We start from the raw sequence: 115,343 nt of genomic DNA, 5'->3' as shown, positions 1-115,343 counted from the left end.
AGTGTTCGCTCACGTTTTTTTACTTATGATATAAACACGCAAACTTTGCGTTTTCCTGAGGGTTTTTTCAGTAGTTCAGGTACTGAACCGCTGGATATGAATAACCAAGGTCAGGTAGTTGGTCGGGCTGAAGTGATTGTAGGCGGTACAACCTCACGCCGTATTAATGCTTTTCTGTACGATAACGCCAGTAACACCTTTACTAATTTGAACAGTTTAGTGGGATGTGATGCGCCTTACACCTTAGTTGAAGCGAGTTCAATTAATGATGATGGTGTGATCACCGCAACCGCGCTAATTAATCGAGTGGTGTATGGTTATAATGGCGAGCCAGTGCTTGATGAAAACGGTGATGTGTTTGAATCTGAGCAAGCGACCACCGTACTTTTACAGCCTATTGCTAACGGCCAAGTTGAAGACTGTAATGCCGAAGACAATACCTATGAACGTAACGCGGGTTCACTTTCAGCGTTATGGATAATGTTGCTAGGTACTTTACCTTTACTGCGTCGTCGCAACCGCGCGCGATTAAGCCGATAACCTATTAGGTTTACGGCATAAAAAAAGCTGCTTCGGCAGCTTTTTTGTTGGGTGCGCCGGGCACGGCGCGTTGCGCTTGAGCGCAACTGGGTTGACTGTGGTGGTCAAACTGGTGACTTGGAGGTGCAAGTCCTCTACACACCCGGCAAGGGGAAGTGTTAGCTGAACGGCAAGGGTGCCTATCGTGAGTTAGGATCTGAAGGAAGCCGAAGGCAAAATGCTGGCCTGACGAACAGGAAGCGATTAAGGCGTTGTAGCTGGGTAAGGTGGCCCATATCACTAAAGCCCAATACTTGCACAGAAGGTTACAACGTAGAGTCGACAGGTATAAGCAGGAAGGTCGCGCGAATTACCCCGGGAGCTCTGAAAGCCTGCCATAGTGCTACTGACATCGAGAGGTGTTGGGATGGGTCTTCAGAAGTCAGCCGAGGCCGTAGTAGTGCTGAAAACCGACAGCATGAAGGGCTGAACATAGTTAACCGTGATTAGGACACTGGTACTCGATGTTGATTAATGATGCACAAGCGCAGCAAGTTGCGGCCATGAACAGAGGAAGCGAACAGAATTCGCCGAGGCTGATTGATGGTGTTGAAATCAGCACGGCGGCCAGTGGGCGAACGAAAGCGGAAAGGTCGTTGACGATAGAGGCAGTGATAAGCCGTGAGAACCTGATGCTGGCGTATCAGCGGGTGGTGGAAAACAAAGGTGCGGCTGGTGTGGATAACCTCAGTGTGCAGGAGTTAAAACCATGGCTGAAACAGCATTGGCCGAGCGTCAAAAGTACACTGATAGCAGGCAGCTATCTACCACGGGCAATTCGTAAAGTGGATATCCCAAAGCCCAACGGCGATGTGAGAACATTGGGGATCCCGACCGCGGTAGACCGACTGATCCAGCAAGCGATAGCGCAAGTTTTAACGCCTTACGTGGAGCCAACATTCTCAAATTCCAGCTATGGTTTCCGGCCGAACCGCAATGCATGGCAAGCGGTGCGCCAAGCACAGCAATACATTCAAAGCGGCCAACGCTGGGTGGTAGACATGGATTTGGAGAAATTCTTTGACCGGGTTGACCACGACATTCTGATGTCGAGACTGGCCAGAGTAATCAAAGATGAACGGCTACTCAAACTCATCCGCCGTTATCTGGAAGCAGAAATGATGGATGATAAAGGTGTGATTAAACGCGACAAAGGCATGCCGCAAGGTGGCCCGTTGTCGCCGCTGCTATCGAACATCTTGCTGGATGAACTGGATAAAGAGCTGGAGAGACGAGGCCACAGCTTCTGCCGCTATGCCGATGACTGCAACATTTATGTGCGCAGTGAAAAGGCAGGCGAACATTTGCTGAAGGGCATCAGTGAGTTCTTAAGGAAAACACTGAAACTACAGGTAAATACGCAGAAAAGTGCAGTGGCAAGGCCATGCGCACGTAAGTTTCTGGGCTATAGCTTTACACGGCACAAAGTGGCTAGACTGAAAATCGCGCCGAGTAGTTTGGATAGGTTGAAAGATAAAATCAGAAACCTGACGACGGGCAACGGTTCGAAATCAGTTAGTAAAGCGATTAGTGAGCTAACACCCGTGCTGCGTGGTTGGATAAGTTACTTCCGACTAACCGAAGTTAAAGGCGTGCTCGAAGAGTTGGATGGCTGGATAAGGCGCAAACTGCGTTGCCTGTACTGGCGACAATGGAAGCGGCCCTTTACCCGAGCCAAACAGCTGATGAAAGCAGGACTAGACGAAGTCAGAGCCTGGGCGTCAGCTTGTAACCAGCGAGGTGCTTGGTGGAACTCTGGTGCCAGCCATATGAATCAGGCTTTGAAGAAAAGCCAATTTGAAAGGCTGGGATTAATATCACTGCTGGAATGTCATCGACAGTTCCAGTGTTAACATGAACCGCCGTATGCGGAACCGCATGTACGGTGGTGTGAGAGGACGGCGGGAGTGATCCCGCCTCCTACTCGATCATAACTTCATCGCCTTCGCTATATGCTTTTATGTTTGAAATTCACTTTGCCTTATAGCACTTCCATCTAAAAATAAACAACCGCAAAAACCGACTACTTCTCATGCTGTTAGTCAAAGTCAAGTTGTTTATTATAGTAATTTAGCTTGAACCTTTTGCCGTCTTTGACTATCTATTAAATGTAACATTTAGCTGTTATGGCAGCGCAGTGTTATTTCTAAATAAAAATTGTGAGGAAGATTGCCGTATGAAAAGACAAAAACGTGATCGTCTGGAACGTGCTCATGCTCAAGGTTATCGTGCTGGTGTTACCGGCCGTTCAAAAGAACTTTGTCCTTATCAAAATTTAGACGCTCGTTCTGAGTGGTTAGGTGGCTGGCGGGAGGCCATAGAAGATCGTAACGTAGGATTATTCAGTAAAGGCGCTTGATGTCTTAAATTGAAATGCAAAAGCCCCGAAATTAACGGGGCTTTGTGGTTTTTATTGTCATTACAACAGATTAAAAACTAGAGGTGTCTTGGAATAATCCAACTTTAAGATCGGTTGCTGCATAGATATCGCGTCCGTCAACACTCACTACACCGTCACCAATCCCCATAAACAGTTTACGCTTAATCACACGCTTCATATTGATGGTGTAAGTCACTTTCTTCGCCGTTGGCAATACTTGACCAGTAAATTTCACTTCACCAACACCTAAAGCACGCCCTTTACCCGGGCCACCGGCCCAACCTAAGAAAAAACCAACCAGTTGCCACATGGCATCAAGGCCTAAACAACCTGGCATAACCGGATCGCCTTTAAAGTGGCAAGCAAAGAACCACAACTCAGGGGTAATATCTAATTCGGCAATGATTTGGCCTTTACCATATAGTCCGCCTTCTTCAGAGATGTGCACTATGCGATCCATCATTAGCATGTTGTCAGAAGGGAGTTGGCTGTTGCCTGGGCCAAACAATTCACCGTTGCCGCAAGCGATTAAATCTTCTTTTGAAAAGCTATTCTTAGTCATGTATGTTTATCCAATAAAAATGCTGCATCAGCTTAGCGAACAGCTGTACGCTAAACAAGTCCGATTTGTTATAGTATTAACGATTTCTGCAGGTAAATCATTCTAAAACGGTTTGTTCAGCGCTGAAACTGAACCAGCCACACTCCGACACCAAGCAGGTGCGGGTAACGCGTTATGATGGAGTGTCCCATGAGTAATGAAAAAAAGCCGGCGTTAAGTAACGCAGAAAAACAACGACGCTACCGTGATAGGCAAAAAGACTCCGGTAAAAAAGAATTACGCGGCTATTTAACACCAGAAGCCTTAAAGTGCTACGAAGATATTGTGCAAAAAACGCAGTGGAACGACAGTACAATTTTGAGCAATGCGCTGCGTTTAATGTATGCCGCACATAAACTTGGCCAAGTGGGGATTTTAAATAGCTGGTTAAATGAACATAAACGCTAAAAGTGACGCCACCGTGTGGTAAAGGTATAATAGGCTTCATTTTTTGCTTGAAGCTTATTTCAGGAAGGCGCCATGATTTTATTTGTGCAGGATCTTACCGTAATTGATTTTTCTTATCTGCATCGGCAGCGTGGCATGTTGGGTGAAAGCTTTATTGTCGATGTCGAGCTACATGGTGCTTTAGATGACGCCGCTATGGTGTTCGATTTTGCTAAAGTGAAAAAAGTGATTAAACAAGCGATTGACCAATTAGTTGATCACAAGTTAGCCGTTGCTGCGGCATGTCCTGCGCTTCGTCACAGTGAAGCAGAGCAAATGATTGTGCTGCAGTATCAAAGTGAACGCGGCACCATACAACTCGCTTGTCCGCCTTCTGCTTTTGCTTTTATTCCCGGTACAGAGATTAACGAGCAAACGGTAGCCCATTATCTTGAGCAACAAATCAAACCCTTGTTACCTGATAATGTCGCTAAACTCGTTTTAAAATTACGCAGCGAAGCGATGCGCGGTTTTTATTATCATTACAGTCATGGTTTGAAAAAACACGATGGTAACTGTCAACGTATTGCCCATGGACATCGCTCTACTATTCAAATCTTTGAAGATGGCATGTTAGTACCACGCTTAAATAAAATGTGGTGCGAGCGCTGGGAAGATATTTATTTAGGTAGTAAAGACGATCTCGTTTCGGCCGAAGCCTTGTCGTATTTAACGCCGGAAAGCGATGATTATAGCTTCCGTTATCAGGCTACCCAAGGTTGGTTCGAGTTATGTATACCTGCCAGTCATTGTGAACTTGTGTCTTGTGATACCACGGTAGAATGTCTGGCCGATTTTATTGCCGATCAGTTAAAAGCGGCCAATGGCAGTAAACAATATAAGGTGGTAGCTTATGAAGGTGTGGGTAAAGGCGCTATTGCTCTGCGCGATTAGTGTTGCGGCTAACGCCGCGGAAGTGGTGTTACATGGCCCATTAACCCAAGGCAGCTTAATTCGCGGTCAAGCCCCTGTTGGGGCCGAGGTATGGTTTAACGAGCAACCGGTTGTTGTCAGTGCGCAAGGGCAGTTTGTTTTTGGTATTGGCCGTGATGCTGCACTACAACATCAACTTAAAGTGGTACATCAAGGCAAGCAACAGCAATTTCCGCTGCGCTTTACCGCCAGAGAATACGATATTCAGCGGATCACTGGCGTGGAGCAAAAGTATGTAGCACCGCCAAAAGAAGTCAGCGCGCGCATTGCCAATGATAGTGCTAAAGTTCGACAAGTTCGCAGCACATTAACTGAACTTCAAGCCATTTTCGCTGAGCCCGTGCGCCCAGCCGCAGGGCGTATCAGTGGAGTTTATGGCAGTCAACGTGTGTTTAACGGCCAACCGCGCAATCCACATTTTGGTTTAGATATTGCCGCTCCGGTAGGTGCACCGGTATTGGCGCCATGGCCAGGTAAGGTGTTACTGGCTGAAGATCTGTATTTTTCAGGGTTAACGGTAATTGTTGATCATGGCTTTGGGGTGAGCTCAACCTTTATGCATTTAAATGCCATTAAAGTAAAGGTTGGGGATACCGTAGCACAAAGCCAACATATTGCCGATATTGGGGCGACAGGCCGCGTTACCGGCCCGCATTTAGATTGGCGTATCAATTGGTTTCAAGAGCGGCTTGACCCGCAACTGTTGTTACCCGAATTTACGCCAAACCAAACGCAGCGTTTAGCGCTTACCCCTTAAAGCTAAAAAAGGGTTGTTGAGTTTTAACTCGACAACCAGTGTTTTACTGTTACTTCGTTAGCTACATTTAACATGGCAACTCCTGGTGCAGCCTGTTGTATCAGTAGTGCCAACTCGAGTAATCGATCTTTTCTAAAAATGAATAACGGCTGCACAGAGCCTAGCGGTAAACGTAGCATTAGCTCCGTTAAACTCGTTTCGCTGATCTTATAACCGCCCAAGGCCACTAATTGGTCGCCGCTCATTAATCCGGCCTGATGGGCAGCCGAGCCCCGATATAATTGCTGAATAAACACGCCTTGCGCTGTCGTTTTAAGGCTGCAGCCTAAACTGGCTGGCACGACCTTATTGTTTTCACCGGCCAGATCGCTAAAACTGCTGGGCGCGCGCTGTGTTAAGGTTAGGCCTAGTTTGCCCAAGGTTGCTGCCAGCGGTAAGGGTTTGGCTTCATTGATCCAGCTCGTCAATTGGGCAGCGAGTTCGGGTAATTGCCATGCGATGAGTTGCTCGAATATAGCGTTATCCGAGGTGCCTGTTGCAACATGCTGCTGATACAGTTGTCGGCAAAAAGCAGCCAAATTTAATCCTTTAGATTGCAGTTCAGCCTCTAGCAATAAGGCCACTAACGCGCCTTTCGCGTAATAACTGACCACACTGTTAACCGCATTCTCATCTTGTAAATAAAATTTAGTCCACGCCGTAAAGCTGCTATCCGTTAAACTTTGCTGACTATCTGAGGGGTTGCGACTGACCCGAGTAATTAATTTCTCTAACACCGTTAAATAACGGCTTTGCTCGATAATACCGCTTTTAACTAAAGCTAAATCATCAAAGTAAGAGGTAAAACCTTCATAAAGCCATAATTGCCGACTGTACTGCTCTTTATCTAAGACATAGGGCGTAAAACATTGTGGTTTTAAGCGTTTTACCCACCAAGTATGAAAGTATTCATGGCTGAATAAGCCCAACAGATTCTGATAGGCTTCGGTTAATTCTGTTTGTTGTACTGCAGGTAAGTCATAGCGATTGCAAAGTAACAAGGTACTAAATTTATGCTCTAAGCCACCATAGCCTTGCTCGGTCACCCAAAGTAAAAACCAATATTGATCTAAATCTCGCGGCAATTCGCCAAATACATCGCGCTGTACCTGGCAAAGCTTAGCGACATCGGCAGTTAAGCGCGCTTCATCATACAGGTTATAACCACTGACCACGACGTAATGCGGCACACCATCCAAATTAAATTGCTGCACATTGAAAATGCCCACCAGTAAGGGGCTATCTATCAGATGATCATAGTTATCAGCCTGATAACAACCAAAGTCGAGCGGGGCGGTATGAGTTGCTTTGGGCATGGCCGTAGCAACACGCCATGCCGCGCAGCGAAGATCAGTGGGTTTGTGCAGGGTCAGTGAATGGGGCTGTGCCGTCATTTCACTGACGTTTAAACACAGACAAGCCGGGTTAAGCACTGCCAGTTCATCATCAACATAGGCTGCGCGAACCGATAAATCATTAGCGTAAACTTGGTAAGTTACGGTGACCGGTTGTTGCCCACAACTGAGCTGCCAAGATTGTTTATCACGTTGCGCCAGATGAAGTTCACCGTCGGCATCATAAGCATTGATGTTGACAATATGCCGCGCAAAATTCCGCACAAGGTAACTGCCAGGGATCCAAGCCGGCAGGGTTAACTGATGCATTGCGCTGCTAGGCTCAAAATGCAGCGATAGGGTGAGTAGATGCGCACTGATATCATCAAAGGTTATTTCATACTGCACGGCTGACATAACGGGATCTCCAAAGGCTTATGCTAACGGCTAATTGAACACTATTATGCCGTTTCGTTATTAAATTACCAAATGTGCCACAAGTGTTCAGCACACAGGGCTGACATCACGTATAATATGACCATTTATCAGTTAAGGAATTTTATGTCTAACGAAGCCCTCATCATAAAGCGCATGGAATATGCGGTTACTCGAGTGACAAAAACGGTATTTCCTGGGCGCACCAATCATCATAATACGTTATTCGGTGGTGAAGCCCTAGCTTGGATGGATGAAGCCGCTTTTATTGCGGCGACGCGTTTTTGTCGTAAGCCATTAGTTACCGTGTGTTCCGATCGCGTTGATTTTAAAGAATCCATTGCGGCGGGAGATATTGTCGAGTTAGTTGCCCGTGTTGCGCACGTCGGTCGTACCAGTATTAAAGTGCAGGTCGATATTTTTGTTGAAAACATGTACAACGACAATCAACACAAAGCCATTTCGGGTAGCTTTACTTTTGTCGCTTTAGATGAAGATCGCAAACCCACACCGGTGCTAGGCTAAGTTGCACTTGTATAACTGGCCTGACCTTGTTATGTTGCATTAAAAATTAGCCCTGCCAGAGAGTTAGCCACATGAAGACAGCAACAGAGTGGTTTAGTGAATACGCCGTTAGTCATCAAAACTCGGTGAATAAAGCCATCCATTGGGTAGCGGTGCCGCTTATTTACGCGTCGGTGTTGGGTTTGCTGTGGCAGATCCCTATGCCATTTTCAGGCTTGGCAGAGCAGGGCATTAATTGGGCTTTGTTACTGGTAATGCCCGCGTTACTTTTTTACTTTCTACTCGCTTTTAGTTTAGGCCTTGGCATGACCATCTTTACCGCTGCCGTGGTGACAGCGCTAAGAGCATTGGAGCAACAAAGCCTGTTTGCCATTTGGCAAATTGCCGCTGCGGTGTTTGTATTGATGTGGATCTTACAATTTATTGGCCACAAAATTGAGGGTAAAAAACCGTCATTCTTTCAAGATCTGGCCTTTCTGTTGATTGGTCCTGCCTGGTTACTCGGTTTCATTTTGCAACGTTTTCGCATTCGCTATTAATTTAGTTTGTGAAGTGTGCGCGGTTTTATGGCCAAAGTTGCGATTAATGTCTGGTTGTATACGGCAGGTAGCCGAGGCATTATGCGCAGCTATCGTTATAATGCATCTCTATTATGATAGAAACCGGCGTCAACATTGAATAAACTTTTCGAAGATAGAAACCGACAATTCTGGATCCTGCATTCTCTCGGCTGGCTCGGTTTCGCTATAGTCAATTATCTCAGCTCTCTGATGTTAGACACCCGAGATGCTTTTCTGATCGTGATTAGCCTCGATGCCTATGTTGGTTGGTTATTAACCATACCGCTGCGCTATCTTTATCGTAAAGTCTGGTTCTGGGAACCGTGGAAAATGGTGCTGGTTATTTTGGCAGCGGCATTATTAACGGCGTTAGTTTGGACGGTGATCCGCAATTTTAACTATTGGGAGATCTATCGACATGGCTATCGCCCAGCCGACTGGTTTTTATATATCCGTGATACGCCCGTGGCCTTTTACGTTATGCTTAGTTGGAGTGGCTTGTATTTTGGTATTAAGTACTATCAAACCTTACAACTAGAAAAACAAAAACTGCTTACGGCGATGAATAAAGCGCATGAAGCGCAATTAAAAATGCTACGGTATCAGCTAAACCCCCATTTTTTATTTAATACACTGAATGCCATCTCAACCTTAGTATTAATTAACGATAACGATACTGCCAATAAGATGGTCAGCCGTTTAAGCGATTTCTTACGCTATTCGCTGTATAAAGACCCGATTAATAAGGTCATGCTTGAGCAAGAGATCTATGCGGCGAGGTTGTACTTAGAAATTGAAAAGGTGCGATTCTCAGAACGACTAGCAATAGTGATCGATTTAGAGCCTGGCACCGAAAAAGCTTTAGTGCCCAGTTTAATTTTGCAGCCATTAATTGAAAACGCCATTAAGTATGCGGTGGCAAGTCAAGTGGATGGAGGCGAGATCACCATCAAAGCCAAACGCTTTGGGCATGATCTATTGCTTGAGGTGGCCGATAATGGCCCAGGTATGCCGTTAGTTGATGGCTTAGTTAAAGCTTCTGACAACACGGACAGTGGCGTTGGATTAGTGAATACACGAGAAAGACTGGCTGCGTTGTACGACAATGATTTTGCTTTGGTATTAACTCATAATCAACCGCAAGGTGTAAAAGTGAATATCAGAATTCCATTACAACTAGAGAAGACGGATATTGAACATGCTTAATGTAATCGTAGTGGATGACGAACCCTTAGCGCGCAGAGGTATGTTAGTTCGATTAGCTGCATTTCCTGAATTGAAGGTGATTGCAGAATGTGCGAACGGGCCTGATGCATTAAAAGCCATTATTGAGCTGTCACCCGATTTGGTGTTTCTAGATGTCGAAATGCCAGGCATGGACGGTTTTGCAGTGTTAAAACAATTACAGGCGCAAGAAATTAAATTGCCCTACATCGTCTTTGTGACGGCTTATGATCAATATGCTTTTAATGCTTTTGAAGTGAATGCATTAGATTATGTGTTAAAGCCTGTTGAAGCGGATCGGCTGAAAGCGGCGGTAGACAAGGTGATTACTTATCATGGGGCGTCTGACAATCAAAAACATAAAGATCAGCTGGCGGCGGCGGTGGCGCGTTTAACCGGTGATCAAGCCAATCACATCTTAGAGCGTTTAGATAAAGCAGAGCCCGTGGTGAACAGTCGTTTCCCTGAAGCGATCAGTATTAAAGACAGTGGTGAGATCACTCGGGTACCGGTAGCCGAAATCGATTGGGTAGATGCTGCGGGCGATTATATGTGTATTCATACTCGCGATGGCCAAACCCATATTTTACGCCGTACCATGAAAGAATTAGAGAGCGAATTAGATCCAAGGCAATTTGTGCGAGTGCATCGTTCGGCCATTGTCAATGTGCAAACCATTGCTAAACTGCAAATGCTTAGCAATGGCGAACATCAATTACTGTTAACTAATGGCCAAGCGGTTAAGGTTAGCCGTAGTTACAAAGACCGTGTAAAACAAGTGTTTAGCCATTAACTGCCCCTTTAATAACTGCCCACTTGCTGTTGCCAGCGCACTAAGTAAGGATCAATCGCCTTAGTGCGATTGCCGGTTTTAGCCAGTGGGTACAGGGTTACCTCACCGTGTACTTCACCGGCCATTTGTAAATGCGCCCCTTGTTGTAAGGCTTCCACTGCATAAGCACCCAGTTTAGTGGCTAAGATGCGATCTGCGCCAACTGGGCTGCCGCCACGTTGAATATGCCCCAAAATACAGGCGCGACATTCAATACCAATCGCTTTAGTTAATGCTTCAGCCAGCGCGGTGGTGCCGCCAGGGTAACTGTTTTCAGCCACCACAATAATGTAACTGGCTTTGCCCATTAACAGTTGAGCATGCTGTATTGGCGTGGTGATTTGACGTAAATCTTTGGGCGTGATTTGACTAAACTCAGGGCAAATAATTTGCTCGGCACCGCCGGCAATCCCTGCGGCTAAACTGATATAACCGCTGTGACGCCCCATCAGTTCCACCAGAAAAATACGTTCAAAGGCATCGGCTGTATCGCGAATTTTATCAATAGCATCCAGTGCTGTATCAATGGCTGTGGCATAACCAATGGTGTTGGTGGTGCCATCAACATCATTATCAATGGTGCCGGGCACGCCAATAATTTGCCCATCATAATACCGGGCAATTTCCAAGGCACCTCGAAAACTACCATCGCCACCAATCACAATTAAGGCATCGATATTCAATTGCTGTAGGTTATCGGCGGCCAGTTTGGGGCCTTCTGGCGTTTGCAAAGCAGGGCAACGTGCACTTTTTAATATGGTGCCGCCGCGTTGAATAATATTATGCACATGCTGCGGTAGTAAGGTGCGGTATTCTTGTTCTAATAAACCGATGTAGCCGTGCTCAAAGCCGATCACTTCGATACGACACGCCGCCGCCGTTAGCACCACGGCTCGGATGGCGGCGTTCATTCCTGGCGCATCTCCGCCTGAGGTCAGTAATGCAATCCGCTTAATCGTAGCCATATAATTATTCTCCTTTGCCATAAGCCTTGATTATAACGACAGATCTCTAATTTACTTTGATTTATCGCAATTTGATAGAAACACCGCGACAGTAGGCCGAGTTTTAAGCGACAATATAAACCCTTCTTGTTGATTCGTTATTTTGTTTAGGAAAACCTGCGGCATGCATCAAATTACCGGTAAAACCTTGATCGGTTTCTTACTCGCCTTAACCACCGCCGTGCTGTGGGGGGTATTACCCATCGCATTAAAAGTGCTATTGGAGGTATTTACCACCAATACCATTACTGCTATTCGTTTTTTGTTTGCGGCTTTGATGGTAGGGGTTTGGCTTGGACTAAGAGGTAAGTTGCCGTCATTGGCGTTAATGAAACAGCGCAAAATCTTTATCTTAATGGCCATTGCCGTGGTGGGCTTGCTGCTAAACTACATTTTATATTTATCTGGTCTGAATAACTTAACCGCAGAAACCGCGCAAACCTTAATACAATTAGCGCCATTTTTAATGATGCTTGGCGGTATTATTATTTTTAAAGAACGTTTGTTACTCTGGCAACGCGTAGGCGCCATATTGTTGGTCAGTGGCTTGTTATTATTTTTTAACGAGCGGCTGCTCAGTTTAATTGTGCAGGCCAGCAATGAAACGCTTGGAGTGATCTTAGTCATTTTTGCGGCCATTACCTGGGCCGCCTATGCGTTGGCGCAAAAACAGTTGTTGGTCAGTTACAGTTCTAAGCAAATTATGTATCTGATTTACTTTGCCGGGAGTATTGCTTTTATTCCGGTGTCAGACTTCACGCCACTGGGGCAATTAAGTGTACTGCAATGGTCATTGCTGCTGTTTTGTTGTTTAAACACGGTGGTAGCTTATGGCGCTTTTGCCGAAGCCTTACACCATTGGGAAGCCTCGAAGGTCAGTGCGGTACTGGCGATTACGCCGTTAATTACCATTTTAAGTGCCAATGTGGTCGCCGCAATTTGGCCGACGTTGTTGGTGCCACAGCAACTGAATATTTGGTCTTGGTTAGGCGCTATCCTAGTGGTAATGGGCTCTGCTTTAACGGCTTTAGCACCGCAGTTCGTACAATATCGCGAAGCACGCCGTGTGAGAAAACTACAACGCGATGTGTTATGACACAAGACAACGACCAAAATATTAAACACGCTAAACAAAAAGGCCCTGCAATGCAGGGCCTTTGCTAATGATACAAAAACTTATTTAACGGTCACAATGCGGCAGGTATTAGACGCGCCAACCTGTAACATCACATCGCCGTGCGTCATAATGACTAAGTCACCTGATTTTAAACCGGCTTTCTCTCTGATCACCTTGATGGCTTCATCAGCTAAAGACAAGGCTTCTACTTCGGTGCTGTCAAAATACACGGGATAAACACCACGATACATCGCCATTTTGTTCAGGGTTTTGGTATGGCGCGATAGCGCATAAATAGGCTGTGGTGAGGTGATACGAGACATCAACTTCGCAGTATAGCCTGATTCAGTTAACGCAATAATGGCTTTAATACCTGGTAAATGGTTTGCCGCATACATCGCAGACAATGCAATAGTTTCACTGACTTCTGTGAAGTTTAAGTTCATTCGATGCTTAGAGCTTTGCACTGATGGGTGTTTTTCAGCACCAATACAAACGCGCGCCATGGCTTTGACGGTTTCAATCGGATATTTACCTGCAGCAGTTTCAGCAGATAACATGACACCGTCAGTACCATCTAACACAGCATTGGCCACGTCCATGACTTCTGCACGCGTTGGCATCGGGCTTTCGATCATGCTTTCCATCATTTGCGTTGCGGTGATCACAATGCGATTTAATTGACGTGAACGCGCGATAATGCGTTTTTGTTGGCCAACCAGTTCAGCATCGCCTATCTCAACACCCAGATCGCCACGTGCTACCATCACGGCGTCAGAAGCACGAATAATGTCGTCGAGGGTTTCATCATCGGCAACGGCTTCAGCACGTTCTACTTTTGCCATAATGCGGGCTTCAGAGCCTGCTGCCACGGCAAGTTCACGGGCATAACGTAAATCATCACCAGAACGCGGGAAAGAGACGGCAAGGTAATCAACATCAATTTCAGCGGCAGTAATAATGTCGCGTTTGTCTTTTTCAGTCAGGGCAGGGGCGGTTAAACCACCACCTTGGCGGTTGATCCCTTTATTGTTACTTAATTTACCACCGATAGTGACTTCAGTGATCACGCGCTCGCCTTGCACGTCATTTACTTTTAATACAATTCGGCCATCATCTAACAGCAGTAAGTCGCCGGCAACGACATCTTGTGGCAGTTGCTTGTAATCGATACCCACTTGTGTGTTATCGCCTTCACCTTTACCTAAAGCGGCATCTAGCACGAAGATTTGACCTTCTTCTAGCATGATGGCGCCATCTTTAAAGGTTGAAACCCGAATTTTAGGGCCTTGTAGATCGCCTAAGATGGCGACATTGGCGCCTAACTTAGCCGCGGCAGCTCGGACCATCTCAGCACGTTGCTTGTGATCTTCTGCCGTTCCGTGAGAAAAGTTTAAACGAAAAACGCTAGCACCAGCGCTGATCAATTTTTCTAGGATAGCTTGCGTATTAGTTGCGGGGCCGAGGGTGGCGACGATTTTTGTTCTTCTGAGCATCGAAAACTCCTGCTGTTGAAGCTGTGAATAGCTTACTACTTAGTCTAATGTAATTTTATTACATAACCTAGCAGAAAACTGAATTAAAATTACAAAAACGATCATATTTCAACGATTAGCTGATTTGATCTTTTTTATCAAAGCGCGAACCACGCAAACTATCTTTGACTTTCTTTAAGTTTTCTCGAAACTTACTGCCACGTCTTAAGGTAAAGCCGGTCGCTAAAATATCAATTAATACCAGTTGCGCGACCCGCGAAGCCATTGGCATATACATGTCGGTATCTTCGGGTACATCAAGAGAAAGCACCAAGGTACATTCTTTAGCTAACGGGCTGTCATAAGCCGTAATACCAATAACCGTTGCATCGTTTTCACGTGCTATCGCTGCGATATCACACAGGTTTTTCGTTCTACCCGTGTGGCTGATACACACGACCACCTCTCCATCACAGCTGTTAATTGCCGACATACGTTGCATGACGATGTCATCAAAGCAAACCACCGGAACGTTAAACCGAAAAAATTTGTTTTGTGCATCATGGGCTACCGAGGCAGAAGCCCCCAGGCCAAAAAATGAAATTTTCTTTGCTTGGGTTAAGACATCGACCGCACGGTTAATGGCGCTAATATCAACTCGTTGCCGTGCAGTATCCAGTGCAGCCATAGTCGATTCAAAAATTTTGGCCGTGTAAGCCTCTGGGCCATCTTCTTCTTCGACATGCCGGTTCACATACGGCGTACCATTAGCAAGACTTTGTGCCAAGTGTAGTTTAAAATCAGGAAAACCTTTGGTATCGAGTCGACGGCAAAAGCGATTAACGGTGGGCTCACTCACATCTGCTAATTTTGCTAAAGAAGCAATGCTGCTATGAATAGTGGTTTGAGGATTCGCCAGAATAACGTCTGCAACTTTGCGTTCGGATTTGCTGAAGTTATTGACGCTATTAATAATTTTTTCAAGTACGTTCATTAGCTGCTACCTGCACTTATCATTCCTCGTAAGGTCGAGGTGAGTTTTTTTAAGTTTAATGATCTGTCGGTTATACTGTTTTATTTCAATTGTGCCGACAAAACAGTATTAAATTTACCACAAAACCTGAGGAATAGGATAAAACCTGCACTATAATACTACTTTAGTTAAATTTTGAACAGTTCTGTAATTAAATTACATTATATGGCGTTTACAAGCGACATTCTCTCCGTTAGTATGGGGTAAGTGTTGTAAAATTACATCTTTTAAGGCTGAGTTATGACAACCTCCAAGCAAAACCAGGCATGTGATCTTATTCTATTTGGCACCAAGGGCGATCTTGCTCGCAGAAAATTGTTGCCCGCATTATATCAACTTGAGAAAGCCGGTTTATTAGCCGCAGACTCCCGTATTATTGGGGTAGCGCGTGATGATTTAGATAACGCAGCCTATATTGAACTGGTTAAAAGCAACCTAACGCGCTTCTTAAAAAAAGAAACCCTAGATGAAACCGTTTGGGAGACCTTATCTAAAAAGCTGCATTATGTTTCTATCGATTTAAAAGAAACGGCTGATTATAAAAAGTTAGCTGAGGTGGTGGATATCACCAAACGTGTACCCGTCAGTTATTTCGCTACTCCTCCTTCTTTATTTGGCGATTTGTGTCGGGGTTTAGCAGAAGCAGGTTTAGCCGCAGAGCCATCGCGAGTGGTGCTTGAAAAACCGATTGGTCATGATTTGCAATCGTCTTATGTGATTAACGATCAAGTGGCTGAGCATTTTAAAGAGTGCCAAATTTATCGTATCGATCATTACTTAGGTAAAGAAACGGTACTTAACTTATTAGCCCTGCGTTTTGCGAATGCTATTTTTGCCTCTAACTGGGATCACAATGCCATTGACCATGTGCAGATCACGGTGGCTGAAGAGGTCGGCGTAGAAGGCCGCTGGAGCTACTACGATGATGCTGGTCAAATGCGCGATATGGTGCAAAACCACTTATTACAAGTGTTGTCATTGATTGCCATGGAGCCGCCTGCACGCTTAGATGCAGACAGCATTCGAGATGAAAAATTAAAAGTATTGAAAGCCTTACGTCGTATTGATGATAGTAACGTACAAGAGAAAACCGTACGTGGTCAGTATTCGGCGGGTTTTGCGGCGGGTCAAGCCGCACCCGGTTATTTAGAAGAAGAGGGCGCTAGACCCAACAGTAAAACCGAGACTTTTGTGGCGATCCGGGTGGATATTGATAACTGGCGTTGGGCAGGTGTGCCGTTTTATTTAAGAACGGGCAAGCGCATGCCGAAGAAACACAGTGAAGTGGTGATTTGCTTCAAGCCACAACCGCACAATATTTTCAAAGCCACTTACCGCGATTTACCGGCCAACAAATTAATTATTCGTTTACAGCCAGATGAAGGGGTCGAAATTCAGGTAATGAATAAGATCCCAGGTCTTGGCGAAAGCATGCGCTTACAACAAAGTAAGCTAGATTTAAGTTTCGACGAGACTTTTAAATCACAGCGTATTGCAGATGCCTACGAGCGGCTGTTACTTGAAGCGATGCTGGGTAACCAGTACTTGTTCGTGCGTCGTGATGAGGTTGAGCAAGCCTGGCAATGGGTTGACGGTATTATAAACGCTTGGAAAAACACCAATGAACCACCGAAGGCCTATCAGGCCGGTACTTGGGGCCCCGTTTCGTCTATCTCGATGATGGCACGTGACGATCGTAATTGGGACGAATAAGCATGAATTTACAAACGTTTTCTGATAGCAACGCTTTAAACCAAGCCTTTGCTCAGCAACTATTGACTATTCTTAGCACGGCGATTGCCGAACGTGGCCAAGCGACGCTGGTTGTTTCGGGTGGCCGTACGCCATTAGCGTTATTTAGCACTTTGGCCAATACGGAGCTAGCTTGGGATAAAGTGACCATTTTACTGGCCGATGATCGTTATTTACCCACCAGTGCTGAGCACAGCAACGAGCGGCTGGTTAAGGCTAATTTGTTACAACAGCATGCGGCTAAAGCACACTTTATTAGTTTATATGCCGAAGCCGCGGATGCGTTTGCTGCTGTACCGCAGATTTTGCCCCGTGTTGCGGCTTTGCCTACGTTTGATGCCGTTATTTTAGGCATGGGTGAAGATGGTCATACGGCATCATTGTTTCCGTGCAGTCAACAGTTGGCTGCAGGTTTAGCTGATGATGCACCGGCGGTTCTGGCTACAGAGCCCACCAGTGCTCCTTATCAACGGATCAGTTTAAGCAAAGCGCGTTTGTTAGACAGTCGGCATATTTTTCTGCACTTAGTGGGTGAAAACAAATATCCGGTTTTACAACAAGCATTAGCCGACACCGATCCAATGGAAATGCCCATTCGAGCATTCTTACAGCATCCATCCATCAGCATTGATGTGATGTACGCACCGCAATAGAGGTTTTAGTTATGAATCCAGTGATTCAGAAAGTTACCGATCGTATTATCGCCCGCAGTAGTAAAAGTCGTGCTATTTATTTAGAACGGTTAGAGCAAGCCCGTCAACAGGGCCCACACCGTGGTGTCTTGAGTTGCGGTAACTTAGCACACGGTTTTGCTGCCTGTAGTGCCAGCGATAAAGCGGATTTACGCAGTCTAACTAAAGCTAATATTGGCATTATCTCGTCTTATAACGATATGTTGTCGGCGCATCAACCTTATCAAACGTATCCAGACATCATTAAAAAAGCCGTTAATGAGATCGGCAGTGTTGCCCAGTTTGCTGGCGGTGTTCCTGCCATGTGTGACGGTGTCACCCAAGGCCAACCTGGCATGGAATTAAGTTTACTCAGCCGCGACATTATTGCGATGTCTGCTGCGGTAGGCTTATCACACAATATGTTTGATGGCGGCTTAATGCTCGGGATCTGCGATAAAATCGTTCCGGGTTTATTAATGGCAGCGTTGAGTTTTGGTCATTTACCTTTTGTGTTTGTTCCTGCCGGCCCGATGCCATCAGGGATCCCAAATAAAGAAAAAGCGCGCGTACGTCAGCTTTATGCTGAAGGTAAAGTCGGTAAAGAAGAGCTTTTAGAAGCGGAAGCCGCGTCTTATCACTCTGCTGGAACCTGTACTTTCTACGGCACGGCCAATTCGAACCAATTAGTGGTGGAAATGATGGGCCTGCATTTACCTGGCTCGTCTTTTGTTAACCCCAACACCCCGTTACGTGATGAATTAACCAAGGCGGCAGCTCGTCAAGTAACGCGTTTAACAGCGCTAGGTAATGACTATTTACCTATCGGTAAATTGGTTGATGCAAAAGCCATTGTTAACGGTATCGTGGGTCTGTTAGCCACGGGTGGTTCAACTAATCACACTATGCACTTGATTGCGGTTGCGCGTTCAGCCGGTTTTATTGTGAATTGGGATGATTTTGCTGAGCTGTCAGATGCGACGCCGTTGTTAACGCGCATTTACCCGAACGGCCAAGCAGATATTAACCATTTCCAATATGCCGGTGGTATGGCGTACTTGATGCGCACTTTATTAGATGCCGGCTTATTACACGAAGATGTGCAAACGATTGCGGGCCCAGGGCTACGTCGTTATACCCAAGTTCCGGTATTACAAGACGGCAAATTAGTTTGGGTGGATGGTCCAGAGCAATCATCTGATGATGATGTTTTAACCTCAGTGGACAAACCCTTTAAAGCTCATGGTGGCTTACAAGTGTTATCCGGTAATGTCGGTCGCAGCGTCATGAAAACCTCTTCACTGCGTCCAGGCACCGAAATTGTTAAAGCGCCAGCAGTCGTTTTCCACAGCCAGCATGAATTAGACGCGGCGTTTAAAGCCGGTGAATTAGACAAAGACTGTGTTGTTGTAGTGCGTTTCCAAGGTCCAAAAGCCTGTGGTATGCCAGAGCTACACAAGTTAACGCCACCGTTAGGGGTGTTACAAGATAAAGGTTTTAAAGTGGCTTTGGTAACGGATGGTCGAATGTCCGGCGCGTCAGGAAAAGTACCAGCAGCCATTCACGTCACACCAGAAGCCTTAGATGGCGGTAACATTGCTCGTATTAATAATGGCGATATGCTGTTAGTGGATGGCGAAAGTGGCAAGTTAGAAGTGTTGGTCGATGCTAAAGAGTTTGCCGCAAGACCGGTTGCAGTAGCAGACATGGCACCGAATTTATACGGTATGGGCCGTGAAATGTTTGGTGCCATGCGTCAGCAACTTACTGGGGCTGAGCAGGGTGCATGCAGCTTATTTATTACGGAGGAACACCTGCATGGCTGACACTCGTAAATTTGCCATCGTCGCCGATATTGGTGGCACAAATGCCCGCTTCAGCCGGGTTGCATTAGATACCTTAGCGCTGGATAAAGTCGCAGTTTATCCTTGTGCAGATTTTGCAACCTTAGCCGATGCATTATCGCACTATCAACAGCAGCAAGGATTAACTGCGTTAAAAGATGTTGCTATTGGTATTGCTTGCCCCATTAACGGTGATGAAGTTCGGATGACGAACTTTCATTGGCAATTTTCGATTAAGGCCATGCAAGCCGGCTTGGGGTTAGATACGCTGCTGTTAATGAATGACTTTACCGCTGTTGCCATGTCATTACCGGCGTTGGCTGAGGACCAAAAAATTCAGATTGGTGGTGAAGCCGCTAACCCTGCACAGCCTATGGCCGTGCTGGGTGCCGGAACGGGCTTAGGCGTGGCGCATTTAGTGCCTTTTGGCCAAAAGTATATACCGTTACCGGGTGAGGGCGGCCATGTTGATTGGGCGCCACAAACTGAACAAGAGTGGTTTATTTATCAACAATTAGCTGCTGAGCATGAGCATGTATCACCAGAGCGCCTGTTATCTGGCCCTGGTTTAGAAGCCATTTATCGTGCGCTAGCGGCTTATCAAAAAATCGACACGCCCCCTTTAACTGCCGGTGAGATTGGCCAACAAGCGCTCAGCAACAGCTCAGCGTTAGCTGTAGCAACAGTTGAACAATTTTATGCCAGTCTTGGCAGCATTGCCGGTAATTTAGCATTAACGCTCAGTACTTTTGGTGGCGTATACGTGGCCGGAGGCATTGTACCGAAACTTCTACCCTTGTTAGGTCGCAGCGAATTTCGTCAACGATTTGATGCAAAAGGGCGCTTTAGTGGCTTCAACCGGCAAATACCGGTTTTCATTGTTACAGCCGAGCAACCCGGTTTATTGGGTGCCGCGGTTTATCTAAAACAAACATTGGCGGGTTAATTTATGGCATTTTCTAATTGGCAACTACAACCATCGGTGTTGTTTGCTATGGGTCCTGTAGTTCCAGTAATCGTTATTAAAGATATTAATGACGCTGTTCCGTTAGCCAAAGCATTAATTGCCGGTGGTATTAAGGTGTTAGAAGTGACATTGCGCACTCCACAAGCGTTAGCGGCCATTAAACTTTTAGCTGAAGAAGTGCCAGAGGCGGTTGTCGGTGCCGGTACAGTGACCACTGCAGAACAATTAGCTCAAGTCATCGCAGCAGGTGCAAAATTTGCTATCAGCCCAGGGTTAACCGAAAACTTGTTAATTGCCGCCAAAGAATCCAGTATTCCGCTGATCCCCGGCATTGCCACCATTTCAGAGTTAATGCAAGGCACTGTCTTAGGCTATACCCACTTTAAATTTTTCCCTGCAGAAGCTGCTGGGGGCGTGAAGAACCTAAAATCAATTTATGGTCCTTTTGCCGATATTCGTTTTTGTCCTACCGGTGGTATTAACGAGAAGAACTATCATGATTACCTGGCTCTACCGAATGTCAGTTGTGTTGGCGGTTCATGGATAGTACCTGATAGCGCAGTCGATGCTAAAGACTGGGCGACCATTACCGCGCTAACGGCCAAAGCCGTTGCCGAGGCAAAATAAGGTAACAACAAACCGGCTTAGGCCGGTTTCTTGTTTTAAGCACATTTAAAAGCACTGTGCTTTTGAGTTTTACCGACAAAACACGTATAGTAGCGCACCATTTTTAGCTGTTTTAACCCTGTAACGGACCCTTTTCTGTGATTTCAACCAATAACATTACCATGCAGTTCGGCGCTAAGCCGTTGTTTGAAAATATTTCGATTAAATTTGGCGATGGCAATCGTTATGGTTTGATCGGCGCGAACGGCTGCGGCAAGTCGACATTCATGAAGATTTTAAGTCGCGAGCTTGAACCTAGCGCGGGTAATGTTTTTGTTGAGCCTAACTTTCGCGTAGCAAAACTGCATCAAGATCAATTCGCCTTTGAAAAGTACACCGTTATTGATACGGTGATCATGGGGCATGCAGAGCTATGGTCGGTGAAGTCAGAACGCGATCGTATTTATGCCGAGCCTGAAATGACTGAAGAAGATGGCATGAAAGTCGCCGATCTGGAAGTCGCTTTTGGTGAGATGGATGGCTACTCTGCTGAATCGCGGGCCAGTGAATTATTATTAGGCGTGGGGATCCCGATTGAGCAGCATTATGGTTTGATGTCGTCAGTCGCGCCAGGCTTCAAATTACGTGTTTTATTGGCCCAGGTGTTATTTGCTGATCCCGATATCATGTTGCTAGACGAACCTACCAACAACTTGGATATTAATACGATCCGTTGGTTAGAAAACGTGTTGGCTGAGCGTAATTCCACCATGGTCATCATCTCGCACGATAGACACTTCTTAAACAGCGTCTGTACGCATATGGCTGATTTAGACTACGGCGAGTTACGCGTATTCCCAGGCAACTATGATGAATACATGACGGCCGCCACGCAAACACGTGAGCGTTTGTTATCGGATAATGCCAAGAAAAAAGCGCAAATTGCCGAACTCCAAACGTTCGTCAGCCGCTTTTCTGCCAATGCGTCAAAAGCACGACAAGCCACCAGTCGCGCTAAACAAATTGATAAAATTCAGTTAGAAGAAGTGAAAGCCTCAAGCCGTGTTAATCCGTTCATTCGTTTTGAACAGCAAAAACAATTGTATCGTTTAGCGTTAGAAGTGGAAGACTTAAGCAAAAACTTTGGTGAACTACAACTATTACGCCAGTTAAAAATGACCATCGAAGTCGGTGAAAAGGTCGCCATCCTGGGCCCGAACGGTATCGGTAAATCAACCCTGTTAAAGTGTTTAGTGGGTGATCTCAAACTAGATAGCGGTACGGTAAAATGGTCTGAAAACGTCTGTATTGGTTACTATGCGCAAGATCATGCACATGAATTTGCAACTGACATGACGTTGTTCGATTGGATGAGCCAATGGAAACAACCCTCAGATGACGAACAAGCGATTCGTGGTGTTTTAGGACGTTTACTATTCTCACAAGATGACATCAAAAAGTCCGTTAAAGTGTTATCGGGTGGTGAGCAAGGCCGTATGTTGTTCGGTAAACTGATGTTATTAAGACCGAATATTTTGGTGATGGATGAACCGACTAACCACTTAGATATGGAGTCGATTGAGTCACTTAACTTAGCCTTAGAGCATTACAAAGGAACCTTGTTGTTTGTCAGTCATGACCGTGAGTTTGTTTCTTCGTTGGCCAGCCGTATTATCGAAATCACCGACAAAGGGATGAGTAACTTTGCCGGTAGTTACGAAGAATATCTGGCGCAACAACTCGCCTTACAATAACCACTTAACGGCTGGCATAAAATGTTTATATTATGCCAGCCCTTGATATTGAATATTTTGCCTCCATGTCATTGTTAATAGGCTAACATTTCTTGTGCATTAACTATTAGGGCTTGTTGACGTTTTCTGTTTAGATTTTGTTCGTTTGGCGATGTTTTGATCGCGAAACGAGGAGTGTAATTTTGTTATTCTAAATAAACGACGAGAGACAAAGAGCAAAGCATCGCCAGACGAACCCTTCGGGCAGCGTGTGGCTGGCATTTCTACTGCGTTATAGCTTGTTTATGTAGAATAACTACACGGCACAAGCTCTGCCTTGTATAAATACCAGCCACTCAGCTGCAAAAACAACCAGCAAACGTCAACAAGCCCTAGACCAAGGAGAGAAAATGAAGATCAATATAGGTATTGAAGAAGAACAGCGTAAAGCCATTGCTCATGGTTTATCGGTATTACTGGCAGATACTTATACGCTGTATCTGAAAACACATAATTATCATTGGAATGTTACGGGGCCAATGTTTCAAACCCTGCATACATTATTTGAAACCCAGTACACCGAGTTAGCGATTGCCGTGGATGATATCGCCGAGCGGATCCGGGCTTTAGGTGAATTTGCGCCAGGCTCTTATAAAGCTTATGCCGGTTTAACCAGTTTAAAAGAAGCAGACGGTATTCCAACAGCGGAAGAGATGATTAAAGACTTAGTCAAAGGCCAAGAGGCCATTGCTAAGACTGCTCGCTCTATTGTGCCCGTGGCAGACGGCGCTTCAGACGAAGTGACGCTGGATCTGCTGACGCAGCGTATGACAGTACATGAAAAAAATGCGTGGATGTTACGTAGCTTAGTGGCGTAATCTCTTCATCTTCACCTGTGATTAGAGGAGCCTTTGGCTCCTTTTTTTCTGTCTAAAAAGTAAACTTTGGTCTAATTTTGCAATTTATCGTGGAAATCAGCTAATTCATCTGGCACTCTGGCCATCCAGAAGTGTAATGCTTTTTTGACTGAAATTGGCTGATCCACCGTGGATCTGTTTGAAAACTCAACCCGAATAGGTTTACGCATGCAAAAGATCCTTTCTGTTTTCTGCTATACCGTACTGTTATTACTCACTCCCTCAGCCTTTGCGGCTGCCGCTGGTCAACTAGAACTGACACAATCGATGGTTGGCTATGTGTGTATCGGTATTTTCGTTATCGCTTATGCACTGGTGATGGGCGAAGAAAAACTGCATATGCGCAAATCCAAGCCCGTATTAGTTGCGGCCGGTTTAATTTGGATGTTAATTGGTTGGGTTTATATTCAGCAGGGGCAACCCGAAGTCACGCAGGTGGCATTTCGGCATAATTTGCTCGAATTTGCTGAGTTAATGCTTTTTTTATTAGTAGCGATGACCTACATCAATGCCATGGAAGAGCGGCGTTTATTTGATGCGTTACGTTCTTGGATGATAAAAAAGGGCTTCAGTTATCAAAACCTGTTCTGGATCACCGGCTTTTTATCCTTCTTTATCTCACCGGTAGCCGATAACCTGACCACGGCTTTGCTGATGTGTGCTGTGGTGATGAAAGTGGCTGAAGGCGATAAAAAATTTATCAATTTATGCTGTGTCAATATTGTGGTCGCCGCTAATGCCGGGGGCGCTTTTAGTCCGTTTGGTGACATCACTACGCTGATGGTGTGGCAAGCTGGTTTATTACATTTTCAAGAATTCTTTGCACTGTTTATCCCATCTTTAGTTAATTTCTTAGTCCCGGCCATAGTGATGAGTTTTTTTGTCGAAAAACGTCAACCCAGTGCGTTATTAGAAGAAGTGGAATTAAAGCGCGGTGCACTGCGTATCGTGAGTTTATTTCTCATCACCATTGCTACTGCGGTAAGTTGTCATACCTTCCTGCATTTGCCCCCGGTACTGGGCATGATGATGGGCTTGGGTTATTTACAATTTTTTGGCTACTTTTTACGGCAAACATTACCGGGTTCATTGGCGCGCAAAAGAGCAATGGCTGAACGTACCGGTGATGTGGAACGTTTAAAACGTTTAGGCGGCGTTGTGCCATTTGATGTGTTTAGTCGGGTACAACGCGCTGAGTGGGATACCTTATTGTTTTTTTACGGTGTCGTGATGTGTGTGGGGGGCTTGGGCTTTTTAGGTTATCTTGGCTTGATGTCTGATATTCTGTATACCCAATGGGGTGCGACAAATGCCAATATCGCTTTGGGCGTGATCTCGGCCGTGATCGATAACATTCCGGTGATGTTTGCGGTACTGACCATGCAACCTGAGATGTCACACGGTCAATGGCTATTAATTACCTTAACCGCCGGGGTCGGCGGTAGTTTACTGTCGGTAGGCTCTGCGGCAGGGGTGGCCTTAATGGGCCAAGCCCGAGGTTACTATACCTTTTCTGGGCATCTAAAGTGGGCGCCGGTTATTGCTCTTGGTTATGCCGCGTCCATTGTCACGCATCAATGGATTAATGCCGGTTTATTTGAGATTTATGGTTAAGCTTTTGGCCGCTAACTGTGGGTAAAACATACACAGTTGGCGGTTTTTATCACTCTTTTTGCCTTTCTGAGCTAAAATTTCTAAGTATTTTAGCTAAAACCTTGTAAAATCAAAACTTGAAGTAACACTTATACTTACCTTAATGTAGGTTATGTAGTGTCTAAGCGTAGGTTAAAACGGAGAAGGTCGAATGAATGCGTTACAGTATGCGCAAAATGTGCAAGAGCTGTTTTCTTTACCGGATAGTTATTTCCGGGTTAAAGAGCTTATGGATTCAGACACCGCAAATCTTGATGATATTGCCGATGTCATTCTGCTTGATCCGGTATTAACGTCAAAAATTCTAAAACTGGCTAATAGTGCGGTTTATCGTCTGCCTTACCAAGTTGAAACCATCAACAAAGCGTTATTGGTATTGGGTAAAACCCAAGTCTATAACTTGATCCTCAGTATTGGTATCAGTACCGCCTGCAGTAAATTAAACACGCAAGCGATTGACACCGAACGTTTTTGGGAACAAAGCGTTAATGCGGCATTAATTGCTAAATATTTAGCACAGCGTATTGGCTTAAAACATCCCGATCGCGCTTATGTTTCTGGTTTATTACATAATATTGGTGAGTTAGTTGTTGTGCAGCAAAACGCCGAAGTGGCTGCAGCTTGTCAAGAATACACCGATGAAATGAAACCCTGGCAACTACAACAAAAACTGCTTGGCTTTAGCTATGCCGCTTGCGGTGCAGAATTACTGAATATGTGGCAGCTGCCCGATTCCATCGTAGAGCCACTTGCTCTGCAAAATAATACCCATTATGAAGCGCGATCACTTGATGTGCTTGTAGTGCATCTTGCTGTACGTTTAGCCTTAGCTAATCAGCACCCTGAGCTTTATAATATGCAAACGCTGGTCGATCCCTACTTATTAGAAGTACTGCAACTGGCGCAGGCGGATTTGATTAAAGCGATCGATTTTTGTAATACCGAAGGCTTGTTCGTGTTGTCCATTTTAAACCCTAGGATCAGCACCATTTATTAAATCAATTTACTGCCATCGACAGGTGGCAGTGGTCATTTTCGGATTAAATCATGTCTGTAACACCATCAAACAAGCGTCCTCTTTACACAGGCTACGCAGGCTCAGCATTACTTGAAACGCCATTATTAAACAAAGGCAGTGCTTTCACCCGAGAAGAGCGCTCCACCTTTAATTTAACCGGTTTACTGCCACCACGTTATGAAACGATTGAAGAGCAGGTCAGTCGTTGTTATTTGCAGTATCGCAGTTTTGATGATGCCATCAACAAGCACATTTATTTACGGGCGATCCAAGATAACAATGAAACCTTGTTTTATCGTTTAGTGCAGCAGCATTTAGAAGAAATGTTACCCATTATCTATACCCCCACAGTCGGTGATGCTTGTGAGCAATTCTCTGATATTTATCGCAGCTCGCGCGGCTTATTTATCAGTTATGACGATCGCTACAATTTGGACGATGTGCTGCGCAATGCCACTAAAGCGAAAGTTAAAGTTATTGTCGTAACGGATGGTGAGCGAGTGCTAGGTTTAGGTGACCAAGGTATCGGCGGCATGGGTATTTCCATCGGTAAGCTATCGCTGTATACCGCTTGTGGTGGTATTAGCCCGGCTTATACGTTGCCGGTGATGCTGGATGTCGGGACCAATAACGAAAAGCTGTTAAATGATCCGATGTACATGGGCCTGCGGCAAAAACGGGTTGCGCAAGAACAGTATAACGAATTTATTGATTTATTTATGACTGCCGTTAATCGACGTTGGCCTGATGCGATTATTCAATTTGAAGATTTTGCGCAGCCTAATGCCATGCCGATTTTGCAGCGTTACCGTGATCAGGTATGTTGTTTTAATGATGATATTCAAGGTACAGCAGCCGTTACCGTGGGAACCTTACTTGCCGCTTGCCGCTCTAAAGGCGTGTCGTTGCATCAGCAAAAAGTGGTGTTTGTCGGTGCGGGCTCTGCGGGTTGTGGTATTGCAGAACAAATTATTAGCCAAATGGTTGCAGAAGGTGCAACGGAGCCACAAGCGCGTAGCCAGATTTACATGGTCGACCGTTTTGGTTTATTAACTGAAACGATGCCCGATTTACGTGATTTTCAACAAGCCTTAGTACAACGCAGCGAAGCGATCAGTGATTGGAGCTTCAGTGGCGATTACCCAAGCTTACTGGATGTCATGCACTGTGCAAAGCCCACTATCCTAATTGGGGTGTCTGGCCAAGCGGGCTTATTTACCGAGCAAGTGATCCGCGCCATGAAAAAAGGCTGTGACACACCGATTATTTTCCCATTGAGTAATCCTTCACGTCAGGTCGAAGCCACACCAGAGCAAGTGATTCATTGGACTGACGGTGACGTGATTATTGCTACGGGGAGTCCTTTTGCCCCCGTGACTTATCAGGGTAAGCAACATCTGATCACCCAATGTAATAACAGTTATATTTTCCCTGGTATTGGCTTAGGCGTGCTGGCTGTAAAAGCCCGTTTGATCAGTGATGACATGCTACGAGCGGCCAGCGAAACCTTAGCGGCGAACTCACCGCTGGCAAATACCGGGCAGGGCGGGTTATTACCAAATTTCACTGCGCTGGCAGAATTAAGTAAGAAGATTGCTTTTGCGGTTGCCAAAGTGGCGATCCAGCAGGGTTTAGCGCTAGAGATAGACGATAACGTGCTACAGCAAAAAATTGAACAAAATTTTTGGCAGCCACAGTATCGTTCCTACCGTCGTGTAAGTAACTAATCTACTCACCATCACGCCGTTATAGTTAACGTTAGCGGTGTGATGGTTAGCTAAAGACAGTGTTAATTGGCTACTAAAGCGCGTTTTGCAAGTTTACGTAGGTAAAAGTTACGCTTTATCGGAACTGTTCGAATAATGCTGCACGTCAGGTTGAAGTTAAATTAGTTGGTATAGTGGCGATCACCGCCTGATTGCGACCATTATTTTTGCCGATATATAATGCCTCATCAGCATACTTTACCCATTGCTGCAGTGACTTTACAGATAAGGGCAAGCTGGCAATGCCCATAGTTGCACTGATGGTGAGTTGTGTGCCCTGATACTTACAACCGTCATGCTGTAAGAGCTGTAAAAACTGCTGGCAAAAAACCTGAGCATCCATAGCATTACAATTCGCTAAGGTGAGGACAAACTCTTCGCCACCCCAGCGTCCCACGATATCAGTACCACGAATTCGCTGGCTTAATAACTTGGCAAAATGCTGCAGCACCACATCGCCCGCATTATGACCGTATTGGTCATTGAGCATTTTGAAGTAATCAATATCAATTAATACCAGGCTGACGGCTTGATTTTCACGGGCAGCATGGGCTAAAAGGCGAGAGAAATTCTCAGCAAACCCATCTCGATTTAAGAGATTTGTTAATGGATCGTGGTCGGCCCGATTTTTCAATTGTGTTGCCAACGACTCTAACTCTTGCGTGCGCTGTTTAACTAAGTCGTGTAAGCGAACATTTTGTCGGCGTAAACTGGCTTCGCGTAACCAAACAATTAGCACAAACAAGGCCAGTAAAGACACAATCAACAACAGCCAGATCCACACAGAATAATACCAAGGTGCCGCAACACTAAATGTTAAGCGTAATGGCGCTATGGTGTTAAAACCACGGCTGTTTTGGCCTTCAATTTCTAATTGAAACTTGCCTGGCTTCAAATTGACATAGCGAATTTCACGGCTATTATTCAGTGCTGACCACTGATCAGATAAGCCAATGAGTCGACTTCGCGCGCTATTCAGCTCAGGCTCCCAATAATCCAATACCGCAAAACGAATAATCAGCTCGTTAAACGCATAGGGTAATTCTAAATTTTCATTCAGGACGTCAAACTCACGCGTTAAATCAACACCATCAACAATCAACTCGGTAAGCACCAGGCGCGGCGGTTGAAACACTTCTTGTTCTGGCTCGTTATTCAGCACCACAGCACCAATGGCGGTCCCAAGCACCATTTCGCCATCGGCAGAAATAGAATAGGCATTACGCTGCATAGTAAGATCGGGTAAGCCATCGGCTACACCATAACTAACAAAACGCTGGAGTTGAGAATCAAAACGAGCTGGACCATTGTTGGTAAGAGCCCAAAGCTGGCCGTGTGCATCAAAAAAGGCACTATTTATATATGGGCTAGGTAACCCCTGCTCTGGCATGTAATGCAGCAAATTGTTATTGGTTTTATCAAATTGCCACAAGCCGTATTCAGAGCATAACCACAAGATGCCGTTATCTTCGGGTAAGGCACAGCCAAAGCCATCAATATCATCTTGGATCGGCAGAGTAAGCCGAGACCAACGCTCCTGCGCAGCATTGTTAACAAATAAGCCTGAGTAGCGACTGGCAGCATAGCGTGGTAAACCGTCTTGCACACTTATTTGATGAATTAAATCCCCATTGATACCGTGAATATCACTGATAACCATTTTTACGTCTTGTTTATCAGATTGCCAGATTAACATCCCTTGCTGCCACAAACTAAAATAGAAGGTCCCGGTAGTACTGATAAAGAGGTCGGTTACGGCAGTACTATTAATATTAGCTAAATCAAAGGGACGCGTTTCTTGGGTCAATTGTTCATCTTTAAAATGGAACAAACCAACATCGGTAGCGAGCCAAAGCACATCATTTGCATCGCTGTAGAGCCTAAAAACTTTACGGATCCCAGTTTGCCAGCCAAAGTCAAATATTTGCCATTGCTGTTTTGGATCACGGCGTAATAATTGATTGGGCGTTGCAAGCCAAAGATTACCCGTTTTGTCATGGTAAACCGCGCTTATGCGTTTTAACGCCGCTTCTTGCAAGGTAGCTGGCATAGTGAGAGCTAATGGTTTAAAAACCGAGTGTTGTGCCAAACCAACAAAGATTCCGCGATCACGCGTGCCTACCCATAATTGCTTACTGCTGTTCTGATGTAAGCTGCGTACATCGGCATTAGGTAAAAAATTGTAATTGTTATTGTTTTTTAGCCAAGTCAGTGATGGGATATCAAGTAAATATAAGCCATCTGAGGCACCCACCCACAATCTTCCAGGGCTTAATTCGGCTAAAACATTACCGCGAGGGGTCGGCAAATCTTCTGGCGTTTCTATTTCAGTAAAACACTGGCACGCTGCCTGGTAAAGAAATAAGCCTTGAGAGGAAAGTGCCCATAGCTGATTATTGATATTCGCAATATTTCGCACTTCTCTAGCGCGATCGGCTACCAACTTATTTAAAGCAGGCAAATCGAGCTGTGTATAAGTTGACAGATCTGAATTGAGTTTAACGATACCGTTGGAAGTGGCAAACCAAATCGCATTATCAAATTCGGTAATACCCCAAATGCGCTGGCCATTTAACGGATGATTGGTCTGGTTTAGCGCAAAACGCGTGAGGCGATAAGGTTGATCAGGGTAAATAATATTGACACCACCTGCGGAGCCAATCCAAATACGATCTTGGCTGTCTGAAAATATTTCTTGAACACGATCAGAGGCTAACGCATTGTCATCAGTGCTATCGGCTTTAAAATTAATGCGCTCTTTAGATTGCTGTTTGAGTAAGAATAAACCTTCACCCCAGCCACCCAGCCACATGTCTCCACGTTCAGTAAACACCATGCGGTTGATATTTAGGCGGTTATATTCGTTTGAATCGGGTACCAACCAATTGGTGCTCCTGTAACCATCAAAGCGAATCAAACCATCGGTATCGCTGGAAAACCACAGAAGACCTTGTTTATCCGCTTTAATATCATAAACAGAAGCTTGTCGTGCTAACAGGGGATCATCTATTGGACTAAATTGATAATCAAGGCTTAAGACAGTTGGGGAGCAGAGCAGCATCAGGCATAGAAACCCTCTTTTTAAAATATGCTGCATGCAGGGGAATACATCCATTTAATTCGACCCGTTGTTCATACTATAAGTATACCGTTCAGACAATGTAAGAATCATCACTGATCTCTAATGTAGCAGTTAACCCAGACTGAAAAAAAATTATCACTGTTAGTAAGCGTTTAAGTATCAATTTCTATCAGCATATCGTGTTTTAAAAGGCAAGCCAAACGCTAATTTGCAATATTTCGCGCGCAATTTAACTCGCTTCGTTTTAAACACTAAAACTGTTAATATTCCCTAAGTTGTCTTCGCTCTCTGAAGGGTTCTCTAAGAACAACGTAACGCTGTTTTGTGCTGGCCGTCACAAAATAGGTAGTCAGCTTTGCGCGTTCGGCCCGTGCAGTAGAGTCGTTGTCAGTATGAGAACAAGATGGTTAGTCGCAAGTGGCTTGTTAGCAAGCGGGTTGCTCAGTGTGTTCGCCTTTGCCGCAGAACCGACCAATTTTGAACAAGCGAAAGTGTTATTAAAACAGGTATATCAAGATAAACCTCAAACATTTTATTGCGATTGCCCTATCAGCTGGGTAGGACGCAGTGGCGGTAGAGTTGATCATGCTGCTTGTGGTTTTGCGGTTTATTCACCAAAAGGTTTACCCAGTGCCGCCACCTTAGCTCGCGCGGCGCGCTCTGAAGTAGAACATATCATCCCAATCTCATGGGTGGGTAAACAATTACAGTGTTGGCAAAAGGGAGGCAGAAAAAACTGTCAACAAAACGATCCGCTGTTTAATCGTATTGAAGCGGATTTATTTAATTTAACTTATGCGGTTGGTCAAATTAATGGTCTGCGCTCGGATCTACCATTTGGTATGGTTAGCACAACACTAACCGCGCAATTTGGCCAATGCGACCTAAAAATCGATACCCAAAACCGTAAAGTTCAACCGAAAATGACTATTCGTGGCGATATTGCCAGAGTCGCATTTTATATGGCAGACCGTTATAACCTGACACTTAGTCGCCAAGATCAACAATTGTATATGGCGTGGCATTTGCAGGATCCGGTATCGGAGATTGAACAACAGCGACATGCTCGTACCGCCGCGTTAACCGGCAGAAGCAATCCCTTTATTTCGGGGGCAGAGCAATGGTCGCTGGGTTATAAAACGAGAGGGGATGGTTTAGTGGTCAAAGAGCAACTCGCTGCAGCAGCACCTAGTGCCAGCATGGCAGTTACGCCGATTTATGGTAATCGTCGCTCAAAAATCTATCACCGACCTGATTGTCCTAATTATTTAAGTATGGCGGTAAGCAATCGCGTGAGTTTTGATACGGTCTTAGAAGCTGAAGCGCAAGGCTATCGACAAGCAAACAATTGCCCAAAGTAACCCACTGGAACTTTTAACCATTAAACACTCTAATAAGTGTCTCATAGAGGGGGAATGTTGTGATGATTAATAAAAACTTTTTAGAAAAGCTGCTGCAATCCGGGCTTGGTAATACCAGCCGTTCTGCAACAAGTGGTGGTGTGAGTGACATGCTAAAAGGTAAGGGCGGTGCAGCCTTGGCTGGTGGTGCTTTAGGGTTGCTATTAGGGAATAAAAAAGGCCGAAAGCTTGGCGGTAAAGTGTTAACTTACGGTGGTTTAGCCGCGGTTGGTGTACTCGCTTACAAAGCTTATACAAGTTGGCAGCAATCGGAGCAGACGCAAACAGCACCTGCGGCACAATCGTTAGAAAACCTGAGTGCTGCAGAAGCCGATGAGCACAGCAAAGCTATTTTAATTGCGTTAATTGCCGCGGCCAAAGCAGATGGTCATATTGATGATCGTGAACGACACATCATTGATACCGAAGTGGCTAAACTAACCGCCGATCAGGCGTTACTGTCTTTTATTGATCAGCAATTACAACAACCTTTAGATCCTGCCAATGTGGCGAAATATGCGACCAACAGAGACATCGCCGTAGAAATGTATCTTGCCAGCGTATTGGTAATTGACGAAGAAAGCTTTATGGAGCGCAGTTACCTAAATGAACTTGCCAAACAATTAGCCTTACCCGAAAGTTTACAAAATGAATTGCAGCACCAAGCAAGACAAGCGCAGCAGCTTACCGCGGCTCAAACTTAATAAGGTATCAGGCAACGTAAAAAAAGGCGCTAAACGCTAAACCTAGAGGGTATTACGCTTAACGCGCCTTATTTTTACAAACCAAAAACTTTAAAATCTTCTTGGCTGTGTCTTTCAGCCAAATGCGGCTCAGGCCCAAAAGTACGATTAACAATATAACCACGCTTTACCGCAGGTCGCGCGTCAATCTGCTTGGCCCAGCGTCGTACATGAGTGTAGCTATCAACACTTAAAAACTCTGCCGCATCATACAAACGGCCTAATACTAAAGCACCGTACCATGGCCAAATGGCCATATCCGCAATCGTGTATTCTTCACCGGCAATAAACTCATTGTTGGCCAACTGCTTATCTAATACGTCTAATTGCCGTTTTGTCTCCATAGCATAGCGATCTATGGCATATTCAATTTTCTCGGGAGCATAAACATAAAAATGCCCAAAGCCACCGCCTAAGAAGGGCGTACTGCCCATTTGCCAGAATAACCAATTAAACATTTGCGCACGGGCTGAGGTGTCTTTGGGTATAAATGCCTGAAATTTTTCTGCCAAATACAGCATGATGGATGCAGATTCAAACAACCGTGTTGGCGGAGTAGTTGAATAATCCATCAGAGCGGGGATTTTAGAATTGGGGTTAACGTCAACAAAGCCACTGCTAAATTGATCGCCCTCACGAATATTCACTAACCAAGCATCATAATCTGCTTGTTCAAAGCCTGCGGCCAACAACTCTTCTAATAAGATACTGACCTTAACCCCATTCGGTGTGGCCAGTGAATACAGCTGTAAAGCATGTTCCCCCTTGGGCAAAGCTTTATCATGCGTCGCCCCCGCGATAGGGCGATTGACATTAGCAAAGGCACCACCATTAGCTTGCTGCCATTGCCAAACTTTGGGGGGGTGGTAAGTGGATTGACTCATAAAGCTTTCCTTATTGGGTGATAACGGCTCTGCCTTGCTGCATAAAACAGGGCATTGCCATGAAATATCTTATGCTCGGGTTTTCATATAACGGTCTATCTGAGGGTGCGGCTAAAAAATTTAAAGTGCGGGTTTAACGAAATCAGCTAAATGGGCTTGATATCGACAAAGTTAAACACCAACACCCTATAACTGGCCAAAGTAACTAAACATCTTAGCAAAGTAAAAAATAGCAATTTACGCTGCTGAATAACCAAGGAATAAGCCAGTGACAAATAGCGCTTCGCTAGGTTAATCAGCTAATTAGATAACATGAGCTAACAAATTTGTCATGTTCAGCGTTTTGTCATGTTAAGCTATTAATATAAGTAGATTGACGCTAAAGGAAATAGGCCGTGCTCACACCATTAACCGGAATTTTATTATTAAGCTCAAGTGCAGCGTCGGCAGATATTTTGCCGATGGAACAATGTCTTGGTCAAGATGATCTACAAAGGTTGGCTTGTTACGACCGCTTAGTGGAAGCGCAACAAAAAGCTCGCTTAGTTGCTGAAGCTAAAATTGAAACCACGCCTTCGATAGAGGTGACTCAAGTTGAAGAGGCAGCACCCATTCCGGTAGCGACTATTTTGCAAAGCCTTTGGGAGCTGGGTGATAATGAAAAACGCGGGCCATTTGTGGTGCGTACTTATCAGCCAAACTTCTTATTACCCGCACATTACACGTCGTCGATTAATCGGCAACCGCAAAGCCCAACTTTAGGTTTGGCTGATTTACAAGAGAATTACAAACCAATAGAAGCAAAATTGCAGGTGTCTTTACGCGCGAAGATGTTAGAAGATGTATTATTGCCTAATGCAGATTTATGGTTTGCTTACACTCAAACGTCGATGTGGCAACTTTGGAACTCGCAAGACTCCGCCCCCTTTCGTAGCACCGATTATCAGCCTGAAGTCATTTACGTTATTCCTACTGCAAAATATCTGGGTGATCTGCCGCTAGGTTGGAGTATGCAAATGCTCCAACTTGGCTTTGTACACCAATCTAACGGACAAAGCGAACCCATGTCGCGCAGTTGGAATCGTATTTATGCCGCAGCGGCTTTCGAACGTGACCAAGTGGGTTTTAGCGTTAAAGTGAATCGGCGTATTCCAGAGCAAGCCGATGATGATGACAACCCTGATCTGACCTCTTTTTTGGGTACCACTGAATTACAACTCAGCTGGTTACCGGGCAGCGCGACCGCTTCTTTAACGCGCAAAATGAGTTGGAATGACTTTTCGAATGGCTCATGGCAATTAGACTTAACTTACCCAATTGATAAATCAAAAGCCGATGGTTTACGGGTACACTTGCAGTTGTTTTCAGGTTATGCCGAAACCTTACTGGATTATAATCATCGGCAAAATAGCATTGGTTTAGGCTTTATGCTGTTTAACTTTTAACGAAGCCCTCAGCCATTATGCAGTTTCGTTGGCTAACATCACTTAACAGTATCCCGGCGGGTGCTTGGGATGCCTTATTTGAGCCAACCGAGTTGTTTGCTAAACATGCCTTTTTGCTTGCTTTAGAGCAGGGGGGCAGTGTGGATGGCAACAGCGGCTGGTTTAGCCGTCATGCTAGTTTATGGCAAGACGATCAGTTGATAGCGGTGATCCCGGGTTATCTAAAAACGCATTCTTATGGAGAGTATCTATTTGATTGGCCCATGGTGCGCGCCTATGAGCATTATCAATTGCCTTATTATCCTAAATGGATATCAGCTATTCCCTTTACGCCCGTTACTGGCTCGCGGCTGGCGGTATTACCCTGTTTAGATTGGCAAAGTATTGCCAGCCTATTAATACAAACCGTTTTAGCTGACATTGCACAGCAAGGCTGGCATAGCGCGCATTGGTTTTATTGCCACTTGCCACTGCAACAGCTTTTACTCGACCAACAATGCTTACCTCGACACGAAGTGCAGTTTTTATGGCAGAACCAGCAATATACTGACTTTTCAGATTTTTTAGCGGCATTGTCTTCACGTAAGCGGAAACAAATTCGACAAGAACGAAAAAAAACGCAGCAATTACCGCTGCAGTTTAAAACGTTGCAAGGCATCGATATTACCCCAGCGCAATGGCAAAGCGTGATCGCCTGTTATCAGCAAACCTACCAAGAGCGCTCAGGGCATAATGGCTACATTAGCGCCGAAAGTTGGTGGCAATTACTCAGCAGTATGCGAGCGCAGATCGTGGTATTTGCGGCTTTCACGCAGGATGAACCTGCGCAATTGGTTGCTGCAGCTTTGTGTTTTCAACTCGGCGATACCTTGTATGGCCGTTATTGGGGTGCGTTAGCGGATTATGCATTACTGCACTTTGAATGCTGTTATTATCAAGGTATCCAGTATTGTATTGAACACGGTTTACGCTACTTTGATGGTGGCGCGCAAGGGGAGCAAAAACTCAGAAGGGGGTTTAGCCCGGTTTTACGTTACGGTGCATGCTGGTATCGACCCAATATATTAAGTTCGGCTATTGAGCAATATTGCCAAAAAGAACAACAACATTGCCAACATATGTTAGCTGCCGCCAGTGAGTTGTTGCCATATAGTCAGGCTAATAGCCTCGCGGCTTTTTCAGGAAAATAATACCTTATGTTTTTGATTGATCAGCTGATCCTTTTGGCCGCCGTATTAATTTTGTTGGGTATTTTCTCCAGTAAAATCTCTGCCCGCTTAGGTTTACCTATGCTGGTACTGTTTTTACTGGTTGGCATGTTGGTTGGCGAAGACGGCATTGGTCGTATTGCGTTTGACAACCCGCAGGCCGCGCATGCCTTAGGCACCTTAGCCTTGGCATTGATCTTATTTGACGGCGGCTTACAAACACCCCTGAAGTCGATTAAGCAAGTCTGGAAACCGGCGTCCATGTTAGCCACCTTTGGCGTATTGGGCACGGCCGTGATCACCGGCGCAGCCGCCAGTTATATCTTAGATATCAGTTTACTTACCGGTATGTTATTGGGGGCTATTGTCGGCTCTACCGATGCCGCGGCTGTTTTTTCTTTATTGCGTAATGCCGGTATTCATTTAAATCCACGTTTAAAATCTACACTGGAAATTGAAAGCGCCTCGAACGATCCGATGGCGATATTTTTAACCGTAGGGTTGCTAGAAATTTTAGTGAATGATATGCAGCCGGGTTGGCCTTTACTGCAACTGTTTGTCATGCAAATGGGTGTAGGTGCGCTTGTCGGCATAGCAGTAGGTTATGCGGTATTAAAGGTCATTAATCGTATTCACTTACAAGCCAGCGGTTTGTATCCTGTGCTGGTTACCGCAGCAGGTTTATTATCTTTTGGCGTTGCAGCAAACACCGGCGGCAGTGGTTTTTTGGCCATCTTTATTTGTGGTGTGTTAATTGGGAATACCCCATTTGCTTTTCAACGAACGACCTTTTTATTCCATGACGGGTTAGCCTGGCTTAGTCAAATTACCATGTTCGTTGTTCTGGGTTTGTTAATTAACCCCAGCTCGTTATTAGACGTTTGGTGGCAAGGTATTTTAATTGCTGCGGTATTAGTGTTTTTGGCAAGGCCCATTACCATATTGCCTATTTTAACCTTATTTGGCTTTAATCGGCGTGAAATGACCTTAGTCTCTTGGGTAGGTTTACGCGGTTCAGTACCGATTATTTTAGCTATTTTTCCGTTGATGTTTGGTTTAGCCGATGCAGAATTGATCTTTAACGTGGTGTTTTTCGTGGTATTAATCTCTGCCACCTTACAAGGTTCAACCTTAGCTTGGGTGGCACGGCGCTTAAAACTGATTGAGCAACCCACGGCTCAAGCGCCCGTTACGTTAGAAATTACCGCTTTAGGTGATGTTGATGCCGAGATTGTAGAGTACAGTTTGTCTGAAAACTCGCGAGCCGCTTATCGACGCTTATCTCGCATGGCATTACCTGAGAGCGTGGTCGTTGCGATGATTAGCCGAGGTGATAAAGTGATACCACCACGGGGCTCCACGATTTTACACCCGGGTGATCATTTGTTTGTTGTGCTGCATGTTGATTACAAACATTTTGTTGAGCAAGCCTTTGCCGACAAAGGCTTTCAGTTAGCTAGGCCTATAGGTGAGTTGCGCATGAAAGGGGCGACTAAGCTGAGTGATATTGATTGGTGCTATGGCTATGGCGTTGCTTTAAATCAAGGCCGTGACGATCTAACCTTAGAAGCCTTGTGTATTACTCAGCTTGGCGACAATGTTGCCGATCAAGCCGAATTTGAGTTTGCCGAGCGCCATTTTCAGATCGTTGAAATGGTCGGCGAACGAATTGTTACGGTGCGGATTAAACCTTTAGCTAGCGCTAGCAGCGCTGAATAATCTTATTTTGCCTTTGCGACGCACTTAAGGTGCAGCGCTTTAATTTGTTATAGGAACAACCGTCATGGCTAAAAAGTTTAACGCCGAATCGCGGCACTATATTTTAATTGCCGCGCTGTTATTGGCGCTTTATGGCAGTTATTTGCTGATTGCGCCCTATGTGGGTGCTTTGGTGTTAGCTTTTGTTTTATCGTTACTGTGTTTCCCGCTGCATCAATGGATTGAACAAAAATGTCCCGGTAAACCCAATTTGGCTGCAAGTTTGTCCTGCTTATTGTTAGTGGTGGTGATTATCGTGCCTATTACGATTGTGTTTATGGCAATAGTGCAACAGGGCGTCATGTTTACCAAGCAAAGCTACACTTGGTTAAATGGTGGTGGAGCAGAGCAGTTGCTGCAACATCCGTATTTATTACAAGCACAAACCCTGGCGGCTGAATATTTACCAGGCGATGGCTTTACTGCCAAATCAATAGTTGAAAAAATGACTGAGTTTGCTTCTGGTTTTAGTCGTGAATTGTTAGATCTCAGCACAAAATTGGTAGGCGATATCACCGGTTTCTTATTTGGTTTTGTGTTGATGCTTTTTATTCTGTTTTTCTTGTTACGTGATCACGACAAAATTGTCGATACCTTGCATTGGGTGATCCCGCTATCACGCTCACAAGAAGAAGCGTTATTAACTGAAGCAAAAACGGTGGCTCGCTCAGCTGTTTTAGGATCGGTCTTAACCGCCATTGCTCAAGGTATTGCAGGGGGCATTGCCATGGCCATTGTCGGCTTTCCCGGTTTATTTTGGGGAACCATGATGGCTTTTGCGTCGTTTATTCCCGCCATTGGTACGGCGCTGATCTGGTTGCCGGCAACGCTTTATTTGCTACTCACCGGTGACTGGCCTTGGGCTATCTTTTTAGCCGCTTGGGGGATTATCGTGGTGGGCTCTATTGATAATGTGCTACGGCCGATCTTGATGCAAGGTAGCTCAAACATGAGCACCTTATTGATTTTCTTGTCATTGATTGGTGGGATCCAATTGTTTGGCTTAATAGGCGTCATTTATGGGCCGATTATTTTTGCGTTAACCTTGGTGTTGTTGCGGCTTTATACCATTGAGTTTAAATCCTTTTTAGAAAAACAAGACAATAGCTAACAGCGCTGACTAGCGTGGTTTGTACCTAGGCTTAAACTACACTCTTTTTGGCGAGTTTAGGCCTTACATCTGCGCGACTTTATGTTATAACTGCGGCTATTATTCTTTAATATTTGTTTAAATGCGCCTACTTATTCCTATTAGCTTAACATTGCTACTCAGTGCCTGTGCACAGCAACCTGACTTAGGACCTGACCTAGCCACTGTTGTTGATGACAGGTCGTTAACTCAGCCTGCGCTGTTATCACAAGTTTCTTATAGCAGCTTATTACCCCTCGCCGCGGCTGTTCCAGAATCGGCCAGCAAACGCATTAACTACGGTACAGGCGCGCTGCAATATGGCCAGTTGTTTTTACCGGCGAATGGCTCGAACACGCCGGCACCGCTGCTAGTCTTTGTGCATGGTGGTTGTTGGTTAAATGCCTATGATATTACACACAGCCAGGCCTTTAGCTATGCCTTAGCCCAACAAGGATATGCGGTTTGGTCTATTGAGTATCGGCGAACCGGAGATGAAGGCGGCGGTTGGCCAGGCAGTTATCAAGATATTATGCAAGCTTTACGCTACATTCCTTACTTGCCCCGCAAGCAACTGGATCTTAGTCGTGTTGTGCTAGCCGGGCATTCCGCTGGCGGGCATTTGGCGCTCTTGGCCGCCAGTGAAGTCACTATGACACCTGCATTAAAAGGCGTCATTGGGCTGGCCGCGATTACCGATGTAAAACGCTACAGCCAGGGTGAAAATGGCTGTCAAAAAGCGACACAAGGCTTCTTTGCCGGTGATCTACAAAGCCAAGCAGAGGCTTACCAACAAGCTAACCCGGTAGAACAACCAATACCTCAATCAACCTTACTGTTACACGGCAGTGCAGACAGTATCGTTCCGATTGAGCAGGCCAGTGACAGTGGTTTACCGATGTTGTTGGTACCCGACGCGGGGCATTTTGATTGGATCCATCCACAAAGCGCTGCGTATAACCAATTTTTACTTTCTTTAAATGAGCTGATTTCGCCGTGAATTATCAAGAACTGCTGCAATTAGATCAACAAGACCCGTTACACAAACTGCGTGAAGCTTTTGTGTTACCAGACGACACCATTTATCTCGATGGTAATTCTCTTGGTCCAATGCCGAAAGTGTGTGCTGAACGTGCGCAAGAGGTGTTACATCAGCAATGGTCACAAGACTTAATCAAAAGCTGGAACACGCATCAGTGGATTGAACTGCCCAGCAAAGTAGGTAGCAAAATTGCCGCCTTAATTGGTGCGGCACCAGAGCAAGTGATGTGTTGCGACTCTACCTCTATTAATTTATTTAAGGTACTAAGCAGTGCCTTACTGTTGCAACCCAAACGCCGTATTGTGTTATCACTTAATGGCAACTTTCCAACCGATCTTTATATGGTTCAAGGCTTAAGCAGCTTAATTGGCGAAGATCGCTGTGAAATGCAATTAGTGGAAGAAGCGGAACTTGAGCAAGCATTAACTGACCAAATTGCGGTGTTATTACTGTCGCATGTCGATTTTCGTTCTGGCAAATTGCTTGATATGGCGCGCATGACAAAACTTGCGCAGCAACAAGGCATTTTAGTGATCTGGGATTTAGCGCACAGTGCCGGAGCTTTACCCGTCGCCTTAGATGACTGCCAGGTCGATTTCGCAGTGGGATGCGGTTATAAATATCTGAATGGTGGCCCTGGCGCACCGGCTTTTTTATACGTGGCGAAGCGGCATTTATCTAAAGTATCACAACCTTTAAGTGGCTGGATGGGGCATAAAGCGCCCTTTGCTTTCACTATTCAATATGAAAAACCTGCCGGCATCGAGCATTTTTTAACAGGTACACCGCCCGTCATTTCCATGAGTGTACTTGATGCCGCACTTGATGTGTTTGCTGACGTTAATATGCAGACTGTGCGTGCTAAATCCTTAGCATTGGCCAATACCTTTCATCAATTATTGACAAGTCATGCTGAACTTCACGAATTAACCCTGTTAACGCCATTAACAGAAGCCGAGCGGGGCAGTCAGTTAGCTTATCGTCATCCTCAGGCATATGCGTTATGTCAGGCGTTAATTAAGCGCGGCGTAATCGCTGATTTTCGCGCTCCCGATATTTTAAGATTAGGTTTTACCCCGTTATATTTACGTTATATCGATATGTGGATCGCCGTAGAAATATTAAGTGACGTGGTAAAAACAGCCGAATATTTAAAAGCAGAATATGCTGTAAAGCAAAAAGTTACCTAACTTTGCTAAAGCATAATAAACGATTATTTGCTGGCATGGCGTGATCATGCGTTAGGTGAAAACCTTGTTGTTGTGCCAGCACTAAAACCTGCTCGTGGTCACGAATACCCATTGCTGGATCCCGAGTTTTTAAACTTAGATCAAAGGCCTGATTGCTTGTGCTGGTAAAGTGCCCTTGGTAATTAAAAGGGCCATAGATACACAAGATGGCTTCTGGCTGGGTTAATTCATTAAGACGACTAAAAAAATGCTGCACCACAGGCCAAGGCATAATATGTAAAGTATTTGCGGTAAAGAGCGCATCGGCCCGCGTGACCGGCGCAGCATCTGCACAGATATCTAATGCCAAAGGCAAGGGTAAATTAGCCAAGTTAGCACGACGAATACGCTCAGTTAATGTGGGTAAATACTGCGATTGATCGGATGCTTGCCAAACTAAATGGGGTAAATGTTCGGCAAAGTAAAGCGCATGTTGGCCCGTACCACTACCAATTTCCAAAACTCGCTGATGTTTTGCAAACAATTGCTGTAAATGACTGAGAATAGTGGCTTTATTGTTTTCACAGGCCAGTGAAAAAGGTAAATCGGTGTATTTATTATCTCTGCTCATAACGTAAAGTCATACTCTGTGTGCAATAAAACAAAGCATATCATTAAAACCCTAGCGGTTTTAATGCAACAGAGGTTTTTATGTTAGGCCATACTACGGCGAATGAGCATAAATATCGCGTAAATGTTAAGCATTCTGCATAGCCCAAATGGGTTATACTGAGTGCTGAGCTCGATATAAAAAACCCTAAAAAATAGCATTTATATTGAATAAAATCATAACCTTAAAATAATTTCATTTTTTTAGGAAAAAACAGTAGCAGGTTGATAAATTATTAGCTGCTATTATGAGTTTGTAGCAAGTCGTTAAAGAGGGTCGCCATTATGAAATTATCAAAATTGTTAGTACCATTGTTGTTCATGATACCTATGACTCAAGCTGTGGAAGTTGGCCCTGCACACACCGCGGGCTCATCTTTTCATCAAGCAAGAGCAACACTAGCCACTTTTTTGAATCATATGACCTTTTCTGCTGAAGAAAAGCACTGGTTTGAACAGTCTGCGGAATCGTTAGAGAAGGTTATTTACTTTAATGGCACTGACCGCGAGGCCGCTTTAGCACTATTAGTTGAGTTAGAAATGAATACCACCTGTTTTTTACAAGTGACCGACCAAAATCAATTCAACAGACATATGGGTACACTGTATTTACTCGTGGCGGATAACGATATTAAAAAACAGAAGTTAAAACAGTTTCATGAGTTTCTACAGATCCCTGGCATCAGACCAGCAGATAACAAGCATTGTAACTAATAGCGAAATACCTATTAAACAGATACAGGGATGTATTGCTTGTTGTTTGAAAATGCTCTCTCAAACTGACATGATAAATAATGTTAATGACTATTCCGTTCAATCACACCATTTGCTATAGCTTTTTAGCTGCCCCAGCATAGTTAACTCACGTTTAATCTTCATCGTTATTGCCAACGATTCTTCAGCGACAAGCTCTAATAAGCACCTCTGGTTAAAACCTAGATTAGCAGAGAAGAATTTTATATTTACTTGGCGATAATCAAGAACTCGGCGCACGTAACTCCAGCGCTTTTAGCCCTATTAATGTAGCAATATGCTGAACAAATTACGTATTTAGGTTGCTTTATTGACTAATTTGAATTGTTTTTGAGCAAAAAAAAGTGTAGCTTTAAAAACAATATATTTACATAAAATCCAACATTAAGATTCAATCCCAGCAATTATTGTAAATTGTTTAAGCAATTGGAGCGTGTTAAAAATGATCAAATTTTCAGCTGCTATCATATTTTCTATGCTAATTATGGGTTGTGCAAAATCGTCTCATAATATTACTGGCCAAGTTAAACCTGTTATTGCATCCTCAAATGTTGTTGTTTATGACGACGCGCCACAGGCCTACACAGAAATAGCCACGGTCAGTGCCAGTAGTCGAGAATATACCGTACCTTATGATCCCTCAAGCAATTCAAAAGGGACAAAAAACAGTTTGCTGTTTCGTTCCTCAACATTTTAGCAAACAATTTTTTGCCCGTTAATTGGGCGTTATGCGCCAAGTATCGGATTAACATCCATACTCTTATGAAGAATACGGATGATTTTAATTTGTTGACTGCCGATCTGTTGATAAAAGATAACGTGGCTACCTTGAGGGAATTTACGATATCCGATTCTGATTTCATCGCATGTTTTACCGATGTCGGGGTTTTCTGCTAAAAGCCAAAATGAATCATCAAATTGTTTTAAATAGATATTTCGTTGCTCTTTTCCCCAGCGACGCTGGGTAAATAATGCGATATCTCGCAAATCAGTTTTAGCAGCAACGGTGAGATTAAATGGCTTCATCGAGAGTTTTCACTATCAAGTTCATTGATAAAGCTATCGAGGTCATATTCTGCGTCACCGCTTTGTTCGCCTTCGACAAGTAGTTGACGAAGTGAGTTAAGTTTGGTTTCTTGGTTTTCGAGTAAGCGTAGCGCTGAGCGAATGACTTCACTCGCTGAGCCGTAACGCCCACTTTGGATCTGGCTTGCAATAAAGCCCTCAAAGTGTTCTCCAATAGTTATACTTGTGTTCTTGGCCATGTGCAGCTCTCCGGATACCAAAAGTTACCTAATTATGGTATTAAGTGGAGTTGTGAGCAAGGCGCATAACAAACAAATTTTATCGCCAGCAAAAAGCGCTGGCTGCGATGTCAACCCGCTGCGCGGCTTTCCGCGCTAAATTTGGGCGTTACACCTAAAAGGAGAGATCGTGCTAGATATTTGGTATACATTCCCTGCCACGATGGGCGAGGACAGAGCTTGGATATCCTACAATCACGGTTACGGAGAGGTTGCAGAATCAGACCCTCGTCACAACGTTTTAAGAATCAGGCTCACGCTTAAAAACCCCACAGAAACAGGTATGCCAACAAATGAGGAGTATCCTCAATTATCTAAAATTGATGAAATGTTAGATGAAAAATTTTCTGAGGTTGGCCGTGTTTATGTTGGGCGCGTAACCGTTGATGGTCATCGTTTCTTTTATTTTTATCTAAACATTGAAGAAAAGCAGGCATCAGAAATAATTGATGAAGTAACATCCAAAACTTCTTACCAAATGCAATACGTGCACGAAAAAGATACTAACAAAAAATTCTATTGGGAGCAGCTTTATCCAACAGATGACGACTGGCAGGTAATTCAGGATTTGAAAGTTTTGGATTCACTGTCTGAAAACGGCGATCTTAAAGATAAAGAGAGGGAAGTTATGCACTGGGCATATTTCCCAAGTGACTCTTCATGCAATCAATTTGCTGCATGGGTAAAGTCAGAAAATTATGAATTACACTTTACAGGTAAAGACGAAGACAGCTCTGATTGCTATACAAAATTTACTCATGTTGGAGCTATGCATCTTGTGGATATAACCAACCATACGATTAAATTAGGCAAAAAAGCACGAGAGTTAGGTGGTAGGTATGATGGGTGGGAAACCAGTGTCGAAAAAAAGTAGGTGTAACAAAAACATTATGTTGGGAGTTTTACTCGTTGAAAAAGCGCTCCTAAAACCCCCATATGTTAAACGTTGGTATGACTCCCCATAAATCTTGCTCATTACTAGAGAGTTGAAATTCCTCTTGCCAAGTATTCGCAGAGCCGAAGGCTAGGATAAAGGCAACAAAACTTATAATAATCAAGTTTTAAAACGTGCCAAAAAAACGAGTATTTCAGTAAGCACAGCGCTAATCATTAACTACGTTAAAAATCGTTACAACTAATCCAGAATATCTACAAATTCCCCAGGTTAATTCTTATTTACTAATAATCCAAAATCGTAAATTTTTATTTCCAATTTTATGCACCATTAATCACTCAAAGTGGGAATCCCAGTTATTGTGAAACATCCCAAATCGATATGAACTTTAAAGACAATTATAGACGATTTAACATAATATACATTATGAGCTATATTGATTATGTTAGGCAAAAGCACCTGCTGACAGCATTTTGATGCAATAATGCACCATTTAACTAATAAAACCGTATTGATAAGCATCTTACCTTTGAGTGTTTTATTATGCGGAATACCAGTATTAACTATTCTTTAGCGATATGTGCTTTTGTCTTTAGTCAGGCTTTTGCGCAAACCACTTTAAACAATCAATCTGCGAGTGCTGCTATGTCAGAGCCAGTAACATTACAATTTTATAATCCACAACATTTCAATCAAGCCATGTTGATCCATGATACGGTTATGGGTGGCCGCTCTAAAGGAAATGCACGCTTAATGTCTGAAAATAACGGTGTGTTATTTGTTGGTGATTTATCTTTAGAAAACAATGGCGGTTTTGCCTCGATAGAATTTAATTTGGCGCAAGCCTTACCCAAGCAACGTTTTCAGCAAGTGGTATTAGCCACGGTTACCGATGGCAGAACTTATCAGCTACGTTTAAAAACACCTTTTATTCCTCGCGGTGTGGCCTATGTAGCAGAGTTTAAAACAACGGCTGATGCACAGCGCTATACCTTTAATCTTGCTGATTTTCAAGGGCGTTATCGGGGCCGAGCTTTAACCAATATGCCAGAACTTCACTTTAAAGATGTGCAGCAAGTCTCTTTAATGCTCGCAGATAAGAACCCTGGACCATTTCGAATTGAGTTGTATGATCTGCAATTTAACCAATAAAATAAATTGTTAAAATCAAGCAGTTACCGTTACTGCTCACTGAAAATTAATGGTAAAGGTATTGATATTAAAGGCTTATTTTTGTTTTGCTGCCCACTGCAAGTGACGCTGTATAGCGTCGTCTGCAAGTAATAACTCTAAGGTATTAAAACGCTGCGCCAAAGTGATTTCATCATATTGTTTATGAATGGCTTTGTGACACAATCGGCACAAATAAACACCTTGCTGTAATTCTGCTTTGCTGTACTTTTTGTTAAAACGGCTACGCCGATGCATTTTACGTGGAATAAGATGATGAAAGGTCAGTAACGTCTGTCGCTGACAAAGCTGACAATGTTTCACCGCCAACAGCATAGTTAACTCCTCTCGCTTTAAACGTTAGCCACACCCTACTCGACATTTTTTGCCCATTACTTAATGGCTAAGATATACATATTACGTTGAGTGCTTAGGATGTTTTACGCGGGAGGCGGTGTTTTAGCTCTGTGAAAATGCAGCTGCAATTTCACAGAGCTCACCAAATATCGAAGAAATCAGACTATACTTATGCCAGCTCTGCAATGATAGCCTGTAATGCAGCTAACGGATCTGCCGCTTTGGTGATGGGTCGACCAATCACCATGTAATCCACACCAACCGCTTTGGCTGCTGACGGTGTCATGACTCGGCGTTGATCATCAGCTGCGGCATCGGCTAAACGAATACCGGGAGTTACTAATTGAAATGCACTTCCAAATTGTTGTTTTAACATACTGGCTTCTTGTGCCGAGCACACTACTCCATCTAACCCCGATTGTGCCGCTAAACCTGCCAATTTCATCACTTGCTCAGCCGGTGTTAAACTGATGCCCAGTTCGGTTAAATCTTGTTGTTCCATGCTGGTTAACACCGTAACCGCAATTAATTTGGGTCTGTTGTTTCCAAAGGGTTGCAAAGCTTCTTGCGCTGCTTTCATCATACGACTGCCACCACTGGCATGCACATTAACCATCCAGACGCCAAGATCCGCGGCAGCACTCACCGCTTTGGCTACGGTGTTTGGAATATCATGAAATTTCAAATCAAGAAAAACGTCAAAGTGACGTTGTTGTAAGGCTTTGACAAATTGCGGCCCAAAATGAGTAAACATCTCTTTGCCGACTTTTAAACGACATAATGACGGATCAAGTTGACTGACCAGCGCCAGAGCATCGGCTTGCTTTTCATAATCTAAAGCAACAATGACAGGAGACTTGCACGACATGAATTATCCTTTGAAAAAAATTAACGGCCATCTACGCCAGCAATAGGATCTACCGTTTCCCATTGCTGACATGAAGGACATAACCAATACGGTTGACGAGTTTTAAAGCCACAGCTGCGACAGCTGTAAAGAATTTTACTGGCAAGATAAGCATTCACCAGCTCTTCTACTGAGCTGAGAACCTCTGCCGCTTGAGCAGATTGCTGTTGCCGAATTTGTAACAATTTTTGAAATAAACGAATGTTCGGCTGTTGCCGTAATTTATCAAGCACATAATGCTCTGCAGCGGTAATTGAGCCATGTTCAGTTAACCAATCGCACAATAATAAACGCGCGCTGGTATTGTGATGCTTATCTGCAAGCAAGGTAAGCAACTGATACCACTCATCTTCATCTAAATGGCATTGGCTTAATTGCGGTAAAATATCCGCACTCCATTGTGGCTTTTGTTTCAAAATGCTCAGCAAAGCACCTTTAGCCGTAGCCGCATCATGCTGAGTTAAGGCTAACTTTGCCAATTCAAAACGTGGACGAATAGCCTGAGGATAACGCTCGGCCAAGTCCGCCAAGATAGTCAGATCCAGCGCAGCCCCTTTTAAACTTTCCGTATGCAAATTAGCCAGCGCAATACGTAACGACTTAGACTGGGTATTGGCCACTTCAGTGGTTAATGCAACCGCTTTGCTTAACTCATGCGTCGCCATAAAAATACTGAATAGTTGCTTTAGCGAGGCTTCGCGTAATGCTTCGCTGTTAACTAACTGCAGTAATAAATGCTCTGCCCGATCATACAAACCCGCAGAGTAATAATCTTTAGCCAACTCAAATTGAATGTGTTGTGCTTGTACTTTAGGCAGTTTTAATTGGTGCAGTTTTTCGTGAATACGAATGGCTTTATCCCAATCACCTTTGCGACGGAATAGATTAGCTAATGCAAGGTAGGTGTCGATGGTAGCAGCTTCAATATCAAGCAGTTCAAGTAACTGCTCGATCGCTTTATCTTCTTGATCTGTCAAGAGGAAATTTAAACCCGAAGATAGGTTTCGGGTAATATTTGCCCTACCCTTAAGCTCTTTATGTTTGAGGCTATTTTGCCCCATAAACCAACCGTAAGCAACGGCGACGGGAAGCAAAAGAAATAGCAGCTCAGGCATAAGAATTAGGTGTTATCAGTTGATTTATTTAGCCAACGTTTTGTTTTTCGTTGCAGCGCAAATAACAAACTTAACAGCAGTCCGATTATTAGGCCTAAAACTAGAAAGATCACTGCGATATCAATTACTCGCAATGTTAGCTTAACAACCAACAAATTCAGTTCGGCAGTTTGCTGATTAGTTGAGCCTAGTAGAAAACCAAAAAGTACTACGGCTACAATAAATAAAATAAATAATATTTTGCGCAACACTCAGCTCCGCTTAAGAAATAAAAAGCGCTTACGTGTTGTCTTTTACGCGGTCACGTAACTCTTTACCGGGTTTGAAATGAGGTACGTATTTGCCATCAAGTTCTACTTTGTCGCCTGTTTTTGGATTACGGCCTAAACGAGCGGCACGATAATGCAAAGAGAAACTGCCAAAGCCACGTATTTCAATACGCTCACTTGATGCTAAAGATTGTGCCATCTGTTCCAAAATTTCTTTCACAGACGCTTCTACATCTTTGACTTGAATATGGGGAAAATCAGTAGCTAACTTTTCAATCAATTCAGACTTGGTCATAGCCCCTCCGGCAAACCTGCGAGTAGAATAAGCAAGGGGCGAATGCCCCCTGCTTTATCAGCAATTAATCCTGCTTTTGAGCAGCTTTAAATGCTTCAGCCATAGCGTTACCACCGAAATCAGCTTCTTGTTGTTGCTTGCTGTTTACAGTGTCCATAGCTTCTTTTTCTTCAGCTTCGAATTTCGCTTTGATAGATAGGCTAATTACGCGGTTCTTACGATCCACACCCATCAAACGCGCTTCAATTTCTTCGCCAACTTTCAATACAGTTGATGCATCTTCAACACGGTCACGTGAAATATCAGATACACGAACATAACCTTCAACAGCGCCTTCTAACATAACAGTAGCGCCTTTCGCGTCAACGGCAGTAACTTCACCTTTAACGATAGCACCTTTTTTGTTATCAGCAAGGTAACCATTGAACGGATCTTCATCCAGTTGTTTGATACCTAAAGAAATACGCTCGCGCTCTGGGTCAACTTGTAACACAACAGCGTGTACTTCGTCGCCTTTCTTGAATTCACGAACCGCTTCTTCGCCAGTGGCGTTCCAGCTGATGTCTGATAAGTGAACCAGACCATCGATACCGCCGTCTAAGCCGATGAAGATACCGAAGTCAGTGATTGACTTGATCTTACCGCTTACACGATCACCCTTGTTGAAGCCCTTAGCGAACTCTTCCCATGGGTTAGCTTTACACTGTTTCAAGCCTAAAGAAATACGACGACGTTCTTCGTCAATTTCTAGAACCATCACTTCCACTGAATCACCTAAGTTAACCACTTTAGATGGGTGGATGTTTTTGTTGGTCCAATCCATTTCTGAAACGTGAACTAAGCCTTCTACGCCTTCTTCGATTTCTACGAAACAGCCGTAATCTGTCAGGTTAGTTACACGACCCGTGATGCGAGCACCTTCTGGGTAACGTGAAGCGATAGCTGCCCACGGATCTTCGCCCATTTGCTTCAGGCCTAAAGAAACGCGTTGCTTTTCGCGGTCGAATTTCAGTACTTTTACTGGAATTTCGTCGCCAACGTTAACAATTTCGCTTGGGTGCTTAACGCGCTTCCATGCCATATCAGTGATATGCAGTAAGCCGTCTACGCCACCTAAGTCAACGAATGCACCGTAGTCAGTTAGGTTCTTAACGATACCTTTAACTTCCATGCCTTCTTCTAAATTCTCTAACAGCTGATCACGTTCTTGGCTGCTTTCAGATTCGATAACGGCACGACGTGAAACCACGACGTTGTTACGCTTCTGATCAAGCTTGATAACTTTGAATTCCAGCTCTTTGTTTTCTAAGTGCAGCGTGTCACGTACTGGACGTACGTCAACTAATGAACCAGGCAGGAACGCACGGATACCATCAACTTCAACTGTGAAGCCACCTTTAACTTTACCAGTGATAACACCGATAACCGTTTCTTTATCATCGCAAGCTTTTTCCAGGCGAACCCAGGCCTCATGGCGCTTAGCTTTTTCACGTGATAATAAGGTTTCACCGAAACCATCTTCAATAGCGTCTAATGCTACGTCGATGATGTCACCTACACTCACCTCGATCTCACCGCTCAAAGATTTGAACTGTTCAACCGGAATAGCTGCTTCTGATTTAAGACCGGCGTCAACCATAACAACGTCTTTCAGAACCGCTACAACAGTACCTTTAACGATGGCACCAGGACGAGTTTCGATAGTTTTGAGGCTTTCCTCAAACATTAGTGCAAAATTTTCAGTCATATTCACTTTTTCAGTTAAGTTCACCACGTCGCATCTTGCGTTGTGGGGTTGCTAAGTTTACCAATAACATCCTTATTACTGGCTGTCCAAAATGCGGCCTTGGCCTGGTTCAAACGCTTGTTAACGACAACTTACTGTTAACAAACTGCAGTACCTCTTGCAGCACCTGTTCAATGGGTTTATTGGTCGAATCCAGCATGTAGGCATCAGCTGCCGGTTTTAAAGGCGCTGTAGCACGATTCATATCGCGCTCATCCCGAGCTTGGATTTCGTTCAAAAGGTCGCCGATGTTAACATCAAAGCCCTTTTCTTTCAACTCTAAATAACGACGCTGCGCCCGTTCTTCGGCGTCTGCAGTTAAAAATATTTTAACTTCTGCTTGTGGAAAAACGACGGTTCCCATGTCGCGACCATCCGCCACTAAGCCCGGCTCTTCCGCAAAGGCCCGTTGCCGGCGTAACAAGGCTTCACGCACACTAGGCAGTGAGGCAATTTTTGAAGCCATGTCAGCAACGTCTTGAGTTCGAATGGTTTGGCTGACATTTTCGCCTTCTAACGTCACGCGTGTGTTACCGTGTTCATCGCCACTGAATTGCACATCGAGATGCGCTGCTAAAGGTTGCAGTGCCGCCTCGTCGCTTGGATCAATTTGATGGTGCATAGCAGCTAACGCTAACACGCGGTATATAGCGCCGCTGTCGAGTAATTGCCATCCCAGGTGTTGCGCCAATAAACGGCTAATGGTTCCTTTACCTGAACCGCCTGGTCCGTCGATGGTAACGACTGGTGCTAATTGTGGCATCCTACCCCCTAAGTTAAAACGTCTATTCGGTGTTTCAAAACGCGGCTTATTATACAGCTTTTTATGACGATTGCTGGTTTAACTGCAATTTATAAAAACAAAAACGCGCAACCATTTTTGGTTACGCGTTTTTAGGTTAGATTAAGGGTTTTAATGGCTTAGCTTAGTGAATTCCGTAAAGTAGCTGGGAAAGGTTTTGGCAGTACAATCCGGGTCTTCTATTGTTACGGCTGTATCACTAAGTGCCACTAGCGAAAAACACATGGCCACACGGTGGTCATTATAGGTCGCAATACTGGCATGTTGCAGTTGTGCTGGCGGCACAATTTTTAAATAGTCTTCGCCTTCTTCCACCTCAGCGCCTACTTTTCGCAATTCTGTAGCCATCGCGGTTAAGCGATCGGTTTCTTTAACCCGCCAATTATAAACATTACGAATTACGGTTGGGCCTTTGGCGAACAAGGCGGTGGTGGCAATCGTCATTGCTGCATCAGGGATAGCGTTGTAATCACGGTCAATGCCACGCAACTCATTACGCGTAACCGATATATAATCGTCACCCCAATCGACCATCGCGCCCATTTCAGCCAACGCATCGGCAAAGTGAATATCACCTTGCACAGCATGTTTGCCAATTCCGGTGACCTTAACGGTGCCTCCTTTGATAGCCGCAGCGGCCAAAAAGTAAGATGCCGATGAGGCATCACCTTCAACTAACCACTGGCCGGGTGACTGATAACACTGGTTACCCGTAACCAAAAAGCGCTTATAATCTTGGTTTTCTACTTCAATACCAAAGCGAGACATTAACGCTAAAGTAATATCAATGTAGGGTTTAGAGACTAATTCACCTTGGATCTCAATAACACTGTCACCCGCTAATAAAGGCGCGACCATCAGTACTGCCGTTAAAAACTGACTGGAGACACTGCCATCGATCAGGCAATGCCCGCCTTGCAGCGGCTTACCACGAATACGCAGTGGTGGATAATTAACGTCGCCCAAATAGTCGATATCCGCTTGCCACTGCACCAGTGCATCCACTAAGTGGCCAATGGGGCGCTCATACATTCTTGGCTCGCCGGTTAAGGTCACATCTACTCGGCAAGCAGCCAGTACCGCCGTGAGCGGACGCATTGCGGTGCCCGCATTACCCAGGAAAATCGATACGGGTTCAGCGTGAGAGAATACCCCACCATTACCGACCACAGTACAACGCGTGCGACAAGCAGATAATTGATACGAGATACCCAGAGCAGTTAATGCGCTAAGCATGTGCCGAACATCATCACTGTCGAGTAAGTTGGTGATGGTGGTAGTGCCTTTAGCTAAGGCGGCTAATAACAACACGCGATTTGAAATACTTTTTGAACCGGGTAAATGCACTTCACCGGCGATATGCGCAATGGGGTTTAAGGTTAGCGTCTTCATCCGTTTACCTTTGCAAAATCTTTCATAAAACTCACTAAAGCCTCAACACCTTCTTGTGGCATAGCGTTATATAAACTGGCGCGCATCCCACCCACCATTCGATGGCCCTTTAAAGCCAATAAACCTTGCTGCTCAGCTTGCTTTACAAAGCTGTCGTTTAATTGTTCATCAGCTAGGAAAAACGGTACATTCATCCAAGAACGATAAGCCGGTTCAACATCATTACGGTAAAAATCACTTTCATCGATGTAGCGATACAGTGTCTCGGCTTTACGTTGATTGCGCTGCGCCATCGCGGCTAATCCACCTTGTTGTTTTAACCATTTAAACACTAAACCCGCTAAATACCAGGCGTAGGTGGGTGGTGTATTAAACATGCTGTCATTTTCAGCAGCGAGGCGATAATCCAAGATCGCTGGAATGGCGGCATCTTTTGCAGGTAACAGATCTTCACGCACAATCACCAGGGTTAAACCTGATGGGCCGATATTTTTCTGAGCGCCGGCATAAATAACGCCATAACGCGCAATATCAATGGGCCGTGATAAAATGGTCGACGACATATCTGCAACAATCGGCACCTGGGTTTGCGGTAAATCGGTAAATTCTAAACCATCCACCGTTTCATTGGGGCAGCAATGAACGTAAGCCGCATCTTCGTGTATCTGCCAGTCACTACTGGCTACCATACTGCGTAATTGTACAGCAGTTTTTTGCCGAATATCGTGCTCACGAACCGCGCCAAACTTTTTCGCTTCTTCTACTGCGGCTAGTGACCAAGCACCAGACACGATATATTCAGCCGTTTTGCCGCTGTGCAATAAATTCAGTGGCACTGCTGAAAACTGCCCACGGCCGCCACCGTGCATAAATAAGACTTTGTAATTGTCGGGAATGGCTAACAGATCTCGGAGATCTTGCTCAGCTTGTGCGGCCAGTTGCATAAATACTTTACTGCGATGGCTCAATTCCATCACCGAACAACCCTGTCCTTGCCAGTTAATAAATTCCTGCTGTGCCTGTTGCATCACCGCTGTAGGTAACATGGCTGGGCCAGCACAAAAATTATAGGTGGTCATTGTCATATCTCGCTTCTTTGTTGGTTAATTTCAAACTGGCCTTGGTTATTTTTTATTCTAAAAACAAAACGAGCGCCAAAGCGCTCGTTTTTTGGGGTTACTCTTCTTCGCCACTGGCATCTTGTGCTAATTGGCTGTCTTGTACTTCTGGCGTACGGCTTGCGCCTTCTTCGGTTACCGCTAAGATTTCATCCTCTTGGATCTCATCAATGCGTTCCACGCCAACCACTTTTTCACCTTCTTGAGTACGGATCAAGATAACACCTTGCGTGTTACGGCCGACTTCAGAGACTTCTTTCACACGAGTACGTACCAAGGTGCCTTTGTTTGAAATCATCATGATTTCATCGCTTTCTGACACTTGCACAGCACCCACCACCAAGCCGTTACGCTCAGACACTTTAATCGATACCACGCCTTGTGTGGCCCGGCTCTTCGCTGGGTATTCGCTTAATGCTGTTCGCTTACCGTAGCCGTTCTCAGTAACTGTTAAGATGGGGTTATCGCCGTTCGGGATAATCAGTGAAACAACACTGCCTCCTTCACGTAAACGAATACCGCGCACACCGGTAGCCGTTCGGCCCATGCCGCGTACTTGATCTTCAGTAAAGCGTACCACTTTACCGTCATCTGAGAACAACATGATTTCGTTGCTACCGTCAGTGATCGCGACATCAATCAGGTGATCGCCTTCGTTTAGGTTAACCGCAATAATACCGTTGGCACGTGGACGCGAATAATCTGTTAACGCCGTTTTCTTCACGGTACCATTGGCCGTGGCCATAAACACATATTTGCCTTCTTCGTACTCACGTACCGGTAGAATGGCGTTAATACGCTCGCCTTCTTCCAGCGGTAATAAGTTGATAATCGGTTTACCACGCGCGGTACGGCTGGCCAGCGGTAATTGATAGACTTTCATCCAATACATCCGGCCACGATTCGAGAAACATAAAATCGTATCATGGGTACTGGCGACCAGCAGCTTATCAACAAAATCTTCGTCTTTAACCGTTGTTGCCGCTTTACCACGACCACCACGACGCTGCGCTTCATAATCGCTCAACGGTTGGTACTTGGCATAGCCAAGGTGCGATAAGGTCACCACAACATCTTCTTCGGTGATCAAATCTTCGATATTGATATCCAGCATATTATCCTGGATCTCAGTGCGTCGAGCATCGCCATACTGCGCTTTAATGGCTTCTAATTCTTCGCAAATTACTTCCATTAAACGTTCAGGGCTGGCCAAAATATGTAATAACTCGGCAATCAGTTCTAACAGATCTTTATATTCAGCTAAGATCTTTTCATGTTCCAGGCCGGTCAGCTTTTGTAAGCGTAAATCAAGAATGGCTTGAGCTTGGTGTTCCGTTAAGAAGTAAAAACCATCACGAATACCAAAATGTGCTTCTAACCACTCTGGTCGTGCGGCATCTTCACCAGCGCGCTCTAACATCGCCGTTACGCCACCAAGTTTCCAACCACGCTCAACTAAACCAGCTTTCGCTTCGGCTGGGCTGGCAGAGGTTTTAATCAGTTCAATAATTTCATCGATGTTGGCCAGTGCAATGGCTAAACCTTCTAAGATATGGGCACGATCACGCGCTTTACGTAAGTCATAAACAGTACGACGGGTAACCACTTCGCGGCGATGCAGAATAAAGTATTCCAGCATCGGGATCAGGCCCAATAACTTTGGCTGATTGTTGGCCAAGGCCACCATATTGATACCAAACACGGTTTGCATTTGAGTGTTGGCATACAGCTGGTTTAACATGACGTCGCTTGATTCGCCACGTTTCAATTCAATAACGATACGCATACCGTCTTTGTCTGATTCGTCACGTAAAGCCGATATGCCTTCAATACGTTTTTCTTTAACTAATTCCGCAATTTTTTCAATTAAGCGAGCTTTGTTCACTTGGTAAGGAATTTCGTGCACGATAATCGCTTCACGACCGGTTTTTTCATCGGTTTCGATAAAGGTTTTCGCGCGGATATACACCTTACCACGACCCGTACGGTAAGCTTCTTCAATACCTTTACGGCCATTGATGATCGCAGATGTGGGGAAATCGGGACCAGGGATATATTGCATTAATTCATGCAATTCAATGTTTGGGTTAGCAATTAAAGCTAAACAGCCATCGATCACTTCGGTTAAGTTGTGTGGCGGGATATTGGTTGCCATACCCACAGCAATACCCGAAGAGCCGTTGATCAATAGATTAGGCACTTTGGTTGGCATAACCGCAGGGATCATTTCGGTGCCGTCATAGTTTGGCACGAAGTCTACGGTTTCTTTATCAAGGTCAGCCAGCAATTCGTGTGCAATACGCGCCATGCGAACCTCGGTGTAACGCATCGCCGCTGCAGAATCGCCGTCGATGGAACCAAAGTTACCTTGACCATCTACTAACATATAACGTAACGAGAATGGCTGAGCCATCCGGACGATCGTGTCGTATACCGCACTATCACCGTGTGGGTGATATTTACCGATAACATCGCCGACAACACGTGCCGATTTTTTATAGGCTTTGTTCCAATCGTTGCCCAATTCCTTCATTGCGAATAACACACGACGGTGTACTGGCTTCAAACCGTCCCGCACATCGGGTAAGGCGCGGCCTACAATGACGCTCATCGCGTAATCGAGATAAGAATTTTTTAATTCTTCTTCGATATTAATCGGGACTATTTCTTTGGCCAGATCTGTCATAAAACGTTATTTTCCCTTAAATCAAATAGATAACTCGCTTTTTTTGATCTTCTACAGCGCGAGACAACGCGGGATTCTACCACAGAATCAGCGCCTTGCCATGCCTGTTTATGCCTTGTATAAAGATTGCTGTCTTTGCCATAACAGATCAAGGCCTTATAATGACAAAAAACAACAAGGTTAGCATTATGACAACGCATACTAATGTCGATCCCGCAGAGATCGCGAAATTCAATGATATCGCTGCCCGCTGGTGGGATCCAGAAGGTGAATTTAAGCCTTTACATCTGTTAAACCCGACGCGTTTAGGCTTTATTTGCGATCAAGTCGGTGGTATTTTTGAAACGACAACACTTGATGTGGGCTGTGGCGGCGGTATTTTAGCGGAAAGCATGGCACGGGCCGGTGCTAACGTCACCGCAATTGATATGGCCAGTGAGAGTTTAAATGTGGCGCGTTTGCATGCTTTAGACAGCGCTCTGACGATTGATTATCAACAAAGCACGGCCGAAGCGTTTGCCGCAATGCACCCCGCTAAGTTTGCTTTAGTCACTTGCATGGAAATGTTAGAGCATGTGCCTGAGCCCGCTTCAGTGGTTCAAGCCTGTGCCGATTTAGCTGCGCCTGGCGCCACTTTGATTTTTTCGACGATTAATAAAACGCCAAAAGCCTATTTAATGGCTATTTTAGGTGCAGAGCATTTATTACGGATCGTGCCTAAAGGGACGCATCAGTTTGATAAATTTATTCGCCCCTCTACACTGATGCGCTTTATCGAAGCGGCCGGCTTAGAGGTTGTGGATGCGACCGGTTTACACTTTAATCCGGTTTATAACAGCTTTAAAATTGGCCCTGGGTTAGACGTTAATTATTTTGTGGTGGCACGCAAACCCGCATAAGACAGCTAGCCGCCTAAACTAGGCGGCTTAATAACCAGATAAACTTAAAACGCTGCTTATTAGAACAAATGATTTTTTTACGCATTTTTAGCATAAAACACTTGCCTAAAATGCGTGATACCCGGCACACTGACTGTCAGGTTAGCAGCTACTTACTAGATTAAACATTCCGAAATTTTGCCGCAATTCCTCTCTTGCAAAAATCATTAATCCACTCTATCTTGTGATCGAATTTAGAAATACACCCATATGTTGTGTAATACAGCAGCAACACGGGTTTATTTTATCACCGTGTTTTGCACACGCATCCCTTTATGATTAAAAAGAAACGGAATACTTCAGCAATGACTCAAACTCTTTTTGTGACCAAGCGCGATGGCCGCCGTGAACCCCTCGATTTAGATAAAATCCACCGAGTGATCACTTGGGCAGCCGAAGGTTTAGCGAACGTGTCGGTATCACAGGTAGAATTGAAATCGCATATCCAGTTTTATGATGGCATTAAATCTTCAGACATTCATGAAACCATTATCAAAGCAGCGGCTGACTTAATTTCGAAAGACACCCCTGATTATCAATATATGGCGGCGCGTTTAGCCGTGTTTCATCTGCGTAAAAAAGCTTACGGTCAATTTGAGCCACCACACCTTTATAAGCATGTGGTTAAGATGGTGGAAGCTAAACGTTATGATGCGCATATCCTGGCCGATTACAGCGAAGCAGAATTAGATCAACTTAATAGCTTTATCGATCACGGTCGTGATTTGAACTTCAGTTATGCTGCGGTGAAGCAATTAGAAGGTAAATATCTGGTGCAAAACCGGGTTACCGGTGAAATTTATGAAAGCGCGCAGTTTTTATATATTTTAGTCGCGGCCTGCTTGTTTGCGAATTATCCGAAGAGCCAACGCTTGGATTTTATTCGCCGTTTCTATGACGCCACTTCGTTATTTAAAATTTCATTACCCACACCCATCATGTCTGGTGTGCGTACCCCAACCCGTCAATTTAGCTCATGCGTGTTAATTGAATGTGGCGATAGCTTAGACTCGATTAATGCGACTTCAAGCGCTATCGTCAAATACGTGAGTCAGCGCGCGGGTATCGGTATCAACGCCGGACGTATTCGCGCCTTAGGCAGTGCTATTCGAAATGGTGAAGCCTTTCATACTGGCTGTATCCCATTTTATAAGCATTTTCAGACTGCAGTTAAAAGCTGTTCGCAAGGTGGTGTGCGTGGTGGCGCGGCAACTTTATTCTACCCACTTTGGCATTTAGAAGTAGAATCATTGCTTGTTCTGAAAAACAACCGTGGTGTTGAAGAAAACCGCGTGCGTCATTTAGATTACGGTGTGCAGTTCAACCGCTTAATGTATACCCGTCTAATCAAAGACGACTACATCACCTTGTTTAGCCCATCGGATGTGCCAGGCTTGTATGATGCTTTCTTTGAAGATCAAGAGCAGTTTGATGCTTTATATGTGAAGTACGAAGCCGACAGCAAAATTCGCAAAAAACGGATAAAAGCCATTGAACTGTTCACCTTGTTCATGCAAGAGCGTGCCAGTACCGGCCGTATCTACTTACAGAACGTTGATCACTGTAATACTCACAGCCCGTTTAATCCTAAGCTTGCGCCAGTGCGTCAAAGTAATCTCTGTTTGGAAATTGCCTTACCTACCAAGCCACTTGAGCATGTAAACGATCCTAATGGTGAGATTGCCCTGTGCACCTTATCTGCGTTTAACTTAGGGGCCATTACTGATTTATCTGAATTAGAAGAGTTGGCTGACCTAGCCGTACGTTCATTAGATAGTTTGTTAGATTATCAAGACTATCCTATCCCAGCGGCTTACTCGGCATCGATTGCCCGTCGTACTCTGGGTGTAGGTGTGATCAACTATGCCTATTATCTGGCAAAAAATAGCGTGAAATACTCTGACGGTTCCGCTAACGGTTTAACGCACCGCACCTTTGAAGCGATTCAATTTTACCTATTAAAAGCGTCAATGAAACTAGCGCAAGAGCGTGGCCCTTGTCCGAAGTTTAACGAGACCACTTATGCGCAAGGTATTTTACCAATTGATACCTATAAAAAAGATTTAGATAAAGTTTGCCAAGAACCCTTACATCTAGATTGGGAAACACTGCGTAAAGATATTCAACAATATGGTTTACGTAACTCTACTTTATCGGCCTTGATGCCGTCAGAGACCTCTTCGCAGATCTCTAACGCCACCAATGGTATCGAGCCGCCACGTGGCCATATCAGTGTTAAAGCCAGCAAAGACGGTATTTTAAAACAAGTTGTTCCAGAATATGAACGCTTAAAAGATCAGTACGAATTGCTTTGGGATATTCCGACTAACGATGGTTACTTAGCCTTAGTCGCGATCATGCAGAAGTTTATCGACCAAACCATTTCGGCGAACACCAACTATGATCCCGCTAAGTTTGTTGGCGGTAAAGTACCGATGAAAGTCTTACTGAAAGATCTGCTTAACGCCTACAAACTTGGGGTTAAAACCATGTACTACCACAATACTCGTGATGGTGCAGCAGACTTGCAAGATGATATTAAAGCGGCCGCAGCAGAAGAAGATGATGGTTGTGCCGGCGGTGCTTGTAAAATTTAGTCAGTGTGGTGCTAGCCTGCTTGGCTAGCACCATAAATACAATCGTTTAGGGTGCTGTTTAACCCAATGATGTTTATCACTTTGTTTCTCAGGATTAGTAACTAACATGGCGTATACGACTTTTAACCGCAACATGAACGACCAAATGAAAGAACCGATGTTCTTTGGTAATTCTGTCAATGTTTCACGGTATGACCAGCAAAAGTATCCCATTTTTGAAAAGCTGATTGAAAAACAACTGAGCTTCTTCTGGCGGCCTGAAGAAATCGATGTCAGCAAGGATCGTATCGATTTTCAGCAGTTACCTGAACATGAAAAACATATCTTTTTAAGCAATTTAAAGTACCAAACGTTGCTGGACTCCGTGCAAGGTCGCTCACCTAACATCGCGCTATTACCTATCGTTTCTATCCCAGAGCTTGAAACCTGGATTGAAACCTGGGCATTTAGCGAAACCATCCACAGTCGCAGCTATACGCATATCGTGCGGAATATCTCGTCTGAGCCGCACAAAGTGTTCGACGACATTATGTTGAACCAGAAAATCTTAGAGCGTGCTGAAGATGTCTCACGTTACTACGATGAATTGATCGATGGTATTAACCTGTATCAACGCCATGGTGCCGGTACCCATGTGCTCAATGGTGAAACGGTCAGTATCACCCTGCGCGAACTGAAAAAACGGCTGTATCTGTGTTTGATGTCGGTTAACGTACTAGAAGCCATTCGTTTTTACGTTAGCTTTGCATGTAGTTTTGCTTTTGCAGAACGCGAGCTGATGGAAGGCAACGCCAAAATTATCCGCTTAATTGCTCGTGATGAAGCACTGCATTTAACCGGAACACAGCATATGCTGAATATTATGGCCAGCGGTGATGACGACCCCGAAATGGCGGAGATCGCCAAAGAGTGCGAAGAAGAAGCGTATACCATTTTTATGCGCGCTGCCGAGCAAGAAAAAGATTGGGCGGCTTACCTGTTTAAAGATGGCTCGATGATCGGCTTGAACAAAGACATCTTGTGTCAGTATGTGGAGTTTATTACCAACAGCCGGATGCAAGCGGTTGGTTTAAAAGCGCGCTTTAGCACCACGCAAAATCCGATCCCGTGGATCAATACTTGGTTAGTATCTGATAACGTACAAGTTGCACCTCAAGAGTCAGAAATCAGCTCTTATTTGGTTGGCCAAATTGATAATGAAGTTGATAGTGGCTCATTTGGCGACTTTGATCTCTAAGCATAATGACTGAAGTGATCGTTAATGCGCAAGCGCCGCTACAGTACGATAGCGGCCAGCGCAATTTGCTCGATTTTCTGGAAAAACAGCAACACACCCTTAACTTTCAGTGCCGTGAAGGATTTTGCGGAGCCTGTCGTTGTACGCTGATAAGTGGCCAAGTTCGCTATTTACAAGAACCTTTAGCCTATGTTCGTCGTGGCGAATTCCTGCCTTGTTGTAGCGTTCCTGCCAGTAACATTGAAATAGAAATTCCGAAATAGGATAGCTATTTTTTGTTATTTCGCGCAAAATTAGCCCATTAGTTTCTCTAAGTGATCCGCTAATTCATGAAATCTGTTTTGCTCTCCCTGCTGTTAAGTTTGCCTACCACCAGCACTGTACCCACTGAGTTACAACAACTGTTTGAGCAAGCACGCTATCCGCAATTATTGCAACAACTGCAGCAAGTTGAACCTAATGCCGCCTTACAATTGTTAAAAGCAAAAACGCTGATCCAGCAACAGCAACGTGAAGAAGCCAACACCCTGCTTAATGAGTTAGTTATTGCCTATCCAAACGATGTGGCCATTTTGACCCAAGCGGCGCTAAATAAAGTGGCCTTAGCCAATGACGGTTCATTATTTCAAGCCAGAAAACGCGCAACTGACGCCCTGGCTTTATTTCAACAAGCGGTTGAACTCGATGCGCATTTCTATCCGGCACAACAAGCGTTAATTACTTTTTACCAAACCGCACCAGCAAATGTCGGCGGTAGTAAATCATTAGCGGCTGAGCAAGCGAACCGTTTACAGCAATTAAATGCGGTACAAGGGGTTTTGGCCAAGGTGATGATTGCGGTGAATGAGTCACGCTTAAATGAAGCCTTAGCTATGCTGGAACAGCAACTGCAGCTCAGTATTAATCAACCCGATTTGTTACTACGCAAAGCAACCTTACTTGCCCAGCAAAATGCCTATTTAGCGGCGCAAGAAGCCTATTTAAAAGCCTTACCCTTTTTAACTGATCCGATACAACAATATAGCAGTCGCTTTCAAATTGGCCGGCTGGCGGTATTTACCAATCACTATCAGCAGCAAGGTATTGAGGCACTTGAAAGCTATCTCGCTTATTACCAAGGCAGCCAACAAAGCCGAATCAGCCGTGCAAAACTGCGCTTAGCACAATTGTATTTGCAGCAAGGTAACAAAGACAAAGCACGTAGCTTGTATCTGCAAATCGCAGAAGTATTAACTAAAGAGCAAGACTTTTTAGATGCACGTTCTAAATTAGGAAGCTTATTACAGCAATAAGCTAATGCGTCAGTAGCGACTAAAAAATAAAGGCGACCTGGCATCTAGCAGCGTCGCCTTTTTTATCAGTCCCTTACTGTTTTATGCCTTCAACGCTCAATTCCATAAAGACAGTGCTAGATGCTGGGCCTAAATCGTAATTAATCCCAAAATCTTTCAAAGCAAAAGAAGTGGTGCCCGCGAAACCTGCACGATAACCACCCCACGGATCCTGACCTTCACCGATTTTCTCAGCCGCAATGACCACCTCTTTTGTCACACCATTTAAAGTGAGTTTACCGTGTAAATCAAAGTTATCGCCAGCTTTGGCAACAACCTTAGTACTTACAAATGTCGCCTTGGGATGTTTAGCAACATTTAAAAAATCGCTGCCACGCAAATGCTTGTCGCGCTCTGCATGGTTAGAATCAATGCTGTTAGTATCGATAGATAACTGGATCTTGGAAGCGGTGAGATCTGCAGCATCGTAACTAAAGTCACCGGCAAAGGTATTAAAACGCCCATACAGCCAACTGTAGCCAAGATGGCTTATCTTAAATTGCACAAAGGCATGGGCACCTTGCGTATCAATAACATAATCTGCGGCATGAACCGGTAAAGCCGACAATGTAGCCAGCGTTGCAGCCAATAATAATTTCTTCATCATATTCTCCAAGATTAAAGTTTACGGCCGAGCATGCGACTCAACGTCTGATCTTTATCAATAACGTGATGTTTTAAAGCCGCTAAGCCATGAATTGAAGCAAAGGCAATTAGGCTGTAGGCAACATATTCATGAACTAAACCCGCAATATCGGCTTGATGGTTAAACAATGCCCCAAGTGACGGCACGTCAAACCAACCAAATACGGAGATAGCACGGCCATCTTCAGTAGAGATCAGATAACCGCTCAACACCATCAATGCCATCGCCAAATACAAATAAGCTTGTACTACGCCAGAGAGCAATCTCTGCCAAGCGCGGTGGCTGGCGATGCTTTTGGGTTGTTGGCTGAACAGGCGCCATAACAAACGAATACACCACAACACAGCCAATAACATCCCAACACTTTTATGCCAATCAGGGGCGATACGGTACCATTTGCTGTAGTACGTTAAATCGACCATCCAGACACCCAGACTAAATAAACCAATAACCATAAAGGCCATCAGCCAATGCAGTAAAACACTGATTAATCCATAATGGTGTTGACTGTTTTTAAGCATGTTTATCTCCTGTGCAAGGTCATCATATATCAATTTAATTAAAGTTAAATTGCATTAATCAGCAATATTCATTCGATTTAATAGGCGGGATTGGCAGTGGAACAGCTAAAACAAGCAAGCCAGCTAGACGCTGGCTTGTTGTTAGTAAAATGAGGCTATGACCGTTTATTCAAATTTACCATCGCGGATGTGTTTTTCGCCGCGTAACTTAGCCAATTCAACTTGACGTTGCCGCTCGGCAAAAGCGGCTTTTTGCTCGTCAGTGGTCTTTTGATAACAATGCGGGCAGCTAAGGCCTTTTGCATAATGTTCTGAAGCCATTTCAACAGCCGACAAAGGCATCCGACAAGCATAACATTGATCATAACTGCCTCGAGCAAGGCCGTGTTTTACGGCGACACGCTGATCAAAAACAAAACACTCGCCTTGCCATTTGCTTTGTTGCTCGGGCATTTCTTCAAGATACTTTAAAATACCGCCATCAAGATGATAGACTTCAGCAAAGCCCTGCTCTTTTAAAAACGCCGTGGATTTTTCACAGCGAATACCGCCAGTACAAAACATAGCCACTTTTTTGTGTTTGGTTTTATCCAAGTTCTCGGCAGCCCATTGTGGGAACTCACGAAAATTTGTAGTGTTGGGGTTAATGGCATTTTCAAAGGTACCAATGGCCACCTCATAATCATTGCGCGTATCAATAACGATAGTCTCAGGATCGCTGATTAATTGGTTCCATTCTTCGCCTTTTACATAGGTACCCACAATATGCTTAGGATCAATACCCGGCACACCCATGGTGACGATTTCATTCTTTAATTTTACCTTGGTACGGTAAAACGCTTGTTCTTGCGCCAATGACTCTTTGTAACTCATGCCAACAAAGCGCTCGTCACTTTCTAACCAAGTTTTAACCGCATCAATACCCTGCCGCGGGCCAGAAATTGTGCCATTAATGCCTTCCGCCGCCAGCAATAAGGTGCCTTTGACTTTATGCATAACCATTTGATTATATAAAGGTTCACGCAGGTCTTCGAAATCGGGTAAATCAACAAACTTATATAAAGCAGCAACAACAAACATTATCTATCCTCTTGCTCGGCTGGATCGTAAATCCAGTGCAATTAAAAACAGCACACATTATATCGACAATACACGCACTCACCAAGCAGGTCTTAGCTAAAACTGCTAATTAACAAGTGACCTGCTAATAACAACAATAACACGCCCATCAGGCGGTCAAACCAAAATCCTTTAGACAGTAAAAAATGCCGAATACGCTGCTGAGTCAATAAGTAAGAGAGCATGCAAAACCACACCGCGGTCATCGCGGCCATGTAAAGGCCGTAAATCGCTTTAAATAACAATGGCGTTTGTGCAGAAATTACCACGGCAAATAACGATAAGAAAAATAACGTGGCTTTAGGGTTAAGGCCATTGGTAATAAAACCGGTGCTAAAGGCTTTTTTAGCACTAGGTAGCTGTTCATTACCCGCAGTGACATCAGCAGTGGCGCCTAATTTAGGGGCTTGCGCGCGAATAGCGCCCTGCCCTAAATAAATTAGATACAACGCGGCTGCAAGCGACAATAATTGAAATAACCAGGGGGTGGTTTTGATTAGTACCCCAATACCAATCAAAGAATATGAGACGTGCAATAAAATAGCGGCACCAATGCCTAAACTGGCATAAACAGCGGTTTTACGACCATAACGCACGGCATAACGCAGCACAATAGCAAAATCAGGGCCGGGACTGGCAACCGCCAGCAAATGGGCAGCGGCAATCACTAAAAATTCAGGCCAAAAACTCATGAAATTCACTCAGTAAATAATTTTTCGGTAATTGTAAAGATTGTCAGCGCCAAAGGCTACTTACCATTTGTCTAAGCTTATGAAAAGCAATGCAGTTAAAAGCCTAAATGCATAACTTAAACGAAGGCGCTACTTAAACACAATGACCATTTCAGCCGCACTACAGCAACAGATCCCTTCACATACAGGACAGGCATACCCCTGATAGGATAGCGCTTGCCAACGGTTTTCATGGATTTTAAGCAGTTCACCACCCGCTTTACTAAAGTAACGTACCGCACTGTTATGGGGTGATTCTCGCCATAGATGAGCCAAGCCAGCACGCGCACCTTGCTGTTTTAACGCTAAGCTTGATTGCTGCAGTAAGCGTTGGCCTATACCTTGACCTTGTAGTTTTGGACTTACCGCTACCGATTTAAAGTAAGCCATCGTCGAAACAGGTACCGGCCAACGTTCGCAACTACACCATTCGTCAGGCTGCCATTGTCCGGCAGCAAAGCTCAGGCGGTAACCGAGCACCTGCTGTGCGGCCAGCGCAACAAAGCTGGCATTGAGGCCTTGGCAAACCCCTTGCTGCTGCATAACAGCGAGTTTTTCGTTATCCATATAACCGGCACCATGCACCTCGTTCGCCAGTAGGGTCACTTGATCAAAGTGTTTAATCGTTAAAGGCAGAATGTCAACCGCGGTTGCAGAAAAGTTAGCAGAAGATAATTTGGACAAATTAAGCCCCTTTTGACTCAATAACATGTTAAAAAAAGCATCAGTTGCGACAAGCGACACAATAAATAAGATAGACAACAGCAACATTATTCAATATGGTTAAGAAGACGCAAAAAACAAAATGCAGCGTTAGCAGACACAATTATTACTATCCAGGAAATTTATCATGAAAAAAAGTAATTACTATCACCCGGTCAGCCGGGCAGTAAAATACGCGCTAGCATCAGGTTTAGCATTAAGCGTTTATTCAACCAACACCTTAGCACAAGACACTGCTGCTGCCGAAGCAGAAACCAAAGTGGAAAAAATTGCGGTCGTCGGTTCACGGTCTGCCCCACGCTCAATTGCTGATTCTCCAGTACCTGTGGACATTATCGGTGGTGATGAATTAATGAAGAGTGGTAGCAGCGATATGCTTAATATGCTGACATCCACTGTGCCATCATTAAATGTGCAAACAACCCCCATTAGCGATGCAGCAACGCTGATCCGGCCAGTTAACCTGCGGGGTTTATCTTCTGACAGTACTTTAATTCTGTTAAATGGTAAGCGCCGTCATCGTGCCTCTGTTATTACCTTTTTAGGCGGCGGCTTAAATGATGGTGCTCAAGGCCCAGATATCTCTGTTATTCCGGGTATCGCCTTAAAGCAAGTTGAAGTGCTACGTGATGGTGCGGCTGCGCAATATGGCTCTGACGCCATCGCCGGTGTAATCAACTTTGTTCTAAAAGATGCCGATCAAGGCGGCAGTATTGAAGTGAAACAAGGTGAATACTATGAAGGTGATGGTAATTCAACTGAGATTGCTGCCAACGTTGGTATGCCTTTAACTGATGCAGGCTTTGTTAACCTAAGCATGCAATACAAAAACGTTGATGCTACGAGCCGCAGTGTTCAGCGCGCTGATGCCCAAGGTTTAATCGATGCCGGTAACCCGTTTGTCGCACCGATTGCCCAAGTTTGGGGTTCACCAGAGCTGAAAGATGATTTCACTTTCTTTGGTAATGCCGGTTTAGATTTAGGCAATGATCGTGAAGCCTACATTTTTGGTAACTACTCAGAACGTGATGTTACCGGTGGTTTCTACTATCGTAACCCACACACTCGCGGTGGTGTATTCTCTAACGACGGCGGTGAAACGCTAGAAGTCGTTGATACTACTGGCCAAGGTAACTGTAGCAATGTCTCGTTATTTGACGGTGACAACAAACTCAACCACGATCAAATCACGGCCAGAGTTGCGGCTTTACCGAGTAACTGTTTTACCTTCTTCTCAATGTTCCCTGGCGGTTTTACTCCAAATTTTGGTGGTAATATTACAGATACCTCATTAACCGCAGGTACCAAGGGTGAATTTAAAGAAGGCGTACTAGCCAATGTCTTTTACGATTTCTCTGCCTCTGTTGGTCGCAGTGAATCTAACTTTAAAATCATCAACACCGTTAACGCTTCGCTTGGCCCAGATACGCCAACCAGTTTTAATGTGGGTAAATACATCCAACTGGAAAAAAACTTTTCAGCTGACTTTGTAAAATATGTTGAAGCCGGTTTTTACAACGATGTTGTAGTTGCCAGCGGCTTGCAATGGACAGAGGAAAGCTTCGAAATCGTCGCCGGTGAAGTGGCCTCTTGGGAAATTGGCCCTTATGTTAGCCAATTAACCAATGGTTCAAACGGCTTCCCGGGTTTCCAGCCTGATGATGCTGGATTAAATGATCGTCGCAACTATGCCGCTTACATTGATGTTGAAGCTGAAATTACTGAAAAGCTGTTAATGGCAACCGCATTACGTTTTGAAGATTACGATAGCTTTGGCAACACCACCAACTATAAAATTACCGGTCAATATCGTTTAACGGATGACTTGGCTGTTCGTGGTTCACACAGCACCGGTTTCCGTGCGCCAACGGTCGGACAATCTAACGTGCGTAACGTGCGTACTGCGTTAATTGGTGGCGAGCTAGTGGATATCGCTTTATTACCCCCTACCAGCCCAGTATCGTTGTTAAAAGGTGGTAAAGAATTAACGCCAGAAGAATCAAAAAGCTTTGCTGTGGGTTTAGTCTATAGTGGTGCAAGTTTCTTTTTCACTGCTGATTTATTCCGCATTGAAGTAGACGATCGTATTGGCCAATCAGCTGAGTTTGATGTTACCGCAGCTGACCGTATTGCCTTGCAAGCGGCCGGTGTACGTGGTGTTGAATCGCTGTCGCAAATCACTTTCTTGACCAACGACTTTGATACCGTTACTACCGGCTTAGACCTGGTTGCCAATTACAGCACCAGTTTATTTGATGGGCGTTCTACGTTCAGCTTAGCTTATAACTGGACAGACACCGAAGTAAAACGCTTTACTGCCGTTACTGGTGCCTTCAAAGTATCACGCTTAGAAAATGATTTACCGAATCATCGTGCAACCTTAACCTGGAATCAACAATGGCAAGATATTGACATGTTTGTTCGTGGTAACTACTACGGTAGCTTCCAAGGCGTACATGCTGATGATCCAGGTTTAGTCGGTCAAGGCTCGGAAAAAATGACCTTCGATGTTGAAGTGGCTTACCACCTTAACGACAAGTTTTCTGTCGCCGTTGGTGCACAAAACGTGTTCGATACCGATGCTGAACGCTTACCCAGCGACTTTAGCGAAATCCTCGGCGCTCAATTTTATGAGACCTCACCGATGGGTATCAATGGTGGTTATTACTACCTAAAAGGCATCTATCGTTTTTAACGATAAGCCCCGCGTTCTGTAAAGAACGCGGCTTATCCTAAAAACACCCGGCTTTAGCCGGGTGTTTTTTTATATGTGTTGTAATAAAACCTGCAACGGATGGCGCGGTTTATCTCCCACTAACCGTTTTACCTGGCTGCGACAAGAAAACCCCGTTACCAATAACTGCTCTGTGCCTAAGCGCTCGACTGGCTCACGCCAGCTGAGATCAAACAAGGCTTTGCTATTGGCTAACTGTGCCTGCTCATGGCCGTAGGTGCCAGCCATACCACAGCAACCGACACTGACGACTTTTAAAGATAAGCCGGTTTTATCAAAGATCTGCTGCCAAGTTTTTTCTGTAGCAGGCAAAGCTGTTTTTTCGGTGCAATGCGCCAGCAATGAAAACTGTGCCGGTCGACTTGCCGCAGGTAATGCCAACGGGGCTAACCACTCGTGTAACAGTTGCACATTAAAATCGCCCCGCTCGTTGCCTAATGTTTTAGCGTATTCATCCCGATACACCAACACCAAGGAGGCATCTAAACCAATTAACGGTAACTGTAGCGCGTGTAACTGATTTAAAAAATCAGCCGCGCGTTTCGCAGTTTTAGCAAACTCGCGCAAAAAGCCCTTCACATGCTGCGGCTTGCCGTTGGGTAAAAAAGGCAATAGCACCGGTCGATACCCGAGTTTTTCGATTAAGGCTAATGCATCAGCAACCAGCTCCGCTTCATAAAAGCTGGTAAAAGGATCTTGCACCAGCAGTACCGTCTTTTGCCGCTCTGCTATTGTTAACGCCTGTAAAGCCGTTAAATCAAAGCCATAACGATTGTTTAATCGCTCGACTAAAGTGGGTACCGATAACAAAGGCGTATCGACGTAACCAATACCGTGCGCCAAAGTTTTTTGTACTAATGAACGTTTTAAGAAGAAATTAACAAACTTAGGGGCTTTGGCAAGTATGGGGGCCATACGCTCTATATTGCCCACGATATGATCCTTAGCGGGGCGCAGATAACGGCTATGGTAGAGCTGTAAAAACCGCGAGCGAAACGTTGGCACATCCACGTTAATAGGACACTGCGAAGCACAAGCCTTACAAGCTAAGCAGCCATCCATCGCTTCTTTTACTTCATGCGAAAAATCAGCTTCACCTTGGCGCTGGGCCCAACTATGTTTCATCTTCTGCCACAGCGCAGTCAGGCCTTGGCTTTGCGTTAATAAGCGTTGTTCATCGGCTAATACATCGACCCCTTGTTGCTGGTTTAAACGCAACCATTCACGCATCAAACCGGCACGCCCTTTGGGGCTGTGGCGACGATCTTTGGTGATCTTGCTCGACGGACACATCGGCGAGGTTTCGTCGTAATTAAAGCATAGGCCGTTACCGTTACAATTTAAGCTGCTATCAAAGCTCTGGCGCACTTCAATTGGAATTTGCCGATCGAACCACGCGCGTTTTTGGCCATCTACCGAGACTAACTTATCGCCATTTTGGTAAGGCGTGCAAATTTTACCGGGGTTAAGTCGATTGCGCGGATCAAAGGCCGCTTTAATTTTACGCAGTTCCGTAAACAGGGTTTCACCAAAGAAGGCTGGGCCATATTCGCTACGATAGCCTTTACCGTGCTCGCCCCACATTAAGCCGCCGTATTTAGCAGTAAGCGCTACCACCTGATCGGATATGGTGCGCAGCAAACGTTCTTGATCGGGGTCAATCAGATCAAGCGCTGGCCTGACGTGAAGTACACCGGCATCCACATGACCAAACATACCATAATGCAAACCATGCTGATCCAGTAAGGCGCGAAACTCTAAAATGAAATCGGCTAAGTTCTCCGGCGGCACAGCAGTATCTTCCGCAAAAGCCAGTGGCTTTTGACTGCCTGGGGTATTACCTAATAAGCCCACGGCTTTTTTGCGCATGGTATAAATAGCATTAATGGCACTAGCATCGTAGGTGAGCTGATAACCAATAATACCGCCCTCGCCAGCGGCCATAGTGGCATCCAGCTTTGAGGTGAGCGCAGCAATTTTCTCGGTAATCTCAGCCTCATCTTCAGTATTGTATTCAACAATATTTAGGCCTTGCATATCCTTGCCTGGCACATCGGTGATCAGATCTTTTACCTGATGCCAAATGATGTCGCCTCGCGCGAGATTCAATACTTTACTATCAACGGTTTCAACTGATGTTGCTTGTGCTTCAACCAAGAATGGTGAATTACGTAGCGCACTTTCAAAGCTATCGTATTTAATGTTAAGTAAGCATTTGTACTTAGCAATCGGCGTGATATTCAGCTTGGCTTCCGTAACAAAACCTAGTGAGCCTTCCGAGCCGGTAATAATGCGCGACAGATCAAACTCCGTCATCTCATCGTTAAAGACATGCTCTAAATCATAACCGGTTAAAAAGCGATTAAGCCGTGGAAAAGTCGCTAAAATATCGCTACGTTTTTCCCGGCAAGAACGTAATACCTGCTGATAAATACGGCCAATACTGTTGGGTAATTCAGCCCGATGTTCGGCTTCGAACAACGGCATTTTATGGGTTTTTAACACATTACCGTCGATAAGCACGGTTTTTAATGCCAACACATGATCACTGGTTTTACCATAAACTAACGAGCCTTGGCCTGAGGCATCGGTGTTAATCATACCGCCAATCGTGGCTCGGTTAGAGGTAGATAAATCGGGAGCGAAGAAAAATCCATAAGGCTTTAAAAAGGCATTTAACTGATCTTTAATGACACCCGCTTGCACTCGCACCCAACGTTGTTCAACGTTAATCTCCAGTACTTGGCGCATATGACGAGATAAGTCGACAACTACTTGCTCGGTTAACGCCTGGCCATTGGTGCCGGTGCCACCGCCACGCGGGCAAAATTTGATGTGACTAAAACTAGACGTTTGGGCTAACGAGGTCATAATGACCAGATCGTCGGTGCTGCGCGGTAATAACACCGCCTGAGGTAAGGCTTGATAGATACTATTATCTGTCGCTACGGCTAAGCGACTGGCATAACTGGTTTCAATGTCGCCAGTGAAGCCGGCGTGCAACAGCGCTTTAGTGAAGGCAACAATACTGGCATCAAGCGCCAGCTCAGGATTAAGCTTGGGGATCATACATCATGGCCACTTAGACTTGGTATAGCGGCAGTATAACACTAACCGCTAAGTGGCTTTAAGCGCTAAATAGTAAAAAATAGACGTCTTTACTGCTTGATAGTAAAGCAATCCTAACGCCAGCAATAAATCAGTCCATGTGGCCCATTTTTGCCGCCTTGGTCGCTAAATACCGATGGCTATGTGCGGTGGTTTTTACACGGTGCTGTACCCGTTCTAATACATTGACCCCGACATCTTGCAGTGCTTTTAATTTACGCGGGTTGTTGGTTAACAACCGTATTTGCGCCACCCCCAGTTGTTGAAACATCTCAGCAGCGATCCCGTATTCACGCTGATCAGGTAAGAAACCAAGAATTTCATTCGCTTCCACCGTATCTAAACCTTTATCTTGTTCAGCATAAGCACGAATTTTATTTATTAAACCAATACCCCGGCCTTCTTGGCGTAAATATAAAATGACGCCTCGCCCTTGTTCAGCAATTTTTTTCATCGCCGCTTCTAATTGCGGACCACAATCGCAACGTAAGCTAAACAAAGCATCACCGGTTAAGCATTCTGAATGAACGCGAGCTAAAACGGGCTCAGCAGTGGTGATGTCACCCAGCGTTAACGCGACATGTTCTTTGCCATTTTCAGCTTCAAAACCATGTAACCGAAATTCAGCAAAGGGCGTAGGTAAAAGGGTTGAGGTAACAAGTTTAATGCTCATGGATCATCTCAAAGTTATAACAACGGCAGGATGCTCTTTGTTGGGGCGCAGTAACCACAATTCAAGTGACTTCAGGCTTGACAGTATACTGCTTTGCAGCCTAAGCAGATAGTGACTTACCGCCAGTTTTGCTGCTGAGTGCTGACAATCGTCGGCCCTATGCAGTTCAAATTCGGTTACAATAGTACAGCCGACATCACTACCGATGTCTTTTTATTGATGGATATGTTGTATGCTTGGTTTTTTTGAACGTCTCACACGCCCTTTTCCAGACAGTGAACCGACCCAACCCCCTAAGGGTGTGTTGGCTTTTTGTCGCCACTATACCAAAGGCATGGAATGGCCTTTAATTGTCATGTCATTAAGCTCAGCGTTATTAGCCATCTTAGAAGTGTCTTTATTCAGCTTTATGGGGCAATTGGTGGACTGGCTGGTGACGCAAAATCCAGAAAGTTTCTTTATCGATGAGCGCGCAACCCTGATTTGGATGACATTAGTCACGGTGGTGTTGTTACCCCTGTTAACGTTATTTCAGTCGGCTTTAGTGCATCAAACATTGTTAGGTAATTACCCCATGGCCATTCGCTGGCAGGCACATCGCTATTTATTAAGGCAAAGCGTCAGTTTTTATCAAAATGATTTCGCTGGGCGTATTGCTACCAAGGTCATGCAAACCTCATTAGCAGTGCGAGAAACCGTGATGAAACTGTTAGATGTACTGGTGTATGTCACCGTGTATTTCTCGGCAATGTTATTTTTTGTCGCCGATGCCGATCTGCGTTTAATCATCCCGATGTTGGTGTGGCTAGTACTTTATATCGCATTGCAAATGTATTTTGTACCGCGCTTAAAGCGGGTTTCTACTGCGCAAGCAGATGCCCGCTCTGAGATGACCGGTCGTTTAGTCGACAGCTATACCAACATTAATACCATTAAGCTGTTTTCTTACACCCAGCGCGAAGAGCGCTACGCTAAAGACAGTATGGAAGTGTTCTTAAAGCCGGTGTATCAACAAATGCGCTTGGCAACAGGCTTAAGTGTGTCGGTGCAATCATTAAACTATATTTTAGTGTTTTGTATCGCAGCATTGGCGTTGTATCTATGGGCTGGCAGTGCCATTACCGTTGGCGCTATTGCCATTGCGGTCAGTTTAGCACTGCGTCTTAATGGTATGGCGCAATGGATCATGTGGGAAGTCAGCAGCTTATTTGAAAACATTGGTACCGTGGCCGATGGTATTGCTACCTTGTCACAGCCGGCACAAATTCAAGATAAGGCCAATGCTCCGAGCTTACTGGTCAGCCAAGGTGCAATTCGTTTTGATGCGGTAAGTTTTAACTATGGCAAAGATGCCAGCCAAAGCCATAAAGCGCCGGTGCTATCCGCATTAAGCTTAGAGATTAAACCCGGTGAAAAAATCGGTCTAGTCGGTCGTTCAGGTGCCGGTAAATCAACCTTAGTCAATTTACTGCTGCGCTTTTACGATGTTGAGCAAGGTCGAATTTTAATTGATGGCCAAGATATCAGCCAAGTATCGCAAGAGAGCTTACGCCGACATATTGCGATGGTCACGCAGGATACGTCGTTATTACACCGCTCGGTACGTGATAATATCAGCTACGGTAAGCCGGATGCCACGGAACAAGAATTGTTGACGGCGGCTGAGCAAGCGGAAGCCAGCTTGTTTATTCAAGATCTAACGGATCAAAAAGGCAATGTGGGTTTAGATGCTCAGGTGGGCGAACGCGGTGTTAAGTTATCTGGTGGCCAGCGTCAGCGCATTGCTATTGCGCGGGTATTATTGAAAAACGCACCGGTGTTGATTTTAGATGAAGCCACTTCAGCGCTCGATTCTGAAGTGGAAGCTGCCATTCAACAAAGCTTAAATAGTTTAATGCAAAATAAAACGGTCATAGCGATTGCTCATCGCTTATCGACTATCGCGCAAATGGATCGGCTTATCGTGTTAGATCAAGGGCAAATTGTTGAGCAAGGTACACATAGCGAATTAATTGCAGCCGGTGGCATCTACGCGCAGTTGTGGGCGCATCAAACCGGTGGTTTTATTTAACGGCGTAATACACGCTGGTCAGATAACAACAAACCCCGCTATTTAGCGGGGTTTGTTAATTTAACCAAGCTTAAAAGGGTATTTTATACCGTTTTAGATTGCTCAGTGTTGGCTGCGGCCTCAGCTTTTGTTTTTGCCAATCTTGCTTCCCAGAAAGTGGCATTTTTAATGCCTAGTTTCACCGGGTCGAAAGTAATAGGGCCACCCGCTTTCATCTGATCTTCATAGTCTTTTAAGCACAAAATAGCCGGCTTGTGCACAAAGAAAATTAACAGAATACCCAGCACGTTAATCCACGCCATTAAACCCACACCGATATCACCAATCCCCCAGATATAACCTGCAGCATTAACGGTACCGTACGCCACCATTGCCATTAAAATGATTTTAAACACAATTAACGGCAGACGGTTATTGAATACGCGGTTAAGGTAAGCCACGTTGGTTTCAGTAATGTAGTAATACGCCAAAATGGTGGTAAAGGCGAAGAAGAATAACGCAATACCCACAAACAGCTGACCAAAATTACCAAAGACACTGTTTAAAGCCATTTGCGTAAAGGCAGCCGAGCCAATCTCAGTGTTTGCTGCCACGTTTTGTACGATAAATTGACCTGCTGGTAACTCACCGACCACGTTGTACTGTTGCGTAATTAAAATCATCAAGGCGGTGGCAGTACACACAAATAAGGTATCAACATAAACTGAGAAAGCCTGCACTAAACCTTGCTGCGCAGGGTGTGCCACTTCTGCAGCCGCTGCGGCATGTGGGCCTGTACCCTGACCGGCTTCGTTTGAATAAATACCGCGTTTAACACCCCAACCTATCGCCGCACCAAAACCGGCTTGCGCTGTGAAAGCATCAGAAATAATCAGGCTGAAAATGCTGCCAACTTTATCCAAGTTTAAAAACACCACGATAAGTGCCATCACGATATAACCGAGTGCCATAAATGGCACGACGATTTGCGTAAAGTTAGCAATGCGGCGAATACCACCAAAGATGATAAAAGCTAATACCATCAAGATAACCGCTAACGCCGCTAACTTGTGGGTACCCACTTCACCAAAACTGGTGACGACCATGGCGCCATCGCCAAACACTTGAGTGACGGCATTACCCACTGCATTGGCTTGCACGCCGGGTAAAAATATACCGCAACCTATGATGGCGGATATCGCAAATAATACCCCAAGCCAACGCCAGCCCAAGCAGCGCTCAAAATAATAAGCTGGGCCACCGCGATACTGGCCGTTTTCTTCTACCTTATACACCTGACCCAGCGTGGATTCGGCAAAGGCAGTGCTAGCACCTAAAAAGGCCACTACCCACATCCAAAATACGGCACCTGGCCCACCAAAACCAATGGCAGCGGCAACACCGGCGATATTACCGACACCCACCCGACCTGACAGCGAAACCGCTAAAGCTTGAAAAGACGAAATACCTTTTTCTGATTCTGTGTTATTGAGTAATAAACTCCACATTTCCCGAAAATGCCGCACTTGTGCGAACCGGGTTAAGATTGAATAAAATAAGCCGGCGCCTAAACACAGATAAATCAGTGCTTCGCTCCAGACATAGTTATTAATAGTATTGACCAACTCCTGCATGGAAATCCCCTGGTTGTCTTGGTTATTATTTTTAACGCGCCTTATTAATTTGCCATAAGCTGCGGCATATAGCTACGGTACAGGCTTGAAGCAAACAGATAAAATCGGCTTTTTGCCGTGAAATGACGCCATGACAACAACAATACCGCCGCAGCAAAGGCTAATCGCTGTAAAACTAATCAAAACACCATGCCAAACACTCACCATGAAAATCAGCATAAAAAAGGCACTGTTAGTAAAAACACAGTGCCTAAGTTAAGCGTTCAGCAAATTTGCCCGGGTATTAGGCTGGTTTAGCGACTTTATCAGCCAGATATAACCAAGTATCCACTACCGTATCAGGGTTTAATGACACACTTTCAATACCTTGCTCAACCAGCCAAGCGGCAAAGTCTTCGTGATCAGATGGCCCCTGGCCACAGATCCCGATGTATTTCCCCTTGGCTTTACAGGTTTGAATGGCCATTTCTAACAGCTTTTTGATGGCGGGGTTTCGCTCATCAAATAAGTGAGCGATGAGGCCACTGTCGCGATCTAAACCGAGGGTTAGTTGGGTTAAATCGTTTGAACCAATCGAGAAACCATCAAAATATTCTAAGAACGCTTCAGCCAGTAACGCATTAGACGGTAATTCACACATCATAATAATACGCAAACCATTTTCACCGCGTTTCAGGCCATGTGCGGCCAGTAAATCAATCACACCAGACGCTTCTTCTAAGGTTCTAACAAACGGGATCATCACTTCCACGTTGGTAAAACCCATCACATTACGCACGCGTTTTAGCGCTTCTATTTCTAGTGCAAAGCAAGGCTGAAAAATCTTCTGATAAATAGCGGGCGGCACCACGAAATCCAATCATCGGGTTTTCTTCATGCGGTTCATATTGCTGACCGCCCACCAGATTAGCGTATTCATTCGATTTAAAATCAGACATGCGCACAATGACTTTTTGCGGCGCAAAGGCACAAGCCAAGGTGGCGATACCCTCTGTCAGTTTGGCAACATAAAACTCAACGGGATCGGCATAACCAGCAGTAAGCTCGTCGATGCGCGCCTTAAGCTCTGGCGTTTGCTCAGCATAATGTAATAAGGCTTTAGGATGCACGCCAATCATTTTATTGATAATAAACTCTAAGCGTGCCAAACCAATACCGGCATGGGGTAAACGCGAGAAGGCAAACGCCCGCTCTGGATTACCCACATTCATCATCACTTTCAGAGCCATTTTCGGCATTTGATCAACCTGGCTGGTGATCACATTAAAATCCAGTTTATCTTGATAAACATAACCCGTATCACCTTCGGCACAAGACACAGTAACCGCCTGGCCATGGGTAATTTTTGCCGTGGCATCACCACACCCCACTACGGCAGGAATACCCAATTCACGGGCTATGATGGCCGCATGACATGTTCGACCGCCGCGATTCGTCACAATCGCTGAGGCACGCTTCATAATGGGTTCCCAATCTGGATCGGTCATGTCGGTAACCAGCACATCGCCGGGTAAGATCTGATCCATTTGCGAAATATCGGCTAGCACCTTAGCGGTTCCCGCACCAATACGATGACCAATCGCCCGACCTTCCACCAACACAGGGCTTTGCTCGACTAACTGATAACGTTCAATGCTATTGGTGTCTTCACGACTTTTCACCGTTTCTGGGCGTGCCTGTACGATATACAATTTGCCATCGATACCATCTTTAGCCCATTCAATATCCATTGGCCGGCCATAATGCTGTTCGATAATGACCGCTTGCTCAGCTAATTGTGCCACTTCGGTATCATTTAGTGAAAAGGTGCGTTGTTGTGCAAGCGGCACATCGGTAATAGTGACTTGTTTACCGTGCCCCTGCTCTGTTGAATACACCATTTGCAGTAATTTACTGCCAAGTGTGCGTTTCACCACAGCCGGACGCTTAGCCACTAATGTAGGTTTGTGTACATAAAACTCATCGGGGTTCACTGCCCCCTGGACCACCATTTCACCTAAACCGTACGACGAGGTAATAAACACCACATCTTCAAAACCCGATTCGGTATCAATACTGAACATCACACCGGATGACGACAGATCAGAACGCACCATTCGCTGCACACCCGCCGATAACGCCACACCGCGATGGTCATAACCTTGATGCACACGATAAGAAATAGCGCGATCATTAAAGAGCGACGCAAACACATGCTTAATGGCCACAATAACGGCATCGTAACCGCGCACATTTAAAAAGGTTTCTTGTTGGCCAGCAAAAGAAGCATCTGGCATATCTTCAGCCGTGGCCGAAGAGCGCACGGCAAAAGACATATCCGCAGCGCTATCTGGGTGTAATTGTTGATAAGCAGCACGTATAGCTTGTTCTAACTCAGGCTGGAACGGCGTATCGATAACCCATTGCCGAATTTGTTTACCGGCTTGCGCTAAAGCCGCGACATCATCCACATCTAAACTGTCTAACAGTTGATAAATGCGCTCATTCACACCGCTTTGTTCTAAAAACTGGTTAAAGGCGTAAGCCGTTGTTGCGAATCCCCCTGGCACTTGTACCCCAGCCGAGGCCAAGTTACTGATCATTTCACCTAGAGAAGCATTTTTACCACCTACCCGATCGACATCATGCATGCCGAGGTCTTGATACCAAATGACAAATTCTTGCACCTTTATCTCCAATTTTTGTTGCTGAGCATGTAAGCTTACAGCAGTTGATACAACACAGTGATTTTACACCCGGCTACAGGTTAATTAAAACCTTAATTTTTATGTAAATTTATTACGAAACTTGGAGTTTTTTGTGCGCACAGCTTTTTACGTTTCAGATGGCACCGCCATCACCGCAGAAGTGTTTGGACATGCACTTTTAACGATGTTTCCGGCGGAATTTGCTCACGTGACCATCCCTTTTGTCGAAAATCCGGATCTCGCATTGCAGGTTAAAAATCGTATAAATGACTGTTATAAAACAACAGGATTAAAGCCTCTGGTATTTCACACCTTTGTAGATGAAGGTTTAAGGCAGTTGATAAGCGACAGTGACGGCGTCTGTTATGACTTTCTAAATACACTCGTTGAGCCTGTGCAAAAAGAGTTGGGTATGGCTCCGGTGCCAAAAACCCACCGGACGCATAGCATGCACGAAAAAACCTACGATTTTCGAATTGATGCTGTTAATTACGCATTGGCCAATGACGATGGTGCCAATATGAAAAACTTTAGTCATGCCGACATTATTTTGGTCGGGGTAAGTCGCTCAGGTAAAACCCCAACCAGCCTTTATTTAGCCTTGCAATACGGCATTAAGGCAGCGAATTACCCTTTTGTCGAAGAAGACATGGCGAAATTGCGCTTACCTGCGGAGTTGGCAGCACATAAAGCTAAATTGTTTGGCCTGACCATTACGGCCGAACGGCTTAGTCAAATTCGACAACAGCGCCGACCTAACTCACGTTATGCTTCGGTACATCAATGTGCGTTGGAATTAAAAGAAGTAGAGCAGTTATACCTGAAAGAGCAAATCCCCTTTATCAATTCCACCCAGCTATCAATTGAAGAGATCTCAGCAAAGATTATTTCGCGTACCGGCTTAAAACGGCAAAAATATTAGTGTAGCGAAGCATTACAGACTAAGCCTAACCGCGATTGGGCGCTTTTAACTACGCTAACAGGTTTCCCGCACCAATAAAAAAGCCTTAAATCGCCATGCAATTTAAGGCTTTTACCTGCGTTAACGTGCAACCTAGCTCGCGCGGTAGCACTTAACGGTGAAGGCTATTTAAGCGCCGTACTTAGCGTATCGGCAATCAAAAAGGCTAGTTCCAATACTTGATCAGCATTTAAACGCGGGTCACATTGCGTGAAATAACGTTTAGAGAGATCGTTTTCACTTAAACCATAAGCGCCACCCGTACATTCCGTCACATGCTCACCCGTCATTTCTAGGTGAATACCACCGGCATGCGTACCTTCAGCTTTGTGCACAGCAAAGAAATTGCGAATTTCTTTTAAGATCGCTTCAAAGTCACGGGTTTTATAATCGTTGCTGGCTTTAACCGTATTACCATGCATCGGATCAGAACTCCAGACGACCTTACGACCTTCTTGTTTCACGCGTCGCACCAAAGCGGGCAGCTTGTCGGCTAACTTATCGGCACCCATCCGGGTAATTAACGTTAAACGACCTGCGTTATTTTCTGGGTTTAACGCATCAATCAGACGAATTAAATCATCCTCTTGCATACCTGGACCAATTTTTACGCCAACCGGGTTATGAATACCTTTGAAAAAAGCTAAATGGGCATGGTCGAGTTGCCGTGTCCGTTCACCAATCCACACCATATGTGCAGAACAGTCATACCACTTACCCGTTAAGGTATCACGGCGTGTTAAGGCTTCTTCGTAATTCAGTAATAACGCTTCATGCGAAGTGTATAACTGTGTTTCCCGAATCGACGGTGAATTTTGTGCAGTAATGCCACAGGTTTCCATAAAACGCAGCGCTTCTTGGATGCGAGTAGCGACACTTTGGTAGCGCTCTTTTAGCGGATTAGATTCAACAAACCCCATATTCCAGCGACTAACCTGATGCAAGTCCGCTAAGCCACCTTGGGCAAAAGCCCGCAGCAAATTAAGCGTTGCCGCAGAATGATGATAAGCGGTGATTAAACGGTTTGGATCAGGCTGGCGCGCTTGCTCGGTAAATTCAAAACTGTTGACGATATCACCGCGATAACTCGGTAAGGAAATGCCATTAATGGTTTCCAAATCACTGGAACGAGGTTTGGCATACTGACCCGCCATTCGCGCAACCTTAACCACTGGCAAACCACCGGCAAAGGTTAATACCACTGCCATTTGCAGTAAGACTTTAAACGTATCGCGAATTTTGGGCGCATTAAAGTCATTAAAACTTTCGGCGCAGTCGCCACCTTGCAGTAAAAAGCCATTTCCCTCAGCCACTTGGCCGAGTTGGCTATACAAATCCCGCGTTTCTTGTGCAAACACTAACGGTGGGTACTTGTGTAATTGTTGCTCTACTTGCTGCAGTAGTTGCTGATCCTGATAAGTCGGTTGCTGTTGGATCGGCAGTTGTCGCCAACTTTGTGGCGTCCAGGTGGTCACAATGAAATTCCTGTAGATAGATTAAACACCCTGCAAAGTTATAGACTTCTGGACGTAAATTCAATCATAAAAATAGACTTTTTCTGCTGTCGACATGCTAGCTGCTGCATTTACGTACAAGCGGCTAGTTTTGGTTGCCTTGCAAACGTTGCAATAAATGCTCACAACCGTCTTCAATTAATTGATAAACCAACTCAAAGCCTTTTTGACCGCCATAGTAAGGATCAGGTACTTCTGGCCATTTGTTAAAATCAGGATGGTAACTCATAAACAAGGCTAATTTATGTTGTAACTCTTCGGGGCAACGCTGTTTTAGCGAGTGCAGATTGTCGTTATCCATGGCCAGGATCAGATCGTAATCGCTAAAGTCAGTGCTTTTTACTGGTCGCGAACGGATCCCTTTAAAACTATAGCCCGATAAGGCTGCCACTTTCACCGAGCGCGGATCCGGCGGATTACCCGAATGGCTGGCGCTAGTGCCTGCAGATTCCACTTTAATTGCTAATCCAGCGGCATTAAGCTTGTGTCTGAGGATGGCATGAGCCGTTGGAGAGCGGCAAATGTTGCCTAAACATACAAATAACACTTTCTTTGTCATACTTTGCTTTTCAAAATAAGGTCTGTCGTTATATAGTTACCTTAATTGTGTAAAAGGTAAAGATTATGGAAAGGTTTTCACGTCTTGTGCTGTTAACAGACGAGACTACACCGCTGAGTACTTACCGTCATGCCAAAACAGTGGGCATAGATGTTGAACAATGCCCCGTAAATGCCTTTAGCCAATTACATCACTATAAGGGTGTTTTAGCCGGCTACCAGTTCAGCTCGGATACAACTGCTAAAAAAGGCTTCTCTGCGCGTTTATTGAGTATTAGCCGCCAAGTGCCGCTTTTTGTATTTCATGCTGAACGGCAACTCGTCGACCCTAACCGAGCTATTTTTGCCGGCTTACGCGGTGTTATCTACAGCGATGAACAAGCCGAGATGATCAAACGCGCGCTGCAAAGCATGATGGCAGGCCAACTTTATTATGCCCGTAACGTCATGTCGGATACCTTAGATGCCCTGTTTCAACTTCGTGAACAATCTAATCGACGCATTAAATTACCTGCGCTGCTGACAGATCAAGAGCAACGGGTCAGCCGTTTGATCGCCGAAGGCGCGCGTAATAAAGAAATCGCTGAACAGCTCCAAATCAGCGCTAACACCGTAAAGGTTCATGTGTCGGCTATTTTTAAGAAGACACACAGTCGTAATCGCACAGAATTAGTGCGTTGGTTACAGGAGCCGCATGAGTAACCCCCTGCTGCACTGTTAGCCTTTCTTTGCATAAACCCATCTTGCCGGAGGTCACTTGCTCGCTGAACTACATCGGGTAGAACAAAACCTGAACCGGGTTATTCTAGGTAAAGCCACACAAATCAGATTAGCCTTATGTTGCCTGTTAGCCGAGGGGCATTTATTGCTCGAAGACTTACCCGGTATGGGCAAAACCACCCTAGCCCATGCGTTAGCGAATGCCGCTGGTTTAAGTTACAAGCGGGTGCAATTTACCAATGACTTATTACCCGGCGATTTACTTGGTATCAATATTTATGATACCCGTTCAGCACAATTTTACTTTCAAGCGGGCCCGGTATTTAGCCAGGTGTTACTGGCCGATGAAATTAATCGCGCCAGCCCAAAAACCCAAAGTGCTTTACTCGAAGCCATGGAAGAGCGCCAAGTCTCGATCGATGGCGAAACGCGGCCTTTACCGAGTCCTTTTTTTGTTATCGCCACGCAAAACCCGCTGTTTCATGCCGGGACCAGTGCCTTACCCGAGTCGCAACTCGATCGTTTTTTGTTTCGGATTTCTTTAGGTTTTCCAGATAAAGCCGCTGAAAAACAGTTATTACAAGATGAATCGGCAGGCTCACGTTTGCAATTATTAACCGAACCATTAAGCCCCGAGCAGTTGCGGCACTTGCAATTACAGGTGCCCAAGGTCGCGATTAACGATGCGGTACTTGATTACATTTTAGCGTTGGTGCATGCCAGTCGGCATAGTAACGAGTTTTTACCTTTGTCACCGCGTGCTGCCAAGGCGATTGTCCGCGCCGCTAAAGCGATGGCATTTGTGCAAGGCCGCAGTTTTGTTACCGCGGATGATGTCCAGCAGATCTTCCCTTACATTGCAGAGCATCGGCTGAATCCGCAAAGCCTTGCCGGCGAACACCCGTCAAGCCAACTCTTAATACAGCGCACGCCCTGTCAGTTATGATGTTTAACGACAGTAAAGATTGGTTTAAACGTAAATTTGCGGCTTGGTTGGCCAAGCGCCAGCCTGCAGCAACAGAGGTCGAACTGACACAAAGTGTCATTTACATTCTGCCCAGTCGTTTTGGTTGGTGGTTTGTGTTTTTGATCGCCTTACTGTATCTGATGGGGACTAATTATCAAAACAACCTGATCCTATTGCTCAGTTTTATGTTACTTAGTCTATTAATTGTGACGATGTTACTGGCATTTTTAAATATGCATCAGCTAAAACTAAGCGTAAAACAAGATGCACGTTGTTTTGCGCCTGAACACGCTCAGTTACCGCTCGCGCTGAGCAGTAAAAGCTGCCAGATGTTGCATATTGGCTTGCGCGGTCAACGACAACGGCAATTAGTTGAATCCTTGAGCCAGCAACAACGCTTTGTATTAGCATTACCCACACTGAGTCGGGGTTATTATCCACTCCCGCGTCTAGAGCTTAGTAGCACCTTTCCGCTGGGCTTATTTCGCTGCTGGAGCTATCCGGCGCTGACCAGTGCTATTTGGGTTTATCCAGAAGCCATCGAACAAATACACGCCAATACCGAGCGACTCGCCGAGCAAGCAAGTAAACAAACTACACCCCATGCCTTACTCGAGCCGGACGACGTCAAAAGCTATCAAGCGGGTGACAGTCCCAAACGCATTTTGTGGCGTAAGCTTGCCAGCGCACCCGAGCAACCGGTGGTACGCAGTTACAGTGGTGAAGCCAGCCCATTACCGCATTGGATCAAGATCCCGGCATTGCAAGGCGCAGCGCTGGAATCGGTTTTAAGCCATGCCTGCTTTCAATTATTAGCGTTAGAACAACAAGGCCATAGTTATGGCTTACAAACACAAAGTGTCACTTTAGCCCCGGCAAAAGGTGCACTGCACCTAGAACGCTGCCTGCAGGAGTTGGCTTTATGCTGATGGCGAACCTAGCCTTACCCCGCTACTGGGCAGTTTATGGCCTGTTATTACAAGTGCTGTTATTTTTGCTATATCAACCGGCTTTAAGTATTGCCAGTAGCTTGCTATTTGCTTTACTGCTGACCTTTCAGGCTTGGCGACTTTATCAAAACAAACCGGCACTGAGTAATCGACAAATTAACGTGTTGTTAGCTCCGCTGTTATTATTGATGCTGCTACAGGTACGGCAATTAGGTGTGCTTAATCTAATGCTGCATATTTTATTGCTCGCCGCAGTAGCGCGCAGTTTAACGGTGCAACAACGTGGCCAAGGCTTACAATTATTATGGGTGCATTACTTTGCCATTGCCTGCTGTTTTATTTTTTACCAGCAAATGAGTATGGCAATCCTGATTTTTGCGCTGGCGCTGTTAAACCTGTATTTACAGTATCGCTTATTCGCCCCGGCTGAATCGACGCTGCAGCCAAAACGCCTAATGGGCATTTTTGCGCTGAGCTTTCCGCTCTGGCTAGGCATGTTTTTATTATTTCCACGCCTGCCGCCCCTATGGCAATTACCCAATCAAAATATGGCAAGCACCGGTTTAGGCGATGAACTCGACCCCGGCAGTATTGAAAAGTTAGTGCAAAGTGATGCCTTGGCTTTTCGGGTAAGCTTTTTAAATGAGCGACCGGATAAAGCAGATTGGTATTGGCGCGCTAAAGTTTACGAAGATTTCGATGGTCGCCGTTGGCAGGTCAACGCACGCTTTGATTCGCGGCAACGCCGAACGATGGTAACTGAATTACCCGCGTTCGCTGCCGGTGCCCCGTTGGTAAAATATCAAATATTAGCAGAGAGTAGCTATCAAACAGACTTATTCAGCTTGGGCTTACCTGTTAGCTGGCAAGCCAACCTTGTGGCAAAACCTGCCGCCTTAATGGCCAGCCAAACGCCGTTGACGCAACGCATCAGCTACAGCTTACAAAGTCGTTTACAAACACTGCCTTTAGCCTCGCCTGCGGAAAAACAGCTTAATTTGTTACAAGACAACGCAAACCCTCAAGCAAGGGCTTTTGGTGCAGCCTTAGCCACTCAATTTCCAGCACAACCCGATAAAATAGTGCAAGCACTCAGTGCGTATTTTCAGCAAGAGCCGTTTTTTTACACTTTAACGCCACCCCGTCTTGGTCAAAATGCTATCGATCAATTTTTATATGAAACGCGTAGCGGCTTTTGTAGCCATTATGCCTCTGCAACTGCTGTGATCTTGCGTGCCGCCGGTATTCCTGCCCGTGTAGTTGGCGGTTATCTGGGGGGCAATTGGCAAGAAAATCAGCAATACCTGCAAGTTAGGCAACGCGATGCTCATGCTTGGGTTGAATATTTAACCGCAAGCGGCTGGCAACGTTATGATCCCACCGCAGCTATCGCACCTGAGCGCATCCTTGAGGGTATTGAACAAACACTGAGCGACAATGAACGCGCCTTACTCAGTGGCTGGCAAGATAATTGGCTGGGTCAACTTGCCTTGCAATGGTCACATCTGGATTACGTGTGGTCGGTATGGGTACTGGGTTTTAATCAACAAGATCAAGAACAGTTATGGCAACGTTTACGCCGTTGGGAATATTGGTCTGTGCTGCTGTATTCATTAGGCGCCTTATTGTTGTTAGGCGCAGCCGTTATGCTTAGGCAATTCGTTACACAACGCGCTGATCACGCTCATCAAGCATGGCACTGGCTGACGCAAGCACTGGGCACAACTCCTGCTGCAGGCTGCACTTTATCTAGCAGGTTGACTACGCTAGCAGAACAAAATCCGGCACAACAACAAGCTTTAGAGCGATTAAGAAAATTATATGAGGCTGCGGTATTTAATGATGATGCCGCAGCACTGAGGTTACTGCGGCGAGAACTGCGGTTACAGCGCCGCTCGTTACGGCGCTTAGTAAGGTAACTTAAATTAACCTGATTCAGGCGTACCTAGAATACGTAATGCCGTTTGTAATTGTTCAGCACAATGTATCCCTAAGTCGGTGAGATAGCCACCATCAGGTTGATTAATCAACCCCTTGCTATACAACCGGCTGATGGCGGCGAGCATTTGTGGCTCCGCCATCTTATGCGCTTTGATACCTGAATTGACACTGTCGAGATTAAACATCGCTAAAACACGGATTTCATCAATTAATTCAGCGCTAAACTGCATAGTTACATCCTTATTGTTGTTTTATACACCTTAGACTGTCAGCCAAAAAATGCAAGGTAACAATGCGCTAATCTCGACGTCGTTGGGTTTTAATTTAATAACTGCCGTAAGGCATGTAAGCACAAAGCGATATTTTCTCGACGCGCCCCAAACCCCATTAAACCAATACGCCAGGCTTTACCCGCCAATTCACCAAGACCAGCCCCTATTTCTAAGTTAAATTCGTTTAATAGCGTGGCACGAACCTTCGCATCATCGATACCTTGCGGAATATAAATAGCATTCAGTTGCGGCAAGCGATACGGTTCCTCTACTACAAATGCAATACCTAACTGCTCTAAACCCGCCCGCAGTTCTTGATGCATGACCTGATGACGTGCCCAAGCATTTTCTAAACCTTCGGCCGCTAACAAGCGCAGTGATTCATGTAAGGCATACAACGCATTCACCGGAGCCGTATGATGGTAAGCGCGTTTAGCGCCGCCACTCCAATAAGCCATCACTAAACTCTGATCTAAAAACCAGCTTTGTACCGGTGTTGTCCTTGCTGTAATTTTTGCTACTGCCGCCGCTGAAAATGAGATAGGCGAGAGTCCTGGCACACAAGATAAGCATTTTTGACTACCCGAATAAATGGCATCAATGCCCCACTCATCAACTCGTAATTCGACACCGCCTAGGGATGTCACCGCATCAACGATAGTTAAACAGCCGTATTGCTTGGCTAAAGCACACAGTGTTTTGGCATCACTTAACGCCCCAGTGGAGGTTTCAGCATGCACGAAGGCTAAAAAACGCGCATCCGGATGATCCTTTAGCAGCGCTTCCACCGCAGCCGGTTGCACCGGCTCGCCCCATTTAAAATCAACCGTTACCGCAATACCGCCACAACGCTCAACATTTTTGCGCATCCGCTCGCCAAAAACACCATTACGACAAACGATAACCTTGTCACCCGCTTCCACCAAATTAACAAAGCAGGCTTCCATACCGGCTGAACCCGGAGCTGAAATGGCCAGCGTCATCTCATTGCGGGTTTGAAACGCATATTGCAATAACTGTTTTAATTCATCCATCATGCTGACAAACAACGGATCTAAATGGCCAATAATCGGTTTGGCCTGGGCGGCTAACACCTGAGGATGCACATCGGAAGGGCCTGGGCCCATTAAAATACGCCGTGGTGGATAAAAGGCAGGGATCATCGGTGCAGCAAACATAACAGCTCCTTAGCAATAAAATAGGCTTTAGCATAACAAGCTAAACAGAAAAAAAAGCCCTACAATCGTAGGGCTAGTTAAGCTTAAAATTCGCGGCTGTTACGCAGTGCCGCAATCCGTTTCTCTAAAGGCGGATGGCTTAAAAACAATTCTGATTTAGCTTTCTTACCTGAGATCCCAAAGGCCATTAAACTGCCCTCAAGCTGACTTTCATGATTATTCTGTAAACGCTGCAGCGCTTTAATCATTTTGTTCGGACCCGAAATCCGAGCCGCTCCGGCATCCGCACGGTATTCGCGTTGACGCGAGAACCACATCACGATAATGCTAGCCAAGATGCCAAACACCATTTCTAACACAATCACGATACCGTAATAAGCAAAGGTACCCATTTGCTGATTGTTATTGCGGATCACCCCAGCAATTAAGCGTGCTAAGAAAATAACAAAGGTATTCACCACACCTTGGATCAAGGTTAAGGTGACCATGTCACCGTTCGCGATATGCGACACTTCATGTGCCAGTACCGCTTCAACTTCATCTTCGCTCATACTGCGCATCAAGCCGGTTGAAACCGCAACCAAGGCATTATTACGATTTGCCCCTGTGGCAAAGGCATTCATCTCTGGCGAATCATAAATAGCCACTTCTGGCATACCAATGCCGGCCGCTTTAGCTTGTTTTGCTACCGTGTTAACTAACCAATGTTCAGTGGCATTACGTGGTTGCGTAATCACTACCGCACCGGTAGAACGTTTCGCCATCCATTTCGACATTAATAGTGAGATAAAGGAGCCACCAAAACCAAAAATGGCTGCAAACACCAATAAACCACCAATACTGCTAGGATCAATACCCAACGCACTGAATACCACATTGAGCACAATACTTAGCACCAGAATAACGGCTAAGTTTGTTGCTAAGAACAACAAGACTCTTTTCATGCTTTTTTACCTCATAATGATCACTGTTTAGTAATATATGGGCAAAGACCACAAAATCAATTTAAGGTTTAACAAAGTCACAGAAATATTTCACTTTTTCAGGTAAAATTTGCAAAAATGACCTTTCGGACTAGTTTATGAACTTGTTATTACTCAGTAGCTCACGTGCCAATAACAGCGAATATTTGACACCCTACTTAGCCTGGATCAAAACCCATTTGAGTAAAGTATCCTCGGTACTGTTTATTCCTTATGCCGGCGTAACCATCAGTCACGAACAATATTATCTTAATGTGAAAGCCGCCTTAGAGAGCTTAAATATCCGTGTCGATGCGCTACATCAACAAGCCGATGCTAAAGCTGCGGTTCTTAATGCCGAAGCCATTTTAATCGGCGGTGGTAATACCTTCCAGCTAGTTAACCTCTTGTATAAAAATGATCTTATTAACGTCATCCGGCAACGCGTAACCAATGGTATGCCTTATATTGGCTGGAGTGCGGGTGCCAATATCGCAGGTGAAACTATCCGCACCACTAATGACATGCCGATTGTCGAACCACCGTCTTTTGCCACTTTGCATTTTTTAAATGCGCAATTAAACCCGCATTATACCGATGTGGTTCCCGCTGATTTTCATGGTGAAACGCGTGATATGCGCCTCGCTGAATTTATGCAGTTAAATCCTAGTGTGCCAATCATCGGCTTACCCGAGGGCACTGCACTTAAGATCACAGACAATCAAATTGTGCAATTAGGTCAAGCCGGAGGCTATTGGTTTTTGGCGGGAACAAAACAAGCGATAGCCGAGAACACTGAATTAACGGCACAGTTTGCGGCCACGTTAAGTCGCCCCTTATTAAACAACGCAAGTTAAGTTGGTATCAATTGCTTAGCCGTAGCGTGCGCCAGCGTGCGTGCCACGGCTTGTTGCTCGCTCACTGAGGGCTGAAATGGTACCGTAGCGAGTAACGACCAAGGTAAACGTGCCGTAAGATCAGCCAGGTTTTGTGCAAGAAATAACATCTCTGGCTGCAGTATATTGGCTACCCAACCTATAACCTGACAACCACTGCGTGTCAACTCACGTGCGGTCAATACAGCATGATTTAAACAGCCCAGTTTTACGCCTACCACCAGCAATACCGGCAGGTTTTCTGCTTGCACCCAATCGGCCAGGTAGCGATCAGCACTGATCGGTAATAACCAGCCACCCGCGCCTTCGATTAACACAATTTCGGCACCGCTTTGCTCTAACTGTTGTCGCTGTGCGGATAATACCGCTTCTGATAACGGTTGTTGCAGCTCTGCCGCAGCAAAATGCGGTGCGCATGCTTTGGCAAAACACAATGGATTAAGCTGTGAATAAGGTAACGCGATACCGGAATGCCGCTGTAACAGTAACGCGTCACTGTTCACAAGTTGCCCGGCTTCATTGATTTCTGCGCCAGCCGCTATCGGTTTCGCGCCAACAGCACTTATACCAAGTGATTGAAAACCTTGCAGTAATAACGTACTGACAAAGGTTTTCCCCGCATCGGTATCGGTGCCTGTAACAAAAAAGCTGTTTGCGCTCATAGCCTGTGTTCCTAAAACGAAAATAACCGGAGTGTTGAATACACTTAAAGCGGTTTAGTCCCGCTAATTTGTACCACATAATAACTGGCAATTAAGGGGATACCGACAGCAGACTGTGGATAAGCGGCACTGACCCGCTGCCAATAACCTTTACCTGTGAGACCGCGCTGTGCTCGATTAGCCAGATGATTCGCCCCCAAGGCTTTTAACTCTTTGGCTAAAGCAAAAATATCAGCGTAAGGTAACTGATAGCAGGTCGTTTGTATTGAGCAGGCTAACGCCACGCCCGAGATGGCATGCTGTAAATCGGCTAGGCTTAAAAAGGCATGGATATGCGGCTGCTCATCAACGGCGGCAAAGGCTTGTGCCATTTCAGTCAGGGTACCCTCGATCAAGGTGGTGATTACAAATTGCCCGCCAGGGCGAAGCACCCGGGCTATTTCAGCAAACACCTGTTGCGGCGCAGGACACCATTGCAACATCAGGCTCGAAAATACCTGATCAACACTGGCCGTTGCCAGTGGCAACGCCGCGGCATCGGCTTGCAAATAATGGATGGGTAATTGCTGAGCTTGCGCCTGGGCTAACATCCCGCTACTTAAATCCACCGCGGTGATTTTTTGAGCCAGGGATAATAGCTCTGGGTGTAACCAACCAGGACCACAACCGATGTCCAGTAAATGCCCCAGCGGTTTGCCAAAAGACACTAATTGCGTCAATGCCGCCTGCGCAACTTGCCGTTGCAAACGCGCAGCATCGACATAACTACCAGCGGCTTTACTAAAACAACTGGCCACCTGCAACGGCTGCGCTAACATGCTAACGCCTGCTTTAACATCTTGATTAAAAACTGAATATCTTCGGCCTGATGTGACGCGCTAAGCGTCACGCGTAACCTGGCGCTGCCGGCGGGTACCGTCGGTTGCCGTATGGCGGTAAGCCAAATACCTAATTGTTTCAATTGCTGACTTAGGGCAACAGCGCGCTCGCTGCTACCGAGCATAATGGCTTGGATAGCCCCTGTCGCAGGTAAACAGGGTAAATCGGCCTCTGCCGCTAAGCTGCGGAATAATTGAATATTGTCTTGTAATTTATCCCGGCGCCATTGTTCGGTTTGTACCAACTCAATGCTTTGGCTTACCGCTGCACATAAGGCAGGTGACAAAGCCGTGCTGTAAATATAATGTCGTGCAAATTGTTCAATGTAGTCGATAACCGTTTTGCTTCCCGCCAAAAAAGCCCCACCCACGCCAAGCGCTTTACCAAAGTTAGCCATGTAGCAATACAACTGTTGCGAAGCTAATCCCTGTGCCTGCCAACTGCCGCGGCCTTGTTCACCTAGCACCCCTAAGCCATGTGCATCGTCTAGCAGCAGAGCCGCTTGCCGTTGCTGACAGAGCTTAGATAGCGCCACAAGATCGGGGCTATCACCATCCATACTAAAGACGCCTTCCGTGACCACAAGACTGTGATTTCCAGCGTCCGGTGTTTCCGGTAACAGGCGCGCTAAGGCGTTTAAATCATTATGGGCAAAGCGGCGAAAACGCCCTTTATGTGACAGGGCAGCGTCAATTAATGAGGCATGACTTAACTTGTCTAACAGCAAGAGATCGTTACTGGCCACCAAGCTTTGTAACATGGCTTGATTGGCTGCAAAACCCGAGCTAAACAACAGCACACGCTCAAAACCGAGCCATGCGGCAAGTTGCGCTGACAGCTGCTGATGAATGTGATGATAGCCAGTGACTAACGGCGAGCCGGTACTGCCCGCACCATAGCGCTCAGCGCCGGCGGCATAACTGGCTTTTACTTTACTTGAATTCGCTAAGCCTAAATAATCATTGGCAGAAAAGTTTAAATAACATTGACCACCGACTTCTAAATAGCGGCCTTTATAATCGGCTATGACTTGGCTTTGCCGCAGTAAACCCTCGCTGAGGCGTTGTTGTAAAGCATGCTCTAACTGACTCAGGTGCATTCGCCACTCCTAGCCAGCAGCGTGATATAACGGTGGGTTCTGCTGCTCTTTAATCGCATCCGCTAAAGCGAGTTCATGCGCTTCATCTGAAACATCATGCTGCTGCGCTGAGTTGATCCCTAACTTAGCAAATAGCTGCATGTCCGCATCCGCTTCTGGGTTTTCTGTGGTTAGTAATTTATCGCCATAGAAAATCGAGTTGGCACCTGCAAAGAAACATAATGCTTGCATCTGTTCATTCATCCGCGAGCGCCCCGCCGATAAACGTACATGACTTTGCGGTAACATAATACGTGCCACGGCAATGGTGCGAATAAATTCGAAAGCGTCTAAATCATCAACGTTTTCCAGCGGTGTGCCTTTTACTTTTACCAACATATTAATTGGCACACTTTGCGGATGCTCAGGTAAATTAGCCAGTTGCATTAATAGCGCTGAACGATCATTGGCGGTTTCCCCCATACCGACAATGCCGCCACAACACACTTTCATCCCGGCATCACGCACATGCGTTAAGGTATCCAGCCGGTCTTGATAAGTACGGGTCGTAATAATTTCACCGTAAAATTCTGGCGATGTATCGAGGTTATGGTTGTAGTAATCTAAACCAGCGGACGCTAAGGTTTGAGCTTGCTCGGCTTCTAACATACCCAATGTCATACAGGTTTCAAGCCCCATGGCTTTAACGCCACGCACCATTTCAATAATGTAAGGCATATCGCGTTGCTTAGGGTTACTCCAAGCCGCGCCCATGCAAAAACGGCTAGCGCCTTTTTGCTTAGCCGCTTGAGCTTGCTGTAACACTTTTTCTACTTCGATTAAGCGCTCGCGCTCTAAACCGGTATTGTAATGGCCGCTTTGTGGGCAATATTTACAATCTTCGGCGCAAGCTCCTGTTTTAATAGATAACAGCGTGCTGATTTGCACTTCATTTGGTTTAAAATGAGCACGATGCACAGTTTGTGCTTGAAATAATAAGTCATTAAAGGGTAATGCATACAGTGCATTAACCTCGGCCAGTGACCAATTATGCCGCACCGGCGCAGCGGCTTTAGCGGTAGAAGCGGAGGTATCTTGTGGTGATGGAGCTGCGGTATTCGCCTGCATAATAGGTCCCTGCGAGATTTGTGATCACGGTTTTTTTCGGCTAGTCTAGCGCTAGCGGCCAGCTTGTCAACGCTGACCACCCCGAAAACTTTACTAATGATTATTTTATGAGCACTGATTTGGCTTTTGATCGGCAACATATTTGGCATCCCTACACGTCTATGCTAAACCCTTTGCCTGTTTATCCTGTTGCAGCGGCTGAGGGCTGTACACTCATTTTAGAAGATGGCCGTCGCTTAATTGATGGTACCGCGTCATGGTGGTCGGCGGTACATGGTTATAATCATCCCGTATTAAATGCCGCCGTTACCGAGCAACTCGCCAAGATGGCCCATGTGATGTTTGGCGGCATTACGCATGCCCCCGCCGTGCAGTTGTGTCAGCAATTGCTCAGCATGGTACCCGCGCCCCTAAGCAAGGTATTTTTAGCGGATAGTGGGTCAATTGCCGTCGAAGTAGCGATAAAAATGGCCCTGCAATACTGGCAAGCCAGTGACACGCCACAGAAAACCAAGTTAATTAGCCTACGTAAGGGCTATCATGGTGATACGTTTGCGGCGATGGCGGTATGCGATCCTACCGATAGCATGCACAGCATGTTCAGTGAGCTATTACCACAACACTTCTTTTTGCCGGCACCCGCGTGCCCGTTCGACCAGCCATTTTCTGCAGAGTGCATGGCACCGCTCGAGACGCTGCTTGCCGCTGAACACCAACACATTGCCGCATTAATCCTTGAGCCGATTGTACAAGGCTATGGGGGGATGCGCTTTTATCATCCGGAGTACTTACGCCGGGCTCGCGCGCTGTGTAATCAGTATAAGGTGTTATTGATTGCCGATGAGATTGCCACGGGCTTTGGCCGTACCGGCAAATTATTTGCTTGTGAGCATGCGGACATCGCACCCGATATTATGTGTGTAGGCAAAGCTCTCAGCGGTGGTTATTTAACCTTGGCCGCGACACTGTGCACAGATGAAGTAGCACGGGGTATTAGCCAAAGTGCCGCGGGTGGCTTAATGCATGGCCCCACCTTTATGGCAAATCCGCTGGCCTGTGCGGTCGCACTCGCCAGCTTAAAACTGATTGCGCAAAACGACTGGCAGCAGCAAGTTGCGGCCATAGCGCAGCAATTAAACACAGAGCTTGCAGCAGCTAAACACTTTGCTAAAGTAAAAGAGGTACGGGTGTTAGGTGCCATTGGCGTATTTGAAATGTATCAGCCGGTTGATGTTGCGCTGTTACAAGCACAGTTTGTCGAGCTAGGCGTCTGGATCCGGCCGTTTAACCATTTGATTTACGTGATGCCGCCTTTTACCATTAGCGCGCAGGAACTGAGTAAATTAACAGCAGCGATGCTCACGGTAGCCGCTTAATGCGGCTGTACAAAAATAAATACGCTACATCGAACCAGATGCGTTACTCTAGCGTAAGCACAGCTAACCTAAACTTGTCTTCCCTATAGTAGGAGTGTTGTATGAAGTTGCGTACCCTAGTCACCGCGGTTAGTTTGTTAGTTACCAGCCAATTCGCTTTCGCTGATCGTTTTGCTGATGTTCAAATTAATTCAGCAACGCTAGCAAAAGATATTTACATGTTAACCGGAGCCGGTGGCAATATGGCGGCAGTGACCACTGCCGATTCGGTGCTGTTAATTGACAGTCAGTATGTTGAGCTGGCAGATAAAATCCGCGCCAAGTTAAAAACCCTTAGCCCAGGTGAGCTCACAACCCTGATTAACACCCATATGCACGGCGATCATGTCGGTGGTAATGCAGCCTTAGCCGCTAATGCCGATATTATCGCGCATGTAAATGTACTGACGCGACTACGCAATGACAGTAACTTCAACCCTGCGGGCTTACCTAAAACGACCTTTGATAAAGTGTTAAACATCAAACATGGCAACATTGAATTAATGCTTGAGCCCATGCCTGCCAGTCACACTGATGGCGATATCCTGGTCTGGTTCCCACAGTTTAATATCGTGCATATGGGCGATTTAATGTTTCAAGGTCGTTTCCCATACATCGATTTTGGTAATGGCGGCAATGTGCAGCAGTACATTGAAAACACCCGTTATGTGCTTCAACGTATTGATGACAACACCCAAGTCATCCCTGGTCATGGTGATTTAACTAACAAAGCCGGTTTAGCTAAAGAACTGAAGATGATGGAGCAAACCATGGCACAAGTTGTGGCTTGGCGTGCTGAAGGACTCACCGAGCAACAAATGATCGACCGAGGTTTAGGCGAGCAGTTTAATGCGTGGCATTGGAATTTTATTACTGAAGCGCGCTGGATTAAAACGCTTTATCAGGCAACCCAACCTTGAGAAAAGCAGCGCTAACTTGGCTTCTATTCGCTATCGGCTTAGCTGCCGGTAGCGCTTTAGCTCAACAGCAGCAAAGCCCCTTACCCGGCGATCCGCTGAGCTATTTAGTCGCTGAGATCGCCAGTTATGATAACAATCAACTGACACTCTCTGATGGCACAGTGTGGCGCGTCACCGCCACACAATTTGGTTTAGCGGGTACGCCGGTACTGATTAGCGGCCGTAATTTAAAAACAGGCAGTAACGAGCTTTTTATTGCCGGCTTTACCTTTCAAGCGCGTTATCAAAGCGGCGAGTTACAAGAGCGTAAAGGCACAAAACTGACCCTGATCAGCTCGCATGCCGACGGGAAACGTTTGCGTTTAACCGATACCTTGCAGGCTTTTGTGGTGGATAAAGATCGCCGTTACAGCCGTCTTTGGGCTGTCGGACAAGCAGTGATTTTAGACAGCAGCGGTCAACAGCTTTTAGCCTTACCTTCGTTGGAACAAGCACAAGTTCAATTAGTCGGTATCTATTAATAAATATCGCTGTTAAGTTGTTTCGCACTGCTTTTCTGCAACCGCCACATCTCACTTAACAACCCTTCAATCGCTGTGCCGTAATTGGCCGCAAAACACCTACTCGCTTTGATAACAAGACTTTTTGGTTACAGCGCCACTTTTTGCTTGTTTTCAGCCACTAGCAAAGTATCATTGCTGTTTTTATCATTAGAGGCTTAGCCCTCGCCCCATTGCACCTTCGGGAGTTGTTTGCATGACGCATGCCGTAATAAAAGACGTTTTGGCCGGTCACTATTCGATTGGCGATAAAGTAACTGTAAAAGGTTGGATCAGAACCCGCCGCGATTCGAAAGCTGGCATTTCCTTTTTAGCTGTGCACGACGGCAGTTGTTTCGATGCCGTTCAGGCGGTAGTGCCCGCAGAATTAACCAATTATGAAACGGAAGTTAAACGCTTAACGACATCATGTTCAGTTATTGTGTCTGGCGTTATTGCTCGTTCAGAAGGTCAAGGCCAAGCGTTTGAAATTCAAGCAGACCATGTTGAAGTCGTCGGCTGGGTAGAAAATCCAGACACCTACCCGATGGCCCCCAAACGCCATAGTATGGAATATCTGCGCGAGCATGCGCATTTGCGGGCTCGCACTAATATCATGGGCGCGGTAACTCGCGTTCGTCACTGTTTAGCACAAGCTATCCATCGGTTTTTCCATGAACAAGGCTATTTTTGGATCAGCACGCCGTTGATCACCGGCTCTGACACCGAAGGCGCCGGCGAAATGTTTCGGGTCAGCACCTTAGATTTACAGAACTTGCCGCGTGATGACAAAGGCGCTATTGATTTTAGTAAAGATTTCTTTGGTAAAGAAACTTACCTGACCGTATCCGGCCAATTAAACGGCGAAACTTACGCCTGTGCTATGTCAAAAATCTACACCTTTGGCCCAACCTTCCGTGCTGAAAATTCTAACACTAGCCGGCATTTGGCTGAGTTTTGGATGATTGAACCCGAAGTGGCGTTTGCCGAATTAAAAGACATTGCCCAACTGGCTGAAGACTTACTGAAATACGTATTAAAAGCCGTATTAACTGAACGTGCTGATGATATGGCCTTCTTTGCTGAGCGTATCGATCCTAAAGCCATTGAACGTTTAGAACAGGTGGTTAACTCTCATTTCGTGCGGATGGATTACACCGACGCCATTGAGATCTTAAAAACCTGTGGCAAGAAGTTTGAATACCCTGTCGAATGGGGTGTCGATTTACAATCAGAGCATGAGCGTTACCTTGCCGAAGAGCATATTGGTGCACCCATCATTATGCAAAACTACCCGAAAGACATTAAAGCCTTCTATATGCGTTTAAATGCCGATGGTAAAACCGTCGCCGCGATGGACGTATTAGCCCCGGGTATTGGTGAGATTATCGGTGGTAGCCAACGTGAAGAGCGTTTAGAGCAGTTTGATGCACGCTTAGCTGAAATGGGTTTAAACAAAGAAGATTATGGCTGGTATCGCGATTTACGTCGTTATGGCACCGTGCCGCACTCAGGCTTTGGGTTGGGTTTTGAGCGTTTAGTCTCTTATGTTACCGGTGTTGGTAACGTACGAGATGTGATTGCCTTCCCACGCACTCCAGGTAACGCCGAGTTTTAATTGAAACGAACAAGCCTTAGTGTGTTTAATATGCAACGCTGAAACGGCTGATACCTTTTAGTCTGCTTATAAAATGCCAGTCAGCTTAACTGACTGGCATTTTTTTAAATTGTTACCAAAGATTTCAATTTTATTGTTTTATCACAAGCTTTTCTTCGGCGGTAAAGCCACATTAGCAAAGATCAGCCCGCCGACCAGCGCCATTAAAATCAAAAAGGTTTGTTGCCCCACTCGATCTGAAACAACGAAGTCTTGGCCAGAAATCAAGGAGTTTAAGCCAATGTAGGTTTTACTTCCTGGCACTAGCACAATCAGTCCATGCATGGCGACAATAACTGCCGGAGCCTTGGCTAAACGGGTAAACAGGTTGCTATAGATGCCAACAGCGAAAGCGCCTAAAAAAGCCCCCATGGTGTAATCAAAAGCACTGGCGCCGGTAATACTAACCCCATAAGCAATAAAGCCTGCAGCCAAAGACCACAGCGTATACTTTCCGCGACTTTTAAATAACACAATCAACGAGCTAACTAAAATCCCCACCGCCAACCAGGCAAAATACCGTGAAATCGGTTCGGGTTTAACAAAATCGACAATACCAAATAATTTAAAGCCAATCGCCATCCCTAAAAAAGCGCCAAAGTATAATTTAAACAACAGCATTAAAGCGTCCATGATCCGCGCATTACCCGATACCAGATGACGTGCAGCTAATTCGGCAAAACCTATGGTCAGCGCCAAGCCGGGAATAAATGAAATAATGGCCGAAAGCACCGTAAGACGAATATTAATACCCGGATCGATATAGCTGCTAATTGCACAAGCACCGATCGCGGCGGCCAGAGCAACCAGAGGCTCCAGCATATTGTTAATGCGTGGCGAGTGTGCCGCCCATAGCATAAATAAGTAAACCAATAGCGACAATAAAGACGACCAAAGCACATCATTCCAACTGGTGGCCATTAACATCGCAAAGGCACCACCGGATCCCATCATGGCAATGGCGGTAGCCAGCTTACCGTAAGAGCTGGGGCGGGCATCAATAATGTCGAGCAACGAATCGGCTTCAACTAAGCCAACTTGGCCACTGAGCACCTGATCTACCAGTTCATCTGTTCGAGATAAAGCGCCCAAATCTAAATCCCCTGGGTTTACACGAGAAGCATGGGTGTACTCTTGTTCATGACCATCGGTCCAAAGCACAAAAGTCATAGACGTTGGCGAGATAATAAACGAACCCTTTATACCCAGATGCGAAGTTAGCTCCGTTAAATGGGCCTCTAACCGATATGCAGGTGTGCCGTACTTGTGCAGCATCTTACCTAATTTGACAATAAATTTACGTTTTTGGTTAAAATCAGTGCTATACAAATGAAGTCGTCCTGCGGTTGGCTATAGTTAAATGCTTTAAAATACCTATTGTAACGTAACGCAGTAATGATGTCAGAGTTGTCACAGGGTAAAATTTAAGCGAAATAGTTTACGGGGTTTAACCCGCTTGGTTTTAAGTCACAGTGTGGGGGGGTGAAAAATTATCGATAACGCCAACACATCATAGAGACCAAAACAAGAATGCTCCAGGTAAATAACCGTAACCTAAAAAAAACAGCCAGATGGCAAAAGCCACTGGCTGTTTTATTGATCAAAGCATCACACTTAGCACTCAGCGTTTTGGCCAGTGGCAGCGTTTAATAAAAAGTGTTTAAGCTTAAAAATCGCTAAAAAAAGCCTCTGGCTCTAAAGCACTCTTTTGTGGTGCTTGACCACTGGGGGTGCCTAGATACAAAAAGCCCACAATTTCATCATCGGCATCCAGTTTAAAAGCTTGTTTCACATAATCATATTGTGCGTAAGCTCCCGTACGCCAAATACCACCAAAACCTAGCGCAAACGCCATTTGTTGCATCGCCATCACGCTGCACGCAACCGATTGCACTTGCTCTACAGACGGCACTTTTGCATGCTCAGTGATCTTAGCAATACAAATAATCACCATGGGTGCTCGCATGGGTAACTGTCGGGCACGCTCCTGCATATCAATTGAGATAGACGGATCTTCTTCAATCGCTGCTTCGGCAAATATATCCCCTAAGCGTGTTAGCGCGTCACGGCCTTCAGCCACAACAAAACGCCAAGGCCTCAAAGCACCGTGATCCGGTACTTGTATAGCGGCACGCTTAATTAAGTTTAGCGCCTCACCTTCTGGCGCAGGTTCGCGCAGTCGTGGCGAGGAATATCGGGTAGTCAGTAGCGTTAATGCATCCATAAACTTAACCTTTTCAAAAGCGTTAATTCAGGCTACCAAATATTGCTGAATTTCTCACGGCAATTTTTCAATAAAACTGTTAACTGCATAATTCCTCAGCAAGGTGCACATTTCTTGCCTTCAGATATAGGGCTTGGTATTCGTTAACAGCAGCAGGCCAGCTAAAATTTTGCAGCATGCCGCGGTGTTGTACTTGCTGGTACTGGTTCGGTTGTTGATACAGCGTTTCCGCTTGTTCTAAGGCCGTTTGCATGGCTTCAACACTGATTTCAGTAAAGCCAATGCCGGTTGCCGCAGCACCAGGCCAAGGTTGAACCGTATCGCGTAATCCCCCCGTTAACCGCACTAAAGGCACGGTGCCATACTTTAAGCTGTAAAGTTGATTCAAACCACAAGGTTCAAATAACGACGGCATTAAAAAGAAGTCACCGGCCGCTTCCGTTTGATGAGCTAAACGCTCGTCAAAACCTTCGAAGAAACGAAATTGCGCGTTAAAATCATGTTGTAACTGATAAAGCTGTCTACAATACTCAGCGTCACCACTGCCCACCAAAAATACTTGCGCTGTGGTGTTAGCTAACCACCGGCGTAAGGCTGGTATTAAATAATCAAAGCCTTTTTGCCCGGTAATACGGCTTACCGCAACGAATAATGGCACATCGAGCTCGGCTAAATTAAAGCGTTGGCGTAAATGGGATTTACATTGCGCTTTACCGCTTAAATCATTAATACTGAAGTTCGCGATCAGCGCATCATCTGTGGCGGGATCCCACTGTTGATAGTCACAACCGTTTAAGATACCAAAAAAATCAGCGGCACGGCGTTGATAGAGTGCCGACAAGCCATTAGCCGCAGGCTCAGTCATTAATTCATCCCGATAACCTACGCTAACGGTATTCAGCTTAGTGGCGTGACGAATACCCTGTTCTAGCATATTTAAAAATTGATCATCATTAGCCTGCAAGCCTAAACGGCCAAACCAATAATGATCAGTTGTGAGCTGATACGCACCATTATGGATGGTATAAACAAAGGGTATTCCCCCTAATACCGGATCATGGGCGTAATGCTGTTTTAAATAAGCTGCCGCAACTCCAGTTTGCCAATCATGACCATGAATGATATCGACTTCAGGTAAATAATGTTTAGCCCACTCCAACGCCGCTTTGCAAAAAAAGCCAAAGCGTAGCGGATTATCAGCATAACCATGTTTACCGTCATCGTAGGGGCGATCACGTTGAAAGAAATCATCGTGCTCTACTACGCGAATATCGACATCGTGGGATAATAGCTGACGCACCGCACAGCCATATTCCTGACCACCTAACTCAAAAAACAACGCGTCAGACTCTCCCGTCGGACGGCTATATAAAGGCGCATAGCGAGGTAGCATCACGGTGACTTCATGGCCTGCGGCTTTTAGGTTAATGGCTAAGCCATAACAGGCATCAGCCAAACCACCGGTTTTAATCAAGCCTTCGTATTCACTACATAACAACAAAATCTGCACTGCTAATTCCTTAATCGGTTGTGCCGAGCTTACTCATCATCAAAGCCGACCCGGGCGCCTTTAGGGATCACCACAACTCCGCCTGCAGACACATGAAAACGCTTGCGATCGGCTTCTAAATCTTCACCAATCACCGTGTTGGGTGCGATACGCACATCTTTATCAATAATACAGCGACGGATCCGACAACCCCGACCAATGTCGTTATTGCCCATTAACACACTCTTTTCGATATAACTGTGGCTATGCACGTTAACATTATAACCAAGGATAGACTGATAAATAATCGCACCACTGATAATAGAACCCGCGGCAACCATTGAGCTTATCGCTTGGCCGGTTCGATTAGCTTGATCGTGCACAAATTTTGCTGGCGGTACTGGCGGCGTATAGCTGCGTAACGGCCAAAAACGGTTATAAACATCGAACGGGGGATCAATCGAGATTAAATCCATATTCGCTTCGTAATAAGAATCGATGGTGCCTACATCACGCCAGTAACCAGCGCTGCTCTGTGATTCGCCGCGAATATGGTTGGTAGAAAAGTCATAAACATACACTTCACCCTGCGGATAAAGTCCTGGAATAATGTTGTGGCCAAAATCATGTTTTGAATCGGGCTGTGCGGCATCTGCATTTAGCACATTCACTAAACAATTGGCTTCAAAAATATAGTTACCCATCGATGCCAGTACCATGTCCGGTTGACCTGGGATTGTTTTAGGATTACTTTTTGGCTTTTCTTCAAAACCGATCATCCGACCGTCGGCATCGACCTCGATAATACCAAACTCATGAGCTTGCTCTTTCGGGACAGGGATAGCAGCAACGGTTAGTTTCGCGTTTTTATTACGATGAAAATCTAACATCTGGCGAATATCCATTTTATAGATATGATCGCCACCGAACACACAAACATGCTCTGGATCTAAACCTTCAATCAAATGCAAATTCTGATAAATAGCATCTGCCGTACCTAAGTACCAATGCTTACCTGTTTGCATTTGCGCGGGAATGGGATCGATAAAACGATTGGATACCCCCCTACTCGCCATGCGCGACTTAAATGCTTCATCAATGAATGTGATTTAAACTGCGTAATAACGAAAATCTGCAGTAAGTCAGCATTTACAAAGTTATTTAAAACAAAATCGATGATACGGTAGTTTCCACCAAAAGGAACAGCCGGTTTCGCACGCACCGCTGTTAAAGGTGATAAGCGGGTGCCTTCGCCACCAGCCAGTATCATTGTTAACACTCCAGACATAGTTATTCCTCTGTATTTTATTAGTATGTAACCGCTTACATTTTTTATCGCCGCACATTTATAGGTAAGCTGTTCTTATAGCGCGGTCGGGATATTTCCATCAAGATTTCAGAATCCTTCATTAATCGATGTAGATTTAACATAGCATCAAAAACTAGAATTATGTAGTACCAAAAAACAAGAAAATAAAAACGGCCACTTGAAAAGTGGCCGCAAGAAAAGTTTACCCCTTGTTTACCGCAATGAATTGCGGCTAGAAATCAGCAAATACTAAATGGCCGCAGCAAGTTCCGCACCTTGACGGATCGCCCTTTTTGCATCCAGCTCAGCCGCAACATCAGCACCGCCAATTAAATGTACTTGTTGGCCGGCCGCCTGTAACTCGGCTTGTAAGGCACGCAGCGGCACCTGTCCGGCACAAATCACCACATTATCCACCGCTAAACAGCGCTCTTTGTCGTTTAAACTGATCCAAAGACCAGCGTCATCCACGCGCAGATAGTTCACCCCCGCCATCATCTCTACGCCTTTTTTCTGCAAAGAGGCGCGATGTGCCCAGCCAGAGGTTTTACCTAAACCACCACCCACCTTACTGGCTTTGCGCTGTAATAAATAGACTTTACGTTCGGCTTTAGCTGGCGCCTGGCTACTTAATAAAGCGCCGCGGCTTTGATAAGTTTTATCAACGCCCCAATCGGCTAACCACGCATCAGGTTGTAAGGTCAGTGAATGTTTTTCTAATAGAAACTCAGCTACATCAAAACCAATGCCGCCCGCCCCAATAATAGCGACGTTTTGGCCAACGGCTTTGTGATCGCGCAATACATCTAAATAGCTCAGCACTTTAGGATGATCTTGCCCAGCTAAACCAATATCACGCGGCACGATACCGGTAGCTAAAATGACCTCATCAAATTGCTCAGCCAGAATACTTGCCGCAGTTTGTTGCTCATTAAGATGTAATGTTACCGCGTGTACCTTCAACATTTTGGCAAAATAACGCAGTGTTTCATGAAACTCCTCTTTACCAGGAATTTGTTTGGCATAATTAAACTGGCCGCCAATCTCTGCGGCTTTATCAAACAAATGTACTTCATGGCCACGCTGCGCCGCGTAAACACTAAAAGCAAGCCCGGCCGGACCAGCACCTATAACGGCCAATTTTTTCCGTTTACTAGCGGGATTAAAATTTAACTCGGTCTCATAACATGCCCTAGGGTTAACCAAACAACTGGCACGTTTTTGTTGAAATACGTGATCTAAACAGGCCTGATTACAGGCAATACAGGTATTAATTTCGTCCGCTTGATCGGCTGCCGCTTTATTAACAAAGTCGGCATCGGCTAAAAAGGGTCGTGCCATACAAATCAGATCAGCTTGGCCTTTTACTAAAATATCTTCTGCTACGCCAGGATCATTAATGCGGTTAGTGGCGATAACCGGCACACTAAGTTGTTGCCGAACCCGCTCTGTGATCCAAGTAAAAGCCGCTCGGGGCACCCGAGTCGTGATGGTTGGAATACGCGCTTCATGCCAGCCAATGCCGGTATTAATTAAAGTTGCGCCTGCCGCTGCCACACCTTGGCCAAGTGCAACAACCTCATCAAAGGTATTACCATCCTCAACTAAATCCAGCATAGAGAGCCGATAGATAATAATAAAGTCAGCACCACACTTCTCGCGCACCGCTCGCACGGTTTCTAAAGCAAAACGACTGCGGTTTTCAAAATTACCGCCCCAAGCGTCCGTACGATGATTGGTACGCTGACAAATAAATTGGTTTATCAAGTAGCCTTCAGAACCCATGATTTCCACACCGTCATAACCGGCTTTTTTAGCGAGGCTGGCCGCATGGGCAAAGTCTTTAATGGTCCCGCGGATCTGTCGATCGGATAACTCAGAAGGTTTAAAAGGCGTAATAGGCGATTTAATGTTACTCGGCGCGACATTAAAAGGATGATAACCATAACGGCCCGCATGCAATAATTGCAGGCAAATCTTTGCACCGTGCTTTTGCACCGCCGCGGTAACTGGTTTGTGTTTGGCAACTTGCCACCAAAAACTCAGTTGGCTACCAAAAGGCACCAAGTTACCGCGAAAGTTTGGGCTAATACCACCGGTAATAATTAAACCCACTCCGCCTTTGGCTCGTTCTTCATAAAACGCGGCCAATTTTTCGAAACCGTTTTTTTCTTCTTCTAGGCCGGTATGCATTGACCCCATAATTACCCGATTTTTAAGTTGGGTAAAGCCTAAATCTAATGGCGCTAATAAGTGTTGATATGCCACATCACCCTCTCTGGTCGTACCTGTTTAATCGCTAAAATGTAGCTGCTTTGCAGTCGATACGCAAGTGATATACATTTTCTTACAAATTCCACATAGCCTTTGTTGAAAAATTCGTTAGCATTAAGTGTGGATGTTTATAAATTTTAAATGAGAATTAACAGGACACATATTATGTCAGAGAAAAAGAAAGGATTATTTAGGCGCTTATTTGGCGCAATCTGGTCAGTTTATCGGGGCTTTCGCGCTACCGTTTTAAATATTATCTTTATTTGCTTGGTGTTGGTCATCGGCAGTGCCCTGTTTAGTGGTGGCGATAAAGTACAGATTGCCGATACCAGCGCATTATATCTTAACCTTCGCGGTGATCTTGTTGAACAAAAACGTTATGTTGACCCAATGGCTGCGGCAATTAATGAAGCGGCCGGTGGTCAAGAAGAAGCGCCAGAAATGCTGGTTACCGATGTGGTTAAACTGATTAACCATGCGGCCAAAGACAACCGCATTCAAGTGATGGTGATGGATCTGTCTGCGCTAGGTGGCGGTTCTTTAGATAAATTAAAAAGCGTGGGTAAAGCTTTAGAAGCCTTTAAAGCCAGTGGCAAAAAGATTTTTGCTTACGGTGCTTACTACGGCCAAAATCAATACTTCTTAGCCAGCTATGCCGATCAAATTGCACTTGAGCCGATGGGTGCAGTGTTATTAGAGGGCTATGGTAGCTACCCTATGTACTATAAAAATGCCTTAGAAAAACTCAAGGTCAGTACACATGTTTTCCGCGTTGGTACTTACAAATCCGCGGTAGAACCTTTTACTCGTAATGACATGTCAGATGCCGCAAAAGAAGCGAACTCAGCTTGGTTAAATGAATTATGGGCTGATTACAAACAACAAGTTGCCGAGCGTCGTGGCTTTGGTATTGATAACTTCGATGAAACCTTCGCCGCCATGTACAGCAAACTGCAAGCCGCTGAAGGTGATTTAGGCCAATATGCCTTAACCAGCAAGTGGGTAGATGCCGTACAAACCCGTGAACAGTTCCGTAATAGCATGATCGCCATTGTCGGCAAAAATGACAATAACACCTACAACCATGTCACCTTTGATGAATACAAAAAAATGGTGATCCCGGCTAAGCAATTTGATAACCCGAACACAGAAAAAATTGCCGTGGTGGTCGCTCGCGGTACCATTATTGATGGCACAGCTAAACCTGGCATGATCGGCGGTGATTCTACAGCTGCGCTGCTTCGTCGTGCGCGCCATGATGATAAAGTGAAAGCGGTCGTGCTGCGTATCGACAGCGGCGGCGGCAGCGCGTTTGCCTCTGAAGTCATTGGCCAAGAAATCACCCTATTACGTGAAGCAGGTAAGCCTGTTATCGCCTCAATGGGTGCAGTGGCAGCGTCAGGCGGTTACTGGATTGCAGCACCTGCCAACGAAATTTGGGCCTCACCAACTACCATTACGGGTTCAATCGGTATCTTTGGTTTATTACACACATTTGAAAATGCGATGTCGACCATTGGTTTAAATGTGGATGGTGTAGGTACAACAGAGCTGGCCGGTTTCTCTGCCGGTATGCCTTTATTTAAAGGCTTATCTGAGCCTGCGAAAGACATGATGCAATTGCTGATCGAACGCGGTTATACCGAGTTTTTAACCATGGTGGGTAAAAACCGCAATATGAGCAATGAAGAAGTTGATAAAGTTGCACAAGGCCGGGTTTGGACAGGTTCTAAAGCACTTGAGTTAGGTTTAGTCGATAAACTGGGTACTTTTGATGATGCGATTGCTCGGGCTGCAGAAATGGCCGGTTTAAGCCAATACGACATCACGGTAGTACAGCCAGAACTTAGCCCCACTGAGCAAATCATTGCTGATTTATTTGGTGCAGCAAAAGCGAAAGGCTGGTTACCTAGCGCAACGATGCAACCAGAGCAACGTGCGCTTCGTCAGTTAACTCAGCAAGTTAAACAAGATTTTGTTTTAATGAATCAATTTAACGATCCAAACGGTATCTACTCTTATTGCTTAAGCTGCCAGATAAACTGACAGCAAGCGTAATTCTGATTACAATGCCCGGTATTATCCGGGCATTTTTTTTAGGTGTTTTATGCAAAGAAAACGTATTTATGTCGCTTACACTGGCGGTACCATTGGTATGCAACAATCCGATAAAGGCTTTGTGCCAGTACCGGGTTTTTTAACCGACACCGTAAAACGCATGCCCGAGTTTTATCGGCCAGAAATGCCAGAATTCGATATTCATGAATATCATCCGGTTATCGACTCGTCAGATATGACTCCAGCGCATTGGCTTACTATTGCCAAAGATATTCAAGAAAACTATCAACACTATGATGGCTTTGTGGTGCTGCATGGTACTGACACCATGGCTTATACCGCTTCCGCTTTATCATTTATGTTAGAGAACTTATCAAAACCGGTGATTATTACCGGCTCACAGATCCCGTTAGCGCAACTGCGCTCAGACGGCCAAGTTAATTTACTTAATGCCCTGTATTTAGCGGCAAATTACCCCATCGCTGAAGTAGCATTGTTTTTTAATAATCAATTATTTCGTGGTAACCGTGCCACTAAAGCCGATGCCGATGGTTTTAATGCTTTCGCATCACCCAATATGCCGGCGTTACTTGAAGCGGGGATCCATATTAACCTGCATGCAGGCAAAATCACCCATACTGAAACAGCCCTCCCACTCGAGGTTGCCGAGATCACTCCCCAACCGATCAGTGTCGTCACGCTGTATCCTGGAATTACCACAGACGTGATCCGCAATATGCTGGCACCACCAGTACGCGCCTTAATTATTAAATCTTTTGGTGTGGGTAATGCCCCACAGCGGCCAGAATTACTGCAAGTGTTACAGCAAGCAAGTGAACAAGGGCAAATTTTAGTCAATTGCACACAATGTTTTAAAGGCAAAGTGAATATGGATGGTTATGCCACGGGCAAGGCGTTGCGTGATAGCGGAGTGATCAGTGGGTTTGATATGACCTTGGAAGCGACTTTAACTAAGTTACATTACCTGCTGAATAAGCCATTCACTGCAGAAGAAATTCGCCAGCAGATGCAACAGGATCTGCGTGGCGAATTAACGCTTTAACCGTTAAAACAGCGCGGCAACGCGCTTTAACAACGGTTTTTCTTGTTGGGCAACCGGACCATGCGCAAGCCATTGCTGTAATAGCTGCTCCGGTGTTAATTGTTGCCCCGCATTATGCTTTAACGATAACAAGGCCAGTTGCACTTGTTGGCGCTCTGCCGCACTGGTTTGCTCAACATTTTGCTCTGACATCAGCTCTAACGCGATGGTCAGTTGTGAGCGAGTCAAACTTGGCTGCGGCAAACTTAAGGCTTCACGATAAGTCTGTGGTAATTGTTCTGCTTTGATATCGCCCTGCTCTAATACGTCAAATAAAGTTTGTAACTCTTGACGTTGTGCCGCCTTTTGCAACTGCTTTTGCCGTTGTTGCAATTGCTGACTGAGCTCTTGATATTGCTGACGCACCTCAACGCTATCGGGTAAACTCAATTGACGCAACTGCGCTTGTACCGCTTGCAATGCGCCAGCGCTAGTGGCTTGCGCTAAGGTTGTATTCAGCGTTGCTAATTGCTCTGATACCAACTGGGCAACTTCCTGCTCAGCTTGCTGCTGTAGCTTGTACTCTTCGTTGCGTTTTTCAAAAAAGCTATCACACAGTGCACGAAACTCTAACCACAACGCTTGATCTTGCTGACGGCCGGCAAAACCAAAGGTCTTCCAGCGTTGCTGCAACTCTTTCAGCACCTGTGCTGTTTTGGCGCCGTCTTCTAAGGTCATGGCCAATTTCGCTTCCGCAATCAAAGCCGCCTTACCCGCCGCTTGTTGCTGCTGCGCCGTGGCCACTTTGTCTTTTAAGCGCTTGCTCAGTTCTTGAAATTGTTGTTGCAACGCTTGGTAATCACGCCGATTAACCGCACCACTTTCACGCCAACGTTGGCTTAACTGCCGAAAAGCGGCATCTAAATCACGTTCTGGCAATTCTGCTTCGACTAAATTGCCAAGCTCTTGTAATAATTGCTGACGTTGCTGTAAATGCAGTTCGCGTTCAGCATCTTGCTGAGCAAACACCTGGCGGCAAGGTTCAAAAGCCGCTTCACAAGCTTCATCAAAAGCCTGATTCAAGCTTTCTTCGGCAGCGGGATCTGCTTTACCTAAAGACTTCCAGTTTGCGCGGGCCAGTTTCACTTGCTCAGCACGCGCTTTGGCATCTTGCAAAGGGCTATTTGCCAGCTCAGTCATTTCGTTTAACAACGCGGTTTTACGTGGTGTGGCAATATACTGCTGCAAAGATTCTAATTCAGTTTGTAAACTGCTGATCTCGGCAAACTCTTTTTCAAATTGCTGCTGTGCTTCTGCAGATAAATTTGCCACATCCGCCGTCATGCCTTTATACAAACCAAACAGCACTTTGTACCGTCCTGCCGCGTGTAAGCGTTTGTATTCGGCACACTTACTACGAAGCTGACGAAGCTCTTTTTGTTGCTGTTGTTTAATATGGCTCAGTGCTTGTTGCCACTGCTGACGTAACTGCTTGAATTGTTCGTTTAACTCAGCAGGTAAACTTGCACTGAAACCTTTACTGGCACTGCGCCAAGCATCAGCAAAATCTTGCCATTGCTGCTCTGCTGCCGCTAACTGCTCAGCACTGTTAGGCAATGGCTGTTCACTAAACGCATTTAGCAATTGCTGGATCGACGTAAGCGCTTTATTCAACTCGGGTAAACGGGCTAATTGCTGCTGCACCACCGTTAAACGTTGTTGTAAGGCCCTGTGCTCAGCATGGGCCAACTCGGCCGCATCCAACTCTTCACATAATGCTGTGGCGGCGGCATCCAGTAAACCATTTTGCTCAGTACTGGCGACTTGTTGTAACTGCACCTGCAATTGTTGTTCTAGCTCACTGACCGCTTGCTGTAACTGCTGGGTTTTTAACACTTGGCGCGCTTTACGCTCAACTAAGGCTTGCTCGGCCTGCAGTTGGGCTAATTTTGGCGCTAACCATTCGGTTAAACGTTGGTCGAGCTGCTGAAACTTCTCTGAAAAACCTTGCGCTTCTTGTTCGGGTAATAATGGTAACTCCGCGGCTAACACTTGCCATTGTTGTTGCAACTCTTGCTGTAACGCCGGTAGCTCGGCCAGCGTATGACGCTCGCGCAGTGCATTCAGCTTAGCCAGCAACAAGGTGATCTCTTTGCGTAAGCGAGGTGGCTTTTGCTTATCCGCCGCCATTTTCGCCAAGCGAGCCTGCAAGGTTTCAGCAAGCGAGGGTTCAAGTTGCTTACTAAGTTTCTCTAATTGTTTTTCATCTGTGATCTGTGACAACAATTGCTGTTTTAAGGCGACAGGAAAGGCCGCATCTAACAAAGTTTGTTGAATTAACTCCGTGCGCTCTAACCGCTGTAGTAAGGCAAAGCGCACATTCATATCGGCATCTTTTAGCGCTAGCGACTCTAAAATGCTACTGCGATTACACTGCTCAATAAATTTCTGTTTTAACGGTGCAGCTACCCGATTCGCTAACAGTTGATCAACAACTTGTTGCTCGGCATAGTGTTTTAAACGCTCTGCCGTGTCGTGTTTACTGGCTTGCCACCACAACGCAAAATCGTCTAACCGATGTAAAGCGGCTTTACGCACCGCTTCTGCGGCATCGTTAAAAGCGAGCTCATGCAATACTTGCTTATGCTCAGCGCTGGTGGGTTGTAATGTTTCAAGAGCTTGCTGACGAATAGCGGCGTCTGGATGCTGCCATTTCGGTTTAAACCAGCGTTTAAAGATCATCGTGCGAAAACCTTGCAATAGCGGCAGGATCTGAAAACTGTTTTTTCAACTCTGCCTTGGATTTATGAACTATTTGTCCGTCTGGACCCACAGTGAAGATATCTTGAGACTTCAACACCTTAGACTGATATGCTAATACCAGTTGCAGTGTTTGCTCTTTTTGCTCTGCGCTTAACGGCGTGCCATCGGCCCAACGACCGGTGGCTACCGCCTCTGCTAGTTTATTATAAGTGTCAGGTGCCATCGCACTGACCATCGCTGTAAAATCCATACTATTTTTTTCGCTTTAACCAAATAATTCGTGCGCGACACACCACATACCAACCAAAGCCTAGGGCTATCGCTACGGTTGAAACATATTGGTTGTAACTGCCATTCTCAGGCTGCCACCAATACAAAATTCCAAATCCGGCCAAAAATAACAGCAAGGCCAGCATCGACTGGTTCATCAGTGATTGCGCTTGGCGAGCCATTTGCTCTCGGTGTTTCGAGGCCAGCTTTTCTGGGCTGGCTTCACCTAAATTGGTTTTACACTTTGGACATTCTGCCGCTTTGTTTGAGATCCGGTTTGCACACACCGGACAAGAAATAATCGCCATGTCTAATAGGTCCTATCGTAACTCATCAACTACGGCTAATACTGCGGTAAGGGTGTCATGGCCGAGTTTCATTGAACGTACATCTGACCAACCGAAAGCCTCGTCTGGCAGGTTGGCGTTATCTTTAAACGGCATTTCTAAAGTGTACGCTAAACAACCAAAGCGCTCTGCAACCCAGTTACTGCCCACGGTTAAATTTGCTTTACCCGGCTCGTCTTTGTCATAACCAAACTGGGTTTGAAACTCTGGAGTTACCAGTTGTAATGCCGTTTTAAATGCCTGCTCAAGTTGTTGCATTTTTGCATTGTAAGACGGTACACCTTCTGCGCCGGCCACAAAGTTATATGGCAGATTTTCGTCACCATGAATGTCTAAGAACATGTCTAGGCCGATTTCTTGCATTTTTTCTCGAACTAAATACACCTCTGGGCTTTCTGTCATGCTCGGGTTTTGCCATTCACGGTTTAAATTAACGCCTGCGGCGTTAGTCCGTAAATGACCACGAACACTGCCATCTGGGTTCATATTGGGCACAATGTAAAATACCGCTTTGGCTAACAGTAACCGAGCAACACCGTCATCTTCATCTAATAATCGATCCAGTAAGCCTTCAACAAACCATTCGGCCATCGTTTCGCCAGGGTGTTGCCGTGCAATGATCCAAATCTTCTTTTTATGCTCAGCCGGCTCGCCGACAACCAGCATGGTCATATCACGGCCATCCAGTGTTTCACCCAATTCGACTAACCGACAGTTGTAATCATTTTGGGCAAAGTGCAATAAGTCTTGATGCCGTTCGTAGCTATAAGGCGCAAAGTAGGCAAAATAAACTGACTCCGCTTCTGGATAATGATGAATGGTTAATACGTTGTCTACATAACTGGTATCTACGCGAAACCACGTTTGTCGATCATAAGAAGCCACCGCTTGATAACCTTCCCAGCCTTCTGGGTACGCCGATTGGCCAGCATTCATAATTTTGATGGTGTGCGGTTCAGTATGTGAGCTGTTTAAACGAAAGTGAAACCACTGAAAGAACTCTGATTGATGATCTTTACGGATTGCCAGTTGAATGTTTGCTGGATCCGTGGCGTGTAACACTTCGATATTACCACTGTCAAAATTGCAGGTGATTTTCATACTATTTTCTCTAATTTGGTATCATCAAATAACAGCGGGTACGGCAAAAACCTTGGCCTGGCACGCTGGTCGCATATTGTGTTAGGGATTCTCTCGCACAAAGGCGATATCTGCAAATCCCATTTTACTGAATGATTGCGAGCGAAAGTTTTTTACTGCGGCTTTATCTTTAGCCGTATGATGTAATTGCTGTTCCATGGCTAAAAACGCCGTGAGATCTATCCCTTCAGCTGCCGCAACGGCTTCATATAAATCAACAAAACGATCATAACTAAAGGCGATAACTTTCTTTTGACCTTTAAAGGTGTAACTAACTTGTCTAGCCATAAAACTTATTTCCTATACTGCGTGGCGACGACACAACCACAATGAAAGCAATAACAAAGCGATACCCAAGACTAACTTGCTTATGTCTGTATCACGCTGCCAGATCAGAATATTGACCAGCAAACCAGCAGGGATCAAGGCATTATTCATCACCGCTAAGGTACCGCTAGAAACCTGCGAAGCGCCTTTGTTCCACCAAAAATAACCTGCACCTGAAGCCACTAATCCTAGCCAAAACAAAACTACCCATTGTACTGGCGTAGTGGGATATTGTGCTTGCCCCAGTAATAACCAAGCCGGTATCGCAATCACTAAAGCACCGACATAAAACCAGCCAAATTGCTGATGGCCTGCGTTTAGGTGCGCTTTACTGGCCATAAACTTTTTATAGCCCACTTGGCCTGCGGCAAAGCAAAAATTTGCCCCCTGCACCACTAAAAAGCCTAACCAATAATTCACTGCGGGTAGTGTATCGCGCATCACAGCTGCTGCCACTACGGCGAGTAACGCTGCAAATAAAAAGCGGGGATTAAAATGGCCATCAAGCACATCATACAGCAATGTAATATAGACTGGGGTAAAGATGGTAAACACCAGGATCTGTGGCACGCTCAGTAATAAAAAAGACTGATA

At 45.3% G+C, this 115,343-nt stretch carries 97 protein-coding genes and 3 pseudogenes (2 of these 100 running past the window's edge); 51 read left to right on the top strand and 49 right to left on the bottom strand.

The features are described from left to right. From ACUJFK_RS10465 to rmf, 3 genes are all read left to right on the top strand, one after another. Positions 1-540, top strand: the 3' end of a protein-coding gene (locus tag ACUJFK_RS10465) for a DUF3466 family protein (RefSeq protein WP_445424794.1). It extends 1,275 nt beyond the left edge of the window; the window shows 540 of its 1,815 coding nt (coding positions 1,276-1,815); its start codon lies off the left edge, out of view; it ends in the stop codon at positions 538-540. A gap of 503 nt (positions 541-1,043) precedes the next feature. Further along, entirely contained in the window at positions 1,044-2,432 is a 1,389-nt protein-coding gene (gene ltrA, locus ACUJFK_RS10460) for a group II intron reverse transcriptase/maturase (RefSeq protein WP_445424793.1), read from the top strand. A 323-nt stretch (positions 2,433-2,755) separates the two neighbouring features. After that, entirely contained in the window at positions 2,756-2,938 is a 183-nt protein-coding gene (rmf, locus tag ACUJFK_RS10455; RefSeq protein ID WP_226752195.1) for a ribosome modulation factor, read from the top strand. A 70-nt stretch (positions 2,939-3,008) separates the two neighbouring features. Here the strand turns inward: rmf and fabA are convergent, their stop codons facing one another. Then, positions 3,009-3,521: a bifunctional 3-hydroxydecanoyl-ACP dehydratase/trans-2-decenoyl-ACP isomerase gene (fabA, locus tag ACUJFK_RS10450; protein ID WP_226752196.1), complete on the bottom strand. Its 513-nt coding sequence runs from the start codon at positions 3,519-3,521 to the stop codon at positions 3,009-3,011. Between the two features lie 189 nt (positions 3,522-3,710). Between fabA and ACUJFK_RS10445 the strand changes: the two genes are divergently transcribed. From ACUJFK_RS10445 to ACUJFK_RS10435, 3 genes are all read left to right on the top strand, one after another. Then, the gene (locus ACUJFK_RS10445; RefSeq protein WP_226752197.1) at positions 3,711-3,968 is read left to right on the top strand and encodes a hypothetical protein; all 258 of its coding nucleotides are present in this window, start codon (positions 3,711-3,713) and stop codon (positions 3,966-3,968) included. A 72-nt stretch (positions 3,969-4,040) separates the two neighbouring features. After that, the gene (locus ACUJFK_RS10440) at positions 4,041-4,901 is read left to right on the top strand and encodes a 6-carboxytetrahydropterin synthase (protein WP_445424792.1); all 861 of its coding nucleotides are present in this window, start codon (positions 4,041-4,043) and stop codon (positions 4,899-4,901) included. Then, the gene (locus ACUJFK_RS10435) at positions 4,861-5,697 is read left to right on the top strand and encodes a M23 family metallopeptidase (protein WP_445424791.1); all 837 of its coding nucleotides are present in this window, start codon (positions 4,861-4,863) and stop codon (positions 5,695-5,697) included. Before ACUJFK_RS10440 ends, ACUJFK_RS10435 begins: the two co-directional genes overlap by 41 nt. Before the next feature lie 23 nt (positions 5,698-5,720). On the opposite strand, the gene ACUJFK_RS10430 is transcribed toward ACUJFK_RS10435, so the two are convergent. Further along, positions 5,721-7,487 carry a M61 family metallopeptidase gene (locus tag ACUJFK_RS10430; protein WP_445424790.1) on the bottom strand — a complete coding sequence of 589 codons (1,767 nt, stop codon included), beginning with the start codon at positions 7,485-7,487 and terminating at the stop codon, positions 5,721-5,723. 144 nt (positions 7,488-7,631) lie between these two features. Here ACUJFK_RS10430 and ACUJFK_RS10425 point away from each other — a divergent pair, with 144 nt between their 5' ends. The 4 genes from ACUJFK_RS10425 (at position 7,632) to ACUJFK_RS10410 (ending at position 10,607) form a co-directional block, all read left to right on the top strand. Then, positions 7,632-8,030 (top strand): acyl-CoA thioesterase, encoded by a 399-nt coding sequence (locus ACUJFK_RS10425; protein ID WP_226752201.1) that lies wholly within the window; start codon positions 7,632-7,634, stop codon positions 8,028-8,030. Between the two features lie 71 nt (positions 8,031-8,101). Beyond that, positions 8,102-8,569 carry an Mpo1 family 2-hydroxy fatty acid dioxygenase gene (locus ACUJFK_RS10420; RefSeq protein ID WP_226752202.1) on the top strand — a complete coding sequence of 156 codons (468 nt, stop codon included), beginning with the start codon at positions 8,102-8,104 and terminating at the stop codon, positions 8,567-8,569. A gap of 135 nt (positions 8,570-8,704) precedes the next feature. Further along, positions 8,705-9,796: a sensor histidine kinase gene (locus ACUJFK_RS10415; RefSeq protein ID WP_445424789.1), complete on the top strand. Its 1,092-nt coding sequence runs from the start codon at positions 8,705-8,707 to the stop codon at positions 9,794-9,796. Next, positions 9,789-10,607: a LytR/AlgR family response regulator transcription factor gene (locus ACUJFK_RS10410; protein ID WP_226752204.1), complete on the top strand. Its 819-nt coding sequence runs from the start codon at positions 9,789-9,791 to the stop codon at positions 10,605-10,607. The genes ACUJFK_RS10415 and ACUJFK_RS10410 overlap by 8 nt, the downstream gene beginning before the upstream one ends. Before the next feature lie 8 nt (positions 10,608-10,615). Here the strand turns inward: ACUJFK_RS10410 and ACUJFK_RS10405 are convergent, their stop codons facing one another. Next, entirely contained in the window at positions 10,616-11,611 is a 996-nt protein-coding gene (locus tag ACUJFK_RS10405; protein WP_445424788.1) for a 6-phosphofructokinase, read from the bottom strand. A gap of 163 nt (positions 11,612-11,774) precedes the next feature. On the opposite strand from ACUJFK_RS10405, the gene ACUJFK_RS10400 reads away from it, so the two are divergent. After that, positions 11,775-12,746, top strand: coding sequence for a DMT family transporter (locus tag ACUJFK_RS10400; protein WP_445424787.1), 972 nt, complete (start codon positions 11,775-11,777; stop codon positions 12,744-12,746). A gap of 80 nt (positions 12,747-12,826) precedes the next feature. Here the strand turns inward: ACUJFK_RS10400 and pyk are convergent, their stop codons facing one another. After that, positions 12,827-14,263 (bottom strand): pyruvate kinase, encoded by a 1,437-nt coding sequence (pyk, locus tag ACUJFK_RS10395; RefSeq protein ID WP_445424786.1) that lies wholly within the window; start codon positions 14,261-14,263, stop codon positions 12,827-12,829. A gap of 115 nt (positions 14,264-14,378) precedes the next feature. Continuing rightward, positions 14,379-15,236 (bottom strand): MurR/RpiR family transcriptional regulator, encoded by an 858-nt coding sequence (locus tag ACUJFK_RS10390; protein ID WP_226752208.1) that lies wholly within the window; start codon positions 15,234-15,236, stop codon positions 14,379-14,381. A gap of 279 nt (positions 15,237-15,515) precedes the next feature. Between ACUJFK_RS10390 and zwf the strand changes: the two genes are divergently transcribed. The 7 genes from zwf (at position 15,516) to ACUJFK_RS10355 (ending at position 23,726) form a co-directional block, all read left to right on the top strand. Then, entirely contained in the window at positions 15,516-16,988 is a 1,473-nt protein-coding gene (gene zwf / locus ACUJFK_RS10385; RefSeq protein WP_226752209.1) for a glucose-6-phosphate dehydrogenase, read from the top strand. A gap of 2 nt (positions 16,989-16,990) precedes the next feature. Next, the gene (gene pgl / locus ACUJFK_RS10380) at positions 16,991-17,680 is read left to right on the top strand and encodes a 6-phosphogluconolactonase (RefSeq protein ID WP_226752210.1); all 690 of its coding nucleotides are present in this window, start codon (positions 16,991-16,993) and stop codon (positions 17,678-17,680) included. 11 nt (positions 17,681-17,691) lie between these two features. Beyond that, complete coding sequence (edd, locus tag ACUJFK_RS10375) at positions 17,692-19,524, top strand: phosphogluconate dehydratase (protein ID WP_226752211.1); 1,833 nt, start codon at positions 17,692-17,694, stop codon at positions 19,522-19,524. Further along, on the top strand, positions 19,517-20,488 hold the full coding sequence (locus ACUJFK_RS10370; RefSeq protein WP_445424785.1) for a glucokinase: 972 nt from the start codon (positions 19,517-19,519) through the stop codon (positions 20,486-20,488). The genes edd and ACUJFK_RS10370 overlap by 8 nt, the downstream gene beginning before the upstream one ends. Positions 20,489-20,491: 3 nt before the next feature. Beyond that, on the top strand, positions 20,492-21,136 hold the full coding sequence (locus ACUJFK_RS10365; RefSeq protein WP_306178408.1) for a bifunctional 4-hydroxy-2-oxoglutarate aldolase/2-dehydro-3-deoxy-phosphogluconate aldolase: 645 nt from the start codon (positions 20,492-20,494) through the stop codon (positions 21,134-21,136). A 137-nt stretch (positions 21,137-21,273) separates the two neighbouring features. Continuing rightward, entirely contained in the window at positions 21,274-22,869 is a 1,596-nt protein-coding gene (locus ACUJFK_RS10360; RefSeq protein WP_445424784.1) for an ABC-F family ATPase, read from the top strand. Positions 22,870-23,258: 389 nt separating this feature from the next. After that, a complete protein-coding gene (locus tag ACUJFK_RS10355; protein ID WP_226752215.1) occupies positions 23,259-23,726 on the top strand; it encodes a Dps family protein in 468 nt (155 codons plus the stop codon). 71 nt (positions 23,727-23,797) lie between these two features. On the opposite strand, the gene ACUJFK_RS10350 is transcribed toward ACUJFK_RS10355, so the two are convergent. Further along, positions 23,798-23,935 (bottom strand): hypothetical protein, encoded by a 138-nt coding sequence (locus tag ACUJFK_RS10350; RefSeq protein WP_445424783.1) that lies wholly within the window; start codon positions 23,933-23,935, stop codon positions 23,798-23,800. Here ACUJFK_RS10350 and nhaD point away from each other — a divergent pair. The 3 genes from nhaD to ACUJFK_RS10335 all read left to right on the top strand — a co-directional run bounded on the left by nhaD (position 23,934) and on the right by ACUJFK_RS10335 (position 28,163). After that, a complete protein-coding gene (nhaD, locus tag ACUJFK_RS10345) occupies positions 23,934-25,379 on the top strand; it encodes a sodium:proton antiporter NhaD (protein ID WP_445424782.1) in 1,446 nt (481 codons plus the stop codon). The two genes, ACUJFK_RS10350 and nhaD, sit on opposite strands and share 2 nt — an antisense overlap. A 190-nt stretch (positions 25,380-25,569) precedes the next feature. Beyond that, positions 25,570-26,415, top strand: coding sequence for an HDOD domain-containing protein (locus ACUJFK_RS10340; RefSeq protein ID WP_445424781.1), 846 nt, complete (start codon positions 25,570-25,572; stop codon positions 26,413-26,415). Between the two features lie 50 nt (positions 26,416-26,465). Continuing rightward, the gene (locus tag ACUJFK_RS10335; protein WP_226752218.1) at positions 26,466-28,163 is read left to right on the top strand and encodes an NAD-dependent malic enzyme; all 1,698 of its coding nucleotides are present in this window, start codon (positions 26,466-26,468) and stop codon (positions 28,161-28,163) included. A 145-nt stretch (positions 28,164-28,308) separates the two neighbouring features. On the opposite strand, the gene ACUJFK_RS10330 is transcribed toward ACUJFK_RS10335, so the two are convergent. Next, on the bottom strand, positions 28,309-31,317 hold the full coding sequence (locus ACUJFK_RS10330) for a diguanylate cyclase (RefSeq protein WP_445424780.1): 3,009 nt from the start codon (positions 31,315-31,317) through the stop codon (positions 28,309-28,311). A 359-nt stretch (positions 31,318-31,676) separates the two neighbouring features. Between ACUJFK_RS10330 and ACUJFK_RS10325 the strand changes: the two genes are divergently transcribed. Further along, positions 31,677-32,645, top strand: coding sequence for an endonuclease (locus tag ACUJFK_RS10325; RefSeq protein WP_445424779.1), 969 nt, complete (start codon positions 31,677-31,679; stop codon positions 32,643-32,645). A 62-nt stretch (positions 32,646-32,707) separates the two neighbouring features. After that, entirely contained in the window at positions 32,708-33,388 is a 681-nt protein-coding gene (locus ACUJFK_RS10320) for a tellurite resistance TerB family protein (protein WP_445426774.1), read from the top strand. A 74-nt stretch (positions 33,389-33,462) separates the two neighbouring features. Here the strand turns inward: ACUJFK_RS10320 and yghU are convergent, their stop codons facing one another. Further along, entirely contained in the window at positions 33,463-34,311 is an 849-nt protein-coding gene (yghU, locus tag ACUJFK_RS10315; protein WP_445424778.1) for a glutathione-dependent disulfide-bond oxidoreductase, read from the bottom strand. Between the two features lie 395 nt (positions 34,312-34,706). On the opposite strand from yghU, the gene ACUJFK_RS10310 reads away from it, so the two are divergent. From ACUJFK_RS10310 to kynU, 6 genes are all read left to right on the top strand, one after another. After that, positions 34,707-35,756, top strand: a complete 1,050-nt coding sequence (locus ACUJFK_RS10310) for a phospholipase A (protein WP_445424777.1) — start codon at positions 34,707-34,709, stop codon at positions 35,754-35,756. A 17-nt stretch (positions 35,757-35,773) separates the two neighbouring features. Further along, positions 35,774-36,946 carry a GNAT family N-acetyltransferase gene (locus tag ACUJFK_RS10305; RefSeq protein WP_445424776.1) on the top strand — a complete coding sequence of 391 codons (1,173 nt, stop codon included), beginning with the start codon at positions 35,774-35,776 and terminating at the stop codon, positions 36,944-36,946. A 6-nt stretch (positions 36,947-36,952) separates the two neighbouring features. After that, positions 36,953-38,683, top strand: coding sequence for a potassium/proton antiporter (locus ACUJFK_RS10300; protein WP_445424775.1), 1,731 nt, complete (start codon positions 36,953-36,955; stop codon positions 38,681-38,683). Positions 38,684-38,747: 64 nt separating this feature from the next. Then, positions 38,748-39,833 carry an AI-2E family transporter gene (locus ACUJFK_RS10295; protein ID WP_445424774.1) on the top strand — a complete coding sequence of 362 codons (1,086 nt, stop codon included), beginning with the start codon at positions 38,748-38,750 and terminating at the stop codon, positions 39,831-39,833. Between the two features lie 121 nt (positions 39,834-39,954). Next, positions 39,955-40,851, top strand: a complete 897-nt coding sequence (locus ACUJFK_RS10290) for an alpha/beta hydrolase family protein (protein ID WP_445424773.1) — start codon at positions 39,955-39,957, stop codon at positions 40,849-40,851. Then, the gene (gene kynU, locus ACUJFK_RS10285) at positions 40,848-42,083 is read left to right on the top strand and encodes a kynureninase (protein WP_445424772.1); all 1,236 of its coding nucleotides are present in this window, start codon (positions 40,848-40,850) and stop codon (positions 42,081-42,083) included. The genes ACUJFK_RS10290 and kynU overlap by 4 nt, the downstream gene beginning before the upstream one ends. Here kynU and ACUJFK_RS10280 read toward each other — a convergent pair. Beyond that, a complete protein-coding gene (locus ACUJFK_RS10280; protein WP_445424771.1) occupies positions 42,076-42,693 on the bottom strand; it encodes a DUF938 domain-containing protein in 618 nt (205 codons plus the stop codon). The two genes, kynU and ACUJFK_RS10280, sit on opposite strands and share 8 nt — an antisense overlap. Positions 42,694-43,016: 323 nt before the next feature. On the opposite strand from ACUJFK_RS10280, the gene ACUJFK_RS10275 reads away from it, so the two are divergent. Further along, positions 43,017-43,445: a hypothetical protein gene (locus ACUJFK_RS10275; RefSeq protein WP_306178393.1), complete on the top strand. Its 429-nt coding sequence runs from the start codon at positions 43,017-43,019 to the stop codon at positions 43,443-43,445. A 765-nt stretch (positions 43,446-44,210) separates the two neighbouring features. Here the strand turns inward: ACUJFK_RS10275 and ACUJFK_RS10270 are convergent. After that, positions 44,211-44,510: a type II toxin-antitoxin system RelE/ParE family toxin gene (locus ACUJFK_RS10270; protein ID WP_189484257.1), complete on the bottom strand. Its 300-nt coding sequence runs from the start codon at positions 44,508-44,510 to the stop codon at positions 44,211-44,213. Continuing rightward, entirely contained in the window at positions 44,507-44,749 is a 243-nt protein-coding gene (locus tag ACUJFK_RS10265) for a type II toxin-antitoxin system ParD family antitoxin (protein ID WP_189484258.1), read from the bottom strand. Before ACUJFK_RS10265 ends, ACUJFK_RS10270 begins: the two co-directional genes overlap by 4 nt. Before the next feature lie 169 nt (positions 44,750-44,918). Between ACUJFK_RS10265 and ACUJFK_RS10260 the strand changes: the two genes are divergently transcribed. Beyond that, positions 44,919-45,662, top strand: a complete 744-nt coding sequence (locus ACUJFK_RS10260) for a DUF695 domain-containing protein (protein WP_445424770.1) — start codon at positions 44,919-44,921, stop codon at positions 45,660-45,662. Positions 45,663-46,328: 666 nt separating this feature from the next. Then, positions 46,329-46,835: a CIA30 family protein gene (locus ACUJFK_RS10255; RefSeq protein ID WP_445424769.1), complete on the top strand. Its 507-nt coding sequence runs from the start codon at positions 46,329-46,331 to the stop codon at positions 46,833-46,835. A 75-nt stretch (positions 46,836-46,910) separates the two neighbouring features. Here the strand turns inward: ACUJFK_RS10255 and ACUJFK_RS10250 are convergent, their stop codons facing one another. The 9 genes and pseudogenes from ACUJFK_RS10250 to gyrA form a co-directional block, all read right to left on the bottom strand. Further along, positions 46,911-47,189, bottom strand: a complete 279-nt coding sequence (locus tag ACUJFK_RS10250) for an HNH endonuclease (protein WP_306178672.1) — start codon at positions 47,187-47,189, stop codon at positions 46,911-46,913. 190 nt (positions 47,190-47,379) lie between these two features. Further along, complete coding sequence (gene pyrF / locus ACUJFK_RS10245) at positions 47,380-48,078, bottom strand: orotidine-5'-phosphate decarboxylase (RefSeq protein ID WP_445424768.1); 699 nt, start codon at positions 48,076-48,078, stop codon at positions 47,380-47,382. Between the two features lie 20 nt (positions 48,079-48,098). Then, positions 48,099-49,094 carry an N-acetylglucosaminyl transferase gene (locus ACUJFK_RS10240; protein WP_445424767.1) on the bottom strand — a complete coding sequence of 332 codons (996 nt, stop codon included), beginning with the start codon at positions 49,092-49,094 and terminating at the stop codon, positions 48,099-48,101. A 417-nt stretch (positions 49,095-49,511) separates the two neighbouring features. Beyond that, positions 49,512-49,805, bottom strand: a pseudogene (gene ihfB, locus ACUJFK_RS10235) (integration host factor subunit beta); the annotation flags it as partial. Positions 49,806-49,860: 55 nt separating this feature from the next. After that, positions 49,861-51,543, bottom strand: coding sequence for a 30S ribosomal protein S1 (gene rpsA / locus ACUJFK_RS10230; protein WP_226751685.1), 1,683 nt, complete (start codon positions 51,541-51,543; stop codon positions 49,861-49,863). Positions 51,544-51,652: 109 nt separating this feature from the next. Further along, positions 51,653-52,345, bottom strand: a complete 693-nt coding sequence (gene cmk / locus ACUJFK_RS10225) for a (d)CMP kinase (protein WP_445424766.1) — start codon at positions 52,343-52,345, stop codon at positions 51,653-51,655. A gap of 150 nt (positions 52,346-52,495) precedes the next feature. Next, positions 52,496-53,776 (bottom strand): 3-phosphoshikimate 1-carboxyvinyltransferase, encoded by a 1,281-nt coding sequence (gene aroA, locus ACUJFK_RS10220; protein WP_445424765.1) that lies wholly within the window; start codon positions 53,774-53,776, stop codon positions 52,496-52,498. Further along, on the bottom strand, positions 53,773-54,855 hold the full coding sequence (gene serC / locus ACUJFK_RS10215; RefSeq protein ID WP_445426773.1) for a 3-phosphoserine/phosphohydroxythreonine transaminase: 1,083 nt from the start codon (positions 54,853-54,855) through the stop codon (positions 53,773-53,775). The genes aroA and serC overlap by 4 nt, the downstream gene beginning before the upstream one ends. A gap of 97 nt (positions 54,856-54,952) precedes the next feature. After that, positions 54,953-57,580 carry a DNA gyrase subunit A gene (gyrA, locus tag ACUJFK_RS10210; RefSeq protein WP_445424764.1) on the bottom strand — a complete coding sequence of 876 codons (2,628 nt, stop codon included), beginning with the start codon at positions 57,578-57,580 and terminating at the stop codon, positions 54,953-54,955. Positions 57,581-57,768: 188 nt separating this feature from the next. Between gyrA and ubiG the strand changes: the two genes are divergently transcribed. The 5 genes from ubiG (at position 57,769) to ACUJFK_RS10185 (ending at position 63,644) form a co-directional block, all read left to right on the top strand. After that, a complete protein-coding gene (ubiG, locus tag ACUJFK_RS10205) occupies positions 57,769-58,479 on the top strand; it encodes a bifunctional 2-polyprenyl-6-hydroxyphenol methylase/3-demethylubiquinol 3-O-methyltransferase UbiG (protein WP_445424763.1) in 711 nt (236 codons plus the stop codon). 344 nt (positions 58,480-58,823) lie between these two features. Continuing rightward, positions 58,824-61,115, top strand: coding sequence for a class 1a ribonucleoside-diphosphate reductase subunit alpha (gene nrdA, locus ACUJFK_RS10200; RefSeq protein WP_445424762.1), 2,292 nt, complete (start codon positions 58,824-58,826; stop codon positions 61,113-61,115). A 106-nt stretch (positions 61,116-61,221) separates the two neighbouring features. Continuing rightward, entirely contained in the window at positions 61,222-62,352 is a 1,131-nt protein-coding gene (nrdB, locus tag ACUJFK_RS10195) for a class Ia ribonucleoside-diphosphate reductase subunit beta (protein ID WP_226751601.1), read from the top strand. Positions 62,353-62,357: 5 nt separating this feature from the next. Further along, positions 62,358-62,615: a class I ribonucleotide reductase maintenance protein YfaE gene (yfaE, locus tag ACUJFK_RS10190; protein WP_226751602.1), complete on the top strand. Its 258-nt coding sequence runs from the start codon at positions 62,358-62,360 to the stop codon at positions 62,613-62,615. 66 nt (positions 62,616-62,681) lie between these two features. Beyond that, positions 62,682-63,644 carry a tetratricopeptide repeat protein gene (locus ACUJFK_RS10185; protein WP_445424761.1) on the top strand — a complete coding sequence of 321 codons (963 nt, stop codon included), beginning with the start codon at positions 62,682-62,684 and terminating at the stop codon, positions 63,642-63,644. Positions 63,645-63,717: 73 nt separating this feature from the next. Here the strand turns inward: ACUJFK_RS10185 and ACUJFK_RS10180 are convergent, their stop codons facing one another. The 5 genes from ACUJFK_RS10180 to ACUJFK_RS10160 form a co-directional block, all read right to left on the bottom strand. Then, positions 63,718-64,287, bottom strand: coding sequence for a YceI family protein (locus ACUJFK_RS10180; protein ID WP_324295601.1), 570 nt, complete (start codon positions 64,285-64,287; stop codon positions 63,718-63,720). Positions 64,288-64,301: 14 nt separating this feature from the next. After that, entirely contained in the window at positions 64,302-64,850 is a 549-nt protein-coding gene (locus ACUJFK_RS10175) for a cytochrome b (RefSeq protein ID WP_445424760.1), read from the bottom strand. Between the two features lie 165 nt (positions 64,851-65,015). Next, the gene (trhO, locus tag ACUJFK_RS10170; RefSeq protein WP_445424759.1) at positions 65,016-65,930 is read right to left on the bottom strand and encodes an oxygen-dependent tRNA uridine(34) hydroxylase TrhO; all 915 of its coding nucleotides are present in this window, start codon (positions 65,928-65,930) and stop codon (positions 65,016-65,018) included. Between the two features lie 92 nt (positions 65,931-66,022). After that, positions 66,023-66,661 carry a LysE family translocator gene (locus tag ACUJFK_RS10165; RefSeq protein WP_445424758.1) on the bottom strand — a complete coding sequence of 213 codons (639 nt, stop codon included), beginning with the start codon at positions 66,659-66,661 and terminating at the stop codon, positions 66,023-66,025. A gap of 129 nt (positions 66,662-66,790) precedes the next feature. After that, positions 66,791-67,384 (bottom strand): GNAT family N-acetyltransferase, encoded by a 594-nt coding sequence (locus ACUJFK_RS10160; RefSeq protein ID WP_226751608.1) that lies wholly within the window; start codon positions 67,382-67,384, stop codon positions 66,791-66,793. 166 nt (positions 67,385-67,550) lie between these two features. Between ACUJFK_RS10160 and ACUJFK_RS10155 the strand changes: the two genes are divergently transcribed. After that, positions 67,551-70,118: a TonB-dependent receptor plug domain-containing protein gene (locus ACUJFK_RS10155; RefSeq protein ID WP_445424757.1), complete on the top strand. Its 2,568-nt coding sequence runs from the start codon at positions 67,551-67,553 to the stop codon at positions 70,116-70,118. Between the two features lie 69 nt (positions 70,119-70,187). Here the strand turns inward: ACUJFK_RS10155 and ydiJ are convergent, their stop codons facing one another. Continuing rightward, on the bottom strand, positions 70,188-73,226 hold the full coding sequence (ydiJ, locus tag ACUJFK_RS10150; RefSeq protein ID WP_445424756.1) for a D-2-hydroxyglutarate dehydrogenase YdiJ: 3,039 nt from the start codon (positions 73,224-73,226) through the stop codon (positions 70,188-70,190). A 130-nt stretch (positions 73,227-73,356) separates the two neighbouring features. Next, entirely contained in the window at positions 73,357-73,938 is a 582-nt protein-coding gene (gene ribA / locus ACUJFK_RS10145; protein ID WP_226751611.1) for a GTP cyclohydrolase II, read from the bottom strand. Between the two features lie 232 nt (positions 73,939-74,170). Between ribA and ACUJFK_RS10140 the strand changes: the two genes are divergently transcribed. Continuing rightward, the gene (locus ACUJFK_RS10140; protein ID WP_445424755.1) at positions 74,171-76,009 is read left to right on the top strand and encodes an ABC transporter ATP-binding protein; all 1,839 of its coding nucleotides are present in this window, start codon (positions 74,171-74,173) and stop codon (positions 76,007-76,009) included. An 83-nt stretch (positions 76,010-76,092) separates the two neighbouring features. Here the strand turns inward: ACUJFK_RS10140 and ACUJFK_RS10135 are convergent, their stop codons facing one another. After that, the gene (locus ACUJFK_RS10135) at positions 76,093-77,622 is read right to left on the bottom strand and encodes an alanine/glycine:cation symporter family protein (protein WP_445424754.1); all 1,530 of its coding nucleotides are present in this window, start codon (positions 77,620-77,622) and stop codon (positions 76,093-76,095) included. Between the two features lie 283 nt (positions 77,623-77,905). Then, positions 77,906-80,288 (bottom strand): annotated as a pseudogene (gene ppsA, locus ACUJFK_RS10130) (phosphoenolpyruvate synthase). A gap of 133 nt (positions 80,289-80,421) precedes the next feature. On the opposite strand from ppsA, the gene ppsR reads away from it, so the two are divergent. Beyond that, positions 80,422-81,231: a posphoenolpyruvate synthetase regulatory kinase/phosphorylase PpsR gene (ppsR, locus tag ACUJFK_RS10125; protein ID WP_226751615.1), complete on the top strand. Its 810-nt coding sequence runs from the start codon at positions 80,422-80,424 to the stop codon at positions 81,229-81,231. A 164-nt stretch (positions 81,232-81,395) separates the two neighbouring features. Here ppsR and ACUJFK_RS10120 read toward each other — a convergent pair whose 3' ends face one another. Beyond that, positions 81,396-82,745, bottom strand: coding sequence for a class II 3-deoxy-7-phosphoheptulonate synthase (locus ACUJFK_RS10120; RefSeq protein WP_445424753.1), 1,350 nt, complete (start codon positions 82,743-82,745; stop codon positions 81,396-81,398). 124 nt (positions 82,746-82,869) lie between these two features. Further along, positions 82,870-83,343, bottom strand: a complete 474-nt coding sequence (locus ACUJFK_RS10115; protein WP_226751617.1) for a low molecular weight protein-tyrosine-phosphatase — start codon at positions 83,341-83,343, stop codon at positions 82,870-82,872. Positions 83,344-83,408: 65 nt separating this feature from the next. Between ACUJFK_RS10115 and ACUJFK_RS10110 the strand changes: the two genes are divergently transcribed. Genes ACUJFK_RS10110 through ACUJFK_RS10095 form a run of 4 tightly spaced genes read left to right on the top strand, consistent with a single transcriptional unit; the run spans position 83,409 to position 87,898 of the window. After that, entirely contained in the window at positions 83,409-84,044 is a 636-nt protein-coding gene (locus tag ACUJFK_RS10110; protein WP_445424752.1) for a response regulator transcription factor, read from the top strand. Between the two features lie 55 nt (positions 84,045-84,099). After that, positions 84,100-85,008: an AAA family ATPase gene (locus ACUJFK_RS10105; protein ID WP_445424751.1), complete on the top strand. Its 909-nt coding sequence runs from the start codon at positions 84,100-84,102 to the stop codon at positions 85,006-85,008. Further along, positions 85,005-85,958 carry a hypothetical protein gene (locus ACUJFK_RS10100; protein ID WP_445424750.1) on the top strand — a complete coding sequence of 318 codons (954 nt, stop codon included), beginning with the start codon at positions 85,005-85,007 and terminating at the stop codon, positions 85,956-85,958. Before ACUJFK_RS10105 ends, ACUJFK_RS10100 begins: the two co-directional genes overlap by 4 nt. Continuing rightward, positions 85,952-87,898 (top strand): transglutaminase family protein, encoded by a 1,947-nt coding sequence (locus ACUJFK_RS10095; RefSeq protein ID WP_445424749.1) that lies wholly within the window; start codon positions 85,952-85,954, stop codon positions 87,896-87,898. The genes ACUJFK_RS10100 and ACUJFK_RS10095 overlap by 7 nt, the downstream gene beginning before the upstream one ends. 6 nt (positions 87,899-87,904) lie before the next feature. Here the strand turns inward: ACUJFK_RS10095 and ACUJFK_RS10090 are convergent, their stop codons facing one another. From ACUJFK_RS10090 to htpX, 3 genes are all read right to left on the bottom strand, one after another. After that, complete coding sequence (locus ACUJFK_RS10090; protein ID WP_445424748.1) at positions 87,905-88,150, bottom strand: TIGR02647 family protein; 246 nt, start codon at positions 88,148-88,150, stop codon at positions 87,905-87,907. 89 nt (positions 88,151-88,239) lie between these two features. Then, positions 88,240-89,370: a pyridoxal-phosphate-dependent aminotransferase family protein gene (locus ACUJFK_RS10085; RefSeq protein ID WP_445424747.1), complete on the bottom strand. Its 1,131-nt coding sequence runs from the start codon at positions 89,368-89,370 to the stop codon at positions 88,240-88,242. An 83-nt stretch (positions 89,371-89,453) separates the two neighbouring features. Next, the gene (htpX, locus tag ACUJFK_RS10080) at positions 89,454-90,314 is read right to left on the bottom strand and encodes a protease HtpX (protein ID WP_226751624.1); all 861 of its coding nucleotides are present in this window, start codon (positions 90,312-90,314) and stop codon (positions 89,454-89,456) included. A gap of 137 nt (positions 90,315-90,451) precedes the next feature. Between htpX and pepE the strand changes: the two genes are divergently transcribed. Continuing rightward, positions 90,452-91,189 (top strand): dipeptidase PepE, encoded by a 738-nt coding sequence (gene pepE, locus ACUJFK_RS10075; protein ID WP_445424746.1) that lies wholly within the window; start codon positions 90,452-90,454, stop codon positions 91,187-91,189. On the opposite strand, the gene bioD is transcribed toward pepE, so the two are convergent. From bioD to bioB, 4 genes are read right to left on the bottom strand one after another with little or no spacing between them, the layout of a single operon-like run. Beyond that, complete coding sequence (gene bioD / locus ACUJFK_RS10070; protein WP_445424745.1) at positions 91,186-91,890, bottom strand: dethiobiotin synthase; 705 nt, start codon at positions 91,888-91,890, stop codon at positions 91,186-91,188. The genes pepE and bioD overlap by 4 nt on opposite strands. Positions 91,891-91,934: 44 nt before the next feature. Then, a complete protein-coding gene (locus tag ACUJFK_RS10065; RefSeq protein WP_445424744.1) occupies positions 91,935-92,708 on the bottom strand; it encodes a methyltransferase domain-containing protein in 774 nt (257 codons plus the stop codon). Then, entirely contained in the window at positions 92,702-93,868 is a 1,167-nt protein-coding gene (locus tag ACUJFK_RS10060) for an aminotransferase class I/II-fold pyridoxal phosphate-dependent enzyme (RefSeq protein WP_445424743.1), read from the bottom strand. The genes ACUJFK_RS10065 and ACUJFK_RS10060 overlap by 7 nt, the downstream gene beginning before the upstream one ends. Positions 93,869-93,877: 9 nt before the next feature. Beyond that, positions 93,878-94,975, bottom strand: coding sequence for a biotin synthase BioB (bioB, locus tag ACUJFK_RS10055; protein WP_445424742.1), 1,098 nt, complete (start codon positions 94,973-94,975; stop codon positions 93,878-93,880). A 107-nt stretch (positions 94,976-95,082) separates the two neighbouring features. On the opposite strand from bioB, the gene bioA reads away from it, so the two are divergent. The 4 genes from bioA (at position 95,083) to asnS (ending at position 99,467) form a co-directional block, all read left to right on the top strand. Continuing rightward, positions 95,083-96,351: an adenosylmethionine--8-amino-7-oxononanoate transaminase gene (gene bioA / locus ACUJFK_RS10050; protein WP_445424741.1), complete on the top strand. Its 1,269-nt coding sequence runs from the start codon at positions 95,083-95,085 to the stop codon at positions 96,349-96,351. 101 nt (positions 96,352-96,452) lie between these two features. Next, on the top strand, positions 96,453-97,310 hold the full coding sequence (locus ACUJFK_RS10045) for an MBL fold metallo-hydrolase (RefSeq protein ID WP_226751631.1): 858 nt from the start codon (positions 96,453-96,455) through the stop codon (positions 97,308-97,310). After that, positions 97,307-97,831 carry a hypothetical protein gene (locus ACUJFK_RS10040; protein ID WP_445424740.1) on the top strand — a complete coding sequence of 175 codons (525 nt, stop codon included), beginning with the start codon at positions 97,307-97,309 and terminating at the stop codon, positions 97,829-97,831. The genes ACUJFK_RS10045 and ACUJFK_RS10040 overlap by 4 nt, the downstream gene beginning before the upstream one ends. Positions 97,832-98,066: 235 nt before the next feature. Then, the gene (asnS, locus tag ACUJFK_RS10035) at positions 98,067-99,467 is read left to right on the top strand and encodes an asparagine--tRNA ligase (protein ID WP_226751633.1); all 1,401 of its coding nucleotides are present in this window, start codon (positions 98,067-98,069) and stop codon (positions 99,465-99,467) included. A gap of 141 nt (positions 99,468-99,608) precedes the next feature. Here asnS and ACUJFK_RS10030 read toward each other — a convergent pair whose 3' ends face one another. From ACUJFK_RS10030 to ACUJFK_RS10010, 5 genes and pseudogenes are all read right to left on the bottom strand, one after another. After that, positions 99,609-100,835, bottom strand: coding sequence for a threonine/serine exporter family protein (locus ACUJFK_RS10030; RefSeq protein ID WP_226751634.1), 1,227 nt, complete (start codon positions 100,833-100,835; stop codon positions 99,609-99,611). Positions 100,836-101,172: 337 nt separating this feature from the next. After that, complete coding sequence (locus tag ACUJFK_RS10025; RefSeq protein WP_306178703.1) at positions 101,173-101,730, bottom strand: NAD(P)H nitroreductase; 558 nt, start codon at positions 101,728-101,730, stop codon at positions 101,173-101,175. 79 nt (positions 101,731-101,809) lie between these two features. After that, a complete protein-coding gene (locus ACUJFK_RS10020) occupies positions 101,810-103,240 on the bottom strand; it encodes a glycogen synthase (RefSeq protein WP_445424739.1) in 1,431 nt (476 codons plus the stop codon). 29 nt (positions 103,241-103,269) lie between these two features. After that, positions 103,270-104,507: pseudogene (gene glgC / locus ACUJFK_RS10015) on the bottom strand (glucose-1-phosphate adenylyltransferase). Positions 104,508-104,777: 270 nt separating this feature from the next. Continuing rightward, positions 104,778-106,796 carry an oxidoreductase gene (locus ACUJFK_RS10010; protein ID WP_445424738.1) on the bottom strand — a complete coding sequence of 673 codons (2,019 nt, stop codon included), beginning with the start codon at positions 106,794-106,796 and terminating at the stop codon, positions 104,778-104,780. Positions 106,797-106,967: 171 nt separating this feature from the next. Here ACUJFK_RS10010 and sppA point away from each other — a divergent pair, with 171 nt between their 5' ends. Together sppA and ansA are read left to right on the top strand one after the other, a co-directional pair. Continuing rightward, a complete protein-coding gene (gene sppA, locus ACUJFK_RS10005; protein WP_445424737.1) occupies positions 106,968-108,848 on the top strand; it encodes a signal peptide peptidase SppA in 1,881 nt (626 codons plus the stop codon). Between the two features lie 61 nt (positions 108,849-108,909). Then, complete coding sequence (gene ansA, locus ACUJFK_RS10000; RefSeq protein WP_445424736.1) at positions 108,910-109,923, top strand: asparaginase; 1,014 nt, start codon at positions 108,910-108,912, stop codon at positions 109,921-109,923. A gap of 3 nt (positions 109,924-109,926) precedes the next feature. Here ansA and ACUJFK_RS09995 read toward each other — a convergent pair whose 3' ends face one another. The 6 genes from ACUJFK_RS09995 to ACUJFK_RS09970 all read right to left on the bottom strand — a co-directional run. Continuing rightward, the gene (locus ACUJFK_RS09995) at positions 109,927-112,644 is read right to left on the bottom strand and encodes a DUF349 domain-containing protein (RefSeq protein ID WP_445424735.1); all 2,718 of its coding nucleotides are present in this window, start codon (positions 112,642-112,644) and stop codon (positions 109,927-109,929) included. Then, complete coding sequence (locus tag ACUJFK_RS09990) at positions 112,634-112,915, bottom strand: YeaC family protein (RefSeq protein ID WP_229585601.1); 282 nt, start codon at positions 112,913-112,915, stop codon at positions 112,634-112,636. The genes ACUJFK_RS09995 and ACUJFK_RS09990 overlap by 11 nt, the downstream gene beginning before the upstream one ends. 1 nt (position 112,916) lies before the next feature. Beyond that, complete coding sequence (locus tag ACUJFK_RS09985; RefSeq protein WP_226751643.1) at positions 112,917-113,243, bottom strand: zinc ribbon domain-containing protein; 327 nt, start codon at positions 113,241-113,243, stop codon at positions 112,917-112,919. Positions 113,244-113,255: 12 nt separating this feature from the next. Further along, positions 113,256-114,383 carry a M14 family metallopeptidase gene (locus tag ACUJFK_RS09980; protein WP_445424734.1) on the bottom strand — a complete coding sequence of 376 codons (1,128 nt, stop codon included), beginning with the start codon at positions 114,381-114,383 and terminating at the stop codon, positions 113,256-113,258. An 81-nt stretch (positions 114,384-114,464) separates the two neighbouring features. After that, positions 114,465-114,710, bottom strand: a complete 246-nt coding sequence (locus ACUJFK_RS09975) for a DUF2960 domain-containing protein (protein ID WP_226751645.1) — start codon at positions 114,708-114,710, stop codon at positions 114,465-114,467. A gap of 12 nt (positions 114,711-114,722) precedes the next feature. Further along, a protein-coding gene (locus tag ACUJFK_RS09970; protein WP_445424733.1) for an EamA family transporter crosses the window boundary here: on the bottom strand, positions 114,723-115,343 show its 3' portion. Its footprint extends 225 nt past the window's final position; 621 of the gene's 846 nt are visible here — the last part of the coding sequence; the start codon falls outside the window, past its right edge; its stop codon occupies positions 114,723-114,725.

The organism is Alishewanella sp. HL-SH06 (genome assembly GCF_052656265.1).
The sequence above is the reverse complement of the archived record's forward strand: the minus strand, read 5'-3'. Positions and strand labels throughout refer to the sequence as shown.

What these genes read in the sequence shown, in the direction of transcription:
- ACUJFK_RS10305 (WP_445424776.1), top strand. Translation starts at nt 35,774, where the DNA reads ATGCAGTTTCGTTGGCTAACATCACTTAACAGTATCCCGGCGGGTGCT.
- ansA (WP_445424736.1), top strand. Translation starts at nt 108,910, where the DNA reads ATGCAAAGAAAACGTATTTATGTCGCTTACACTGGCGGTACCATTGGT.
- nrdB (WP_226751601.1), top strand. Translation starts at nt 61,222, where the DNA reads ATGGCGTATACGACTTTTAACCGCAACATGAACGACCAAATGAAAGAA.
- bioB (WP_445424742.1), bottom strand. Translation starts at nt 94,975, where the DNA reads ATGCAGGCGAATACCGCAGCTCCATCACCACAAGATACCTCCGCTTCT.
- ACUJFK_RS09975 (WP_226751645.1), bottom strand. Translation starts at nt 114,710, where the DNA reads ATGGCTAGACAAGTTAGTTACACCTTTAAAGGTCAAAAGAAAGTTATC.
- ACUJFK_RS09980 (WP_445424734.1), bottom strand. Translation starts at nt 114,383, where the DNA reads ATGAAAATCACCTGCAATTTTGACAGTGGTAATATCGAAGTGTTACAC.
- nhaD (WP_445424782.1), top strand. Translation starts at nt 23,934, where the DNA reads ATGCAAAAGATCCTTTCTGTTTTCTGCTATACCGTACTGTTATTACTC.
- ACUJFK_RS10250 (WP_306178672.1), bottom strand. Translation starts at nt 47,189, where the DNA reads ATGCTGTTGGCGGTGAAACATTGTCAGCTTTGTCAGCGACAGACGTTA.
- ACUJFK_RS10440 (WP_445424792.1), top strand. Translation starts at nt 4,041, where the DNA reads ATGATTTTATTTGTGCAGGATCTTACCGTAATTGATTTTTCTTATCTG.
- ACUJFK_RS10255 (WP_445424769.1), top strand. Translation starts at nt 46,329, where the DNA reads ATGTCAGAGCCAGTAACATTACAATTTTATAATCCACAACATTTCAAT.
- ACUJFK_RS10365 (WP_306178408.1), top strand. Translation starts at nt 20,492, where the DNA reads ATGGCATTTTCTAATTGGCAACTACAACCATCGGTGTTGTTTGCTATG.
- ACUJFK_RS09990 (WP_229585601.1), bottom strand. Translation starts at nt 112,915, where the DNA reads ATGGATTTTACAGCGATGGTCAGTGCGATGGCACCTGACACTTATAAT.
- ribA (WP_226751611.1), bottom strand. Translation starts at nt 73,938, where the DNA reads ATGAGCATTAAACTTGTTACCTCAACCCTTTTACCTACGCCCTTTGCT.
- ltrA (WP_445424793.1), top strand. Translation starts at nt 1,044, where the DNA reads ATGTTGATTAATGATGCACAAGCGCAGCAAGTTGCGGCCATGAACAGA.
- ACUJFK_RS10265 (WP_189484258.1), bottom strand. Translation starts at nt 44,749, where the DNA reads ATGGCCAAGAACACAAGTATAACTATTGGAGAACACTTTGAGGGCTTT.
- ACUJFK_RS10110 (WP_445424752.1), top strand. Translation starts at nt 83,409, where the DNA reads ATGGAAAGGTTTTCACGTCTTGTGCTGTTAACAGACGAGACTACACCG.
- ACUJFK_RS10180 (WP_324295601.1), bottom strand. Translation starts at nt 64,287, where the DNA reads ATGAAGAAATTATTATTGGCTGCAACGCTGGCTACATTGTCGGCTTTA.
- rpsA (WP_226751685.1), bottom strand. Translation starts at nt 51,543, where the DNA reads ATGACTGAAAATTTTGCACTAATGTTTGAGGAAAGCCTCAAAACTATC.
- yfaE (WP_226751602.1), top strand. Translation starts at nt 62,358, where the DNA reads ATGACTGAAGTGATCGTTAATGCGCAAGCGCCGCTACAGTACGATAGC.
- ACUJFK_RS10115 (WP_226751617.1), bottom strand. Translation starts at nt 83,343, where the DNA reads ATGACAAAGAAAGTGTTATTTGTATGTTTAGGCAACATTTGCCGCTCT.
- aroA (WP_445424765.1), bottom strand. Translation starts at nt 53,776, where the DNA reads ATGAAGACGCTAACCTTAAACCCCATTGCGCATATCGCCGGTGAAGTG.
- ACUJFK_RS10090 (WP_445424748.1), bottom strand. Translation starts at nt 88,150, where the DNA reads ATGCAGTTTAGCGCTGAATTAATTGATGAAATCCGTGTTTTAGCGATG.
- ACUJFK_RS10095 (WP_445424749.1), top strand. Translation starts at nt 85,952, where the DNA reads ATGCTGATGGCGAACCTAGCCTTACCCCGCTACTGGGCAGTTTATGGC.
- edd (WP_226752211.1), top strand. Translation starts at nt 17,692, where the DNA reads ATGAATCCAGTGATTCAGAAAGTTACCGATCGTATTATCGCCCGCAGT.
- ACUJFK_RS10330 (WP_445424780.1), bottom strand. Translation starts at nt 31,317, where the DNA reads ATGGATGTATTCCCCTGCATGCAGCATATTTTAAAAAGAGGGTTTCTA.
- trhO (WP_445424759.1), bottom strand. Translation starts at nt 65,930, where the DNA reads ATGTTTGTTGTTGCTGCTTTATATAAGTTTGTTGATTTACCCGATTTC.
- ACUJFK_RS10320 (WP_445426774.1), top strand. Translation starts at nt 32,708, where the DNA reads ATGATTAATAAAAACTTTTTAGAAAAGCTGCTGCAATCCGGGCTTGGT.
- ACUJFK_RS10295 (WP_445424774.1), top strand. Translation starts at nt 38,748, where the DNA reads ATGGCTAAAAAGTTTAACGCCGAATCGCGGCACTATATTTTAATTGCC.
- ACUJFK_RS10420 (WP_226752202.1), top strand. Translation starts at nt 8,102, where the DNA reads ATGAAGACAGCAACAGAGTGGTTTAGTGAATACGCCGTTAGTCATCAA.
- ACUJFK_RS10275 (WP_306178393.1), top strand. Translation starts at nt 43,017, where the DNA reads ATGAAATTATCAAAATTGTTAGTACCATTGTTGTTCATGATACCTATG.
- ACUJFK_RS10175 (WP_445424760.1), bottom strand. Translation starts at nt 64,850, where the DNA reads ATGCTTAAAAACAGTCAACACCATTATGGATTAATCAGTGTTTTACTG.
- ACUJFK_RS10445 (WP_226752197.1), top strand. Translation starts at nt 3,711, where the DNA reads ATGAGTAATGAAAAAAAGCCGGCGTTAAGTAACGCAGAAAAACAACGA.
- ACUJFK_RS10400 (WP_445424787.1), top strand. Translation starts at nt 11,775, where the DNA reads ATGCATCAAATTACCGGTAAAACCTTGATCGGTTTCTTACTCGCCTTA.
- ACUJFK_RS10435 (WP_445424791.1), top strand. Translation starts at nt 4,861, where the DNA reads ATGAAGGTGTGGGTAAAGGCGCTATTGCTCTGCGCGATTAGTGTTGCG.
- ACUJFK_RS09995 (WP_445424735.1), bottom strand. Translation starts at nt 112,644, where the DNA reads ATGATCTTTAAACGCTGGTTTAAACCGAAATGGCAGCATCCAGACGCC.
- ACUJFK_RS10270 (WP_189484257.1), bottom strand. Translation starts at nt 44,510, where the DNA reads ATGAAGCCATTTAATCTCACCGTTGCTGCTAAAACTGATTTGCGAGAT.
- ubiG (WP_445424763.1), top strand. Translation starts at nt 57,769, where the DNA reads ATGACAACGCATACTAATGTCGATCCCGCAGAGATCGCGAAATTCAAT.
- pgl (WP_226752210.1), top strand. Translation starts at nt 16,991, where the DNA reads ATGAATTTACAAACGTTTTCTGATAGCAACGCTTTAAACCAAGCCTTT.
- ACUJFK_RS10410 (WP_226752204.1), top strand. Translation starts at nt 9,789, where the DNA reads ATGCTTAATGTAATCGTAGTGGATGACGAACCCTTAGCGCGCAGAGGT.
- ACUJFK_RS10065 (WP_445424744.1), bottom strand. Translation starts at nt 92,708, where the DNA reads ATGTTAGCGCAGCCGTTGCAGGTGGCCAGTTGTTTTAGTAAAGCCGCT.
- sppA (WP_445424737.1), top strand. Translation starts at nt 106,968, where the DNA reads ATGTCAGAGAAAAAGAAAGGATTATTTAGGCGCTTATTTGGCGCAATC.
- ACUJFK_RS10340 (WP_445424781.1), top strand. Translation starts at nt 25,570, where the DNA reads ATGAATGCGTTACAGTATGCGCAAAATGTGCAAGAGCTGTTTTCTTTA.
- ACUJFK_RS10045 (WP_226751631.1), top strand. Translation starts at nt 96,453, where the DNA reads ATGAAGTTGCGTACCCTAGTCACCGCGGTTAGTTTGTTAGTTACCAGC.
- ACUJFK_RS10165 (WP_445424758.1), bottom strand. Translation starts at nt 66,661, where the DNA reads ATGAGTTTTTGGCCTGAATTTTTAGTGATTGCCGCTGCCCATTTGCTG.
- nrdA (WP_445424762.1), top strand. Translation starts at nt 58,824, where the DNA reads ATGACTCAAACTCTTTTTGTGACCAAGCGCGATGGCCGCCGTGAACCC.
- htpX (WP_226751624.1), bottom strand. Translation starts at nt 90,314, where the DNA reads ATGAAAAGAGTCTTGTTGTTCTTAGCAACAAACTTAGCCGTTATTCTG.
- fabA (WP_226752196.1), bottom strand. Translation starts at nt 3,521, where the DNA reads ATGACTAAGAATAGCTTTTCAAAAGAAGATTTAATCGCTTGCGGCAAC.
- ACUJFK_RS10335 (WP_226752218.1), top strand. Translation starts at nt 26,466, where the DNA reads ATGTCTGTAACACCATCAAACAAGCGTCCTCTTTACACAGGCTACGCA.
- asnS (WP_226751633.1), top strand. Translation starts at nt 98,067, where the DNA reads ATGACGCATGCCGTAATAAAAGACGTTTTGGCCGGTCACTATTCGATT.
- rmf (WP_226752195.1), top strand. Translation starts at nt 2,756, where the DNA reads ATGAAAAGACAAAAACGTGATCGTCTGGAACGTGCTCATGCTCAAGGT.
- ACUJFK_RS10185 (WP_445424761.1), top strand. Translation starts at nt 62,682, where the DNA reads ATGAAATCTGTTTTGCTCTCCCTGCTGTTAAGTTTGCCTACCACCAGC.
- ACUJFK_RS10135 (WP_445424754.1), bottom strand. Translation starts at nt 77,622, where the DNA reads ATGCAGGAGTTGGTCAATACTATTAATAACTATGTCTGGAGCGAAGCA.
- pyrF (WP_445424768.1), bottom strand. Translation starts at nt 48,078, where the DNA reads ATGTCGTGCAAGTCTCCTGTCATTGTTGCTTTAGATTATGAAAAGCAA.
- ACUJFK_RS10100 (WP_445424750.1), top strand. Translation starts at nt 85,005, where the DNA reads ATGATGTTTAACGACAGTAAAGATTGGTTTAAACGTAAATTTGCGGCT.
- bioA (WP_445424741.1), top strand. Translation starts at nt 95,083, where the DNA reads ATGAGCACTGATTTGGCTTTTGATCGGCAACATATTTGGCATCCCTAC.
- ACUJFK_RS10425 (WP_226752201.1), top strand. Translation starts at nt 7,632, where the DNA reads ATGTCTAACGAAGCCCTCATCATAAAGCGCATGGAATATGCGGTTACT.
- ACUJFK_RS09985 (WP_226751643.1), bottom strand. Translation starts at nt 113,243, where the DNA reads ATGGCGATTATTTCTTGTCCGGTGTGTGCAAACCGGATCTCAAACAAA.
- yghU (WP_445424778.1), bottom strand. Translation starts at nt 34,311, where the DNA reads ATGAGTCAATCCACTTACCACCCCCCCAAAGTTTGGCAATGGCAGCAA.
- ACUJFK_RS10355 (WP_226752215.1), top strand. Translation starts at nt 23,259, where the DNA reads ATGAAGATCAATATAGGTATTGAAGAAGAACAGCGTAAAGCCATTGCT.
- ACUJFK_RS10060 (WP_445424743.1), bottom strand. Translation starts at nt 93,868, where the DNA reads ATGCACCTGAGTCAGTTAGAGCATGCTTTACAACAACGCCTCAGCGAG.
- ACUJFK_RS10350 (WP_445424783.1), bottom strand. Translation starts at nt 23,935, where the DNA reads ATGCGTAAACCTATTCGGGTTGAGTTTTCAAACAGATCCACGGTGGAT.
- ACUJFK_RS10140 (WP_445424755.1), top strand. Translation starts at nt 74,171, where the DNA reads ATGCTTGGTTTTTTTGAACGTCTCACACGCCCTTTTCCAGACAGTGAA.
- pyk (WP_445424786.1), bottom strand. Translation starts at nt 14,263, where the DNA reads ATGCTCAGAAGAACAAAAATCGTCGCCACCCTCGGCCCCGCAACTAAT.
- bioD (WP_445424745.1), bottom strand. Translation starts at nt 91,890, where the DNA reads ATGAGCGCAAACAGCTTTTTTGTTACAGGCACCGATACCGATGCGGGG.
- ACUJFK_RS10430 (WP_445424790.1), bottom strand. Translation starts at nt 7,487, where the DNA reads ATGTCAGCCGTGCAGTATGAAATAACCTTTGATGATATCAGTGCGCAT.
- ACUJFK_RS10280 (WP_445424771.1), bottom strand. Translation starts at nt 42,693, where the DNA reads ATGAGCAGAGATAATAAATACACCGATTTACCTTTTTCACTGGCCTGT.
- ACUJFK_RS10390 (WP_226752208.1), bottom strand. Translation starts at nt 15,236, where the DNA reads ATGAACGTACTTGAAAAAATTATTAATAGCGTCAATAACTTCAGCAAA.
- ACUJFK_RS10300 (WP_445424775.1), top strand. Translation starts at nt 36,953, where the DNA reads ATGTTTTTGATTGATCAGCTGATCCTTTTGGCCGCCGTATTAATTTTG.
- ACUJFK_RS10290 (WP_445424773.1), top strand. Translation starts at nt 39,955, where the DNA reads ATGCGCCTACTTATTCCTATTAGCTTAACATTGCTACTCAGTGCCTGT.
- ACUJFK_RS10370 (WP_445424785.1), top strand. Translation starts at nt 19,517, where the DNA reads ATGGCTGACACTCGTAAATTTGCCATCGTCGCCGATATTGGTGGCACA.
- cmk (WP_445424766.1), bottom strand. Translation starts at nt 52,345, where the DNA reads ATGCCACAATTAGCACCAGTCGTTACCATCGACGGACCAGGCGGTTCA.
- ydiJ (WP_445424756.1), bottom strand. Translation starts at nt 73,226, where the DNA reads ATGATCCCCAAGCTTAATCCTGAGCTGGCGCTTGATGCCAGTATTGTT.
- ACUJFK_RS10155 (WP_445424757.1), top strand. Translation starts at nt 67,551, where the DNA reads ATGAAAAAAAGTAATTACTATCACCCGGTCAGCCGGGCAGTAAAATAC.
- zwf (WP_226752209.1), top strand. Translation starts at nt 15,516, where the DNA reads ATGACAACCTCCAAGCAAAACCAGGCATGTGATCTTATTCTATTTGGC.
- pepE (WP_445424746.1), top strand. Translation starts at nt 90,452, where the DNA reads ATGAACTTGTTATTACTCAGTAGCTCACGTGCCAATAACAGCGAATAT.
- ACUJFK_RS10325 (WP_445424779.1), top strand. Translation starts at nt 31,677, where the DNA reads ATGAGAACAAGATGGTTAGTCGCAAGTGGCTTGTTAGCAAGCGGGTTG.
- serC (WP_445426773.1), bottom strand. Translation starts at nt 54,855, where the DNA reads ATGACCACCTATAATTTTTGTGCTGGCCCAGCCATGTTACCTACAGCG.
- ACUJFK_RS10025 (WP_306178703.1), bottom strand. Translation starts at nt 101,730, where the DNA reads ATGGATGCATTAACGCTACTGACTACCCGATATTCCTCGCCACGACTG.
- ACUJFK_RS10085 (WP_445424747.1), bottom strand. Translation starts at nt 89,370, where the DNA reads ATGTTTGCTGCACCGATGATCCCTGCCTTTTATCCACCACGGCGTATT.
- gyrA (WP_445424764.1), bottom strand. Translation starts at nt 57,580, where the DNA reads ATGACAGATCTGGCCAAAGAAATAGTCCCGATTAATATCGAAGAAGAA.
- ACUJFK_RS10405 (WP_445424788.1), bottom strand. Translation starts at nt 11,611, where the DNA reads ATGGCTACGATTAAGCGGATTGCATTACTGACCTCAGGCGGAGATGCG.